Source organism: Saccharothrix sp. NBAS 001, from assembly GCF_056640475.1.
In genome coordinates this window covers 8,327,111-8,442,453 of sequence record NZ_CM153251.1, presented here as the reverse complement: position 1 = coordinate 8,442,453, position 115,343 = coordinate 8,327,111, and the positions used below count along the sequence as shown (strand labels likewise).

At 72.0% G+C, this 115,343-nt stretch carries 102 protein-coding genes, 1 tRNA gene and 2 riboswitches; of the genes, 57 read left to right on the top strand and 46 right to left on the bottom strand.

The annotated features are described in order from the left end of the window. Window positions 1–209: 209 nt before the first annotated feature. The 4 genes from groL to AC0HI0_RS37380 form a co-directional block, all read right to left on the bottom strand. Window positions 210–1,832 (bottom strand): chaperonin GroEL, encoded by a 1,623-nt coding sequence (gene groL / locus AC0HI0_RS37395; protein WP_480928188.1) that lies wholly within the window; start codon window positions 1,830–1,832, stop codon window positions 210–212. 263 nt (window positions 1,833–2,095) lie between these two features. After that, entirely contained in the window at window positions 2,096–3,373 is a 1,278-nt protein-coding gene (locus tag AC0HI0_RS37390) for a serine/threonine protein kinase (protein ID WP_480928187.1), read from the bottom strand. A gap of 117 nt (window positions 3,374–3,490) precedes the next feature. Then, window positions 3,491–3,697, bottom strand: a complete 207-nt coding sequence (locus AC0HI0_RS37385) for a cold-shock protein (RefSeq protein ID WP_480928186.1) — start codon at window positions 3,695–3,697, stop codon at window positions 3,491–3,493. A 79-nt stretch (window positions 3,698–3,776) separates the two neighbouring features. Then, a complete protein-coding gene (locus AC0HI0_RS37380) occupies window positions 3,777–4,421 on the bottom strand; it encodes an AIM24 family protein (RefSeq protein ID WP_480928185.1) in 645 nt (214 codons plus the stop codon). Window positions 4,422–4,489: 68 nt separating this feature from the next. Between AC0HI0_RS37380 and moeA the strand changes: the two genes are divergently transcribed. The 4 genes from moeA to AC0HI0_RS37360 all read left to right on the top strand — a co-directional run bounded on the left by moeA (window position 4,490) and on the right by AC0HI0_RS37360 (window position 9,915). Continuing rightward, a complete protein-coding gene (gene moeA / locus AC0HI0_RS37375; RefSeq protein WP_480928184.1) occupies window positions 4,490–5,698 on the top strand; it encodes a molybdopterin molybdotransferase MoeA in 1,209 nt (402 codons plus the stop codon). 241 nt (window positions 5,699–5,939) lie between these two features. Then, the gene (locus tag AC0HI0_RS37370; protein WP_480928183.1) at window positions 5,940–6,650 is read left to right on the top strand and encodes a phosphatidylserine decarboxylase; all 711 of its coding nucleotides are present in this window, start codon (window positions 5,940–5,942) and stop codon (window positions 6,648–6,650) included. Between the two features lie 4 nt (window positions 6,651–6,654). Continuing rightward, window positions 6,655–7,650, top strand: coding sequence for a CDP-diacylglycerol--serine O-phosphatidyltransferase (pssA, locus tag AC0HI0_RS37365; protein ID WP_480928182.1), 996 nt, complete (start codon window positions 6,655–6,657; stop codon window positions 7,648–7,650). 27 nt (window positions 7,651–7,677) lie between these two features. Continuing rightward, a complete protein-coding gene (locus AC0HI0_RS37360) occupies window positions 7,678–9,915 on the top strand; it encodes an AAA family ATPase (protein WP_480928181.1) in 2,238 nt (745 codons plus the stop codon). A gap of 46 nt (window positions 9,916–9,961) precedes the next feature. Here the strand turns inward: AC0HI0_RS37360 and AC0HI0_RS37355 are convergent, their stop codons facing one another. Then, entirely contained in the window at window positions 9,962–10,603 is a 642-nt protein-coding gene (locus tag AC0HI0_RS37355) for a LytR C-terminal domain-containing protein (RefSeq protein WP_480928180.1), read from the bottom strand. Next, window positions 10,600–10,896, bottom strand: a complete 297-nt coding sequence (locus tag AC0HI0_RS37350) for a DUF3263 domain-containing protein (protein ID WP_480928179.1) — start codon at window positions 10,894–10,896, stop codon at window positions 10,600–10,602. The genes AC0HI0_RS37355 and AC0HI0_RS37350 overlap by 4 nt, the downstream gene beginning before the upstream one ends. 130 nt (window positions 10,897–11,026) lie before the next feature. Between AC0HI0_RS37350 and AC0HI0_RS37345 the strand changes: the two genes are divergently transcribed. Both AC0HI0_RS37345 and AC0HI0_RS37340 read left to right on the top strand, forming a co-directional pair. Continuing rightward, window positions 11,027–11,614, top strand: coding sequence for a peptide deformylase (locus AC0HI0_RS37345; protein ID WP_480928178.1), 588 nt, complete (start codon window positions 11,027–11,029; stop codon window positions 11,612–11,614). Between the two features lie 102 nt (window positions 11,615–11,716). Then, window positions 11,717–12,313: a LysE family translocator gene (locus AC0HI0_RS37340; RefSeq protein ID WP_480928177.1), complete on the top strand. Its 597-nt coding sequence runs from the start codon at window positions 11,717–11,719 to the stop codon at window positions 12,311–12,313. Here the strand turns inward: AC0HI0_RS37340 and AC0HI0_RS37335 are convergent. Next, the gene (locus tag AC0HI0_RS37335) at window positions 12,200–12,952 is read right to left on the bottom strand and encodes a hypothetical protein (protein ID WP_480928176.1); all 753 of its coding nucleotides are present in this window, start codon (window positions 12,950–12,952) and stop codon (window positions 12,200–12,202) included. The two genes, AC0HI0_RS37340 and AC0HI0_RS37335, sit on opposite strands and share 114 nt — an antisense overlap. A 1,203-nt stretch (window positions 12,953–14,155) precedes the next feature. After that, a riboswitch (TPP riboswitch) is annotated at window positions 14,156–14,278 on the top strand. Between AC0HI0_RS37335 and thiC the strand changes: the two genes are divergently transcribed. From thiC to AC0HI0_RS37315, 4 genes are all read left to right on the top strand, one after another. After that, entirely contained in the window at window positions 14,268–15,917 is a 1,650-nt protein-coding gene (thiC, locus tag AC0HI0_RS37330) for a phosphomethylpyrimidine synthase ThiC (RefSeq protein WP_480928175.1), read from the top strand. It overlaps the preceding riboswitch by 11 nt. Next, entirely contained in the window at window positions 15,917–16,732 is an 816-nt protein-coding gene (gene thiD, locus AC0HI0_RS37325; protein WP_480928174.1) for a bifunctional hydroxymethylpyrimidine kinase/phosphomethylpyrimidine kinase, read from the top strand. The genes thiC and thiD overlap by 1 nt, the downstream gene beginning before the upstream one ends. Before the next feature lie 47 nt (window positions 16,733–16,779). Next, complete coding sequence (locus tag AC0HI0_RS37320) at window positions 16,780–17,592, top strand: class I SAM-dependent methyltransferase (RefSeq protein WP_480928173.1); 813 nt, start codon at window positions 16,780–16,782, stop codon at window positions 17,590–17,592. A 42-nt stretch (window positions 17,593–17,634) separates the two neighbouring features. Then, window positions 17,635–18,225, top strand: coding sequence for a VanZ family protein (locus AC0HI0_RS37315; protein WP_480928172.1), 591 nt, complete (start codon window positions 17,635–17,637; stop codon window positions 18,223–18,225). A gap of 852 nt (window positions 18,226–19,077) precedes the next feature. Here the strand turns inward: AC0HI0_RS37315 and AC0HI0_RS37310 are convergent. The 4 genes from AC0HI0_RS37310 to thiO all read right to left on the bottom strand — a co-directional run bounded on the left by AC0HI0_RS37310 (window position 19,078) and on the right by thiO (window position 21,560). Next, window positions 19,078–19,509, bottom strand: coding sequence for a MarR family winged helix-turn-helix transcriptional regulator (locus AC0HI0_RS37310; protein WP_480928171.1), 432 nt, complete (start codon window positions 19,507–19,509; stop codon window positions 19,078–19,080). An 89-nt stretch (window positions 19,510–19,598) separates the two neighbouring features. Further along, window positions 19,599–20,357, bottom strand: a complete 759-nt coding sequence (gene thiG, locus AC0HI0_RS37305; RefSeq protein WP_480928170.1) for a thiazole synthase — start codon at window positions 20,355–20,357, stop codon at window positions 19,599–19,601. A 1-nt stretch (window position 20,358) separates the two neighbouring features. After that, on the bottom strand, window positions 20,359–20,559 hold the full coding sequence (gene thiS, locus AC0HI0_RS37300) for a sulfur carrier protein ThiS (protein ID WP_480928169.1): 201 nt from the start codon (window positions 20,557–20,559) through the stop codon (window positions 20,359–20,361). Next, the gene (gene thiO / locus AC0HI0_RS37295) at window positions 20,556–21,560 is read right to left on the bottom strand and encodes a glycine oxidase ThiO (protein ID WP_480934473.1); all 1,005 of its coding nucleotides are present in this window, start codon (window positions 21,558–21,560) and stop codon (window positions 20,556–20,558) included. Before thiO ends, thiS begins: the two co-directional genes overlap by 4 nt. Then, window positions 21,555–21,666, bottom strand: a riboswitch (TPP riboswitch). It overlaps the preceding gene by 6 nt. 44 nt (window positions 21,667–21,710) lie before the next feature. Between thiO and thiE the strand changes: the two genes are divergently transcribed. Next, window positions 21,711–22,370, top strand: coding sequence for a thiamine phosphate synthase (thiE, locus tag AC0HI0_RS37290; protein WP_480928168.1), 660 nt, complete (start codon window positions 21,711–21,713; stop codon window positions 22,368–22,370). Further along, window positions 22,370–23,125 carry a dioxygenase family protein gene (locus AC0HI0_RS37285; RefSeq protein ID WP_480934472.1) on the top strand — a complete coding sequence of 252 codons (756 nt, stop codon included), beginning with the start codon at window positions 22,370–22,372 and terminating at the stop codon, window positions 23,123–23,125. Before thiE ends, AC0HI0_RS37285 begins: the two co-directional genes overlap by 1 nt. A gap of 97 nt (window positions 23,126–23,222) precedes the next feature. Here the strand turns inward: AC0HI0_RS37285 and AC0HI0_RS37280 are convergent, their stop codons facing one another. Then, window positions 23,223–24,134, bottom strand: coding sequence for a S1 family peptidase (locus AC0HI0_RS37280; protein WP_480928167.1), 912 nt, complete (start codon window positions 24,132–24,134; stop codon window positions 23,223–23,225). 681 nt (window positions 24,135–24,815) lie between these two features. Beyond that, the gene (locus AC0HI0_RS37275; protein WP_480928166.1) at window positions 24,816–25,400 is read right to left on the bottom strand and encodes a hypothetical protein; all 585 of its coding nucleotides are present in this window, start codon (window positions 25,398–25,400) and stop codon (window positions 24,816–24,818) included. On the opposite strand from AC0HI0_RS37275, the gene AC0HI0_RS37270 reads away from it, so the two are divergent. Continuing rightward, a complete protein-coding gene (locus AC0HI0_RS37270; protein ID WP_480928165.1) occupies window positions 25,375–26,310 on the top strand; it encodes a threonine ammonia-lyase in 936 nt (311 codons plus the stop codon). The genes AC0HI0_RS37275 and AC0HI0_RS37270 overlap by 26 nt on opposite strands. 43 nt (window positions 26,311–26,353) lie before the next feature. Here the strand turns inward: AC0HI0_RS37270 and AC0HI0_RS37265 are convergent, their stop codons facing one another. Together AC0HI0_RS37265 and AC0HI0_RS37260 are read right to left on the bottom strand one after the other, a co-directional pair. Further along, entirely contained in the window at window positions 26,354–27,811 is a 1,458-nt protein-coding gene (locus AC0HI0_RS37265; protein WP_480928164.1) for an MFS transporter, read from the bottom strand. Between the two features lie 31 nt (window positions 27,812–27,842). Further along, entirely contained in the window at window positions 27,843–28,601 is a 759-nt protein-coding gene (locus AC0HI0_RS37260; protein ID WP_015097892.1) for a GntR family transcriptional regulator, read from the bottom strand. Window positions 28,602–28,829: 228 nt separating this feature from the next. Between AC0HI0_RS37260 and AC0HI0_RS37255 the strand changes: the two genes are divergently transcribed. From AC0HI0_RS37255 to AC0HI0_RS37235, 5 genes are read left to right on the top strand one after another with little or no spacing between them, the layout of a single operon-like run. Continuing rightward, the gene (locus tag AC0HI0_RS37255; protein ID WP_480928163.1) at window positions 28,830–30,113 is read left to right on the top strand and encodes a sugar ABC transporter substrate-binding protein; all 1,284 of its coding nucleotides are present in this window, start codon (window positions 28,830–28,832) and stop codon (window positions 30,111–30,113) included. A 7-nt stretch (window positions 30,114–30,120) separates the two neighbouring features. Then, window positions 30,121–31,104 carry a carbohydrate ABC transporter permease gene (locus tag AC0HI0_RS37250; RefSeq protein WP_480928162.1) on the top strand — a complete coding sequence of 328 codons (984 nt, stop codon included), beginning with the start codon at window positions 30,121–30,123 and terminating at the stop codon, window positions 31,102–31,104. Then, window positions 31,101–31,922 carry a carbohydrate ABC transporter permease gene (locus AC0HI0_RS37245; protein WP_480928161.1) on the top strand — a complete coding sequence of 274 codons (822 nt, stop codon included), beginning with the start codon at window positions 31,101–31,103 and terminating at the stop codon, window positions 31,920–31,922. The genes AC0HI0_RS37250 and AC0HI0_RS37245 overlap by 4 nt, the downstream gene beginning before the upstream one ends. A 6-nt stretch (window positions 31,923–31,928) precedes the next feature. Continuing rightward, on the top strand, window positions 31,929–33,347 hold the full coding sequence (locus AC0HI0_RS37240; RefSeq protein WP_480928160.1) for a glycoside hydrolase family 3 protein: 1,419 nt from the start codon (window positions 31,929–31,931) through the stop codon (window positions 33,345–33,347). 13 nt (window positions 33,348–33,360) lie between these two features. Beyond that, entirely contained in the window at window positions 33,361–34,404 is a 1,044-nt protein-coding gene (locus AC0HI0_RS37235; RefSeq protein WP_480928159.1) for an SIS domain-containing protein, read from the top strand. A gap of 95 nt (window positions 34,405–34,499) precedes the next feature. On the opposite strand, the gene AC0HI0_RS37230 is transcribed toward AC0HI0_RS37235, so the two are convergent. Next, complete coding sequence (locus tag AC0HI0_RS37230) at window positions 34,500–35,495, bottom strand: methyltransferase (protein WP_480928158.1); 996 nt, start codon at window positions 35,493–35,495, stop codon at window positions 34,500–34,502. A gap of 73 nt (window positions 35,496–35,568) precedes the next feature. Continuing rightward, on the bottom strand, window positions 35,569–36,753 hold the full coding sequence (gene nagA / locus AC0HI0_RS37225; protein ID WP_480928157.1) for an N-acetylglucosamine-6-phosphate deacetylase: 1,185 nt from the start codon (window positions 36,751–36,753) through the stop codon (window positions 35,569–35,571). Window positions 36,754–36,949: 196 nt separating this feature from the next. On the opposite strand from nagA, the gene AC0HI0_RS37220 reads away from it, so the two are divergent. After that, the gene (locus AC0HI0_RS37220) at window positions 36,950–37,624 is read left to right on the top strand and encodes a FadR/GntR family transcriptional regulator (protein ID WP_480928156.1); all 675 of its coding nucleotides are present in this window, start codon (window positions 36,950–36,952) and stop codon (window positions 37,622–37,624) included. 7 nt (window positions 37,625–37,631) lie between these two features. Here AC0HI0_RS37220 and AC0HI0_RS37215 read toward each other — a convergent pair whose 3' ends face one another. Beyond that, complete coding sequence (locus AC0HI0_RS37215) at window positions 37,632–38,234, bottom strand: L-2-amino-thiazoline-4-carboxylic acid hydrolase (protein ID WP_480928155.1); 603 nt, start codon at window positions 38,232–38,234, stop codon at window positions 37,632–37,634. 368 nt (window positions 38,235–38,602) lie between these two features. Here AC0HI0_RS37215 and AC0HI0_RS37210 point away from each other — a divergent pair, with 368 nt between their 5' ends. Together AC0HI0_RS37210 and AC0HI0_RS37205 are read left to right on the top strand one after the other, a co-directional pair. Then, the gene (locus tag AC0HI0_RS37210; protein WP_480928154.1) at window positions 38,603–41,890 is read left to right on the top strand and encodes a S8 family serine peptidase; all 3,288 of its coding nucleotides are present in this window, start codon (window positions 38,603–38,605) and stop codon (window positions 41,888–41,890) included. A 103-nt stretch (window positions 41,891–41,993) separates the two neighbouring features. After that, the gene (locus AC0HI0_RS37205; protein WP_480928153.1) at window positions 41,994–42,944 is read left to right on the top strand and encodes an N-acetylglucosamine kinase; all 951 of its coding nucleotides are present in this window, start codon (window positions 41,994–41,996) and stop codon (window positions 42,942–42,944) included. A 33-nt stretch (window positions 42,945–42,977) separates the two neighbouring features. Here the strand turns inward: AC0HI0_RS37205 and AC0HI0_RS37200 are convergent, their stop codons facing one another. Continuing rightward, a complete protein-coding gene (locus AC0HI0_RS37200; protein WP_480928152.1) occupies window positions 42,978–43,697 on the bottom strand; it encodes a DUF3159 domain-containing protein in 720 nt (239 codons plus the stop codon). A gap of 124 nt (window positions 43,698–43,821) precedes the next feature. Between AC0HI0_RS37200 and AC0HI0_RS37195 the strand changes: the two genes are divergently transcribed. The 7 genes from AC0HI0_RS37195 (at window position 43,822) to AC0HI0_RS37165 (ending at window position 51,988) form a co-directional block, all read left to right on the top strand. Beyond that, entirely contained in the window at window positions 43,822–45,018 is a 1,197-nt protein-coding gene (locus AC0HI0_RS37195; RefSeq protein ID WP_480928151.1) for an ROK family transcriptional regulator, read from the top strand. 72 nt (window positions 45,019–45,090) lie between these two features. Then, entirely contained in the window at window positions 45,091–46,419 is a 1,329-nt protein-coding gene (locus tag AC0HI0_RS37190; RefSeq protein WP_480928150.1) for an ABC transporter substrate-binding protein, read from the top strand. A gap of 2 nt (window positions 46,420–46,421) precedes the next feature. Beyond that, the gene (locus AC0HI0_RS37185) at window positions 46,422–47,414 is read left to right on the top strand and encodes a carbohydrate ABC transporter permease (protein WP_480928149.1); all 993 of its coding nucleotides are present in this window, start codon (window positions 46,422–46,424) and stop codon (window positions 47,412–47,414) included. After that, window positions 47,411–48,295, top strand: a complete 885-nt coding sequence (locus AC0HI0_RS37180; RefSeq protein WP_480928148.1) for a carbohydrate ABC transporter permease — start codon at window positions 47,411–47,413, stop codon at window positions 48,293–48,295. Before AC0HI0_RS37185 ends, AC0HI0_RS37180 begins: the two co-directional genes overlap by 4 nt. Continuing rightward, window positions 48,292–49,566 carry a 6-phospho-beta-glucosidase gene (locus tag AC0HI0_RS37175; RefSeq protein WP_480928147.1) on the top strand — a complete coding sequence of 425 codons (1,275 nt, stop codon included), beginning with the start codon at window positions 48,292–48,294 and terminating at the stop codon, window positions 49,564–49,566. Before AC0HI0_RS37180 ends, AC0HI0_RS37175 begins: the two co-directional genes overlap by 4 nt. Then, on the top strand, window positions 49,566–50,561 hold the full coding sequence (locus AC0HI0_RS37170; RefSeq protein ID WP_480928146.1) for an N-acetylglucosamine kinase: 996 nt from the start codon (window positions 49,566–49,568) through the stop codon (window positions 50,559–50,561). The genes AC0HI0_RS37175 and AC0HI0_RS37170 overlap by 1 nt, the downstream gene beginning before the upstream one ends. A 656-nt stretch (window positions 50,562–51,217) precedes the next feature. Continuing rightward, window positions 51,218–51,988 (top strand): SGNH/GDSL hydrolase family protein, encoded by a 771-nt coding sequence (locus AC0HI0_RS37165; RefSeq protein ID WP_480928145.1) that lies wholly within the window; start codon window positions 51,218–51,220, stop codon window positions 51,986–51,988. Between the two features lie 187 nt (window positions 51,989–52,175). Here AC0HI0_RS37165 and AC0HI0_RS37160 read toward each other — a convergent pair whose 3' ends face one another. Continuing rightward, window positions 52,176–54,989, bottom strand: a complete 2,814-nt coding sequence (locus AC0HI0_RS37160; RefSeq protein WP_480928144.1) for an AfsR/SARP family transcriptional regulator — start codon at window positions 54,987–54,989, stop codon at window positions 52,176–52,178. 181 nt (window positions 54,990–55,170) lie between these two features. Between AC0HI0_RS37160 and AC0HI0_RS37155 the strand changes: the two genes are divergently transcribed. Then, window positions 55,171–56,211, top strand: a complete 1,041-nt coding sequence (locus AC0HI0_RS37155) for an ADP-ribosylglycohydrolase family protein (protein WP_480928143.1) — start codon at window positions 55,171–55,173, stop codon at window positions 56,209–56,211. Window positions 56,212–56,448: 237 nt separating this feature from the next. Continuing rightward, the gene (locus AC0HI0_RS37150) at window positions 56,449–57,204 is read left to right on the top strand and encodes an NsdA family TPR-like regulatory protein (protein WP_480928142.1); all 756 of its coding nucleotides are present in this window, start codon (window positions 56,449–56,451) and stop codon (window positions 57,202–57,204) included. Here AC0HI0_RS37150 and AC0HI0_RS37145 read toward each other — a convergent pair. The 3 genes from AC0HI0_RS37145 to AC0HI0_RS37135 are packed head-to-tail and all read right to left on the bottom strand — an operon-like array spanning window position 57,144 to window position 59,654. Further along, on the bottom strand, window positions 57,144–57,860 hold the full coding sequence (locus AC0HI0_RS37145; RefSeq protein WP_480928141.1) for an FAD:protein FMN transferase: 717 nt from the start codon (window positions 57,858–57,860) through the stop codon (window positions 57,144–57,146). The two genes, AC0HI0_RS37150 and AC0HI0_RS37145, sit on opposite strands and share 61 nt — an antisense overlap. Window positions 57,861–57,862: 2 nt before the next feature. Further along, window positions 57,863–58,300, bottom strand: coding sequence for an FMN-binding protein (locus tag AC0HI0_RS37140; protein ID WP_480928140.1), 438 nt, complete (start codon window positions 58,298–58,300; stop codon window positions 57,863–57,865). A gap of 10 nt (window positions 58,301–58,310) precedes the next feature. Then, on the bottom strand, window positions 58,311–59,654 hold the full coding sequence (locus AC0HI0_RS37135; protein WP_480928139.1) for a ferredoxin reductase family protein: 1,344 nt from the start codon (window positions 59,652–59,654) through the stop codon (window positions 58,311–58,313). 151 nt (window positions 59,655–59,805) lie between these two features. Between AC0HI0_RS37135 and AC0HI0_RS37130 the strand changes: the two genes are divergently transcribed. From AC0HI0_RS37130 to AC0HI0_RS37120, 3 genes are all read left to right on the top strand, one after another. Then, window positions 59,806–60,507 carry a response regulator transcription factor gene (locus tag AC0HI0_RS37130; RefSeq protein ID WP_480928138.1) on the top strand — a complete coding sequence of 234 codons (702 nt, stop codon included), beginning with the start codon at window positions 59,806–59,808 and terminating at the stop codon, window positions 60,505–60,507. Continuing rightward, window positions 60,504–61,922: a sensor histidine kinase gene (locus AC0HI0_RS37125; RefSeq protein WP_480928137.1), complete on the top strand. Its 1,419-nt coding sequence runs from the start codon at window positions 60,504–60,506 to the stop codon at window positions 61,920–61,922. The genes AC0HI0_RS37130 and AC0HI0_RS37125 overlap by 4 nt, the downstream gene beginning before the upstream one ends. 245 nt (window positions 61,923–62,167) lie before the next feature. Then, window positions 62,168–63,808, top strand: a complete 1,641-nt coding sequence (locus tag AC0HI0_RS37120) for a vWA domain-containing protein (RefSeq protein WP_480928136.1) — start codon at window positions 62,168–62,170, stop codon at window positions 63,806–63,808. A gap of 61 nt (window positions 63,809–63,869) precedes the next feature. On the opposite strand, the gene AC0HI0_RS37115 is transcribed toward AC0HI0_RS37120, so the two are convergent. Together AC0HI0_RS37115 and AC0HI0_RS37110 are read right to left on the bottom strand one after the other, a co-directional pair. Then, window positions 63,870–64,229, bottom strand: a complete 360-nt coding sequence (locus AC0HI0_RS37115; RefSeq protein WP_480928135.1) for a hypothetical protein — start codon at window positions 64,227–64,229, stop codon at window positions 63,870–63,872. 255 nt (window positions 64,230–64,484) lie between these two features. Then, window positions 64,485–64,557: transfer RNA gene (locus AC0HI0_RS37110), tRNA-Thr, on the bottom strand. Between the two features lie 280 nt (window positions 64,558–64,837). On the opposite strand from AC0HI0_RS37110, the gene AC0HI0_RS37105 reads away from it, so the two are divergent. The 3 genes from AC0HI0_RS37105 to otsB all read left to right on the top strand — a co-directional run bounded on the left by AC0HI0_RS37105 (window position 64,838) and on the right by otsB (window position 70,402). Further along, a complete protein-coding gene (locus AC0HI0_RS37105) occupies window positions 64,838–66,232 on the top strand; it encodes a threonine/serine exporter family protein (protein WP_480928134.1) in 1,395 nt (464 codons plus the stop codon). 134 nt (window positions 66,233–66,366) lie between these two features. Continuing rightward, entirely contained in the window at window positions 66,367–67,803 is a 1,437-nt protein-coding gene (locus AC0HI0_RS37100; RefSeq protein ID WP_480928133.1) for an alpha,alpha-trehalose-phosphate synthase (UDP-forming), read from the top strand. 67 nt (window positions 67,804–67,870) lie between these two features. After that, window positions 67,871–70,402 (top strand): trehalose-phosphatase, encoded by a 2,532-nt coding sequence (otsB, locus tag AC0HI0_RS37095; protein WP_480928132.1) that lies wholly within the window; start codon window positions 67,871–67,873, stop codon window positions 70,400–70,402. A 108-nt stretch (window positions 70,403–70,510) separates the two neighbouring features. Here otsB and radA read toward each other — a convergent pair whose 3' ends face one another. Together radA and AC0HI0_RS37085 are read right to left on the bottom strand one after the other, a co-directional pair. After that, on the bottom strand, window positions 70,511–71,878 hold the full coding sequence (gene radA / locus AC0HI0_RS37090) for a DNA repair protein RadA (RefSeq protein ID WP_480928131.1): 1,368 nt from the start codon (window positions 71,876–71,878) through the stop codon (window positions 70,511–70,513). Window positions 71,879–71,967: 89 nt separating this feature from the next. Beyond that, complete coding sequence (locus tag AC0HI0_RS37085; protein ID WP_480928130.1) at window positions 71,968–72,699, bottom strand: copper chaperone PCu(A)C domain-containing protein; 732 nt, start codon at window positions 72,697–72,699, stop codon at window positions 71,968–71,970. Between the two features lie 337 nt (window positions 72,700–73,036). On the opposite strand from AC0HI0_RS37085, the gene AC0HI0_RS37080 reads away from it, so the two are divergent. The 10 genes from AC0HI0_RS37080 to AC0HI0_RS37035 all read left to right on the top strand — a co-directional run bounded on the left by AC0HI0_RS37080 (window position 73,037) and on the right by AC0HI0_RS37035 (window position 83,020). Next, the gene (locus AC0HI0_RS37080; protein ID WP_015097852.1) at window positions 73,037–73,525 is read left to right on the top strand and encodes a CarD family transcriptional regulator; all 489 of its coding nucleotides are present in this window, start codon (window positions 73,037–73,039) and stop codon (window positions 73,523–73,525) included. 33 nt (window positions 73,526–73,558) lie between these two features. Further along, complete coding sequence (ispD, locus tag AC0HI0_RS37075) at window positions 73,559–74,251, top strand: 2-C-methyl-D-erythritol 4-phosphate cytidylyltransferase (protein WP_480928129.1); 693 nt, start codon at window positions 73,559–73,561, stop codon at window positions 74,249–74,251. Continuing rightward, on the top strand, window positions 74,248–74,727 hold the full coding sequence (gene ispF / locus AC0HI0_RS37070) for a 2-C-methyl-D-erythritol 2,4-cyclodiphosphate synthase (RefSeq protein ID WP_480928128.1): 480 nt from the start codon (window positions 74,248–74,250) through the stop codon (window positions 74,725–74,727). Before ispD ends, ispF begins: the two co-directional genes overlap by 4 nt. A gap of 10 nt (window positions 74,728–74,737) precedes the next feature. Further along, window positions 74,738–75,133, top strand: coding sequence for a PPOX class F420-dependent oxidoreductase (locus tag AC0HI0_RS37065; RefSeq protein WP_480928127.1), 396 nt, complete (start codon window positions 74,738–74,740; stop codon window positions 75,131–75,133). 74 nt (window positions 75,134–75,207) lie between these two features. Continuing rightward, window positions 75,208–75,822: an HAD family hydrolase gene (locus AC0HI0_RS37060; RefSeq protein ID WP_480928126.1), complete on the top strand. Its 615-nt coding sequence runs from the start codon at window positions 75,208–75,210 to the stop codon at window positions 75,820–75,822. Between the two features lie 68 nt (window positions 75,823–75,890). Beyond that, window positions 75,891–77,279: a cysteine--tRNA ligase gene (cysS, locus tag AC0HI0_RS37055; protein WP_480928125.1), complete on the top strand. Its 1,389-nt coding sequence runs from the start codon at window positions 75,891–75,893 to the stop codon at window positions 77,277–77,279. Between the two features lie 3 nt (window positions 77,280–77,282). Continuing rightward, complete coding sequence (gene rlmB / locus AC0HI0_RS37050; protein ID WP_480928124.1) at window positions 77,283–78,245, top strand: 23S rRNA (guanosine(2251)-2'-O)-methyltransferase RlmB; 963 nt, start codon at window positions 77,283–77,285, stop codon at window positions 78,243–78,245. A gap of 73 nt (window positions 78,246–78,318) precedes the next feature. Beyond that, window positions 78,319–79,740: an MBOAT family O-acyltransferase gene (locus AC0HI0_RS37045; protein ID WP_480928123.1), complete on the top strand. Its 1,422-nt coding sequence runs from the start codon at window positions 78,319–78,321 to the stop codon at window positions 79,738–79,740. 360 nt (window positions 79,741–80,100) lie between these two features. Continuing rightward, the gene (locus AC0HI0_RS37040) at window positions 80,101–81,327 is read left to right on the top strand and encodes an MFS transporter (protein ID WP_480928122.1); all 1,227 of its coding nucleotides are present in this window, start codon (window positions 80,101–80,103) and stop codon (window positions 81,325–81,327) included. Between the two features lie 469 nt (window positions 81,328–81,796). Then, window positions 81,797–83,020, top strand: coding sequence for a GGDEF domain-containing protein (locus AC0HI0_RS37035; RefSeq protein WP_480934471.1), 1,224 nt, complete (start codon window positions 81,797–81,799; stop codon window positions 83,018–83,020). 13 nt (window positions 83,021–83,033) lie between these two features. Here the strand turns inward: AC0HI0_RS37035 and AC0HI0_RS37030 are convergent, their stop codons facing one another. From AC0HI0_RS37030 to AC0HI0_RS36970, 13 genes are all read right to left on the bottom strand, one after another. Further along, window positions 83,034–85,685 carry a fumarate reductase/succinate dehydrogenase flavoprotein subunit gene (locus AC0HI0_RS37030; protein WP_480928121.1) on the bottom strand — a complete coding sequence of 884 codons (2,652 nt, stop codon included), beginning with the start codon at window positions 85,683–85,685 and terminating at the stop codon, window positions 83,034–83,036. Further along, window positions 85,685–86,347, bottom strand: coding sequence for an ABC transporter ATP-binding protein (locus AC0HI0_RS37025; RefSeq protein ID WP_480928120.1), 663 nt, complete (start codon window positions 86,345–86,347; stop codon window positions 85,685–85,687). The genes AC0HI0_RS37030 and AC0HI0_RS37025 overlap by 1 nt, the downstream gene beginning before the upstream one ends. Further along, window positions 86,344–87,114, bottom strand: coding sequence for an ABC transporter permease (locus AC0HI0_RS37020; protein ID WP_480928119.1), 771 nt, complete (start codon window positions 87,112–87,114; stop codon window positions 86,344–86,346). The genes AC0HI0_RS37025 and AC0HI0_RS37020 overlap by 4 nt, the downstream gene beginning before the upstream one ends. Beyond that, window positions 87,114–88,454, bottom strand: a complete 1,341-nt coding sequence (locus tag AC0HI0_RS37015; RefSeq protein ID WP_480928118.1) for an ABC transporter substrate-binding protein — start codon at window positions 88,452–88,454, stop codon at window positions 87,114–87,116. The genes AC0HI0_RS37020 and AC0HI0_RS37015 overlap by 1 nt, the downstream gene beginning before the upstream one ends. Before the next feature lie 11 nt (window positions 88,455–88,465). After that, a complete protein-coding gene (locus AC0HI0_RS37010) occupies window positions 88,466–88,693 on the bottom strand; it encodes an indolepyruvate ferredoxin oxidoreductase subunit alpha (protein WP_015097837.1) in 228 nt (75 codons plus the stop codon). Window positions 88,694–88,949: 256 nt separating this feature from the next. Beyond that, entirely contained in the window at window positions 88,950–89,726 is a 777-nt protein-coding gene (locus AC0HI0_RS37005; protein ID WP_480928117.1) for a GntR family transcriptional regulator, read from the bottom strand. A 154-nt stretch (window positions 89,727–89,880) separates the two neighbouring features. Continuing rightward, the gene (locus tag AC0HI0_RS37000; protein ID WP_480928116.1) at window positions 89,881–90,720 is read right to left on the bottom strand and encodes a metal ABC transporter permease; all 840 of its coding nucleotides are present in this window, start codon (window positions 90,718–90,720) and stop codon (window positions 89,881–89,883) included. Continuing rightward, window positions 90,720–91,538 (bottom strand): metal ABC transporter ATP-binding protein, encoded by an 819-nt coding sequence (locus tag AC0HI0_RS36995; RefSeq protein WP_480928115.1) that lies wholly within the window; start codon window positions 91,536–91,538, stop codon window positions 90,720–90,722. The genes AC0HI0_RS37000 and AC0HI0_RS36995 overlap by 1 nt, the downstream gene beginning before the upstream one ends. Beyond that, entirely contained in the window at window positions 91,535–92,464 is a 930-nt protein-coding gene (locus AC0HI0_RS36990; RefSeq protein ID WP_480928114.1) for a metal ABC transporter solute-binding protein, Zn/Mn family, read from the bottom strand. Before AC0HI0_RS36990 ends, AC0HI0_RS36995 begins: the two co-directional genes overlap by 4 nt. Before the next feature lie 168 nt (window positions 92,465–92,632). After that, window positions 92,633–93,733 carry an ABC transporter ATP-binding protein gene (locus AC0HI0_RS36985; protein WP_480928113.1) on the bottom strand — a complete coding sequence of 367 codons (1,101 nt, stop codon included), beginning with the start codon at window positions 93,731–93,733 and terminating at the stop codon, window positions 92,633–92,635. Window positions 93,734–93,925: 192 nt separating this feature from the next. Further along, window positions 93,926–94,831: a sugar ABC transporter permease gene (locus AC0HI0_RS36980; protein ID WP_480928112.1), complete on the bottom strand. Its 906-nt coding sequence runs from the start codon at window positions 94,829–94,831 to the stop codon at window positions 93,926–93,928. Next, window positions 94,831–95,748 (bottom strand): carbohydrate ABC transporter permease, encoded by a 918-nt coding sequence (locus AC0HI0_RS36975; RefSeq protein WP_480928111.1) that lies wholly within the window; start codon window positions 95,746–95,748, stop codon window positions 94,831–94,833. The genes AC0HI0_RS36980 and AC0HI0_RS36975 overlap by 1 nt, the downstream gene beginning before the upstream one ends. Window positions 95,749–95,815: 67 nt before the next feature. After that, window positions 95,816–97,069, bottom strand: a complete 1,254-nt coding sequence (locus tag AC0HI0_RS36970; RefSeq protein ID WP_480928110.1) for an extracellular solute-binding protein — start codon at window positions 97,067–97,069, stop codon at window positions 95,816–95,818. A 224-nt stretch (window positions 97,070–97,293) separates the two neighbouring features. On the opposite strand from AC0HI0_RS36970, the gene AC0HI0_RS36965 reads away from it, so the two are divergent. After that, window positions 97,294–98,343, top strand: a complete 1,050-nt coding sequence (locus AC0HI0_RS36965; protein ID WP_480928109.1) for a LacI family DNA-binding transcriptional regulator — start codon at window positions 97,294–97,296, stop codon at window positions 98,341–98,343. Window positions 98,344–98,459: 116 nt separating this feature from the next. Further along, window positions 98,460–99,563, top strand: a complete 1,104-nt coding sequence (locus AC0HI0_RS36960; RefSeq protein WP_480928108.1) for a LacI family DNA-binding transcriptional regulator — start codon at window positions 98,460–98,462, stop codon at window positions 99,561–99,563. 18 nt (window positions 99,564–99,581) lie between these two features. Here the strand turns inward: AC0HI0_RS36960 and AC0HI0_RS36955 are convergent, their stop codons facing one another. After that, the gene (locus AC0HI0_RS36955; RefSeq protein WP_480928107.1) at window positions 99,582–100,253 is read right to left on the bottom strand and encodes a hypothetical protein; all 672 of its coding nucleotides are present in this window, start codon (window positions 100,251–100,253) and stop codon (window positions 99,582–99,584) included. A gap of 142 nt (window positions 100,254–100,395) precedes the next feature. On the opposite strand from AC0HI0_RS36955, the gene AC0HI0_RS36950 reads away from it, so the two are divergent. From AC0HI0_RS36950 to AC0HI0_RS36940, 3 genes are all read left to right on the top strand, one after another. Next, entirely contained in the window at window positions 100,396–100,902 is a 507-nt protein-coding gene (locus AC0HI0_RS36950) for a beta-class carbonic anhydrase (protein ID WP_480928106.1), read from the top strand. Window positions 100,903–101,023: 121 nt separating this feature from the next. Continuing rightward, window positions 101,024–101,893, top strand: a complete 870-nt coding sequence (locus AC0HI0_RS36945) for an HhH-GPD family protein (RefSeq protein ID WP_480928105.1) — start codon at window positions 101,024–101,026, stop codon at window positions 101,891–101,893. 1 nt (window position 101,894) lies between these two features. Then, complete coding sequence (locus tag AC0HI0_RS36940) at window positions 101,895–102,404, top strand: 2'-5' RNA ligase family protein (RefSeq protein WP_480928104.1); 510 nt, start codon at window positions 101,895–101,897, stop codon at window positions 102,402–102,404. Here AC0HI0_RS36940 and AC0HI0_RS36935 read toward each other — a convergent pair. After that, on the bottom strand, window positions 102,353–103,096 hold the full coding sequence (locus AC0HI0_RS36935) for an alpha/beta fold hydrolase (RefSeq protein ID WP_480928103.1): 744 nt from the start codon (window positions 103,094–103,096) through the stop codon (window positions 102,353–102,355). The genes AC0HI0_RS36940 and AC0HI0_RS36935 overlap by 52 nt on opposite strands. A 17-nt stretch (window positions 103,097–103,113) precedes the next feature. Here AC0HI0_RS36935 and AC0HI0_RS36930 point away from each other — a divergent pair, with 17 nt between their 5' ends. From AC0HI0_RS36930 to AC0HI0_RS36920, 3 genes are all read left to right on the top strand, one after another. Further along, window positions 103,114–104,601: a M1 family metallopeptidase gene (locus AC0HI0_RS36930; protein WP_480928102.1), complete on the top strand. Its 1,488-nt coding sequence runs from the start codon at window positions 103,114–103,116 to the stop codon at window positions 104,599–104,601. 51 nt (window positions 104,602–104,652) lie between these two features. After that, entirely contained in the window at window positions 104,653–104,964 is a 312-nt protein-coding gene (locus tag AC0HI0_RS36925; RefSeq protein ID WP_480928101.1) for an antibiotic biosynthesis monooxygenase family protein, read from the top strand. Window positions 104,965–105,025: 61 nt separating this feature from the next. Then, window positions 105,026–105,829, top strand: a complete 804-nt coding sequence (locus AC0HI0_RS36920) for an SIR2 family NAD-dependent protein deacylase (protein WP_480934470.1) — start codon at window positions 105,026–105,028, stop codon at window positions 105,827–105,829. Here the strand turns inward: AC0HI0_RS36920 and AC0HI0_RS36915 are convergent. Continuing rightward, on the bottom strand, window positions 105,801–106,772 hold the full coding sequence (locus tag AC0HI0_RS36915) for an endonuclease/exonuclease/phosphatase family protein (RefSeq protein WP_480928100.1): 972 nt from the start codon (window positions 106,770–106,772) through the stop codon (window positions 105,801–105,803). The genes AC0HI0_RS36920 and AC0HI0_RS36915 overlap by 29 nt on opposite strands. Before the next feature lie 18 nt (window positions 106,773–106,790). Between AC0HI0_RS36915 and pcp the strand changes: the two genes are divergently transcribed. Further along, window positions 106,791–107,432 carry a pyroglutamyl-peptidase I gene (gene pcp, locus AC0HI0_RS36910; RefSeq protein WP_480928099.1) on the top strand — a complete coding sequence of 214 codons (642 nt, stop codon included), beginning with the start codon at window positions 106,791–106,793 and terminating at the stop codon, window positions 107,430–107,432. A 321-nt stretch (window positions 107,433–107,753) separates the two neighbouring features. On the opposite strand, the gene AC0HI0_RS36905 is transcribed toward pcp, so the two are convergent. Next, window positions 107,754–110,327: an ATP-dependent Clp protease ATP-binding subunit gene (locus AC0HI0_RS36905; protein WP_480928098.1), complete on the bottom strand. Its 2,574-nt coding sequence runs from the start codon at window positions 110,325–110,327 to the stop codon at window positions 107,754–107,756. A gap of 712 nt (window positions 110,328–111,039) precedes the next feature. Between AC0HI0_RS36905 and AC0HI0_RS36900 the strand changes: the two genes are divergently transcribed. Next, window positions 111,040–111,597, top strand: coding sequence for a (2Fe-2S)-binding protein (locus AC0HI0_RS36900; protein WP_480928097.1), 558 nt, complete (start codon window positions 111,040–111,042; stop codon window positions 111,595–111,597). Window positions 111,598–111,918: 321 nt separating this feature from the next. Here the strand turns inward: AC0HI0_RS36900 and AC0HI0_RS36895 are convergent, their stop codons facing one another. Both AC0HI0_RS36895 and lysS read right to left on the bottom strand, forming a co-directional pair. Beyond that, window positions 111,919–112,266, bottom strand: a complete 348-nt coding sequence (locus tag AC0HI0_RS36895; RefSeq protein ID WP_015097814.1) for a histone-like nucleoid-structuring protein Lsr2 — start codon at window positions 112,264–112,266, stop codon at window positions 111,919–111,921. Window positions 112,267–112,381: 115 nt separating this feature from the next. Beyond that, window positions 112,382–113,893 (bottom strand): lysine--tRNA ligase, encoded by a 1,512-nt coding sequence (gene lysS / locus AC0HI0_RS36890; protein WP_480928096.1) that lies wholly within the window; start codon window positions 113,891–113,893, stop codon window positions 112,382–112,384. A gap of 50 nt (window positions 113,894–113,943) precedes the next feature. On the opposite strand from lysS, the gene AC0HI0_RS36885 reads away from it, so the two are divergent. Further along, a complete protein-coding gene (locus AC0HI0_RS36885) occupies window positions 113,944–114,708 on the top strand; it encodes a class I SAM-dependent methyltransferase (protein ID WP_480928095.1) in 765 nt (254 codons plus the stop codon). Window positions 114,709–115,343 lie beyond the last annotated feature (635 nt).

The following is a 115,343-nucleotide window of genomic DNA, read 5'->3' as shown; positions in this document are numbered from 1 at the left end:
GGCCATGCTCGCCGGCGGTCACCGCGCGGCCGGGCCGCCGGCCGCTCGGGTGGGCTGCGGGCATGCCTCCAGGGTGCCGCGTCCCGTCCTCGCCCGCCGGCGATTTTCGCCTCCGGCGCACCGCGCGCCGGGCGGGCCGGCCCCGGGAACACCGGAAGGCCCGGTCCGCGAGCGGACCGGGCCTTCCGGGAACAGCGGTGCTTCGGCGATCAGAAGTCCATGCCACCGGCGTCCGGGACGGCCGGGGCAGCGCCCGCCTTCTCCGGCTTGTCGGCCACGACGGCCTCGGTGGTCAGGAACAGCGCCGCGATGGAGGCGGCGTTCTGGAGCGCGGAGCGGGTGACCTTCGTCGGGTCCGGCACGCCGGCGGCGAGCAGGTCCTCGTACACGCCGGTCGCGGCGTTGAGGCCGTGGCCGACGGGCAGGCCCTTGACCTTCTCCACCACGACGCCGCCCTCAAGGCCGGCGTTGATGGCGATCTGCTTGAGCGGAGCCTCGACGGCGACCTTGACGATGTTCGCGCCGGTGGCCTCGTCGCCCTCCAGCTTCAGGCCCGCGAAAGCGGCCTCGGCGGCCTGGAGCAGCGCGACGCCACCACCGGCGACGATGCCCTCCTCGACGGCGGCCTTGGCGTTGCGCACCGCGTCCTCGATGCGGTGCTTGCGCTCCTTGAGCTCGACCTCGGTGGCCGCGCCGGCCTTGATGACCGCGACGCCGCCGGCGAGCTTGGCCAGGCGCTCCTGGAGCTTCTCGCGGTCGTAGTCGGAGTCGGACTTCTCGATCTCCGCGCGGATCTGGTTGACGCGGCCCTGGATCTGCTCCGCGTCGCCCGCACCCTCGACGACCGTGGTCTCGTCCTTGGTCACGACGACCTTGCGGGCCTTGCCCAGCAGCGACAGGTCGGCGTTCTCCAGCTTGAGGCCGACGTCCTCGGTGATGACCTGGCCACCGGTGAGGATCGCGATGTCCTGGAGGATCGCCTTGCGGCGGTCGCCGAAGCCGGGGGCCTTGACGGCGACCGACTTGAAGGTGCCGCGGATCTTGTTGACCACCAGGGTCGCCAGGGCCTCGCCCTCGACGTCCTCGGAGATGATCAGCAGCGGCTTGCCGCCCTGCATGACCTTCTCCAGCAGCGGCAGCAGGTCCTTGACCGACGCGATCTTCGAGCCGTAGAGCAGGATGTACGGGTCCTCGAGGACCGCTTCCTGACGCTCCGGGTCGGTCACGAAGTAGCCGGAGATGTAGCCCTTGTCGAAGCGCATGCCCTCGGTCAGCTCGAGTTCGAGCCCGAGAGCGTTGCTCTCCTCGACGGTGATGACGCCTTCCTTGCCGACCTTGTCCATGGCCTCGGCGATCAGCTCGCCGATGGTCGAGTCGCCCGCGGAGATGGACGCCGTGGCGGCGATCTGCTCCTTGGTCTCGACCTCCTTGGCGGTCTTGAGCAGCTGCTCGGTCACGGCCTCGACGGCCTTCTCGATGCCGCGCTTGAGACCCAGCGGGTTGGCGCCGGCGGCCACGTTGCGCAGGCCCTCGCGGACCAGGGCCTGGGCGAGGACGGTGGCGGTGGTCGTGCCGTCACCGGCGACGTCGTCGGTCTTCTTCGCCACTTCCTTGACGAGCTCGGCCCCGATCTTCTCCCACGGGTCCTCCAGCTCGATCTCCTTGGCGATGGAGACGCCGTCGTTGGTGATGGTCGGCGCGCCCCACTTCTTTTCGAGCACGACGTTGCGGCCCTTGGGACCCAGCGTCACCTTGACGGCATCCGCGAGGGTGTTCATGCCGCGCTCAAGACCACGGCGGGCGTCCTCGTCGAACGCGATCATCTTGGCCATTGCGGTGTGTTCCTCCGCCTATGTAACGACTTATGGGGCCACTGCGGACACGCACGTCCACAGCGGAACACGGCGCTTGGCCAGGCTCGGTGCCCGCGACGGACGACCTGCTCCCGGGGGAGCCTGCCTCACCGTCCCAGCCTGCGTGCTGGCACTCAGGTGGTCCGAGTGCCAGGTCCGTGTTTAGCACTCAACCAGGGCGAGTGCAAGAACCGCAGGTCAGCGTGACGTCTTTCGGAGGACGTCCGCGCACCCCGGCGGGGTCAGCGGGAGGTCTTGACGGGCACGCTGGTGGGCAGCGGCTTCTTGCTGCCGCTGTCGCCGCCGACGTCGATGGACTGGCCGGTGCTGGTCGAGGCCGGCGGCCGGGGCTCCTCGGACTTCGGGGTGAGGATCAGGACCAGCACGACGATCGCCACGATCGCCGCCACGCCCACGACGACCGGCGCGACCCAGGCGGGCCGGGACTTCGCGGTCGTGGTGAACGCCGACGCGCCGCCGACCTGCGTGGGCGGGCGCAGCCGGACCGGGTCGGCCAGGAAGCCCGGCTGCTGGGCGAACCCGCCGGACTGGGGCTGCTGCTGCGGCGGCTGCTGCTGGTAGCGCGGGGGCTGCTGGGCCGGCACGCCGCCGGTCTGCGGGCCGTGCTGGGCCGGCACCGGGCCGGACACCGGGGCGTCCACCCGGCGCGGCGGGTTGGTCACCGTCGCCGCGCCGCCCAGCGCGGTGCGCGCGGCGGCCATCAGCTCCTGGCACGACCCGAACCGCTGGTTGGGGTCCTTCGAGGTGCCCTTGCGCAGCACGTCGTCGATGCCCGGCGGCAGCGCGACCAGGGACGTCAGGGCCGGGATCTCGGCGGCCAGGTGGCCTTGGATGACGTCCTGCACGCCGCCCTGGAACGGCGGCCGGCCGGACAGGCAGGCGAACACCATGCAGGCCAGCGCGTACTGGTCGGTGCGGCCGTCCAGCGGTTCGCCGCGCAGGTGCTCGGGCGCGGCGTAGGTGGGCGAGCCGAGGAAGTCGCCGGTCCGGGTGCGGTGGCCGGTCGCGCCGCGCCGGGTCAGCCCGAAGTCGGCCAGGTAGACGTGCTCGCGGGAGGCTTCCTTGGTGGTCACCAGCACGTTGGCGGGCTTCACGTCGAGGTGCACCAGGCCCTTGCCGTGCAGCATGTCCAGCGCCTCGGCCACCTGGCCGAGCAGCGTCAGGGTGCGCGCGGGCGAGATCGGGCCGTCCTTGATGTGGCCCGCCAGGTCCTGGCCGTCGACCAGCCGCATGGCGATGTAGAGCAGGCCGTCGACCTCGTCGAAGTCGTAGAGCGGCACGATGTTCGCGTGGTCGATCGCCGAGGTGTTGCGCGCCTCGTCCACGAACCGCTCGCGGAACTCGGCGTCGGCGGTCAGGTGCTCGCCGATGACCTTGAGCGCCACCTTGCGACCGAGCCTGACGTCCGTGGCCTTGTAGGTCACGCTCATGCCACCGCGGCCGAGCACCCCGTCGATCCGGTAGTGGCCCAGCCGTCGCCCGCTCAGGTCGTCCGACACGCGGGGCAGCCTAACGTCCGCACGGCCCGGCGTGCGCCGGGTTCGGGCTAAGGCCGGCACCGGAGCGGGCCACCCGGTGGAACGGCCCGACCCGCCGGGTGGCGGGCCGGGCGGAGTTCACGATGCCTTCCGGACGTCCGAAGCCTGGCTGCGGCCGTCGCGGCCGGCCTGGATCTCGAACTCCACGCGGTCCCCCTCGCCCAGCGTGCGGAAGCCCTCCATCTGGATCGCCGAGTAGTGCACGAAGACATCGGGCCCGCCGTCCGCGGCGATGAATCCGTACCCCTTCTCCGAGTTGAACCACTTGACCGTGCCGACAGCCAAGACGTCCTCCTTCGAGAAATACCTGAGCAAACCGCCACGCTAGAGGCACGAGGGGGTTCGCCGATACCTCCTTATGGAGTCATGAGCGCACGCTGAATCCGTTGTCGCGCAACCAACTGACGAGTGCTCGCGGACTGCGCGTACGGGTGAGCACGAGGCCCGGACCGGCGAAATCGAGGACCAGGCCGTCACCATTGCGGACCGATTGGGGCACATCGGGGGAAAGCGCGCGCAACCGGCACTGGAGGGTGTCGGCGAATCCGATCACGTGCCCGCTGTCGAGGGTGACCAGCTCGCCCGCGTCCAGGGTGACCACGTCGAGCGTGCCGTAGCAGGCGAGCACGACCGACCCGGTGCCGTAGACGTAGGTGAGGAAGCCGCTGTCGCCGCCGTGCAGCGAGCGCAGCGGCGGTGCGGCGGGGTCCATGGCGACCGTGCCCGCCGAGGCGAGCCAGCTGTTGCGGGCGACGCACCACCCGGTCGCGCCGTCGAGTTCCAGCACGTGCAGGTCGCCGGGCAGCGGCGGGGCGACGTCCACCCACCCGCCTTCCGCGCCGGCCGTGCACAGCGCGGCTTTCACGCCCGGCGCCTTGCCCTTGGTGTCGCGGCTGACGCCGTAGCTGGTCGCGAACAGCGACGAGCGTTCGACGAGCGCCGGTTCGGCGGGTGCGAGCACCAGCCTGGCCACTCCGAAGGTCGGCGTGTGTCGCGTGCGGACCTGCACCGGAACGTTCCTCCTCCTGCTGTCGCGCGTGGCGGCCGGTCGGAGCAGTCTGGCACGGGCGCGGCAGGATGGGGGTCGTGTCGAACTCGTTGACCGCCGTCGCCGCCCACCGCGCGCGGATCGCGGAACTGGTGGGCGTGACGGAGCCGGTCGAGCTGCCGGTGGCCGACTGCCTCGGGCTGGTGCTGGTGGAGGACCTGGTCGCGCCGGTCGCGCTGCCGCCGTTCGACAACTCCGCGATGGACGGGTACGCGGTGCGCGCGGCCGATGTGACCGACGTCCCGGTGACCTTGCCGGTGACCGACGACATCCCGGCCGGGCGCGCGGCCTCGACGCCGCTGGCCCCCGGCACCGCGCAGCGGATCATGACCGGCGCGCCGGTGCCGGCGGGCGCGGACGCCGTGGTGCAGGTGGAGTGGACCGACGGCGGGACGTCGTCGGTGCGGGTGGACCGGGGTGTGCGGGCGGGCGCGAACGTGCGGCGGGCGGCCGACGACGTGGCCGAGGGCGCGGTGGTGCTGGCCGCCGGGACGGCGCTGGGGCCCGCGCAGCTGGGGTTGGCGGCGGCGCTGGGGTTCGGGTCGCTGCCGGTGCGCCGGCGGCCCAGGGTGCTGGTGCTGTCGACCGGGTCCGAGCTGGTCGGGCCGGGCGAGGTGCTCGGGCCGGGGCAGATCTACGAGTCCAACGGCGTGATGCTCGCGGCGGCGGTGCGCGAGGCGGGCGGCGAGGCGGAGCTGCTGCGGTTCGTGCCCGACGACGTGGCGGCGTTCCGGGCGGCGGTGGAGCCCCGGCTGGCGGCGTTCGACCTGCTGCTGACCTCGGGCGGGGTGAGCGCGGGCGCGTACGAGGTGGTCAAGGACGCGTTCACCGGCCGGGGCGTGGAGTTCACCCGGGTCGCGATGCAGCCGGGCGGGCCGCAGGGCGCGGGCCGCTACCTGGGGGTGGCGGTGGCGACGCTGCCGGGCAACCCGGTCAGCGCGCAGGTGTCGTTCGAGGTGTTCGTGCGGCCGGCGCTGCGGGCCGCGATGGGGTTCGCGGTGGTGGAGCGGCCGACGGCGCCCGCCCGGCTCAGCTCGGCGCTGACCTCGCCGGCCGGCCGGACGCAGTTCCGGCGCGGCAAGTACGACCCGGCTTCGGGCCGGGTCGTGACGCCGGTCGGCGGGCCGGGCTCGCACCTGCTGTCCGCGCTGGCGCTCAGCGACTGCCTGATCGAGGTGCCCGAGGACGTGACCGAACTCGCGGCCGGGGCCGAGGTCCTGGTCCGCTTCCTCAACTAGGATCGTTGAACAATCCACGGATTCGGTCGGCCGAGTCCAGGTCGCCGGAGATCGAGTACACTCAGTCACAGCGAGTTCACTCAGTGCCATTGAATACTCCATGTGACCTGGATTACACTCGCCGGCACACCCGCCTGGTGTGTCCGTGCGTTCGTCGGGGGACGCACGGACATACCGGACGGGCTCGGCGGTCGCCGGCGTAGCGTGTGGCCGGCCAGCATTTCCCTGACCCGGAAGAGCCATGACCGTCGATCGCGACAAGAACAGTGGTGCCGTCTCCCACTTCATCGACCTCGCTCGGGGAATCGTCCCCCCGATGCACCCCGCAGGCCGCCCGTTCGTGGCGGGCGCGGCCGTCGCGACCCTCCTGGTGCGCCGGTTCTCCCGGCGCGCCGGCGTGGTCGGCGCGCTGCTGACCGCGTGGGTGGCGTGGTTCTTCCGCGAACCCGTGCGGACCACCCCCACCCGACCCAACGTGGCCGTCGCCCCCGCGGACGGCACCGTCTCGCACGTGGTCGACGCGGTCCCGCCGGCCGAACTCGGCCTCGGCGACGTGCCGATGACCCGGATCAGCGTGTTCCTGTCCGTGTTCGACGTGCACGTCCAGCGCGTGCCGGTGTCCGGCGCGGTCCGCCAGGTCTCCTACCGGCCGGGCAAGTTCCTGTCCGCCGACCTGGACAAGGCCAGCGAGGACAACGAGCGCAACACCGTGTGGCTGACCTCCACCGAGGGCCACGACGTCGTCGTGGTGCAGATCGCCGGCCTGGTCGCGCGCCGGATCGTCTGCCACGTCGCCGACGGCGACAAGGTCGAGGTCGGCCGCACCTACGGCCTGATCCGCTTCGGGTCGCGGGTCGACCTCTACGTGCCGCAGGGCAGCCGCGTGCTGGTGGAGGCCGGTCAGCGCACCATCGGCGGGGAGACCGTGCTCGCCGAACTGCCGGAGCTGTGACCCGGTGGCTCCCAGCGGGCCCGGCGTCCGGCTGCTGCCCAACGCCATCACCGTGCTGGCGATGTCCGCGGGCCTGTCGTCCGTGCACTTCGCCATCAAGGGCTCTTACGGCGCGGCCATCGCGGCGATAGCGATGGCCGCCGTGCTCGACGGCCTCGACGGCCGGCTGGCCCGGCTCCTCGACGCGACCAGCAAGATGGGCGCGGAACTGGACTCGCTGGCCGACGCGGTGTCCTTCGGCGTCGCGCCGGCCCTCGTGCTCTACGTCTGGAAGTTCGGGCCGAGCCGCGAGGGCTGGGTGGTGGCGCTGATCTTCGCGGTCTGCATGGTGCTGCGCCTGGCCCGGTTCAACACGCTGCTGGAAGTCGAGCAGCCGCCGTTCGCCAAGGAGTTCTTCGTCGGCGTGCCGGCCCCGGCGGGCGGCTTGCTGCTGCTGCTGCCGCTGATCGTGGACGAGCAGGTCGGCTCGCCCGGCTGGTGGTCGAACCGGTGGGTGGTCGCGGCGTGGACGGTCGGCATCGCCTTCCTCCTGGTCAGCCGCATCCCCACGCTGTCGGTGAAGACGATCAAGGTCCCGCCGCGCGCGGTCGCGCCGCTGCTGGTCCTGGTCGGCCTGCTGGCCGCGGTCGTGTTCACCTACCCGCTGGTGGCGCTGATCGCGGCGATGCTGGTCTACCTCGCGCACCTGCCCTACTCCGTGCGCCGCTACCGGTGGCTGGCCAAGCACCCGGAAGCCTGGTCCGTGCCGGCCGCCGACCGGCGGGCGATCAAGCGCGCCCACGGCGTGGCCGCGCGCCGGCTCGGCCTGCGCCAGCCGCTGGGCGGCCGGGTCGCGGGCGCGGCGATGCGGGCGGTGCGCCGACCCCGGCGCGCGCCCGACCCGACCGGGAGCCCGACGGCGAGCCCCACCGGGGGTCCGGCCGAGGGCAACGGCCAGGGCGGACCGCACAAGCGGCGGGGTTGGCGGCAGATCGGGCTTCGCCGCCACCAGCGGCCCTGAGGCCCAGGGTTGGCCTAGGCTCGCCGTGTGATCACGCTGACCGCCCGCCTGTCGCCGTCCGCCCTCGACACCAGGCGCGGAGTCGTCCGGCTGCACCGCGAGGTGCTGGACGCGCTCGGGCTGCGCGCCTGGGACGCGGTGCGGCTGACCGGCGCGCGGGTCAGCTCGGCGCTGGCCGCCGCCAGTGACGACGCGCCCGGCGTGGTGCTGGTGGACGACGTGACGCTGTCCAACCTCGGCATCGCCGAGGGGTCCGAGGTCGTGGTCGCGCCGGTCGAGGTGACCGGCGCGCGGTCGGTCACCGTCGCCGGATCGCGGCTGGCCAGCACGTCCCTCACGCCCGAGACGCTGCGGATGGCGCTGACCGGCAAGGTGCTCACGGTCGGCGACGCGGTCTCGCTGCTCCCGCAGGACCTCGCGCCGCCGCCCGGCGCGGACGTGAGCGCGACCCGCCGCAAGCTGTCCAACGCGATCGGCACGACCTGGACCAACGAGCTGCTGACCATCACGTCGGTCGAGCCCGCCGGCGGGCCGGTCGCGGTGCAGCCCTCCACCGTCGTCGGCTGGCGCGACGGAGCCCGCACCGGCGACGTGCCCGCCCGGTCCACCGCGGTGGCCCTGGCCGGCGCGGCGGGCTCGGCGGTCGCCGTCCCGACCACCTCCCGGGTCGACTCGCCGGTCGCGCCGACCGTCGTCGCCGAGCCCGTCCCGATGGCCGACCTGGTCGGCCAGAAGGACGCCGCCCGACGCCTGGCCGAATGGCTCGACCTCACCTTCGGCAACCCCGGCCTGCTGGCCCGGCTCGGTGCCGCGCCCCGGCTCGCCGCGCTGGTCAGCGGCCCGGAAGGGGTCGGCAAGGCGACCCTGGTGCGGGCCGTGGCGCGCAGCGTCGGCGCGAACGTGGTCGAGGTCGCCGCGCCCAGCGTCGCGGTGCTGGAGGCCGCCGCCACCGCCCAGCGGATCGGCGACGCCATCGCCGCCACCGAAGCGCCCGCCGTGCTGCTGCTGACCGACGTCGAAGCCCTGCTGCCCGCGAACTCCCCGCCGCCGGTCGCCACGGTCGTGCTCGACGCGCTGCGCGCGGCGGTCGTGGAAGCCGGCATCGCACTGGTCGTGACCAGCGCGCACGCCGAGGCCGTCGACCCCCGGCTGCGCGTGCCGGAGCTGGTCGACCGGGAACTGGTGCTGCCGCTGCCCGACGGCGCGGTGCGCACCGAGCTGCTGCGGGTGCTGCTGCGCGACGTGCCGCTGGAGTCCGATGTGGACCTGGGCGCGATCGCCGACCGGACACCGGGATTCGTCGCCGCCGACCTGGTCGCGCTGCGCCGCGAAGCCGCCGTGCGATCGGCCCTGCGCCAGCGCGACGTCGAGGAACCCCGCGTGGCCCAACAAGACCTGACCGGCGCGCTGGACACCGTGCGCCCCATCTCGATGTCCACTTCGGACACCCTGCGGACCGGCGGGCTGACGTTGGACGACGTCGGCGACATGACCGAGGTGAAGCAGGCGCTCACCGAGGCCGCGCTGTGGCCGTTGCAGTACCCGGACTCGTTCGCCCGGCTCGGCGTCGAGCCGCCGCGCGGCCTCCTGCTCTACGGGCCGCCGGGGTGCGGCAAGACGTTCCTGGTCCGGGCGCTCGCGGGCAGCGGGCGGCTCAACGTGCTCTCGGTCAAGGGCGCGGAGCTGATGGACAAGTTCGTCGGCGAGTCCGAGCGGGCGGTCCGCGAGCTGTTCCGGCGCGCCGCCGAGGCCGCGCCCGCCCTGGTCTTCCTGGACGAGGTCGACGCGCTCGCGCCGCGCCGGGGCCAGTCCTCGGACTCCGGGGTCGGCGACCGGGTGGTGGCCGCGCTGCTCACCGAACTGGACGGCGTCGAGCCGTTGCGCGACGTCGTGGTGCTGGGCGCGACCAACCGGCCCGAGCTGATCGACCCCGCCCTGCTGCGGCCCGGCCGCCTGGAGCGCCTGGTGTACGTGCCGCCGCCGGACGCCGACGCGCGCGCCGCGATCCTGCGGGCGTCGTCGAAGAACACACCGCTGGCCGACGACGTCGACCTGGCGGAGCTGGCCCGCGAGCTGGAGGGGTACTCGGCGGCGGACTGCGCGGCGCTGATCCGCGAAGCGGCGCTGACCGCGATGCGCGAGTCGCTGTCGGCGTCCGAGGTCACCGGCGACCACCTGGCCGCCGCCCGCACCGCCGTGCGCCCGTCCCTGGACCCGGCGCAGCTCGCCGCGCTCGCCGCCTACGCGGACTCCCGTTCGGGCTGACCCCCCGGTCGGGCCTCGGCCCGACCGGGCGGGGACCCCGCCCGGATCAGATCTTGCCGGACGGGCCCGCGTAGTTGTTCGTGACGATCACGATGATCCCGGCGTGCGCGGACTCGATGCCGTCGAACCGGGGCTTCACCTCGGCCTTGAGCACCTGCCCGAGCTGCTGCGCGGACTCCTCCTCGTCGGTGCCCGGCCGGTAGTAGACCGTGGTCGTCGGGATCTGGCCCTGCGAGTAGTTGCCGGTCTCGGCGACGTCCCAGCCGGCGCGGCGGATGTCGTCGGACGCCTTCGCGGCCAGCCCGCCGATGGTGCTGTTGTTGTAGACCCGCACCGGGGGCTTCGCGGCCGGCGGCTGCCCCGCCGGGGGCTGCCCGGTGGTCGTCCGGGGCGCGCCCGCCTGCGTCGTCGGGGACGGCGCGGTGGTCGGGTCGACGGTCGTGGTCCCCGGCTGCGCGCTCGTCGTCTGCCCGCCGGACTGGCCGTCGGAGGTCGGGCCACCGGTCGTCTGGCCCGCGCTCTGGCCGCTCGTCGCGGAAGTCGGGGGCTGCGCGCCCGCCTGCTCGTCCTCGCCGCCGGTGAACAGCGTCACCACGCCGATCGCCACGGCCACCGCAGCCACCCCGATCAGGGCGTAGCCCGCGGCGCGCGCGGGGTGGGCCGAGCCCGCCGGTTCCGGGTTGGTCATCGGGGCTCGACGCCCAGTCGCCGGGCCGCCCGCGCCCTGGCCCGGCCGGACCGGGACCGCTGCAACCGCTTCACCAGCATCGGGTCCGCCGCCAACGCCTCTTCCTTCTCCAGCAACGCGTTGAGCAGTTGGTAGTACCGCGTCGGCGACACGTCGAAGAGTTCCCTGATCGCCTGTTCCTTGGCACCGGCGTACTTCCACCACTGGCGTTCGAAGGCCAGGATCTCGCGTTCCCGGTCGTTCAAGCCGTCGTCCGGCGGATCCGCCGGCGCCAGTGCCTCTGCGGCGTCCACTCTGGGCTCCTCAGCCGTGCCTGCGCGTGGGTGCCATTACATCACGTGATCTTCGTCGGGGTCGGCTCATCGGTCGGCGCGTCCCCCGGTCCGTACCGGATGCGAGCGGTCCACCGATAAACTGCGGGCCATGGCAGTTCACCCGATCGTCATCGCCGGCGAGCCCGTGCTCCACCACCCGACCAAGCCGGTGGAGGTCTTCGACGACGCGCTGCGGACGTTGATCGAAGACATGTTCGAGACCATGGCGGCGGCGCACGGGGTCGGCCTCGCGGCCAACCAGATCGGGCTGGACCAGCGGCTGTTCGTCTACGACTGCCCGGACGACCAGGGCAACCGGTTCCGCGGCGTGGTGGTCAACCCGGTGCTGGAGACCTCGGAGATCCCGCTCGGGATGCCCGACCCGGACGACGACTACGAGGGTTGCCTGTCCGCGCCCGGCGAGTCGTACCCGACCGGCCGCGCCCCGTGGGCGAAGGTGACCGGCTTCGACGGCGACGGCAAGCCCGTCGAGGTCGAGGGCACCGGCTTCTTCGCCCGCTGCCTCCAGCACGAGACCGACCACCTCGACGGCTACCTGTACCTGGACCGCCTGGTCGGCCGGCACAAGCGCGCCGCGCGCAAGATGCTCAAGGCCAACGGCTGGGGCGTCCCCGGCCTGTCCTGGGACCCGGCCACCTCCGAGGACCCGTTCGCCGACGAGGACGACGAGGACTGACCCACGAGCGGCCCCGACACCCGCGGCCGCTGCGGTCGCACCTGCGGGAACAGGTGTGCGCGGCGCCCGAAAACCGCTGGACGTCGGGGTGACGATGGCCGCATGTGGAGCAACCTGGCCGCCTTCGTCGCGGCGTCCTTCCTGATCGCGCTGTCGCCCGGCCCCGGTACGGCGCTGGTGCTGCGACAGTCGGTCCGGGGACGCGCGAGCGCGCTGGCCACGGTGTTCGGCATGGAGGTCGCGGTCGCGGTGTGGGCGGTGGCGGCGGCGCTGGGGCTGTCCGTGCTGCTCACCGCGTCCGAGGTGGCCTACCACGCGTTGCGGATCACCGGCGCGCTGTTCCTGGTCTACCTCGGCGTGAAGGCGTTCCGCTCGGCGAGCCTGCCGCTGCCGGAAGCACCGCCGGCCGGCCACGCGTTCCGCGCGGGCCTGCTGGTGAACCTGGCCAACCCGAAGCTGGGCGTGTTCGCGATCTCGTTCCTGCCGCAGTTCCTGCCGGCGGACGCGGGCCGGGGCGCGCTGCTGCTGTTCGCGCTGGTCTGGGTGGCCGTGGACACGACGTGGTACCTGATCGTCGTCGGCGTCCTAGACCGGATCCGCGGCTGGCTCACCCGCGCGCGGGTCCGCCGGGTGCTGGAGCGGGTGTCCGGCGGGGTCCTGGTCGCGCTGGGCCTTCGCCTGGTGTTCGACCCGCGCTGAGCGCCGCCAGGGGAGTTCGGGCAGGCCCGCGAGTTCGACGTGCGTGGCGCACAGGGCCAGGTCGGCGTACCCGCCCGCGATCACGTGGGCGCGGATGCGCTGCACCTGGCCCACCGTGGGGAGTTCACCGACCAGCAGGAACGGCAGAAGGAGCCGCCACGCGCGGACCACGGTGGGCCGACGTCGGTGCGGGGCGCGCAGTACGGCACGTGCGACACGTAAGGCGTGCTCCTCGGCCGTGATGGCGTCCGGAAACCCCACGTGGTCCCACGACCACCGAAGCGCCTCGGCCATCGCGCACCGAACGCAGTCGACAGGCCCCGCGCCGAGTTCCTTACCGCAGTGCGAGCACGCCACGAGCGTCATCGCCCAGTCCGTGCACGTCCAGGGGTGGCGTCCGACCTCGTCGGCGAGGACGAGTTCGGCCAGCTCGCGCTCCCCCGCCCCGCCCTCGGCGAGCTTCTCGGCGGCGAGCAGCTCCTGCCAGTCGAGCAGCCAGTACTGGTCGACGAGTTCAGCGCAGAACCGGCACTCGGGATACCCCCGACCAGCGAGATCACCGCACGAAGGGCACGGCGAAACCCCAGCGGGGCGCGCCACGCGCCGCGCGCCGGGCGGGAACGGCTGGTGATCAGCCACGCGAGAAAGGTACGCGCAAACCCACCCGCTTGGCATCCGCACAACCCCGCAAACCACGCACCCCCGACCCCACCGCCACACCCCCTCCCCACCCGCCGCCCACGTCACACGATCGAGTGGTCACCTCCCCAAAACCCCCAAATATGTACGGAAACACTGTTCTCAGACCTCGGTTTGTAACGAGGAGGCCGCGAACCCCACCGAACCAAATCCCAACCCACACCCACCCACCCGCCACCCACCCCAGCCCCGCCCCCAGCCCACCCCCGACCCCCAACTCCGCCGGCCAGACATCGCCCACCACCACGGGCCACCCCACGCGCCCACACCCCACGCCCGCACACGCCACGCACGCACCCACACGCCGCACACGCACGCCGCCACGCGCCCACGCGCCGCACGCCCACGCACGCCACGCACCACGCACCGCACGCCACGCGCCCGCACGCCACGCGCCCGCGCACGCCGCCGCGCGTCGCACGCGCGCGGACCACGCGCGGCGCGCGCTGCCAGCCAACGCGCCGCCAGCCATCGGCCAGTTGGCGATCGGGCAACGCCAACCGGGCAAAGGCAGCCAAGGGCCAGAGACCCGTCGCCGCCGGCCCGATCTCCCCGCCCGACCTCCACCAGCCGGGATGGAACCAGCCGCCTCCAGGCGGGACGGAGCCAGCCAGCCCGAGCCCGGACTGGACCCGCCAGCGGCCTTCCAACCGCCGTGAGCTGACCGGTCGCTGCCATCCGCGCAGCCGCCCGCCGCGAGCCTGGGCCTCACCCGCTGCCCTCGCCCGCCACCTTCGGCCTCAGATCACCTCAAGCCGTCCCATCGGGGCCAACGCCTGCCGCGCCGCACCGCACCCGGCACCGGGTCCCCGCGCCGCCGCACGGCTGTCCATCGTTCGTTCGCACCATCGCCCCTGCCGCGCGTCATGCCGTAGCGACGGGTGCGGCGCGACGCAGTGGGGCCAGCGGCGTGGCAGTGCGACGCGGGATCGCAGCGACCGGCGTCGCAGCGGCCTGGGTGACTGCTGGCGGGGTGACTGCGGACCGGGCGATTGCGGACCGGGCGATTGCGCGCCGGGTGACAGCGGGTGCCAGTCGGCGCGGGGCGGCGGCAGCGGGTGGCGTGGCGAGTGCGCGGGTGGGGTGGGTGTTTGGACGGTCCCTTGGCATCGGGACGGCCACGTGGCTATGGTCGGCGGGACAACTCAACATCGCGGGAGCTCGCGCCTCAGCGGGCTGAGAGGGCGGCTGGAGAAATCCGGTGCCGCCGACCGCCTGAACCTGACCGGGTAATGCCGGCGTAGGGAGGAATGTCGTGACGGCACTTGACGACCGTTCGGTGAAACCCAGCGTCACCACGGGGCCGATCTCCGGCTCGCACAAGGTCTACCGCGAGGTGGCCGATGGCGTGCGGGTCCCGTTTCGCAGGGTGGAGTTGACGAACGGCGAACATGTCGATCTCTACGACACTTCCGGTCCGTATACCGACAGCGACGCCACGATCGACGTCCACAGTGGACTTCCCGCGCTGCGCGCGGACTGGATCGCCGCACGTGAGCCGGTCGGCGGGGCGGTGACCCAGCTCGCCTACGCGAAGGCCGGGATCATCACGCCGGAGATGGCCTACATCGCGGCGCGCGAGAACATGAGCCCCGAGTTCGTGCGGGAGGAAGTGGCGATCGGCCGCGCGGTGATCCCTCTCAACCGGCGGCACCCCGAGGCCGAGCCGATGATCATCGGCAAGAAGTTCCTGGTCAAGATCAACGCGAACATCGGCAACTCGGCCGTCTCCTCCTCGATCGAGGAGGAGGTCGAGAAGATGGTGTGGGCGTCCCGGTGGGGCGCGGACACGATCATGGACCTGTCCACCGGCAAGCGGATCCACGAGACGCGCGAGTGGATCATGCGCAACTCGCCCGTGCCGATCGGCACCGTGCCGATCTACCAGGCGCTGGAGAAGGTCGACGGCGACCCGGCCAAGCTGTCCTGGGAGGTCTACCGGGACACCGTGGTCGAACAGGCCGAGCAGGGCGTCGACTACATGACCGTCCACGCCGGCGTGCTGCTCCGCTACGTGCCGCTGACCGCGCGGCGGGTCACCGGGATCGTGTCGCGCGGCGGGTCGATCATGGCCGCCTGGTGCCTGGCGCACCACCGCGAGAGCTTCCTCTACACGCACTTCGAGGAGCTGTGCGAGATCCTGCGCACCTACGACGTGACGTTCTCGCTGGGCGACGGCCTGCGGCCGGGTTCCATCGCGGACGCGAACGACGAGGCGCAGTTCGCGGAGTTGCGGACGTTGGGCGAGTTGACGCACATCGCGCGCTCGCACCACGTGCAGGTGATGATCGAGGGACCGGGTCACGTGCCGATGCACAAGATCGCGGAAAACGTGCGCCTGGAGGAGGAGTGGTGCGGCGAAGCGCCGTTCTACACCCTCGGGCCGCTGGCCACCGACATCGCGCCCGCGTACGACCACATCACGTCCGCGATCGGTGCGGCGCAGATCGGCTGGCTGGGCACGGCGATGCTCTGCTACGTCACGCCGAAGGAGCACCTGGGCCTGCCGAACCGGGACGACGTGAAGACCGGCGTGATCACGTACAAGATCGCGGCGCACTCCGCCGACCTGGCCAAGGGCCACCCCGGCGTGCAGGACTGGGACGACGCGTTGTCCAAGGCCCGCTTCGAGTTCCGCTGGGAGGACCAGTTCAACCTGGCGCTGGACCCGGACACCGCGCGCTCGTTCCACGACGAGACGCTGCCCGCGCAGCCCGCCAAGACGGCGCACTTCTGCTCGATGTGCGGGCCCAAGTTCTGCTCCATGAAGATCACCCAGGACGTCCGCCGGTACGCCGAGGAGCACGGACTGTCCACAGTGGAGGCCATCGAGGCGGGCATGGAGGAGAAGTCGAACGAGTTCTCCGACCACGGCAACAAGGTCTACCTGCCGGTGGTCGACTGATGGCGGTGACGCCGCCGCGCGTGCTCACCATCGCCGGTTCGGATTCCGGTGGTGGTGCGGGAATCCAGGCGGACCTCCGGACGCTGTTCGCGTGCGGAGTGCATGGGATGACCGCGATCACGGCGGTGACGGTGCAGAACTCGTTGGGCGTCACCGGTTACACCGAGATCCCGCCGGAGGTGGTGGCCGCGCAGATCGAAGCCGTCGCCACGGACATCGGCGTGAACGCGGCGAAGACCGGGATGCTCGCGTCGGCGGCGATCATCGAGGCGGTCGCCGACGCGTGCGATCGAGTCCACATCGGACAGTCGATCCCGTTCGTGGTGGACCCGGTGGCGGCGTCGATGCACGGCGACCAGCTGTTGACCGATGCGGCGCTGGAAGCGTTGCGCGCCAGGCTGTTCCCGCGTGCTTCGCTGGTCACACCGAACCTCGACGAGGTGCGGCTGCTGACCGGCATCACCGTGCGCGACCACGCGGACCAGCGCAAGGCGGCGGAGGCGCTGTACGAGTTCGGGCCGCAGTGGGTGCTGGTCAAGGGCGGGCACTTGTGGGACGACCCGGGGTGCCTGGACGTCCTGTACGACGGGAAGCTGTTCATCGAGCTGCCGGGTCCGCGCTACGACGTGAAGCACACGCACGGCAGCGGTGACACGCTGGCGTCGGCGATCACGTCCCGCCTGGCGCGGGGCGAGGACATGCCGACCGCGGTCCGGTTCGGCAAGGAGTTCGTCGTCCGCTCGGTGGCCGCCGCGTACCCGCTCGGCGGCGGCGTGGGACCGGTGTCCCCTTTGTGGCGTTTGGGGAACGTCTAGCTCGCGGAAGGCTCGCCGGGGCGGCTGGTCAGGACTACTTTGGCGGCGTGGACCGCGAAGAAGTGGACCTGACCGGCGCTCCGGAGACCATGCTCGCCACCCTCTACGGGCGCGCGCTGGACAGCCGCGCGGCGAAACCGATCCTGCACGACACGGCGGCGGCCGAGGCAGTCGCGCGGATCGACTACGACTTCCGGAAAACCGGGGTGAACGCTGCCTCGGCGGCCGGTATCGCGATGCGCGCGAAGCACCTGGACGACTGGACTTCCGGCTTCCTGCGGGCGAATCCGTCGGCGACGGTGCTGCACCTGGCGTGCGGCCTGGACACCCGCGCGCAGCGGCTCGCGCCCGGTGACGGCGTGCGGTGGGTGGACGTCGACTACCCCGAAGTGGTGGCGCTGCGGCGAAAACTGCTGCCCACGCCGGACGGCGACTACCGGTTGGTGGCGTCGTCGGTGACAGATGAGGCGTGGCTGGCGGAGGTGCCCGCCGACCGGCCGACCGTGGCCGTGTTCGAGGGTTTGACGATGTACCTGACGGAGCGGGAAGTCCGGAGCCTGGTCGAACGGGTCGTCGGCCGTTTTCCCAGCGGTGAGGTGCTGTTCGACGTGTACGGGTCGACCGGGATCCGGATGCAGAAGCTGGTGCCGGCGGTGCGCAACGCGGGTGCGACGCTGCACTGGGGGCTGGACGATCCGCGCGCCGTCGAGCCGTGGGGGGTGCGGTTGGTGGAGGATCTGCGCAGCCTCGAACTGCCGGAGATCGCGGACTTGCCGGCGTCGAGCCGGATTCCGTTGCGGGTGATGGCGAAACTGCCCGGGTGCCGCGACGTCGGGCGCATCCTGCGGTACCGGTTCTGAGCGTTGAGCCAACCGGAGCAGCACTGGCGCGTCCAGTAATGCATGAGCGCACGACAGGACGCGTACATCGCGGAGTTGGTGCTGAGCCGACCGGAGGTCGTCGCGGCGATGGTCTTCGGGTGCCTCGTGCTCGGCGCGGCGGCCCTGGGTTTGGCGCGGTGGCGGGGTTGGCGGCCGGTGATGTCGGTGCTGGCCGGGTGCGGGCTCGCGCTCGCGCTGGCCGTGACGCTGGGCAGGCCGGGCGTGTTGGACGCGGGGGTGTGGACGGCCGACCCGGTCGGGGTGTGCGCTCTCAACGACTTCTCGCTCACCGGGTCGTTGGAACGGTTGAACCTGGTGATGTTGGTGCCGTTCGCGTTCTTCGCGACCGTGGCGACGCGGCGGCCGTTGACGGTGCTGGTGTTGTCGGCGGGGTTGAGCCTGTCGGTGGAACTCGTCCAGTTCTCGACCGGGCTCGGGGTGTGCGAGGCGCGTGACTTCTACAACAACACCGTTGGCGCGGCGGGTGCGGTGTTGGTCGGAGCACTGGTCGCAGCCCTGGCAGGTAGCCCTCGTACGGGGCGCGCAGGTCGATCGTCGCGGGAGTCGGCGGGAGTTCAACCCGTTCGACACGGCGCTGAAGGCCGAGGCTGAGCGGCGGGCCTGAACCGGCGGCCCATCAAGCCGCCACCGGCTGCGAAATCTCACCGGCAGTTGTCGAACCGCTGCCGGCTCCTGGCCCACCGGCTGCCGACTCGCCGGCTGCCTGCCCGCCGACCGCCAGCCCATCGGCTGTCAGCTCGCCGGGACGGCACGGAACCGCCGCCGGCGGCCTGCCCATCGGCGGGAGACCTCATCGGCGGGCGCGGACCGTCAGCCACCAGTCACTGACCGCGCCTGTCCGCCGCCAGCCCGTTTCCTGCCAGCCCGTTGCCTGTCGGCCGCCGACTGCTGACTACTGGTCACCACCTGCAGGTCGCCCGGCTGCCGGTCGTCGGACTACCAACTGCTCGCTGCCAACTTCTCGCTGCTGGCCGCTGGCTGCCGACTGCCGGTCGCTGGCTGCCGACTGCTGGCTGCCGGTCGCTGGCTGCCGACTGCTGGCTGCTGGCTGCTGGTCGTCGGGTACCCGTCGGGCGGCGTCTGTCCGTCAGGTCGCTCCGCCGGCTGGAGCGCGCGTGGGCGCGTGGGCGCGTGGGCGCGTGGGCGCGTGGCGGGCGTTCGCGCTTCGGCGCGCGGGCTTGCGCGTCTGGCGCGAGGGCCTGGCACTCGTCCCTGGCACTTGGGCGGCGCGGGCGCTGGGGGCGTCCGTCGTTCCGGGCTGGGTGGAGGCGGCGGGGCTGGGTCGGGGGCTGGGGTGGAGGTCGGGTGGTGGGTGGTGGGTGGTGGGGTGATGGGATCGGAGGTGATGGTTCGGGTGGGGTTCGCGGGCTCGGTCTATACAAACCGAGGATCGGGAACAGTGTTATCGTACATATTTCGGGTCTATCACCCGATTGTGTGGCGTCAGCCTGCTTCGCCCACCAGTACTTCCAGGGCGGGCAGGGCGTCTACCAGGGCTGCCTGATGTTCTGGTGACAGCTCCTCGATCCGGCGTTGCAGTTCGTGCACGCGCGCCGAACGGACGCCGGAGACCATCGTCTCGCCCTCCGGGGTGGGTGTCGCCAGCCAGGCTCGGCCGTCCTGGGGGTCCGGGTCTCGTTTCACGTAGCCCGCTTCCACCAGCGCCGCCACGATCCGGGACAGGGTCGGGGGTGCCACGCCCTCCTTGGCCGCCAGGTCGCCCAGCCGCATGGGGCCGCACCGGGCGAGGGTCGCCAGGGCGGACACCGCTCCCGGACCCAGCCCCGGCGAACCGGTGCGGCGCAGCAAGCGGGACAGCCTGCCGATCGCGAGGTACAGCCGGGCGGTGGCGTCCTCGACCTGGTCGGCAGCCACAGCAGCCTCCTACGTGCACAACGACGGATGAACCAGAAGCATCCATCATGCCTTGTGCCCGAGCCACCGCCCGTCGGGTGATCAACGAATCAGGCGTCCGGCGCAGGGCTCGACGCGTGTGCCCAGAACCGCCGGGGGATCCGCCCCGCCAAGCGGGCCAACCTGCCGGCTTCCACCGCGGCGCGCATCGCGGCGGCCATCCGGAGTGGATCCTGGGCCCTGGTCACGGCAGTGGCCAACAGCACAGCGGAACAGCCGAGTTCCATTGCCAGTGCGGCATCCGACGCGGTGCCGATGCCCGCGTCGAGGATCACCGGGACGCTCGCGCGGGAGACGATCAGCTCGATGTTGTGCGGGTTCCTGATGCCCAGGCCGGTGCCGATGGGGGAACCCAGCGGCATCACGGCGGCGCAGCCCAGGTCTTCCAGGCGTCGGGCCAGGACCGGGTCGTCGTTGGTGTACGGGAGGACCGCGAAGCCGTCGTCCACCAGCTGCTCGGCCGCGTCGACGAGTTCGATCGGGTCCGGCAGCAGGGTTTGTTCGTCGGCAACCACTTCCAGCTTGACCCAGTTGGTCTCCAACGCCTCGCGGGCCAGGCGGGCGGTCAGCACGGCTTCCGCCGCGCCCCGGCAGCCCGCCGTGTTGGGCAGCACCGCGATGCCCAGGCGGCGCAACAACTCCAGCACGCCGCCGCCCGCGGTGTCCATGCGGCGCATGGCGACGGTGGTCAGCTCGGTGCCGGACGCGACGAGTGCGCGTTCGAGCACGGACAGGTTGGCCGCTCCCCCGGTGCCCATGACGAGCCGGGAGGCGAACTCGCGGTTGGCGATGACGAGCGGGTCGTCCACGTCAGCCCCCCTGCACGGCGGTCAGCACCTCGACGGCGGCCCCGTCCGGCACGGGTGTGGACGACCACGCCGCGCGCGGCACGACTTCGCCGTCGAGCGCCACGGCCACGCCGGAGGGCGGCGCGCCCAGCAGTTCGAGCACGGACGCGACGGTCGAGCCGTCGGCCAGTTCCCGTTGTTCGCCATTGACCCGAGCCTTCAACTGGTTCCTCCTTCGCGGAGCAGGTGGAGCACGCGCCGCGCCGTGACCGGCGCGAGCAGCAGGCCGTTGCGGTGGTGGCCGGTGGCGGCCAGGACGCCGGGTTCGAGCCAGTCGACGACGGGCAGGTTGTCGGGGCTGCCGGCGCGGAATCCGGCGGCGCACTCGGCGATCGCGTACTCGGCGACGGCCGGCCACACGACTTCCGCGTCCCGCAGCAGGTCTCGCACGCCGCCTACGGTCACGTCCGGGTCGAAGCCGGCTTCGTACTGGGTCGCGCCGAGGACGAGGCCGCCGTCGCGGGGCACGAGGTAGACGGGTCGTCCGCCGACTTGGGCGCGGACGGTGTGGCGTGGTGGCGGTAGCGCGCCGGGGCGGGCGGTGAGCCGCAGGATTTCGCCTTTGACGGGGCGGATCACCTCGCGCAGCGAGGGGTGCAGGTCGCGGCTCCACGCGCCGGCGGCGATGACCGTGACCTCGTGGTCCATTGTGGACGTTCGGGAGAAGGTCACGCCGCTGGCCCGGCACGCGGCGCGAAGTGCGCGCAGCAGGACGCGGTTGTCCACGGAGAGGTCTCCGGGAACGGACAGCCCACTTCGGACGGACGGGCCGAATCCCGGTTCCGCCGAACGGAGTTCGCGCCGGGTCAGGCGGGTCGCGGTGCGGCCCTGGCTCGCCAGGTACGCGCGCAGCTGGTCCAGGACTTCGGCGTCGGCGGGGTCGGTGGCGACCGCGAGCGTCCCGGCGGGACTGAGCGGCACGCCCAGGTCGGCGGCGAACTCCGGCCACAGGGCCAGGGATCGCACGCCCAGCGCCAGCACCTCTTCGTCGCCCGGCCACGCTTCGGTGATCGGGGCGAGCATGCCGCCCGCCACCCACGAGCCGCCGTGCGGTGATCCGTGGTCGACCACCTCGACCGGGATCCCGTCGCGCGCGGCGAACCACGCCGCGGACAGGCCGATGACACCGCCGCCGAGGACGGTCACCCCGCTCGCACTCACCAAGGCACTCACGCTCCCTGCGCCGGCATGACCCGGATCAGGTTCGACGGTCGGAGCGAACCACGCTCCCTCTCAGCCCGGTGTTCTCCAGGCTCCCGTGCGGACCACGTCCACCGTAGCGCACGATTCCGGCCAGCGGTTACCGTGCGGCCCGTGCCAGGACTCGACGGAACCCAGATCAGGCGGCGGCTCGCCGACGCGCGGCTGTACCTCTGCACGCCGGACCGGCCGGACCTCGCGGAGTTCGCGGACGCGGCGCTCGCGGGCGGGGTGGACATCGTGCAGTTGCGGGACAAGGGGCTCGAAGCCAAGCGGGAGATCGCGGCGCTGGAGGTGCTGGCCGAGGCGTGCGCGCGGCACGGCGCGCTGCTCGCGGTGAACGACCGGGCGGACGTGGCGCTCGCGGTGGACGCCGACGTGCTGCACCTGGGCCAGGACGACCTGCCGGTGCCGCAGGCCCGCCGGGTGGTCGGCGACGGGGTGGTGATCGGCCGGTCGACGCACGACGTGGTGCAGGCGCGGGCGGCGGCGGGCGAGCCGGGCGTGGACTACTTCTGCACCGGCCCGTGCTGGCCGACGCCGACCAAGCCGGGCCGGCCCGCGCCGGGGCTGGACCTGGTGCGGGCGACCGCTGGGACGACGGACCGGCCGTGGTTCGCGATCGGCGGCATCGACCGGGAGCGGCTGCCGGAGGTGGTGGCGGCGGGGGCGCGGCGGGTCGTGGTGGTGCGGGCGATCACCGAGGCGGAGGACCCCCGGGCCGTCGCGTCCTGGTTGAAAATTCAACTAAAGGGCGTAGAGTCGTCTGCGTGATGCCTGTGCTGTACCTGGGCCACGGGGCTCCCCCGCTGGCCGACGACGAACGGTGGACCGGCGAGCTGAAGTCGTGGTCCGCGACGCTCCCGCGCCCGGAGTCGATCCTCATCGTGTCCGCGCACTGGGAGGAGCAGCCGCTCACCGTGGGCGCGACCACGACCGTGCCGCTGACCTACGACTTCTGGGGTTTCCCACAGCGGTACTACGAGGTCGTCTACGAAGCGCCGGGCGCGCCGGAGCTGGCCGCGTCGGTGGCGAAGCTGGTGGACGAGCCGGTCGCGCAGGACGCCGCGCGCGGCCTGGACCACGGCGCGTACGTGCCGCTCAAGGAGATGTTCCCGGAGGCGGACGTCCCGGTGCTGCAGATGTCGATGCCGACGCTGGACCCGCGCCGGCTGTTCGAGGTCGGCCGCAAGCTGGCCCCGCTGCGCGAGCAGGGCGTGCTGATCATCGGCAGCGGGTTCATGACGCACAACCTGAGCTGCGTGGACATGCGCACCGGGCCGGACTACCAGCCGCCGGCGTGGTCGGCGGAGTTCGACGACTGGGCGGGCCGGGCGCTGGCCGCCAAGGACGTGGACGGCCTGCTGGACTTCCGGCACAAGGCGCCGGCCTCCGGGATCGCGCACCCGCGCACCGAGCACTTCGCGCCGCTGTTCGTGTCGCTGGGCGCGAGCGCCGACCAGGACGCGACCACCACCGTCGACGGCTTCTGGTACGGGCTGTCCAAGCGCTCGGTCCAGTTCGACTGAGACAGGGAACACCCCTCGGGCGAAGGGGGAGCCCGAGGGGTGTTCCACGCGTGGTGCGCGGTCCGCAGGGATGTCGACCGCGCGCCACCGGTGGCCGTCAGCCGGTGGTGAGCCGCAGGCCGTAGACGCTCAGGATCTCGCCGACCGGCTGGAAGTAGGTCGTGCCGCCGGACGAGCAGTTGCCCGACCCGCCGGAGGTCACGCCCTGGGCCTGGCCGAAGTCGGCGCCCGCCACCCACGAGCCGCCCGAGTCGCCGGGCTCCGCGCACGCGTTGGTGCGGGTGAGGCCGGAGACCGAGCCCTGCGGGTAGTTGACGGTGGAGTTCTTGGCCTGGACGGTGCCGCAGCGCCAGCCGGTGGTGGAACCCGAGCGGCAGATCTGCGCGCCCACGGCCGCCTCGCTGCTGCCCTTGACGATCACGTTGGAGCCGCTGCGGTTGACCCACGGGCGGGAGGTCCAGTTGGAATTGGTCGCGACCCACGCGTAGTCGTTGCCGGGGAACGAGGAGCCCCGGAAGGTGCCCTGGGACACCCGGTTGGAGCCGGTCGTGGTGGCGCCGGACCGGCCGCAGTGCCCGGCCGTCACGAACCCGCCGGTGACCGCGAAGCCGATCGAGCAGCGGCTGCTGCCGATGTAGTAGGCGTCGCCGCCGCGGGTGTCGTAGAGCGGGGTGGGCGACTGGTCGACCTCGACCACGCGCACCGCCGGGCTGACCGCCTTGGCGGTCGCGACGAACCGCTCGGCCGCCGCGTCGCGGGTGTTGCGGTCGACCTCCACGACGACGGTGTTGCTCGCGTCGTCGACCCGCCAGCCGGTCACCGAGACCGGTGCGGAGAGGGCGTCCAGCGCGGCCTTGGTGCCGGTGAGCTGACGTTGCGAGAAGGTCACGACGACGGCCTTCGCGCCCACAGCACGGACGGCACCGGTCTTGGCACTGTCCGTGACACCGACGGTCAGTTCGCCCGTCGCGCGGTCGATCCACGCGCCCGCGAATGTGTCGCCGAGCACACTTCGCGCTTGCGCCTCTCGTTCACCCGACCTGGCGTCGTTGGCCAGTCGGACGCGTGCTTCCTCGGCATTTAGGCCCAAATCGCGTTGCACCGCTCGGAGCAACTCGGCCGGGTAGCTCTCCGTGTCGGAGGACGTTGCCCCGTAGGGGGCGGCAGGGTCCGCAATCGCCGGTACGCTGAGAGCTGAAGCCGTGCAGGTGGCGAGCAAGGCGGCCACCGCGAGGCGGACCGCACTCGTGCGGTTCATTCAGGCGTCTCCCTCATCTTCGGGTGCAGGGAACCCGAGAGCCTGGTTGCAGGGACCGCTCTCGGGGGCTCTAGGGGGACGGGTGGTGGGGCGGCGGCAGGGGTCGCCCCACCCCTTTTCTTTTTTCCGTCGTGCCAGGTGTCTCCACCGCGTCGCGCGATGACCTCACCGCGGGCAGCTCGGGACGGGCGTACGGCGCTCGCAGCCTCCGCACAGCGCCCCCTTTCTCGGTCTCTACCGACCGGTACTCACCCGTTCGAGCGACGTTATGACCCTGTTATCTATTACGCAGCAGGCCATCCGAGGGGGAAGTGTGTCACAGCTCACGACCATTTGACTGCGCTGTGTAGCAATTGACAGTTAACTCTCACTCAAGGTAATGAGACGATCACCGATTTGGGGTGATTTGCCAGAAGTAAGGGTTTCGGCCACTCATGGCCCCGACGTGTGAATGCTGCTGGGCCGACCGGGTGATACCGGAGGCTTTCCGGTTTCGCTCGGCGTAGTGGTCGGTAGCGGGGTGGTGGGGGTCGGCGCAACCGACGACCCGGTGGTCGGCGTCGGTTCAGGTGTGGTGCTGGACGTGGGTGCCGTGGTGTTCCCTTCGGGTCGGCCATTCGGTGCCCCCGGCTGCTCGGGAGCCTCGACCGTGGAAGAGGGAACAGCGGTCCCGCGTACCTGGTCGACGCCGCCAAATGTGATGAGGCCCACAAGGAAGACGAGGGCCGCGGACAGCGCCGCAGCGGCCCAGCGGACGTGCGTGCGCTCGATCGAGCGCTGGTAGACGGCGGCGCCGACGGTGCTCACCACGCTGGCCATCGCCGCGCCCGCCACGGTCCCCGCCAGGTTCAACCTCGCGCCCAGCACGGCGGCGGTGACCGCGCCCAACGCGCCCGCGACCACCTGCGCGGGCTTGATCTCCAACTTTTCCATCGTCTTCGGGGGACGGGTCGCCGGCCCGGGCGGTTCACCGCGGGTGAGGATCGTCTCCATGGCACTCGTGACGATCTCCGACATCCGCTCCGCCGCCGGCGTGATCGCCCCCGTGGTCGTGCGCACCCCGCTGCTGCGGTTCGACGACCGGCTCTGGCTCAAACCGGAGAACCTCCAGCCGGTGGGCGCGTTCAAGATCCGCGGCGCCTACCACGCGCTGGCGCGGCTGTCGGACGAGCGGCGGGCGCGCGGGGTCGTGGCGTACTCCAGCGGGAACCACGCGCAGGCGGTCGCGTTCGCGGCGCGCGCGTTCGGGGTGCCGGCGGTGATCGTGGTGCCGGAGAACGCGCCCGAGGTGAAGATCGCGGCGACCCGGGAGTGGGGCGCGGAGGTGGTGCTGGTGCCGATGGCGCAGCGCGAGTCCCGCGCGCACGAGCTGGTCGAGCGGCTCGGGGCGACGCTGATCCCGCCGTTCGACCACGTCGACGTGATCGCCGGGCAGGGCACGGTCGGCCTGGAGGTGGTCGAGGACTGCCCGGCGGTGGAGGTGGTGCTGGTGCCGGTCAGCGGCGGCGGGCTGATCTCCGGCGTGGCGACGGCGGTGAAGGCGCTGCGGCCGGGGGCCCGGGTGGTCGGCGTGGAGCCGGCGCTGGCTGCGGACGCGGCGGAGTCGTTGCGGGCCGGGCGGTTGGCGCGCTGGCCGGCGGCGGAGCGGGAGCGGACGTCGGCGGACGGGTTGCGGGCCGAGCTGTCGGAGTTGACGTTCGCTCACATCCAGACCTTTGTGGACGACGTGGTGACCGTGACGGAGGACGAGATCGCCGACGCGGTGCGGCGGCTGGCGGGCCGGGCGCGGCTGGTCGTGGAGCCCAGCGGGGCCGTCGCGGTGGCGGCCTACCTGGCGCACGCCGGGCGGTGGCCGGAGCGGACCGTGGCGGTGGTGTCGGGCGGCAACGTCGACCCCGCCGCCTACCTGCGCCTGCTCTCCGCCTGACGCCGCGCCGGGCCGGGCCGCCCCGGGGAGTCGGACGCGGGCGTCAGACGCGGGTGCGGGCGGGCGGGGCGTCCACGCCGCAGCTGTGGCAGTCGCGGCCCGGCGGCACCGGGCGCAGGACGTCGTTGTCGGTGCCGAGCGCGAGCAGGCCGCCGACCGCCGCCGCGGCGGCGCACACCAGCAGCGCCGTCTGCCAGCCGTGCGTCAGCGCCGCCGGGTCGGCGTACCCGGCCCCGGTCAGCCCGGCCACGGCCGGCAGCACCGCCACGGCCACCAGGCTCCCGGTCCGCGCCACGGCGTTGTTCACGCCCGAGGCGACGCCCGCGTACCGGTCGGGGGCGGCGGCCAGCACGGTCGCCGTCACCGGGGCCACCACGGCCGCCAGGCCGAAGCCGAAGACCAGCACCCCGGGCAGCACCCCGTCCAGGTACCCCGCGCCCGGTTCGGCTCTCCGAAGCAGCAGCATCCCGGCCGCCACGAGCAGAGGTCCGACGACAAGCTGGATCCGGGGCCCGATCCGCTGGGCGAGCCGACCCGACCGGGCGGACAGCGCGAGCATGATCAGGGTGAGCGGCAGGCTGGCGAGCCCGGCCGCCGTGGGCGAGTAGCCGAGCGACACCTGGAGCTGGAGGACCATCAGCACCATGACCCCGCCCAGGGCCGCGTAGACCAGGAACGTCAGGGCGTTGGCCAGCACAAAGGTTGCATTGTTGAACAATTGAGGGGGGACCAGCGGGTCCTTGCCCCGGCGCTGGAGCAGCACGAACGCGGTCAGCCCGACGACCCCGGCCACGCCCGCCGCGACCACCACCGCGTCGAGGCCCCGGGCGGGCGCCTCGACCAGCGCGCCGGTCAACCCGGCCAGGCCCAAAGCTCCGACAACTGACTCGGAGATGTTCGGCCGACCGGTGAGTTGCGCGTCCCGCGACTCGGGCACGCACCGGCGCGCCAGCCACACGCACACCACGGCGACCGGCAGGTTCACCAGGAACGCCAGCCGCCACGACCAGGCCTGCACCAGCAGCCCGCCGACCAGCGGCCCGACCGCGGTGGCCACGCCCGCCAGGCCCGACCACGCGCCGATCGCACGCGCCCGGTCGTCCCGCACGAATGCGGACTGGATGATCGCCAGCGAGCCGGGGGTGAGCAGCGCGCCGCCGACGCCCTGCAACACCCTGGCCACGACCAGCAGCCCGGTGTTGGGCGCGAGCCCGCACAGCAGGGACGCCAGGCCGAACCAGACCACGCCGAACACGAACACCCGCCGGCGGCCGTACCGGTCGCCCAGCGAGCCCGCGACCAGGATCAACGAGGCCAGCGACAGCAGGTAGCCGTCCAGGATCCACTGCAGCCCGGCCACGTCGGCGTCGAGTTCCGCGCCGATCCGCGGCAGCGCCACGTTGACGATGGTGCTGTCGAGCATCGCCATCCCCGAACCGAGGACGGTCGTCGCGAGCACGGCCCGTGCGCGCGGAGTTCCCCACTGGACCGTGTCCGCCACCCGGCCATTGTGCTCGGCCGGTCGTTCCGCGCTAGTCCACCGGACGGTTCAGCGTCGCGACGAACTTGTAGCGGTCGCCCCGGTAGACCGACCGGACCCACTCGACCGGGTTGCCCTCCGTGTCGAAGGAGTGACGGGACAGCAGCAGCATCGGCAGGCCGATGTCCGCACCCAGCAGTTCGGCTTCCTCGGGCGAAGCCAGCGCGGTCTCAATAGTCTCCTCGGCGTGGCCCATCTCGACCCCGAACCGCTCCCGCAGCACCTGGTACAGCGAGGCACCGGGTGCGAGGTAGCGGCGCAGACCGCGGAAGCGACCCAGCGCCAGGTGCGTGGTCTCGATCGCCATCGGCTCGCCGTCGGCCAGTCGCAGGCGGTGCAGGCGCAGCACCTTGGCCCCCGCGCGCACCCCCAGCAGCCGGGCGAGTTCGGCTTCGGCGGGCATCTCGGACGCCTCGATCAGGCGCGACGAGGGCTGCCTGCCCTGGGCTTTCATGTCCTCTGTGTACGACGACAACTGAAGGCGTTGCGCCACCTTGGGTTCCGCCGCGAACGTGCCTTTGCCCTGCACGCGCAGCAACCGACCCTCGACCGTGAGTTCCGCAAGCGCTTGCCGCACCGTGGTCCGCGACACGTCGAACTCGGCCGCCAGCGAACGCTCGGTCGGGATCGGTGATCCCGGTGGCAACGCGCGCAGCAGGTCGAGCAGGTGCCGCTTGAGTCCCCAGTACTTCGGCTCGCGCTGCGCGCGAGACCTGGCGTCGACACCAGATGCAGGGCTCGTCTCCAGCATTGCCTTCCTCCTCGACCTTGCCAGCGCTCCCAGCACAGGATGCCTTGTCCACGTCGGATCGTGCGCCCGAACCCCCGACAAGAGGGGAGGATATTGATCCGATGACTTTGCAACGTCTCGGCAACGTCCTTGACATGCCTTGTGGCGAGGCACACTCTAGGCCGCATTGGTCTACACCACTTTAGGCGTTCCGGTCGCTGGGACCGGGCAATTCGAAAGGGCGCACACGTGAAGGGCTGGAGAGGACTGGCCGTAGGTGCCGCCGCACTCGCGGTGGCCGTGGCTGGATGTGGCACGAGCACCAACAACGGCACTGGGAACTCCAGTGAACCCAAGACGCTGACGGTCTGGTTGATGGACGGCTCCGCGCCGACCACCCTGACCGACGCGCTCAACAAGGAGTTCCAGGAGTCGAACTCCGGCGTCACCGTCAAGTACGAGGTTCAGAAGTGGACCGGCATCCAGGAGAAGCTGACCACCGCTCTGAGCAGCAACAACCCGCCGGACGTCATCGAGCTGGGCAACACCCAGACGGCGAAGTTCGCGGCTGAGGAGACCCTGCTCGACCTGAGCGGCGACGTCTCCAACCTCAACGGCGGTGAGTGGCTCGGCGGTCTCAAGGACTCGCTGACCTGGGACGGCAAGCAGTACGGCATGCCGTTCTACGCCGCGAACCGCACGGTGATCTACCGGACCGACCTGTTCCAGGCCGCCGGCATCGCGGACGCCCCCAAGTCGCGTGACGAGTGGGTGGCCGCGATCGAGAAGCTGAAGACCGCCAACGCGGCGGACCCGGAGTTCCAGAGCCTGTACCTGCCGGGCCAGTCCTGGTACGCCCTGCTCTCGTTCATCTGGGACGAGGGTGGCGACGTCGCCAAGGCGCAGGGCTCCGCGTGGGCCGGTGCGCTGAACACCCCCGAGGCGAAGGCCGGCCTGGACTTCTACAAGAAGCTGGTCGACACCTCGGCGACCAAGGCGCCGAAGGACGCCGACGAGGCGACGCCGCAGCAGTTCGAGGTGTTCGCCAAGGGCAAGGTCGGCATGATGATCGGCCTCCCGTGGGAGCTGGGCAGCGCCGTCAAGGCCGACCCGACCCTGAAGGACAAGACCGCCGCGTTCCCGATCCCGTCCAAGACCTCGGGCAAGACCGCCCCGGTCTTCCTGGGCGGCTCGAACCTGGCCATCCCGCAGGGCTCGAAGAACCAGGACCTGGCCAAGGGCTACCTGAAGCTGCTGAGCTCGAAGAAGTACCAGGACCAGCTGGCCGAGGCCGGCGCCGTCCCGGGCACCTCGAAGGACACCGCCAAGCTGGCCACCAGCCCGCTGGGCAAGGCCCTCGCCGCGTCCGCCCCGAACGGCAAGGTCACCCCGACCACGCCGGCCTGGGCTGCCGTCGAGGCGGGCCAGAACCCGCTCAAGGACATGCTGACCGCGTACCTGACCGGGGCCAAGTCGCTCGACGCGGCCACCGGTGACGCCAACGCCGCCCTGTCCAAGACCCTGGGCGGATGACCTCAGCATGACGGCGGTTCACACCACCGACGCCGGGGTGCCGACTGACAAGTCGGCACCCCGGCGTGCCGCTCCGGGCGGCGCAAAGCGCCGTCAGGGCAGCAGCTTCGACCGGCTGCTGCCCTACCTGCTGCTGGCCCCCGCGCTGATCGGGATCCTCTGGCTGATCGGCTGGCCGGTCCTGTCGCTGTTCGTGACCAGCTTCCGCAAGCTGAACCTCAAGGAGCTGACCCGGGGCGAGGTCGTCTGGGTCGGTCTGGACAACTACACGTCCATCCTGGGCGACTCGGCGTTCTGGGCCATCGCCGTGCGCACCGTGGTGTTCACCGCGGTCGTGGTCGTGGTCTCGGTGCTGGCGGGTCTGCTGATCGCGCTGCTGATGCGGCAGCTGTCCCCGGTGGTGCGGATCGTGCTCCAGGTGGCCATGCTGCTGGCGTGGGCGATGCCCCTGCTCGCGGCGACCACCGTCTACCAGTGGATGTTCGACCAGCAGTACGGGATCCTGAACAAGACCCTGGTGAAGCTCGGGTTCGACGGCTTCGCCGGGTTCTCCTGGTTCTCCACCGGCACGTCCACGCTGGCCGTGATCGGGCTGCTGATCGTCTGGCAGGCGATCCCGTTCCTGGCGTTCTCGCTGTACGCGGGCGCGATCGCGATTCCGCGCGACCAGTACGAGGCCGCCGGCATCGACGGCGCGTCGATGTGGCAGACCTTCCGCGCGGTGACCTGGCCGGAACTGCGCCCGCTGATGCTGATGGTCACCTTCCTGTCCCTGCTGTGGGACTTCAAGGTGTTCGCGCAGATCTGGGCGTTCAAGAAGGGCGGGCCGGACGGCGGCAGCACCACGCTGCCCGTCTACCAGTACCTGGAGGGCATCTCCAAGAGCCACTTCGGCGTGGCCGCCGCGGTGTCCGTGGTGATGATGGTGATCCTCGGCCTGCTCACCTTCCAGTACCTGCGCCGGCTGATCAAGCAGGAGGGCGCGCTGTGATCGCCAAGAAGATCTCGGCGAACGCCGCCGCGCTGCTCATCGCGGTGTTCTTCGCCTTCCCGACCTACTGGATGGTGTCCTCGGCGCTCAAGCCGACCAAGGACCTGCTGTCCACCGGCTACGACCTGATCCCGTTCTCGGTGACCACGACGAACTTCGCGACCGCGTGGGCCAAGCCCGGGTTCCTCCAGTCGCTGGCCAACAGCCTGATGGTGTCGCTGGCGGCGGTGGCCGGCGCGATCCTCGTCGGCCTGCTCGCCGCGGTCGCCATGTCGCGGCTGAGGTTCCGGGGCCGCAAGGGCTTCGTGCTGCTGATGCTGATCGCGCAGCTCGCCCCGTTCGAGGCGCTGCTGATCCCGATGTTCCTGATGATGCGGGACCTCGACCTGCTCGACAAGCTGCCGTCGCTGGCGCTGATCTACTTCGCGGTGACGCTGCCGTTCTGCGCGTGGACGCTGCGCGGGTTCGTCAACGGCATCCCGCTGGAGCTGGAAGAGGCCGCGATGGTGGACGGCTGCGGCCGGTGGGGCGCGTTCCGCCGCGTCACGCTGCCGCTGCTCGGTCCGGGCCTGGTGGCCACGTCGGTGTTCGCGTTCGTCACCGCGTGGAACGAGTTCCTGTTCGCGCTGTCGCTGATGAAGGACCAGACCAAGGAGACGCTGCCGGTCTGGCTGTCCGGCTTCCAGACCAACTTCGGCACGGACTGGGGTGGCGCGATGGCCGCTTCGGCGCTGTTCACCCTGCCGGTGCTGGTGTTCTTCCTGATCGTCCAGCGCAAGATGGTCGGCGGCGTCACCGCCGGCGCCGTGAAGGGATAAGACGACATGTCGTTGCACCAGCTCGCCGCTGCCGTGCTGCTGCCGGGATTCCACGGCACCACGGCTCCGGACTGGTTGCTCAAGCGGGTGGCGGACGGTCTCGGCGGTGTGGTGCTGTTCGGCCGCAACGTCGTGGACGACGCCCAGGTGACGGCGCTCACGGCGGCGTTGCGCGGGGTGCGGCCGGACGTCGTCATCGGCATCGACGAGGAGGGCGGCGACGTCACCCGGCTGGACGCCGCGGTCGGCTCCGAGGTCCCGGGCAACCACGCGCTGGGCGCGGCGGGCGACCTGGGGCTGACCCGTGCGGTGGCCGCGTCGATCGGGGCCCGGTTGGCCAAGACCGGGGTGAGCCTGAACCTGGCGCCCTCCGCGGACCTGGTGCTGACCCTGGACGACCCGGTGATCGGCGTGCGGGCCTTCGGGTCCGACCCGAAGGCGGCGGGCGAGCACGTGGCCGCGTTCGTGGACGGGATGCAGGCCACCGGTGTCGCCGCGTGCGCCAAGCACTTCCCCGGTCACGGTGCGTCCACTGTGGACTCGCACGAGGCGTTGCCGGTGCTCCCGCGCACCGAGCAGGAGCTGCGCGAGGTCGAGCTGGTGCCGTTCCGCGCGGCCGTGCAGGCGGGCGTCCGGTCGGTCATGACCGGGCACCTGGTGGTCCAGGGGTGGGGCCCGCTGCCCGCCACGCTGAACCCGAAGGCCGTCCAGGTGCTGCGCGGGGAACTGGGCTTCACCGGCGCGATCATCACCGACGGGCTGGACATGAAGGCCGTGGGCGGCGACCTCGCCCAGGGCTCGGTCCAGGCGCTGGTGGCGGGCGTGGACGCGCTGTGCCTGGGCGGCGAGCCGCTGGACGACGCCGGGCTGCAGTGGCTGATCGACGCCATCGTGGCGGCCGTGGAGCGCGGCGAGCTGCCGCGGGAGCGGCTGGCCGAGGCCGCCCGGCGCACCGCGGCCCTGGGCACGCCGCCCGCCGCGGTCGACGGGCACGACCCGGAGATCGGCCTGAAGGCGGCCCGGCAGGCGCTGGAGGTGACCGGCGACCTGAAGCTCTCCGGCGCCCCGGTGGTGCTGGACCTGGCGGTCAAGGCGTCCATCGCGGTGGGCGACGAGGTGCCGTGGGGCCTGGGGCCGTACCTGGTCGACCTGGTGCCCGGCACGACCGTGCTGGACACCCGGGACCCGGCCGAGGTCGCCCAGGCGGCCGGCGGGCGCACGGTCGTGGTCGTGACGAGAGAGGCACATCGCTTCCCGTGGGCTCGCGACCTGGTGCGCTCACTGGTTACTATTGGTCTAGACCTAGTGCACGTCGAGACCGGCGTTCCAGGTCCGGACCTGGGCACCGCTGCCCGCGTGAACACCCATGGCGGTTCACGGGTGTGCCTGCGAGCCGCGGCAGAGCGCATCGCCGCCAGCACCTGAGAAGGGCCATTCGATGACCGACCACCAGCCCGGCAGGCACATGGCGGCCGAGATCGGCCAGCAGCCCGCGATCTTCGCGGACCTGGTGTCCCGGCGCTCCTCCATCGCGGCGGTCGCCGACGCGATCCGCGAACGGCAGCCCAGGTTCGTCCTGCTCGCCGCGCGCGGGTCGTCCGACCACGCGGCCATCTACGCGAAGTACCTGACCGAGGTGCTGCTCCAGCTGCCCGCCGGTCTGGTGTCCCCGTCCACCACCACGCTCTACGGCGCGCAGCCCGACCTGCGGGACGTGCTCGTCGTGTCGGTCAGCCAGAGCGGCGGGTCGCCCGACCTGCTGGAGGTCACCCAGTCGGCACGCGCCCGAGGCGCGCTGACCGTGGCCGTCACCAACACCTCAGACTCCCCGCTCAACGGCGCGGCCGAACTGGCCGTGGACGTCGGCGCGGGCGTGGAGCAGGCCGTCGCGGCCACCAAGACCTACTCCGCCACGCTGCTCGCGCTCTACCTGCTGGTCGACGCGATCCGCGGCGGCAACGGCGCGGCGGTCGCGGGCATCGGCGAGCTGGCCCAGTCCACCCTGGACGCCTCGGCGGACGCGGTCGCGGAGGCCGTCCAGCGGTACCGGTTCGTGGACCGGGTGCTCACCACCGGGCGCGGCTACTCGCTGCCGTCCGCGCTGGAGTCGGCGCTCAAGCTCGCCGAGACCAGCTACCTGGCCGCGCGCGCGTACTCCGGCGCGGACCTGCTGCACGGGCCGGTCGCGGCGGTGGACGGCGAGACCGCCGTGCTCGCGGTGACCAGCGCGGGCAAGGGCGGCGAGGCCATGCACGACGTGCTGGACGTGGTGCACGGGCGCGGCGCCGACGTGCTCGCGGTCGGTTCGGCGTCGGACAAGGTGGCGGCGGCGCTGCGCATCCCGGTCGCCGAGACGGCCGAGGAGGTCGCGCCGATCCTGGAGATCCTCCCGGTCCAGCGGCTGGCCCACGGCCTGGCGCTGGCGCGCGGCGGCGACCCGGACAGCCCGCGCGGCCTGAACAAGGTCACCCGCACCCGCTAGTCGAACTGCCCCGATGCCCCCGGCGAACCCGGGGGCATCGGCGTTTCCGCAGCTCCACGCCCGGCGATCGGCCGACGATCGGCCGGTGTGCCGGGTCAGCCCGCGAAACGGAAGTCGAGCAGGCAGCGCCCGCCGGGCAGGTCGGTCACCGCGTCGAGGGCCAGGCCGTGGGGTGCGGCGAGCGCGCGGAACTCCTCGACCCGGCGCTCCCGGCTGCCGAAGATCACCAGCATGGCCAGGTCGGCGGCGGTATCGGCCTGTCGCCCGCCGACCGGTTCGACGACCAGGACCCGGCTGTCCGGCCGGGCGGCCTCGGCGCAGCGGGCCAGGACCAGGTGAGCGCGCTCGTCGTCCCAGTCGTGCAGGACGTCGCACAGCAGGTAGGCGTCGGCACCGGCGGGCAGCGGGTCGAAGAAGCTGCCCGCGCTCGCCCGCGCCCGGTCGCCGAGCCCGTGCTCGGCGAAGGTCCGGGCCGCTTCGGCGGCGGTGAGCGCGAGGTCCACCAGGTGGCCCCGGGTGCCCGGGTGGGCGGCCAGGATCGCGGCGAGCAGGGTGCCGCGACCGCCGCCGACGTCCACCACGGTGGCGAAGCGGGACCAGTCGTAGCCGGCGGCCATCGCCGGCAGGTGGGCCCGGAACCGGTCGGTCATCTGCCGGTCGAACGTCTCCCGCAGCCGGGGGTGCTCGGCCAGGTCGGCCCAGAAGTCCCGGCCGTGGTGGCGCGGGTAGCCGGCGCGACCGGTCCGCACGCTGTGCAGCAGCTCGACGAAGGCCAGCTCGGCGCGCCCGCCGGCGGCGTCCAGGTGCAGCAGGTCGGCCAGCCGGTTGCCGGCGTCGGCGCACAGCGCGGTGCCGCGCCGGGTGGTCCGGTGGCCGGTCGGGGTCGGCTCCACGATCCCGAGCGTCGCGAGGTGGCCCAGCAGCAGCCCGAGCGCGACCGGCGACGCGCCCAATTCGTCCGCGAGCCGCCCGGTGGTGACGGCGGTGTCGCGCAGGCGGTCCGGCAGGCCCAGGGTGACCGCCACCCGCAGCGCCATCGGCGTGGCCAGGCCGGCCATGGTCAGGATCCCGGCGGTGTCGTTGTCGTCCACGTCGATCAACGGTGGCAGGGCCGTCAACGGAAAAACGGCCCGGCGCCCTCGGGCGCCGGGCCGTTCCGGGTTGCTACCTCGCCGTGGCGAGTTCCTGGCTCAGGTCCAGCTCGGCGTCGAACACGACCTCGCCGTCCACCCACACCTTGCGCGGGCGCAGGTCGTCGTCCCACCAGACCAGGTCGGCGACCGCGCCGGGCGCGAGGCGGCCCAGGGTGGGCTCGCCGATCACGTCCGCCGGGACGATCGTGGCCGACGCCAGGGCGTCCGCGACGTCCACGCCGACCGAGACGATGTTGCGCACCGCCCGGTCCAGGGTGAGCGCGCTGCCCGCGATGGTGCCCTCGGGCGAGCGCGGCACGCCGTCCTCGCTGAGCACCACGACCTCGCCGCCGAGCTGGTAGCGGCCCGGCGGCATGCCGGCCGCCGCGACCGCGTCGGTGACCAGGGCGACCCGGTGGCCGGCCGCGTTGAACACCAGGCGGCAGACGTCCGGGCCGACGTGCGCGAGGTCGGCGATCAGCCCGAGGGTGAACCGGTCGTCCACCAGGGCGACGCCGGGCACGCCCGGTTCGCGGTGGCCGAGCGGGCGCTGGGCGTTGAACAGGTGGGTGATCATCCGCGCGCCGGCCTCGGCGGCGGCCCGGGTCTGCTCGCCGGTGGCGTCGCTGTGCCCGACCGCGACCAGCACGCCCGCCTCGGACAGCCGCCGCACGGCCGCCAGGCCGCCGGGCTGCTCGGGGGCCAGCGTGACCATGCGCAGCGCGCCGCGCAGGTCGTCGGCCAGCAGCAGGTCGATCTCGGCCGGTCCCGGCTCCACCATCAGCGCCGGGTCGTGCACGCCCGGCCGCTTGGGCGACAGGAACGGGCCTTCCAGGTGCACGCCGAGCGGGCGCGCGCCGGAGTCGGCGGGCAGCGCGGCGGAGGCGGCCAGCACGGCCCGCGCCTGGCGCAGCGCGACCGGCACCGGCGCGGTGATCAGGGTCGGCAGGAAGCGGGTCACACCGGTCTTCGGGAGGGACCTGGCGACGAAGCGCATCCCCTCGTCGTCCACCTCGGCGAAGTCGACCCCGACCGCCCCGTTGACCTGCACGTCCACCAGGCCCGGAGTGAGCAGACCGCCGGTGAGCACCTCGGCGCCGGCGGGCGGTTCGCCCGCTACGACGTCGACGATCCGGCCCGCCCTGACTCGCACGCTGGCGGGACCGGTGATGGTGCGACCGAGCAGTGCTCGCGGAGCTGCGACAACGGTGTCCAAGGTCCCTCCTCAAATGGTCTGGACCATTATGGCCGTAACTGGTGGGCGACGTCACCTGTGGTTAGAAGATAACCGTAATGTGTTTTCACACGTGAACATCCTTCTGGACGGGCTCTGGACGCCGGGTCCGGCCGCGACGCGACGAGGTGGTGGCCCATACTTGGCGGCAGACATCCGAGGTCTACCGGAGGTGCCCGTGGCAGTCACCGACGACGCGATCCTGCGCGTGAAGGAAATGATCACGTCCGGTGAACTCAAGCCCGGCGACCGGCTGCCCCGGGAAGCCGACCTGGCCGAGCGGCTGGGGCTGTCGCGGAACTCGCTGCGCGAGGCCGTCAAGGCGTTGTCGCTGGTCAGGGTGTTGGACGTGCGCCAGGGCGACGGCACGTACGTGTCCAGCCTCCGGGCCGACGACCTGCTCGGCGCGCTGTCGTTCGTGCTGGACCTGCACCGGGGCGAGGACTCCGTGCTGGAGGTGCTGCAGGTCCGCCGGATCCTCGAACCGGCGGCGGCGGCGATGGCCGCGCAACGCGTCGGGGCGGAGGAGGTCGCCGCGCTGCGCGCCCTGTGCGAGACCGCCGAGCAGGCGCGGTCGGTGGAGGAGCTGGTCGAGCACGACCTGGAGTTCCACCGCGCGATCGCGCAGTGCTCGGGCAACGCCTACCTGGCCCGGCTGCTCGACACGCTGGCCGGGCCGACCGCGCGGGTGCGGATCTGGCGGGGCATCACGCAGGGCGGCGCGGTGGACCGCACGGTCGCCGAGCACCGGGCGATCGTGGACGCGCTGGCCGCCCACCAGGTCGAGCTGGCCAGGTCGTGGTCCACCGTGCACGTGGCGGGCGTGGAGCAGTGGTTGTCCGACCTGGCCTGACCCGGCCTCAGCCGCGCCCGGTGCGCCGGAAGTGGAACGGGCAGGTGGCCCCGCCCAGCGCGATGGTCGTCGGCCGGCTGAAGTCGACGCCGTGCCGGTCGCGGTCGATCGCGTCGATCCACGCGGCGTCGAACGCGCAGAACACCGGCCCCAGCTCGGGAACCCCGCACCTGGCCAGGACTTCGACGTAGTAGCACCTGGTGACGTCCACCAGGTAGCTGTCCGGGTCCTCCGACCGGACGAACCCGAAGTCCGCGCCGAAGTAGTTGTCCTCGCGGTCCTTCGACACGTCGGTGATCACCCGGAACGGGTCGTCCGACGCGTCCAGCGCGGCCTTCGTCGTGTCGTGCACAAACGGCCGCAGCGGCTCGTGGAACGCGCGCGCGACAAGGGAAAGCGCTTCAGCCCGGGGCACCCGGTCGAGCAGCGCCCGGTACCCGGCCACGACGGTCGCGGTGAGCGGCAGGTGCGGGCTGCGCCCACCGGGGCCGGCGCCGTCCGTGCCGTCGCCGACCAGCGCCACGACCCGCGCGACGCCGGCGTCCAGTTCGGCCGCCGGGATCCGGTCCGCCAGGTGGGCGCGGAAGAGTTCGACGATCTGTTCATCCATGTCGGTGGCTGTCCTTCTCGGTCCGTACCCGCGCACGCGCGGGACGGCCGGCACGCTCCGACCACCGACCTGGTGCCGACCAGGGTTTCGTCTACCGCCCCGGACCGTACACCCGACCGCCGGTCCGCGACCCCGGTCCGTCCGAAGAGGACCGGCGGGGCCCGCCCGGCCCGCAGGACGCGGAACCCCGCTCCACCAGCCGGAAATACATCGGATCTGTAGTCGCCAAATCGGCGTGCGTTCCCGCTGACGCGCGTCAAGTCGTCCGATGACTTGCCGTGGAATCACAGTCCGGAAGCATTCCCCGAGCAGAACGTCGTGACCACGACCACCCGCCGTCCGCCGAAGCACGACGACGAAAGGCTCCGATGACACACCACCGTGCGGTGTGGGCGTCCGCCGCCACCACCGCCGCACTGCTCGCCTCGCTCGTCACCTCGGGCGTCGCCGATGCCGACGACCAGCCGGCCGACCCGGTCGCGCCCACCCGCGCCGAGCACGTCGAAGCCGGGTCGTCCGAGCACGTCGGGTCGACGCTGGCCGCCGCGACCGGCGCGGTCACCGCGTTCGTCGAGCTGACCGCCACGCCCGCCGCCGAGGCGTTCGACACCGAGAAGGCGCGGGGCGCGGGCGACCAGCAGGCCGCCGCGGCGGCGCAGGCCACCCGGCAGCGCACCGACGACACCGCCAACCGCGTGCTCGACGTGCTGCGCGGCAAGGACGCCGGCACCCAGGAGGTCGCCAAGACCGCCAACGCGGTGCCCGGGGTCGTGGTCAACGCCGACGCGGCCAAGGTCCGCGAGCTGGCCGCGCTGCCCGAGGTGAAGGCGGTCCGGCTGGCGGTGCCCAAGGTCGTGCAGAACGCCGGCGCGGTGCAGCTCACCAAGGCCGCGCAGGTCTGGCGGCAGACCGGCCGCTACGGCGACGGGATGCGGATCGGCATCATCGACACCGGCATCGACTACACGCACGCCGACTTCGGCGGCCCCGGCACCCGCGAGGCGTACCAGGCCGTCGACCGCACGCAGCCGTGGACGCCGACCGCGAAGGTCGTCGGCGGCTACGACTTCGCGGGCGACGACTACAACGCCAACGACCCGGAGAAGGCCACCCCCAAGCCCGACCCGAACCCGCTGGACTGCCAGAGCCACGGCACGCACGTCGCCGGCTCCGCCGCCGGCTTCGGCGAGAACGCCGACGGCAGCACGTTCGCCGGCGACTACCGGACCCTCACCCCCGAGGTCCTGGGCACCATGAAGATCGGCCCCGGCAGCGCGCCCAAGGCGTCGCTCTACGCGCTGAAGGTGTTCGGCTGCGGCGGCTCCACCAACCTCGCCGCGCAGGCCATGGACTGGGCGCTGGACCCCGACGGCGACGGCGACTTCTCCGACCACCTCGACGTGGTGAACATGTCCCTGGGCTCGGACTTCGGCGGCCAGGACGACCCGGACAGCCTGTTCGTGCGCAAGCTCGTGCAGCACGGCGTGCTGGTCGTCGCGTCGGCCGGCAACGGCGGCGACTTCTACGACGTGGGCGGCTCGCCCGCCAACACCCCGGAAGTGCTCGCGGTGGCCAACACCCGCGACGCGTTCGCCATCCAGGACGGCGTGACCGTGCCCGGCGAGGGCGACCGGGGCGGCCAGTACAGCCAGAACTACCCCGGCTACGACACGCTCGACCTGACCCGGCCGGTCGTGCCGGTCGCCGACCAGGCCAACCTCGACGGCTGCGCGCCGATCACCCAGGACCTGTCCGGCCGGTTCGTCTGGCTGGAGTGGGACGACGACGACGCCACCCGCAAGTGCGGCTCCGGCGGGCGCACCGACAACGCCCAGGCGGCGGGCGCGGCGGGCGTGCTGCTGTCGTCCACCCGGGACAACTTCAAGGCCGGCATCGCGGGCAACGCGGGCATCCCGGTGTTCCAGTTCACCGGGACCGCCACCGGCCAGGTCCGCCCGGCGTTCACCGCGGGCACCCTCCAGGTCACGATGACCGGCCGGCTGCGCAACTCGGTGCCCACCTGGTCGCCGGTCCTCGCCGACACCATCACCCCGTCGTCGGCGCGGGGCGCGCGCGGCGCGATCGCGGCCAAGCCCGACGTGGCCGCGCCCGGCGACACGATCCTGTCCGCCGGTCTCGGCACCGGCAACGGCGGCGTCACCAAGGGCGGCACGTCGATGTCGTCGCCGCACGTCGCGGGCATCGGCGCGCTGGTGCGCCAGGCGCACCCGGACTGGACCGTCGAGGAGGTCAAGGCCGCGGTGGTGAACACCGCCGGCACCGACGTGAAGTCCGGTGACGACAGCACCACCGGGGTCACCGAGGCCCCGATGCGGGTCGGCGCGGGCCGGGTGGACGCGCTGTCGGCCGTCGACACCGACCTGCTGGCCATGGTCGAGGACGAGCGCGGCGCGGTCGGCGTGTCGTTCGGCCCGGTGGAGGTCGGGCGGCTGCCGGTGTGGCAGGAGAAGACCGTGCGGATCGTCAACAAGTCCCGGGCGACCCGCGTGGTGACCCCGTCCTACCAGGCCGCGACCTCGGTGCCGGGCGCGCGGTTCGAGGTGTGGCCGCCGGTCGTGCACGTCCGGCCGGGCAAGACCGCCGAGATCAAGGTGGGGCTGCGGGTGACGCCCGACCAGCTGCGCAAGGTCGCCGACCCGACGCTGGTCAAGCAGCAGGCGGAGATGGCCCGGCAGTTCCTCGCCGAGGCGTCCGGGCGGGTCGTGCTCAAGTCCGGCCGGACGCAGCTGCGGGTGCCGGTGTACGCCGCGCCCAAGCCGGTCGCCGAGATCGGGGCGGACCCGGTCGAGTTCCGCGACGAGCAGGCCGCGCTGCGGCTGCGCGGCCGGGGCCTCGCGCAGGGCGACGGCGACCAGGCGTACCGGTCGCTGGTCAGCGCGTTCGAACTGCAGGGCACCTCGGACCGGCTGCCCGACTGCACCGACGAGGTGAAGACCGACTGCGCGGTCAACGGCAGCGCCAAGGGCGGCGACCTGCGCTACGTCGGCGCGTCCTCCACCGCGGCGGTCGACAAGTCGGCCGACGCGCTGCTCGCGTTCGGCGTGGTGACCTGGCAGAACTGGGTCACCCTGGGCTCGGCCAACACCCCGGAGATCCGGGTCGACACCACCGGCGACGGCGAGCACGACTACCGGATCAAGGTCGTCAAACCGCTGGACGGCAACGGCAACGTGGTGGCCGACGTGTGGCTGGCGCGGACCACGCGGGTGGCCGACGACGCGGTGGTGGACGAGCAGCCGATCAACACCCAGCAGGGCGACGTCGACACGAACGTCATGGACAGCAACGTGGTCGTGCTGCCGGTGGCGATCAAGGCGCTGGGCATCGACCCGGCGGCGGCGTCCGCCCGGATCACCTACACCGCGGGCACCACCGGCCAGTACCCCGCGCCGGGCAACGAGGGCGGGTTCATCGACAAGATCGGCGGGACCATGTCGTTCGACCCGCTCAAGCCGGGCTACTCGGTGCGCGCGGGCGACACGGCGGCCGTGGTGTTCCTGGCCAAGCCGGGCCGCCGGCTCGACGTCCACCGCGACCCGGCCGCGCTGGCCGAGGACAAGGCCCAGGGCCTGCTCCTGCTGCACCACCACAACGGCTCCGACAAGCGGGCCGAGGTGCTCCTGCCGCGCGGCTGAGCGCCGCCCGCGAGGCCCGGCACCACCCGGAAGGGCCCGACCCCCTCGGGTCTGACCCTTCCGGACGTGCCGGGCCCGCGCGTTTTCGCCCATACTCGGTCGAATGGGCTTCGTGGTGGGACTCGACGTCGGCGGCAGCTCGACCAGGGCACTCGTGCTGGACCTCGACGGCACCCGGCTGGGCGCGGGCGTGGCGGGCGGCGCGAACCCCAACTCCCACCCGCCGGAGCAGGCCGCGGCGCACGTGAACCAGGCCCTCTCGGCGGCCCTGGACGGCCTGGACGCCACCAAGGTCGAGTCCGGCGTGCTGGGCATGGCCGGGGCGAGCAAGCTCACCGACCCGGCGGTGGCCGCGCTGTTCGAGCGGGCCTGGACCGGCGCGGGCCTGCGCTGCCCGATGCGGGTGATCACCGACTGCGAGGCCGCGTTCGCGACCGGCTCGGCGTCCCCGGACGGCACCGTGCTGGTGGCCGGCACCGGCTCCATCTCGGCCACCATCACCGACCACCGGCTCACCGCGACGTCGGGCGGCTACGGCTGGCTGCTGGGTGACGAGGGCTCGGCGTACTGGCTCGGCCGCGAGGCCGTCCGGGCCACCCTGCGGGCGCTGGAGGGCCGGGGGCCGGGCGTGGTGGACGGCGGCCTGGACGCCCTCACCTGGGCGGTGCTGAACCTGGCGGACATCCCGCCGCACCCGGCCAAGGACGCCCGGCGGGCGCTGATCACCGAGGTCAACCGGTCCGCCCCGATCAACCTGGCCCGCTACGCGCCGCTGGTGACGGCCCACTCGGCCGCGCCGTCCGCCGGGGCGATCATCGCCGACGCGGTGTCGGTGCTGGCCGACCTCGCGCTGGCCGGCCGGCCGGCGGCCGCGGACACCCCGATCGTGCTGGTCGGCAGCCTCGTCCACGCCCACCCGCTGGGTGCGCTGCTGCGCGCCGAGCTGACCGCCCGCACCCGCTCGACGGTGCGGATCGCGACCGAGGGTTCGGCGGGCGCGGCGTGGCTGGCGGCCGTGGAGGTGCTCGGCGAGACCGCACCGCGCCCGAACTGACCCACGCCGGGCCGGCAGCCGCCGCAGGCCCCGCTACGCCCCCTTCGACGCGTCCTGGCCGGACGGGTCCAGCCCGGCGGCGCCCGCCACCGGTTCGTCCGCCACCGGTTCGTCCGCCGAGGGCACCCGCGGGTGGCGGAGGCCGGGGTGGTCGGCGGGCAGCGAACGGCGGATCAGCCACCAGCTCGCCGCGATGCAGACCGCCTGCAACGGCCACGTCAGGACGCCCCGCATCACGCCGAGCAGGAAGACCTGCCCGGTCGCCCACAGCGCGCCGAACACGACCACCCGCAGCACGTACTGCCCGACCCACGCCCAGCTGGCCACCCGGTAGGCGCGCATCAGGTCGGGGTCGGCCCGCCAGCGGAACTTCTGGCCGGTGAGCAGCCCCACCACCACGCCCAGGAACGGCCAACGCACCACGATGCTCGCCGCCCAGGCCAACGCCGACGCCGCGTTGACGAAGATCTGGAGCAGGAAGAAGTCCTCGGCCCGCCCGGTCTGCAACGCGATGTAGGCCGCGACCACGACCAGCGCGACCGAGACCACGACGGCGCGCGGCCGTTCGCCCCGCAACAGCCGGACGGCCCCGATCACCACGCCGCAGCCGACCGCCACCGCGGCACCGACCGCGATGGACTGCCCGCTCACCGCCCACCCCAGGGCGAACGCCAGCGGCGGTAGGGAGGCGTCCAGCGCACCCCCACGCCCGCCCAGCAGCCGGGCCAGCGAATCAGGACGAGTGTCGGTCATGCGTCCAGGGTGCCTTAGGCGAACCTAACCCAGGTAACGGACCCGTCTCGGACCATTGACCTCGGGTGAGCCCCGTCACTACGGTGGCCGAAATCGTCTGGAAAGTTAACAGACAGGAGGACCGATGCGAGCCGGTAGCCCACGACTGCTGCGCGAGATCAACGACCGCGCGGCGATCGAGGCGCTGCTGCGCAACGGCCCGCTCACCCGTTCCGAACTCGAAGGCATCATCGGGCTGTCCAAGCCCGCGACGGCCCAGCTGCTGACCCGCCTGGAAACCGAGGGCACGGTCCTGCGCAACGGCCTGCGCGGCGGCGGGCGCGGACCCCGCGCCCAGCTCTGGACGGTCAACGGCGCCCTCGCCCACGTGGCCGCCATCGACCTCACCCCGACCACCGTCGACGTCGCGATCGCCGACATCTCCGGCACCCTGCTCACCGAGCACAGCGCCCCGCTGCCGCGCACCGACGTGCTGGAGGCGTTCCACGGCGCGGTGACCAAGGCCGCCAACCAGGCCGGGCTCGCGCCGGAGGCGCTGCACCACGTGGTGGTCGGCTCCCCCGGCGCGGTCGACCCGGCGACCGGGCGGCTGAACTACGCGCCGCACATGCCCGGCTGGGAGGGCTTCGACATCCCCGGCACGCTCACCGACCTGCTCGACACCGCGGTCACCGTCGAGAACGACGTGAACCTGGTCGCGCTGGAGGAGATGGTCGCCGGGCGGGCCACCGGCGTGAAGGACTTCGTGCTGCTGTGGCCCGCCGACGCGGTGGGCGCGGCGGTCGTGGTCAACGGCTCGCTGCTGCGCGGCGCGACCGGCGGCGCGGGCGAGATCGACGCCATGCAGGTCCCCGACCACGCGACCGCCGACACCGGCACCGACCGGACCGGCGGGCGCTACGGCGACCTGCTGGACAGCCCCGCCATCGTCCGGCTCGCCCGCGCGCACGGGGTCTCCGCGCGCACCGGCCAGGCCGCCGTGCGCAAGGCCCTCGGCGAGGGCACGGCTGGCCGTGAGTTCCTGGTCGACCTGGCCCGCCGGATCGCGACCGGCGCGGCCAACGTGATCTCGGTGCTCGACCCGGAACTGGTCCTGCTCTCCGGCGACATCGCCCAGGCCGGCGGCACCACGCTGGTCGACCTGGTCGCCGCCGAACTGCGCCGCCTGGTGGTGCCCCGCACCCCCATCCAACTCGCCCTGGTGACCGGGAAACCGGTGCGCTCCGGCGCACTGCACTCCGCGCTGTCGGTCGTCAGGGAACAGGTGTTCGGCCTACCCGCCGCCACGACCGAACCCTTCCGGGGCCCGAAGCACGCCTGAGACGTCACTCCACGTCGAAGGTGTCCCGCGGGCCGCAACGTACCCGTCCGCACGTTGAGAGAAGGAGAGCACATGCGCACGTTCCCCCGCGCAGCGTTGCTATGCGTGGCCGCCGCGGTGTCCCTGTCCGCCTGCGCGGCAGGCGCGGGCAAGTCCGACCAGGCCGGCGGTCTGGCCGCGGCGCCCGGCAAGGACGACAAGTTCACGCTCACCGTCTGGAGCAACTACTCCGGCCGTGAGCAGGACGAGGTCACCAAGGCGTTGGAGAGCTTCAAGAAGAAGTACCCCAACGCCGAGATCAAGCACGAGGGCAGCCAGGACGACGACAAGATCACCGCGGGCATCCGCAGCGGCAACCCGCCGGACGTCGCGCTGTCGTTCACCACCGACAACATCGGCCAGTTCTGCTCGTCGGGCTCGTTCCAGGACCTCAAGCCATACATCGAGCGCGACAAGGTCGACCTGGGTCAGATCCCGGACGCGGTGCGCTCCTACACCGAGTACAAGGGCAACCGGTGCGCGATGCCGCTGCTCAACGACGTGTACGGGCTGTACTACAACAAGGAGCTGCTCGCCTCGGCCGGCATCACGACCCCGCCGAAGACGACCGCCGAGCTGCTGGACTTCGCCAAGCGCACCACCAAGAAGGCGCCGGACGGCTCGATCGAGGTCGCGGGCTTCCTGCCGACCATGCTGTTCTACGCCAACCGCCCGCCGATCTGGGCGCCGAACTTCGGCGCGAAGTGGGCCGGTCCGGACGGCAAGTCGTCGCTGGCCACGCCCGAGTGGGCGGAGATGCTGAAGTTCCAGAAGGAACTGGTGGACTTCTACGGCTTCGACAACCTGGAGCGGTTCCGCGCCGGGCTCGGCCAGGAGTACTCCACCGACCACGCGTTCCACCAGCAGAAGATCGCCATGATGATCGACGGCGAGTACCGGACGGCGTTCCTCAAGGACCAGGCCCCGAACGTCAAGTTCGGCACCGCGCCGTTCCCGACGATCAAGCCCGACCTGTACGGCACCGGCTTCACCACCGGCACGATCATGGGCGTGCCGAAGGGCGCGAAGAACGCCGGCGCGGCGTGGGAGCTGATCAAGCACCTGTCGTTCGACACCGACACGATCGTCACCCTGGCCAACGGGATCAAGAACATCCCGAGCACCAAGGCCGCGCTGGCCGACCCGAAGCTGGAGGTCGACGAGAACTTCAAGACCTTCATCGACCTGGCCAAGAGCGACAAGCTGCAGGGCAACCCGGTGACCCCGATCGGTGACGCGCACATCAAGGCGATCGGCGACTTCGCGACGAGCTGGCAGTCGGGCAAGGTCGCGGACCTGATGGCCGGGTTGAAGGAAGTCGACAAGCAGATCGACGACGAGATCGCGAAGAGCGGCAAGTAGTCATGACCGCCACGCTCGAACGCGTGGACGCGACGCGGCCCGCCCCTGCCAAGGGGCGGTCCCGCGCCCGCGTCCGCCACCGGCTGACCGTGCTGGCCTTCATGTCGCCGGCGATCATCGGGTTCGTCCTGTTCTTCGGCTACCCGCTGGTCGCCACCCTCGGGTTCTCGTTCACCAAGTACGACCTGATCAACCCGCCCGAGTGGATCGGGTTCGAGAACTACGCGTTCATGTTCAAGGACAAGCTGTTCTTGACCTCGGTGTACAACACGCTGTGGTTCGTGGTCGTGCTGACCTTCGCCCGGGTGCTGTTCGCGCTGGGCGTGGCGTCCGTGGTGGCCCGGCTCAAGTCGGGCGTCGGCCTGGTGCGCACCCTGTGCTACCTGCCCTCGCTCGCCCCGCCGGTCGCCGCGACCCTGGTGTTCTTCCTGGTCATGCGGCCGAACGAGGGCCCGCTGGACACGTTCCTGAGCTGGTTCGGGGTGCAGAGCCCGCTGTGGTTCGCCGACCCCGCGTGGTCCAAGGTCGGCATCACCGCGGTGATGCTGTGGGTGTCCGGCGACCTGATGATCATCATCCTGGCCGCCGTGCTGGACGTGCCGCAGGAGCAGTACGAGGCGGCCGAGCTGGACGGCGCGGGCGCGCTGCGGCGGTGGTGGCACATCACGCTGCCCACCATCTCGCCGGTGCTGATGTTCGGCGTGGTGAACTCGATCATCCTGGCGCTGCAACTGTTCACCCAGGCGGTGGTCGCCGGGTCGGCGGCCAGCGGCGCGGCGGACATCACCGGCGCGACGAAGAACCTGGGCTTCCCGGAGAACTCGACGCTGACGTTCCCGGTGTGGTTGTACGCCAAGGGTTTCCGGTTCTTCGACATGGGCTACGCGGCGGCGATGGCGACCGTGCTGTTCGTCGTCTCGTTCGCCGCCACGGCGCTGCTCGTGCAGCGCATGCGCAAGGCCAGCCACCAGGAGGAAGGGGGCGGGGGCGCATGACCGCCGTGCTCGACCGCGACGCCGGGGCGCGCGAGACGCCGCCCCCGAAGCCGCGCAACTGGCGCGGGGCGCTGGACTGGGTGGCGGTGCACAGCATCGGCATCGCGATGGCGCTGATGTTCGCGCTGCCCATCCTGTTCGTGTTCCTCACCGCGGTGATGTCGGACAGCCAGGCGTTCACCAGGGACCTGTGGCCGCGCGAGTGGCACTGGGGCAACTTCCTGGAGGTCTTCGACAAGGCCCCGCTGCTGAAGTACCTCGGCAACAGCCTGCTGTACTCGCTGCTGGCCACCGCCGGGATGCTGCTGTCGTCCATCCCCGCCGCCTACGCGCTGGCGAAGCTGCGGTGGCGCGGGCGCAACGCGGTGTTCCTGCTGGTGGTCGGCGCGATGATGCTGCCGCCGCAGGTGGTGGCCGTGCCGCTGTACGACACCTGGTCCAGCCTCGGCCTGACCGGCACGCTGTGGCCGCTGATCGCGCCGTACTTCCTGTTCGACGCCTTCAGCATCTTCCTGCTGCGCCAGTTCATCCTCACCATCCCGCAGTCCTACGTGGACGCCGCGCGGGTGGACGGCTGCACCGAGTTCCAGGCCCTGGTGCGGATCATCGTGCCGATGGCCCGGCCGGGCATCGCCGCCACGGCCCTGTTCTGCTTCCTCTACACCTGGAACGACTACTTCGGCCCGCTGCTCTACACCGGCGAGCGGCCCGACCAGTGGACGCTGTCGCTGGCCCTGTCGTCGTTCAAGGGGATGCACCACGTCCAGTGGAACCTGGCGATGGCCGCGACGCTGCTGATCATGATCCCGGCCGTGGTGCTGTTCGTCTTCGCCCAGCGCTCGTTCGTCAAGGGCATCACATTCACTGGAGTCAAAGGATGAAGCTCACCGTTGTCGGTGGCGGATCGACCTACACCCCGGAGTTGGTGGACGGCATCGCGGGACGCCGGACCAGCCTCGCGGTGGACGAGATCGTCCTGGTCGACCCGGACGCCGAACGCCTGGCCGTGGTCGGCGCGTTCTCCCAACGGCTGTTGGAGCACGCCGGCCACCCCGCGCGGATCCGCACCACCGCGAACCTCGACGAGGGCGTGGACGGCGCCGCCGCGGTGCTGCTGCAACTGCGCGTCGGCGGCCAGGCGGCCCGCGCCCAGGACGAGACGTTCCCGCTGGTGTGCGACTGCGTCGGGCAGGAGACCACGGGCGCGGGGGGCCTGGCCAAGGCGCTGCGGACCGTGCCGGTGGTGCTCGACATCGCCGACCGGGTGCGCGCCGTCGCGGGCGAGGACACCTGGATCGTCAACTTCACCAACCCGGTGGGGATCGTGACCCGCGCGTTGTTGCAGGCCGGGCACCGCGCGGTCGGCCTGTGCAACGTGGCGATCACGTTCCAGCGCTGGACCTCCGCGCTGCTCGGCGTCGAACCGGAGTCGGTGCGGCTGGAGCACGTCGGGCTCAACCACCTCACGTGGGAGCGCGGGGTGTTCGTGGACGGCGTCGACCGGCTGCCCGAGCTGCTGGCGAACCACGCGGACGCGCTGGCCGAGCACATCGGCCTGCCCGCGTCGCTGATGCGGCGGCTGGACATGGTCCCCTCGTACTACCTGAAGTACTTCTACGAGCACGACGACGTTGTCACCAAGCAGAAGACCAGTCCGCCGCGCGCGGAGGTCGTGGCCAACGTGGAGAAGGAGCTGCTGGACCTGTACGGCGATGTCAACGTCGTCACCAAGCCGGAGCAGCTGTCCCAGCGCGGCGGCGCGTACTACTCCGAGGCCGCCGTGCAGCTGGTGCACGCGCTGACCGGCGGCACGGGCGCGGAGCAGCACGTGGTGAACGTGCGCAACGGCCGCACCTTGCCGTTCCTGCCCGAGGACGCGGTCGTCGAGGTGCCGGCGGCGGTCACCTCGCAGGGCGCGCGGGCGTTGCCGGTGCCACCGCTGGAGCCCGCCATCGCGGGCCTGATCGCGCACGTGACCGCCTACGAGCACCTGGCGCTGGACGCCGCGGTGCACGGCGGGCGGGACCGGGTGGCCGACGCGCTGCTGGCGCACCCGCTGGTCGGGCAGCACTCGATCGCGCAGCGGCTGGCCGACGAGCTGGTGTCGCGCAACCGCGACTTCCTGCCGTGGGCGAAGGGCCGGGGGGCTTGATGACCGACCGGGTGCTCGCCATCGACGGCGGGAACAGCAAGACCGCGGTGGCGCTGGTGGACGTGGACGGGCGGGTGCTCGCCCAGGTCCGAGGACCGGGCGCGTCGCCGCAGAACGTCGGCCTGGCGCGCAGCCTGGAGGTGTTCGAGGGCCTGGCCCGGGTGGCGGCCCGCCAGGCGGGGCTGACCCCCGACGAGCCGATCGCCGCGCACACCGCGGCCTACCTCGCCGGGGCCGACCTGCCGCAGGAGGAGCAAGACCTGCGCGCCGCGATCGAGCAGCGCGGGTGGTCGGCCACCACCGTCGTCGGCAACGACACGTTCGCGCTGCTGCGCGCGGGCACGTCCAACGGCATCGGCGTGGCCGTGGTGTGCGGCGCGGGGATCAACTGCGTCGCGGTCGCGCCGGACGGCCGGACGCACCGGTTCCCCGCGCTGGGCTCGATCTCCGGCGACTGGGGCGGCGGCGGGCACATCGGGAGCAAGGCGCTGTGGCTCGCGGTGCGGGCCGAGGACGGGCGCGGCGCGCCGACCGCCCTGCTGCCCGCGGTGATCGCCCACTACGGCGCGGCCTCGCTGGCCGAGGTGGTCGAGCGGCTGCACCTCGAACAGGTCGAGTTCGACCCGCACGCGCTGTGCCGGCTGCTGTTCCAGGTCGCGGCGACCGGTGACGCGGTGGCGCTGGCCGTGGTCGACCGGCTGGTCGAGGAGATCGTGCTGCTGGCCTCGGTGTCGTTGCGGCGCTTGGCGCTGCTGGACGAGCCGGTGGACGTGGTGCTCGGCGGCGGCGTGCTCACCGGCGTCGGCGCGATCGTCGTGGACCCGGTGCGGGAGCGGCTGCGGGCGCTCGCGCCGCACGCCGAGGTGCGGGTGGTCGACGTGCCGCCGGTGGTCGGCGCGGCCCTGCTCGGGCTGGACGCGCTGGGCGCCGCGCCGGGCGCGGAACTGCGGCTGCGCACCGCCTACGAGCCCCTGGACCTGGCCGCCGGGGGCTGAGAGACGTCGGTGCGCGGGGAGGTGATCGGCGGCGGCCCTCCCTGCGCACCGGCCCAGGACCCCGCTGTCCGGGGGATGTTCGGCGGCGGCTCCGCCGGGCAGCGGGCCCGACTCCCCCGCGGCGACATCACGCGCCCGATGTCGTCGCGGGGGTCCTCCCCCTGCGGGGGGGCGTTGACGGACGGTTCCGGCGCGGCCACGGAGGGCAGCCCGCGAACCGCCGCGTCCGGCGTGATCTCCGTTGCATTCGACCGTGTCCCGACGGTAGTCGCGGGCGTGCCCGGCAGAGGTCCGGCGACCCGCGCGCGGGCAGCCGCGCCGACCGGGCGCCGGGTCGGCGGGCCGGGCCACCGGACGGGCTGCGCGAGGCCGTCGATCCGCTGTTCCAGCGGCGCTTCCGGCCCGCCCCGGGCCAGGGCGGACCCGGTGCCGGACCAGGCGGGGCACCGGGCGCGGGCCCCGCGCGGGGCAGCCCCGGCCCGGCCGGCGAACGGGCGGCGGACCAGGTGACGAATCGCCCATTGCCGACATCGGCCCCGCCGCCGGGTGGCGCGCCGGCGGCCGCGTTCGCCATCGGCGGTGGCGTCGGCCCGACCTGTGGAGGCATCCTGTCATGCGCGGTCACGGGGGTGCCGCGGACGAGGGGAGGGACGCGGATGGACGGATTGGACAGCTACGTCGCACTGGGGGACAGCTTCACCGAGGGCATGGACGACCCCGGCCCGAACGGCACGTACCTGGGGTGGGCGGACCGGCTCGCGGCGATGATCTCCAACCACCAGCGGGGTTTCCGGTACGCGAACTTCGCGATCCGGGGCAAGATGCTCCAGGAGATCGTGGACGAGCAGATCCCGCTGGCGGTCGAGCTGAAGCCGAGGCTGGCGACGTTCTGCGGCGGTGGCAACGACCTGCTGGTGCCGGGCTCGGACCCGGACGCGCTGGCGGAGATGTACGAGATCGCCGTGGCGGACCTGCGCGCGGCGGGCACCGAAGTGGTGATCTTCACCGGTTTCGACCCCAAGCACACGCCGTTCCTGCGGTCGCTGCGCGGCAAGATCGCGATCTACAACAGCCACCTGTGGTCGGTCGCCGAGCGCTACCACTGCCGGGTGGTCGACCTGTGGGCGATGACCGTCCTGCACGACCGGCGGGCGTGGAGCGAGGACCGCCTGCACCTGTCCACGGAGGGCCACCGCCGGGTGGCGCTGCGCGCGGCGGAGGTGCTGGGCTTCAAGCCGGACGAGGACTGGAGCACGCCGTGGCCGCCGCTGGACGACGAGGACTGGATGACCCAGCGCCGGCACGACCTGAAGTGGGCGCGCGAGCACGTGGTGCCGTGGATCGCCCGCCAGCTGCGCGGCGAGTCGATGGGTGACGGCGTGGTGCCCAAGCGCCCGGAGCTGCTCCCGGTCTGCGTCGACAACTGACCCCACCGGCCCGCAAACGGGTCAGCCGGCCGGCACTCTCCCCCGAATGCCGGCCGGCTGACCGTTGGGTGGCTTCCCCCCTGGCATCCCCCTCCAAGAGCCACCCGACGCGCCGAACCGCCTCTCGGCGTTGATCAGCGCGCGTCACCAAGTTCCCACGAAGTCGCGGCGCGGTGCTAAACAGCCGCTAAACCCCAGTGGTCAACGCTTCAAGAGCCGTTCGGACGAACATGGCCCGCGACGACCCCAGCCGTTCGAACAACCGCAGTGATTCCGCCAGCTCCGCTTGCGCGGCAACGACTTCCCCCCGCTTCGCGAGCACCGCGCCGAGCACCTGCCGGCCGAACGCCTCTTCGAACTGCATGGACCCGCCGCGGGCCAGTTCCACGCCCTGCCGCGCGTTGTCCTCCGCCTCCGCCAGCAACCCCAGCTCCGCGTACAGCTCGGCCAGGTTGTCCAGCGCCAGCACGTAGGAGCGCTCGTTGCCGGTGCGGTGGTGGATCTCCATCGCCTGGAACTGGTGCTGGGCGGCCGTTTCCAGCTGCCCGAGGCGTTGTTCCACCTGGGCCAGGTTGTTCAGCACGGTCGCCTCGCCCAGCAGGTCGCCGTCCCGCCGGGCCATCTCCACCGCGCCGCGGTAGTGCGCCAGCGCCTCCTCGTTGCGCTCCTCGGCGGACAGCGCGCAGGCCAACTGGTCCAGCGTCATCACCAGGAAGCGCGGTTCGCCCAGCTGCCCGGCTATCCGGTGGGCGCGCTCGGCGTCCGGGAGCGTGCCCCGGATCGTGCCGGTCCACACGTTGATGGCGTGCACGGCGTGCAGCACCAGCATCTCGCCGCGCAGGTCGCCGCCGATCCGGGCGGAGGCCAGGCCGAACTCGGCGACGGCCCGCCACTCCCGGCTGACCAGCCGGGCCACGCAGTACGGGTACACCAGCCGGACCAGCTGCCAGACCTGTTGGTGCAGACCGGCTTCCGACGCGCCGTGCACCAGCGCGATCAGGTTCGGCCACTCCTTGTCGAACCAGGAAAGCGCTTGCCCCGAGGTGGCCGGGCGCGGTGCGGTCGGTTCCCCCGAAGCGAAGTCCAAACCGTCGTCCGCCGGCCGGATCAGCCGCCGGGCGTGGTCGCACGCCGCCAGGTAGTGGTCCATCAGCCTGCGCAGCGCGGCGGTGCGCCCCGCCGACCGCTCCTCGCCGAGCACCTCCCGGGCGTACAGGCGCACCAGGTCGTGCAGCACGAACCCGCCCCGCCACTGCTCCACCAGCAGGTGCGCGTCCGCCAGGTCGGCCAGCCGGCCCGCCGCCGTGCCCAGGTCCGTCCGGCACAGCGCGGCGATCGCGTGCGGGCTCACCCATCGTCCCGGAACCAGTCCTGCCGCCCGAAACGTCTCCGCCAGCTCCGGCGGGAGGTTGCGGTAGGACACCGCCAACGCGCGCGCCACGCCGACACCGGTGTCGGCCAGGTCCAGGGTGCGCAGCCGGGCGTCGTCGTCGGAGAGCTGCGCCACCAGCGCCTCGACCGTCCACTCCGGACTGAACACCAGCTTCGCGGCGGCGATCCGCAGCGCCAGCGGCAGGTTCCCGCACAGCTCGGCCAGCATCCGGGTGGCCACCGGCTCCTGTTCGGACAGCGGCTTGCCGACCACCTCGTCGACCAGCCGCACGGACTCCTCTTCCCGCAACGTGTCCAGCGTCAGCATCCGCGCGCCGTTGCTGACCACCAGCGACTCCAGCCGCCGCCGGGAGGTCACCAGCACCACCGACCCCGCGCCCGGCGGCAGCAGCAGCCGCACCTGCTCCGGGTCCCACGCGTCGTCGAGCACCACCAGCACCCGCCGCCGGGCCAGCACCGACCGGTAGAGCCCCACCCGGTCGTCCAGGTCGCGCGGCACGCCGTCGGACGGCACGCCCAGCGCCAGCAGGAACCGGGCCAGCACCTCGGCCGGCCGCACCGGGTCGCGGTCGGGCGCGAACCCGTTGAGCGAGGCGAACAGCAGCCCGTCGGGGAACTGCTCGGCGCGGCGGTGCCCCCACGTCACCGCGAGTTCGCTCTTGCCGATGCCGGGCGCGCCGTTGACCACGGCGACCGTCGTCGCGTTCAGGTCGCGGCCGTCGCACAGCCGGTCCAGCCAGGCCAGCTCCTCGTCGCGGCCGATGAACCCGGACGCCGCCGCGGGCAGCTGGGCGGGCACCACCACCCCCGGCCGGGGCGGCACCGGCGCCACCTGCTCGGCCAGGCCCGGCGTGCTCAGCGCCGGGTCGTCGCGCAGCACCTGCTCGTGCAGCACGCGCAGCTCGGGCCCGGGGTCGATGCCCAGCTCGTCCACCACCCGCCGGTGGAACCGCTGGTAGGCCTCCAGCGCGTCGGCCCGCCGGCCCGACCGGTACAGCGCCCGCATGATGTGGCCGACCAGCCGCTCCCGGAACGGGTACTCGCCGACCAGCCGGCGCAGTTCGCCGACCAGTTCCAGGTGCCGGCCCAGTTCCAGCTCGGCCTCGACGCGCTCTTCGAGTGCGGCAAGCCGAAGTTCTTCGAGATCGGTGGTGACCGGTTCGCCGGGCACGTCGGCGAGCACCTGGCCGCGCCACAGGCCGAGCGACTCGCGCAGCAGCTGGGCCCGGATCGGGGCGGGCTTGCCGCGCGCGCCGGCCACCAGCTGCCGGGCCCGGTGGAAGTCCAGCCGCCACGGGTCGACCGCGAGCTGGTAGCCCGGCGGCGTGGTCAGGATCCGCGCGGAGCCCGCCGGGTCGGCCTGTTCGAGCATCCGCCGCAGGCGGGAGACGTAGCCGTGCACGATGGTCCGGGCGGTGGCCGGCGGGTCGTCGGTCCACAGGCTGTCCACGATCTCGTCGATCGGGACGACCCGGTTGGCCGCCAGGACCAGCATCGCCAGCAGGCCGCGCATCCCGCGCCGGCCGATGACGAGCTGCCGGCCGTCCGCGAGCACCTGCAACGGCCCGAGCACACCGAACTCCAGCCCGCTCTTGCTCCGCTCGGCCATGCCCCTCCCCCGCCTCGGTGGTGCACCGGTCAGTTCGGCTCGGTCACTGGATCAGGTGCGTCGGGTGAGCCGTTGGATACCTGTGGGTAGATGTTGTTTGCTCAACTAGTCGTGCTCCCATGACCGGACGACCCTGCGGCGGCTAGGGTTTTGGCCCCGACGACGCAGTGCAGGAGGGCAAGTGCCGCGCGAGCCGATGAGCGTGGTCGACCGTGGCGCCGCCTGCCTGCTGGGCGGCGCGCTGGGCGATGCCCTGGGCGCGCCCGTCCAGTACCTGGGGTGGACGGACATCCAACGAGACCACGGCCCGGAAGGTGTTCTGGAACCACCGCGTCCCGCTTTGGTGACCGACGACACCCAGCTGACCCTGTTCACCGCCGACGGGTACCTCAGGGCGTGGGTGCGGGGCCGCAGCACCGGCGAGTGGGACCCGGTCGGCACGGTGTGGGGCAGCTACCGGCGCTGGCTGACCACGCAGCAGGTGGCGGCCCCGGAGCTGGGCGCGACGGGCCTGGTCGGGGACGAGCGGCTGTACTCCAGCCGGTCACCCGGGCTGACCTGCCTGCGCGCCCTCGCGGCGGATACCGCGCCGACCCCGGAGGAGCCGCACAACGAGTCCTCGGGCTGCAACGGTGTGACGAGGACCGCACCGGCGGGTTTCGCGCCGAGCGCCGACATCGCCTACGACCTGGGCTGCCGGTTCGCCGCGCTGACCCACGGCGGGACCGGCGGCTGGGTGGCGGGCGGCGCCTTCGCGCTGCTGATCCACCTGATCGCGGTGAAGGCCCGGCCGGTGCGCGAGGCCGTGGACCAGGTGATCGGCCGGGTGCTGCGGGACGACCCGTACACCGCGAACACCCTCAACCGGGCGGTGCTGTTCGCCGAGGAGCACCGGGCGCTCGGGTTCGACTCGGTGCGGGTGGACCGGCTGGGCAGCGGCTGGACCGGCCCGGAGGCGCTGGCCATCGCCGTGCACACGGTGCTGGTCTACCCGAGGCGGTCGGAGTTCGTGGACGCGCTGCGGGCGTCGGCCAACCACTCCGGCGGCAGCGACGCCACGGCGGCCCTGACCGGCAACATCCTGGGCGCGATGCACGGCACGGCGGCGCTGCCCAGGGACTGGCTGGCCGGCCTGGAACTGGTCGACCTGCTGACCCGGCTCGGCTCCGACCTGGGCCACTCGGTGATCGGGGCGGAGTTCGACTACTCCCGCTACGAGTGATCCCGCGCCGGAGCGGCGTTACAGACGGCCTCGGCCGCACGTTCCCGAATGCGTGCGACCGAAGCCGGCTCTCCACGCGGTCGACGCCGGGACACGCCCCGAGCGCGAAACCCGGCTGACCTGCGCAGAGCGGGAAAACCCGTGCACGGGACCGTAGCAGAACGCGTGCGGCCCATCACACCCGGCCCACCTCCCCGACGCCGGTAGCCTCGACGGCCGGAGCCGAGGGGAGCCGCCGTGACCGAGCCGCAGGGCGTCCGGGCCGTCACCGGACTCCTGATCGCGCTCGACGCCCGCCCCGACACGCGCGACCTGGGCACGCTCGCCGTCCGCGCGTTCCGGGCCGCGCCGCGGCCCACCCCGGCCACCGCGGAGGCGCTCGCCGAACTGGCCGAGGTGACCGGCTGGATCCTGTTCGAGGAGGAGCGCCAGGCCGAGGCGCACGCGCACAACCTGGCCGCGCTCGCGCTGGCCCGGCCGGGCGGCGACGTGGCCACCCTCACCCTGCTCAACATGGCCATGCAGCGCGCGCACGTCGGCCGGTTCGGCGAAGCCCTCGACCTGGCCGCGCGCGGCGAGGCGGGCACCCGCTCGCCGAAGGTCCGGGCGATGTTCGCGCTGCGCCGGGCCCGCGCGCACTCCCGGACCGGCCGCGCCGAGGACGCCCTGCGCGCCCTCGACCAGGCCGAGGCCGCGCTGGAGGACGACGCGACCGCGCCGCCGTGGGCGTGGTGGATCGACCGGACCGAACTCCAGGGGCACCGGGCCGCCGTGCTGGCGAACCTGGGCCGGCTCGAAGAGGCCGCCGGGACGTTCCCGGCCGACGACGACCTGAGGTTCCGCGAGGTGGTCCGGGCCATGCGCTACCGCACGCTCAAGGCCCTGCGGCTCTGGACCGGCCCCGCCCCGGTGTTCCGCAGCCCGCGCGCGGTTCACGCCGCGACGGGCATCCCCGGCGTCCGGTACACCCGCCGCGTCGCGTCCACGGCGTAGATCTCGCAGCCGTCCTGCCCGGCCGCCCACGGGATGCCGTCGAGCCCCATCGCGAACGCCGCCGTGGCGGTCGCGTCGGCGACGGTCAGCGACGGCGCGTAGACGGTCAGGCTCACCAGGTCGGTGACCGGTTCGCCGGTCCGCCCGTCCACGATGTGGTCGCCCCGCTCGTACCGGCCCGACGTGGCCACCGCGCCCGCGCCGACCTCCAGCACCACGCAGTACCGGTCCGCCCGGAACGGGTGCCGCACGCCGACCCGCCACGGCCCGCCGGCCGCCACGACGTCGCCGCCCGCGTTCACCACGTACCGCGACGACCCACCGGCCGCCAGGAGGTCGGCGGCGCGCTGCACGGCCCAGCCCTTCACCACCGCGCACGGGTCCAGCCCGCGGCCGGGCCGGCGCACCTGGAACGCGCCGCCGGTGGCCAGCCGGTAGTGCTCGCACAGCTCCAGCACGTGGACCAGGTCCGGGCTGAGCCGGTCCGGGTCCAGTTCGGCCCGGTCCAGCCGGGACACCTCGCTGTCCGGTCGGAACGGGCTGAACCGCGCGTCGACCTCGCGCAGCCACTCGAACGCCCGGTCCACGGCGGCGGTGTCGCCGTCGCGGAGGTCGACCGAGATCGGCAGACCCATGACGTGCTCGACCCTGCGCATGCTCAGCCCTTCGCGTCGATCGCCGCCTGGAGCGACTGCACGTAGCCCTCGCTGGTCGCGGTCGCGCCGGACACCGTGTCCACGTCGGCGCTCTGCGCGGTCAACGTCTCCTGCACCAGCAGCGGCACGGCTTTGCGCGTCGGCGCGCTGTTGGGCTGCTTCACCATCCGCACGGCGGTGATCCGGTCGCCCTCGAACGTCACCTCGACCTGCACGTCACCGTGGCTGGTGCGCACCAGCGACCCCTTGACCGTCCGCGCGGCCGCACCGGGCGCGGACGTCCCGGGCGCGATCGTCTCCGGCGCGGTCGTCTCCGGCGCGGTCGTCCCGGGCGCGGCTCCGGCGACCGCCGTGTCCACGGTCTCGGGCCTGGCTTCGAAGCGCCACAACGGGATCAGGCCCGCGACCGTCAGCAACAGGACCGGCACTGCTCTCTTCACGGCTGTCCCCTCAACTCGCCAGGCTGAAACGTTCGGCGTGCACCTGCGGCTTGGGCACGCCCAGTTCGCGCAGGCTCCGCAACACCGCGCCGGTCATGCCCGGCGGCCCGCACACGAACACGTCCCGGTCCCGGATGTCCGGCACGGCCGCGGCCAGCGCCTGCGGCCCCAGCGGCGGCCCGTGCGGCGTGCGCGCGTTCGACGGCCCGGTCACCACGTGCAGGACGGCGCCCCGGGCGTGCGCCAGGTCGCGCAGCTCGTGCAGCAGCACGGCGTCCTGCGGCCGGCTCACCCGGTAGATCACCACGACGTGCCCGCGCAGCTCCTCCAGCAGCGCCCGGACCGGCGTGACGCCGACCCCGCCCGCCACCAGCACGGTGTCCGGACGCGTCCGGTGCATCGCGGTGAACGCCCCGTACGGCCCTTCGGCGAACACCCGCGTGCCCGGCTTCAACGCCCGCAGCGACGCGCTGCCCCCGCCCAGCGCCTTCGCGGTCAGCCGCAGGTGCCGGCCGTTGGGCGCGGCGGACAGCGAGAACGGGTTGGCCTGCCACCAGCGGTCGCGGGTGAGGAAGCGCCACAGGAAGAACTGGCCCGCCCGCGCGGGCAGCCGGTGCAGGTCGCGGCCGGTGATGTAGATCGACACCACGTCGTCGGACTCGGGCACGACCGCGGCGATCCGCAGCCGGTGCCGGGAGTTGCGCCACAGCGGCAGCACGAGCCGTCCGGCGAACACCGCGCCCAGCGCGAAACCCCAGACGCACCACCAGTAGGCGGTCGCGGCGGGCGACGCGGTGAACGTGCCGCCGAGGCCGATCTGGTGGGAGAACGCCAAGAACACCGCGAGGTAGGCGTACAGGTGGACGAAGTGCCAGGTCTCGTAGGCCAGCCGCCGCCGCGCGAACCGCGCCGACAGGCCGCCCACCACCAGGATCAGCAGCAGTGCCACCACCGCCCGCAGCACGCCCTGCAACGTCGTCGCCATCGACACCAGCTCGTCGACCGGCGGCAACGACGTCACCTCGGCGTACCCGAAGACGATGAAGACCGCGTGCACCAACAGGGTCCACAGCAGCGAGAACCCGACCCAGCGGTGCCACGAGGTGAGCCGGTCCATGCCCAACCGCCGGTCCAGCCACGGCAACCGGGCGACCAGCAGCAGTTGGAACGCCATCAGCAGCGCCCCGTAGAGCCCGGCGAGCCGGCCGATCAGGATCAGCGCGTTGGCCGACTGGCCCGACCGGGCGAACAGCGCGGTGACCACGACCACGTTCGCGACCGGGACGGCGTACAAGCCGGTCCGGGCCACCACCTTCGGGCGCACGGCCGGCGCCGACAGCTGCACGGGTGTCACGAGCGGCACTCCTGTCCGGTGGGGGTCCGCCTTCGAGCCTGCGGACGCGAGCTGTGCGGCTCCTGTCCGCTTCCTGTCGAGTTCCTGTAGATAGCCGGCCGATGCAGGACCGGGGTTCGCCCGCCGCCCGGCCGTGCTCCACCATGAGCACGTGGACAAGGCCAATGCGGTTCGACTGCTCGTGGTGGACGACGAACCCCACATCGCGGACCTGGTCGCCACCGTCGCCCGCTACGAGGGGTGGCAGGCGGCCACCGCGGCGAGCGGCGAGGCCGCGCTGAGCACCGCGGCCGAGTTCCACCCGGACATCGTGGTGCTCGACCTGATGCTGCCCGACCTGGACGGGTTCACCGTGCTCGACCGGCTGCGCTCGTCCGGCGCGATGGTGCCGGTGGTGTTCCTCACCGCCCGCGACGGCACCGCGGACCGGGTGGCCGGCCTGACCCGGGGCGGCGACGACTACCTGGTCAAGCCGTTCTCGGTGGAGGAGCTGATGGCCCGGCTGCGGGCCGTGCTGCGCCGGTCCACCGGGCCGCAGTGGAAGCGGTCCGTGCTGAAGGTGTCGGACCTGGCGATGGACGAGGACACCCGCGAGGTGCGCCGGGCGGGCCGGCTGGTCACCCTCACGCCCACCGAGTACGAGCTGCTGCGCTACCTGATGCGCCGCTCGCCCGCCGTGCTGACCAAGGCGCAGATCCTGGACCACGTGTGGGAGTACGACTTCGGCGGCCGGTCGAACGTCGTGGAGCTGGTCATCTCGCACCTGCGGCGCAAGCTGGACGACGGCCACCAACCGCTGATCCACACCGTGCGCGGCGTCGGCTACGTGCTGCGCAAGGCCCCCGACCAGTGACCCGCCCCTCCTGGTTCGGCCGCCACCGGCTGCGGCTGGGCACCCGGCTGGCGCTCGGCCTCGGTGCGCTGGCGCTGGGCGTGTTCGCGGCCGTCGGGATGGTGATGGTCACCAACATGGAGGGCTACCTCGCCGACAAGCTCGACGAGCAGATGAAGGCGACCCAGGTCGACCTGGAGAAGGACGTCGACAAGTACGGCCGGCTCAACACCTCGATCTACGGCTGGTTCGCCGCCGTCTACCAGGTGGACAACGGCGAGGTCACGCTCAAGCCGCCCGCCGGGCTGCCCCTGGACAGCACCGAGATGGTGCAGGTCGCCCGCGACGTGACCGGCGACAAGCCGGTGTTCCGCACCGCCGACCTGCGCGGCGAGGGCACTTACCGGCTGCGCGGCTGCCCCATGGGCGACGGGCTGGTGCTGGTCAGCGCCGCCCCGATGAACGACCTGACCAACACCGTGCGGCAGCTGGTGATGGTCGTGGTGGCCACGTTCCTGCTGGCGCTGATCGCGTTCGTGGTGATCGGCCGGGCGGTGCTGCGGCGCGGGCTCCAGCCGTTGAGCGACATGGCGCAGACCGCGCACGACATCTCGTCGCACGACCTGACCGACTCGGCCCGGCTCGCGGTGCGCGCCGAGGGCGGCAGCGGCGGCGTCGAGGTCGAGGAGCTGCGGACCGCGTTCAACACCATGCTGGAGCACATCGACTCGTCGCTGGCCGCGCGCACGGCCGCCGAGCAGCGGCTGCGCCGGTTCATCGCGGACGCCTCGCACGAGCTGCGCACCCCGTTGACCTCGATCCGGGGCTACGCCGACCTGTTCCGCTACGCCGCCGCCAACGCGCCGCAGGAGCGGGAGGCGCACCTGGAGCGGCTGCGGTCGGAGGCGGCGCGGATGAGCGTGCTGCTCGACGACCTGCTGCTGCTCGCCCGGCTGGACTCGGCGGAGTCCGAAGCGCCGCTGCGGCCCGTGCAGGGCGACTTGGCGGAGCTGGTGCGGGAGGCGGCCGACGCGTTCCAGGCGGCCCGCCCGGAACACCCGCTGACGGTGACCGCCGGGCCGGACCCGGTGCGGCTGCGGTTCGACCCGATGCGGGTCCGGCAGGTGCTGGACAACCTGCTCGCCAACGCCGCCCTGCACACCCCGCCGGGCACCGCCGTGACGCTGTCGGTGGCCGTCGAGGGCCGGTACGCCGTGCTGCGGGTCGGCGACGCCGGACCGGGCATCCCGGCCGCCGACCAGAGCCGGATCTTCGACCGGTTCTACCGGGTGGACAACTCGCGCACCCGCGACCGGGGTGGCAGCGGACTGGGCCTGGCGGTCGCGCACTCACTGATCGTGGCGCACGGCGGCACGATCGGGCTGGCCAGCCGACCGGGCTCCACCACATTCACCATCCGCATTCCCCGAACCTGACTCGAATGGCCGAGCACGAATAACCGAGCGTGCCCGCCATACGGTTTTCCGCAGCCATTTCCGCAGGTCACCCGCCTAGTGCCGGCGTGGGCCATTCGTCGGACAACAAAATGCCGACGAATTGAGCAGTACTGTGCACAAGCTCTTCCGCTCCTCCTGGTGCGGGCCGGACGAGGACGTCCGGCGCGATTCGGACCCGCGCGCGGACCCTGCGTCCGAACGCCCGAGCGAGAAGAGACCCCGAGATGCAACGCATTCGCAGACCGGCGCTGGCGGCCCTGGCCGCACTGGCGCTGGCCGCGTCCGCCGTCCAGGTCGTGAGCCCGGCCGGCGCCGCGCCCCTGCCCCCGTCGCCGCGCAAGTGCGGCCCGATGGACGTCGTCTTCGTGGTGGACGACACCGGCAGCATGGGCGGCGCGATCACCAACCTGAAGACGGGCATCAACCAGATCGCGCAGGAGGTCGAGAACCTGACCGGCCTCGACTACCGGCTGGGCCTGGCCACGTTCAAGGACAACGTCACCGTCGTCGACAACTTCGCGCCGAACAACCGCACGCCGGTCATCGCGAGCGTCAACGCCCTCGCCGCGAGCGGCGGCAACCAGGAGCCCGAGGCGTCCGACGAGGCGCTCAACACCGTGGTGAACAACCTGCCGGCGGCGGGCCGCCCGCAGAACGTCGACTTCAACGTGGGCTGGCGCTCCAACGCCACCAGGCTCGCGATCCTGATCACCGACGCCCGCCCCGGCGGCTTCGACGACAACTACGACACCTCGTCGGCCAACGTCGACCAGAACAACGCCGCGCTGCGCGCCACCCAGGCGCTGAGCAAGGGCATCAAGATCTCGTCGGTCTACGTCCCGACCAACAACAGCTACACCACCCCGATCGTCCCGATCATGCAGAACTACGCCAACACCACGGGCGGCCTGTACACGCAGGCGCAGCCCGACGGCAGCGGCGTGAGCACGGCGATCATCGACTTCCTGCGCGACTGCAAGCGCAGTGACGTGTTCATCAAGGACCAGCCGGTCGACACGGGCGCCGAGCCGAACATGAACTCGCTGTTCTGGAACAGCCCGGACATCAAGGTCTGCCCCGGCCTCGCGGACTGCGGCCCCGGCATCCAGCCCGTCGTGGGCCAGGCGAACTACGTGCACGTGCGGCTGAACAACCCGGGCCCGAACGCCACCGCGAACGGCTTCGGCACGCTCAAGGTCTACCGCACCCCGCCCGGCGGCTCGACCAACTGGGACCCGGTGACCAACGGCGACTGGATCTACGTCGGCGAGCAGACCCTGTCCGTGCCGGTCGGCGGCGTGACGGTGGCGAAGGTGCTGTGGAACCCGGTCCCCGGCCCCGGCCACTTCTGCCTGCTGGCGCGGTGGGTCTCGGCCAGTGACCCGATGACGTTCCCGGAGACCGCCAACACCGCGCTCAACACCCAGCGCAACAACAACATCGCGTGGCGCAACTACCAGACCGTGCGCGCCACCACGAAGGTCCCGGGCAAGTCCTGGTTCAACGTCGGCAACGCCACCGAGCGCCCGATCAAGACCGACCTCGTCGTCACCAGCCCGGACCGCCCGCTGGTCGGCAACGGCCGGGTGGTCGTCGACCTGGGCCCGCGCCTGCTCGAACTCTGGCGCTCGACCGGCGCGAAGGCCGAGGGCGTGAAGCAGGTGGGCGAAACCCAGTTCGAGATCGCCGACCCGAAGCGCGCCGCGTTCATCGGCATCCCGATCAAGCCGGGTGAGCGGCACAGCACCGAACTGACCTTCGTCGCGGGCGACCAGCCGGGCGAGTTCGTCCAGCACGTCGTGCAGCTCTCCGAGGGCCAGGACATCGGCGGCGTCGGCTACGGCATCACCGTCGACAAGGGCTGATCCCCCACGCTCCCTCCCCCGATCCCCTGCGGGCACCTCCTACCGGGTGCCCGCAGGGGATTCACCCAGCCGGAAAAGCCGTCACGACCTCATCCGCCAACGCCGCCAACAACCGCTGCGCCAACGCCTCGTCCACGCACTCCAACTCGGCCACGCTCTTGCCCACCCCGAGCGGACTGACCCGCAACACGCCCCGGCACCCACCGTCGGCCAACGGCTCCCACGACAACCTCAGCAGATCAAGATCGACCACGACCCGGACCTGGACGAGCTGCCCGGCACACCGCAGGATCAACACGTCGTCGTTGACCCCCACCAACTCCAACGGCGGGGGCAGCCACTCGGCCAGCCGCTCCGGCTCAACCGCAGTAGCGAACACGAGATCGGGCAACACCGGGATGTCCAGCCGAACGGTAGTCACCCAAGCGGGTTACCCGAGCCCAGTTCAGCTACGCCTACGACCAGCACTTTCCCACCTGGCAACCACCTGAGACCCGCTCCGGCCCCACCTCCCCGCCGACACCCGCCGCGGGCTCCCGCCCGCCCGCGAGTGCCGCGTCGGTGGTTCGTGTCGCCTTTCTCTTCGATCACGCCCTTCGATCGAAGAGAAACGCGGCACGAGCCGCCGACTCCAGGCGGCACGAGCCGCCCTCCGGAGGAGGGCCATCGAACAGAGAGCCGGTGAGGGGACTTGAACCCCTAACCTTTCGCTTACAAGGCGAGTGCTCTGCCAATTGAGCTACACCGGCATGGCGCGAAGCCGGGAACATCGTAAGCGCCCGCAGTGGGTGCCACCTGCGGCGAACGGTCTGCTCAGGGTGTGCCGCCATTGGTCCGTCCGGAGGTGCGCAGCCCGTCCGAGTGGCCCAGGATCGGTCTAAAACCGCTGGCCAGCGGCATCAACAGTACTGAACGCTCGGTGATCGACTCACCCGCCTTGGGTACCCCTACCAGGGGTGGCGCATGACACAGCGACGAATGTGACACCGTCGGGCGTGGCGCAGGAAGCGATCACGAGGAGGGAAGCCCGTGTGGCTGCGGCGCAGGCGTTACCGCGACCCCAGGACCACCCCCGGCCTGTGGCAACCGGTCGAGGGACCGTCCCTTCCGGACGATTCGACCGTCCACTTGGTGCTGGACCTCGCCCTGCGGGTCGGTGAGGTCCAGCTCGCCAGCGGCGCCGGCGCGGCGGACGTCACGGCGACCGTCATCGCCGTCGCGGAGGCGTACGGGCTGCCCCGCACCGAGGTCGACGTGATCTACACGTCGATCACCGTCTCGTGCCACCGGGGCACCGAGGCGGCACCGATCACGTCGCTGCGCGTGGTCCGCTCGCGCGGCCTGGACTACACCCGGCTGGCGGCCGTCGAGGACCTGATCCGGCGGATCACCTCCGACCGGATCAAGGCCCCGGACGCCTACGCCGAGCTGGACCGGATCAGCAAGCAGCCGCACCCGTACCCGCGCTGGACGGCCACCGCCGCGTGGGCGGGCATGGCGGGCGCGGTGGCGTTCCTGGTCGGCGGCGGGCCGCTGATCGCGCTCACCGCCGCCCTGGTGACGGCGGTGATCGACCGGGTCGGGCGGGTGCTCAACCGGCGCGCGCTGCCGTTCTTCTTCCAGCAGGTGGTGGGCGGCGCGCTGGCGTCGGCGACGGCCCTGGTCCTGTACGCGACCGACCTGCTGCCCAGCGTGCGCCCGTCGTTGCTGGTGGCGACCGGGATCGTGGTGCTGCTGTCCGGGTTGTCGCTGGTCGGCGCGGTGCAGGACGCGATCACCGGCTACAACGTGACGGCGGCCGGCCGCACGATGGAGATCGCCCTGCTCACCGCCGGGCTGATCACCGGCATCGCGCTCACGCTGCGCGCGGGCGTGCAGTTCGGCGTGCCGACGTCGATAAGGGACCCGCTGCCGCCGCTGATCTCCGACGTGCCGATGCAGTTCGCGGCGGGCGCGGCGACCTCGGTGTTCTTCGCGCTGGCCAGTTACGCCCCGGTGCGCGCGCTGCCGACCGCGGCGGCGGCCGGCGCGGTCGGCACGGCCACCTACGGGCTGCTCGCGCTGACCGGCACGAACACCATCGCGTGCGCGGCGGCGGCGGCCACGGTCGTGGGGTTCGGGGGCGCGGTGATCTCGCGGCGGCTGCGCACTCCCCCGTTGGTGGTGGCGGTGGCCGGGATGGTGCCGTTGCTCCCCGGCTGGACCGTGTACCGCGGTCTTTACCAGCTCACCATCGAGAACGACGCGGCCGGCCTGTCCACCCTGGTGCTGGCCGCCGGGACGGCGTTGGCGCTGGCCAGCGGCGTGGTGCTGGGCGAGTTCCTCGGCCGGCCGGTGCGCAGCGGACTGGGCAGACTGGAGCGCAGGTTCGCCGGCCCCCGGTTGTCCGGCCCACTGCGTCCGGCCAGGCGACGGCTGGACTGAGCGGCCGACTGGGGGTGACGTACGTCCAACCTGGTTGAACTCCGTGTGACGGGGATGACGTGCGGGCATCCGGTACGGGCGTTCCCGTTAACCTCGGGGGCGGGCGAGACGAATCCCTGAGGAGGCGTTACCCGGTGAGCAGCATTGGCGAGCACGGCGCGGACTTCCTGGTCGTGGCGAACCGACTGCCGGTCGACCTGGAACGCCTCGAAGACGGCACCCAGCGCTGGAAGCACAGCCCCGGCGGCCTGGTGACCGCCCTGGAACCCTTCCTGCGCTCGCACAGCGGGGCCTGGATCGGGTGGCCCGGCGTCGCGGACGCCGAGGTGGAGGCGTTCGAGGAGGACGGCCTCCAGCTGCACCCGGTGTCGCTCAGCTCGGCCGAGGTGCGGGACTACTACGAGGGCTTCTCCAACGGCACGCTGTGGCCGCTGTACCACGACGTGGTGGCCCCGCCGGCGTTCCACCGCAGGTGGTGGAACGCGTACGTGCGGGTGAACCAGCGGTTCGCCGACGTGACGGCGAAGGTGGCCGCGCAGGGCGCGACCGTCTGGGTGCAGGACTACCAGCTCCAGCTGGTCCCGGCGATGCTGCGCGAGCTGCGGCCGGACCTGCGGATCGGGTTCTTCCTGCACATCCCGTTCCCGCCGGTCGAGCTGTTCATGCAGCTGCCGTGGCGCACCGAGATCATCCGCGGGCTGCTCGGCGCGGACCTGGTGGGCTTCCACCGGCCCGGCGGCGCGCAGAACTTCCTGTGGCTGGCCCGCCGGCTGGTCGGCCTGGAGCCCAGCCGCGGCGCGGTGGGCGTGCGCACCCGACCGGGTGTCGTCCAGGTCGGCGACCGCACGGTCCGGGTCGGCGCGTTCCCGATCTCGATCGACTCGGCGGGGCTGGACGCGCTCGCCCGCAGCAAGGACGTCCAGCAGCACGCCAAGCAGATCCGCAACGACCTCGGGAACCCGAAGAGGATCCTGCTGGGCGTCGACCGGCTCGACTACACCAAGGGCATCGACGTCCGGCTCCGCGCCCTCTACGAATTGATCGCGGACGGCCGGGTCGACCCGACCGAGGTGACCATGATCCAGCTCGCGACGCCCAGCCGCGAGCGGGTCGACCACTACAAGCAGATGCGCGGGGAGATCGAGCAGGCGGTCGGGCGGATCAACGGCGAGTTCTCCACCGTGGGGCACCCGGTCGTCCACTACCTGCACCAATCGGTCGACCGCAAGGAGCTGACCGCGTTCATGACGGCCGCCGACGTCATGGTGGTCACGCCCGTCCGGGACGGCATGAACCTCGTCTGCAAGGAGTACGTGGCCTGCCGCTACGACCTCGGCGGCGCCCTCGTGCTGTCCGAGTTCGCGGGTGCCGCGGCGGAGCTGACGAGTGCCTTCCTGGTCAACCCGCACGACCTCGACGGTGTGAAGAACGCGCTGGAAGCGGCCCTCACGCTGGATCCGGCGGAGGGCCGCCGTAGGATGCGCGCGCTGCGCCGCCAAGTCCTCACGCACGACGTCGACCGCTGGGCTCGCTCGTTCCTTGACGCCTTGGGTACGCAGACTACGGCCTGAGCGGTTCCGCACGGAATCGGTTCAGACCACGCACCCGACCTGTCCCACCGAGTCTTGAGGAGGGGCGTTGACCGCCGAGGCCCTCCCCGCCGAACTTCGCCGTGCGATCGTTCAGCTGGCGCGCACGCCGCGCCTGCTGGTCGCCTGCGATTACGACGGGACACTGGCTCCGATCGTGGCCAACCCTGAGGACGCCCGCCCGCTGCCCGAGTCGGTGGGCGCGCTGCGCTCGCTGGCCGGGCTGCACGAGACCACGACAGCGGTGATCTCCGGGCGCGCGCTGCGCGACCTGGCGACACTGTCGCGGCTCCCGTCCGAGGTGCACCTGGTCGGCTCGCACGGATCGGAGTTCGACGTCGGCTTCGTGCACGCGCTCGACGCCGACGCGCGAGCCCTGCACCGCCGGCTGGAAGCCGAACTCGAACTCGTCGTCGACGGCCACGAGGGCGTCGGCCTGGAGGTCAAACCCGCGAGCATCGCGGTGCACGTCCGGCGCGCGGAACCCTCCGTGGGGGAGCGGGTTCTCGACGCCGTCCGCGGCGGTCCGTCGAACTGGGCCGGCGTGCAGGTGACCGAGGGCAAGGCCGTGATCGAGTTGGCCGTGGTGCAGACCGACAAGGGCCACGCCCTGGACGTCCTGCGGCACCGCGTGTCGGCCACCGCCGCGGTCTTCGTCGGCGACGACGTGACCGACGAGAAGGCGTTCGCCCGGCTCACCGGGCCGGACGTCGGCATCAAGGTCGGCGACGGCGAGTCGCTGGCCGAGTACCACATCGGCGACACCGTCGACGTGGCCACCGTGCTCGCGTTCCTGCTGGAGGAGCGGCGGGCGTGGCTGCACGGCGACCAGGCCGTGCCGATCGAGCGGCTGACCATGCTCGCCAACGAGCGCTCGGTCGCGCTGCTCACCCCCGACGCGCGGCTGAACTGGCTGTGCCACCCGGAGCCGGACTCGGCGGCGGTGTTCGCCGACCTGCTCGGCGGACCGGCCGCGGGCCACTTCTCGATCAAGCCGGAGCACGGCTCGCTGCCCCTGGGCCAGCGGTACGTGCCGGGCACCATGATCGTGGAGACCCGCTGGTCGCGGCTGCTGGTCACGGACTACCTGGACCACGACCTGGCGTCGCACCGCACCGACCTGGTGCGCCGGATCTCCGGCTCGACCAACGCGGTGATCACCTTCGCGCCGCGGCCGGAGTTCGGCCAGGTGCCGGTGCGGCTGCTGCGCGAGCGCGACGGCCTGCGGATCGTCGGCACGTCCGACCCGATGGTGCTGCGCTCGCCGGGCGTGGACTGGGAGATCACCTCCGACGGCCTCCAGGAGACCGCCACGGCGGTCGTCCGGCCCCGGGAGAGCGCGCCGATCCTGCTGGAGCTGCGGTGCGGCACGGACGACCTGTCCGAGGCCACCCTGGGCGAGGCGGAGCGGCGGGCCCGCGCGGGCGCGTACTGGTCGGACTGGGCGGCCACGCTCAAGCTGCCGACCGTCGAGTCCGAACTGGTCCTGCGGTCCGCGCTGACCCTCAAGGGGCTGGTGCACCACGAGACCGGCGCGATCATGGCCGCGGCCACCACGTCGCTGCCGGAGGAACTGGGCGGCATCCGCAACTGGGACTACCGGTACTGCTGGCTGCGCGACGCGGCGCTGACCGCGCAGGCGCTGGTGTCGGTGGGCTCGCTGGGCGAGGCGGAGGCGTACCTGGGGTGGGTGCACGGCGTGCTGGCCACGCTGCCCGGCCCGGAGCGCCTGCACCCGCTGTACACGCTCCAGGGCACGATGCTCGGCGCCGAGGCGGTCATCGACACCCTGCCGGGCTACGCGGGCTCGCGGCCGGTGCGGGTGGGCAACCTGGCCAACCAGCAGGTCCAGCTGGACGTGTTCGGCCCGGTCGTGGACCTGGTCGTGCAGCTGGCGGCGGCCCGGGGCGCGTTGACCGACCCGGACTGGGCGATGGTGCAGGCGATGGCCGAGGCGGTCGCCCGCCGCTGGCACGAGCCCGACCACGGCATCTGGGAGGAGCGGCACGCTCCCCGTCACCACGTGTACTCGAAGGTCATGTGCTGGGTGACCCTCGACCGGGCGGTGCGGCTGGCCGAGGTCTACGGCCGGGACATCGACCCGTCGTGGCCGGTGCTGCGCGACACCATCTCCAACGACGTGCTCAAGCACGGGTGGAGCGAGGAGTCGCAGTCGTTCACCACCGCGTACGACGGTGACGACCTCGACGCGGCGTCGCTGCACGTGGGGCTGTCGGGGCTGATCGACCCGGCCGACGACCGGTTCCAGGCGACGGTGACGGCGATCGAGGCGGAGCTGCGCTCGGGCTCGACGGTGTACCGCTACCGGCGGGACGACGGCCTGCCCGGCGACGAGGGCGGGTTCCACCTGTGCGCGGCGTGGATGATCGAGGCGTACCTGCTCACCGGGCGGCGCACGGAGGCGGAGGAGCTGTTCGCGCAGATGGTCGACGCGGCCGGCCCCACCGGTCTGCTGCCCGAGGAGTACGACCCGATCGCGGAGCGCTCGCTGGGCAACCACCCGCAGGCGTACAGCCACCTCGGCCTGATCCGCTGCGCGCAGCTGCTCGCGGCGAAGTAGCCGGCTGACCGGAGGGCCCGGCGCGGACGTCCCGCGCCGGGCCCTTCGCGTTGCGGACCTCCCGGAAGGGCACCGCGGGGCGGGGCACCGGAGGCGGGCGGCCCGGCGCTACTTCTTCAGCTTGAGCAGTTGCAGGGCTTCCACGAGGTCGTGCGCGACCAGCGCGCGGGTCTCCGGCGGCAGCGGCCCGGCGTCCGGCGGCACCAGGGCCTTGGTGTAGCCCAGCCGGGCGGCCTCGGTGAGCCGGCGGCCCACCCCGTTCACCCGGCGCAGCTCCCCCGACAGCCCGACCTCGCCCACCACGACCAGGTCGTGCGGCAGCGGCTGGTCGGTGGCCGCCGACGCCACCGCGAGCGCCACCGCGAGGTCCACGGCGGGCTCCACGAGCCGCATCCCGCCGACCGTGGCGGTGAAGACGTCCTTGTTGTGCAACGACATCCGGCCGCGCTTCTCCAGCACCGCCAGCGCCATCGCGACCCGCGCCGAGTCCAGCCCGCTGACCGCCCGGCGCGGCGACGGCAGGTGCGTCGCGGTGACCAGCGCCTGCACCTCGCCCAGCATCGGCCGCTTGCCCTCCACGACCACGGTCACCGCCGTGCCGGTGACGTCCTGCTCCCGCCGGTTGAGGAACAGCCCCGACGGGTCCGGCACGCCCACGATCCCGTCGTCGCGCAGCTCGAAGCAGCCCACCTCGTCGGCGGGCCCGTAGCGGTTCTTGATGCCGCGCACCAGGCGCAGGCTGGAGTGCCGGTCGCCCTCGAACTGGAGCACCACGTCCACCAGGTGCTCCAGGACCCGGGGCCCGGCCACCGAGCCGTCCTTGGTGACGTGCCCGACCAGCACGATCGGCAGCCCGCGCTCCTTGGCCAGCGCCACCAGGCTCGCGGTGACCGCGCGCACCTGGCTCACCCCGCCGGGCGTGCCGTCCACGCCGGGCGAGGACATCGTCTGCACCGAGTCGACGATCAGCACGCCGGGCCGGACCGCCTCGACCTGCCCCAGCACGGCCGACAGGTCGCTCTCCGCGGCCAGGTACATCTGCCCGTGGATGTTGCCGGTCCGCTCGGCCCGCAGCCGCACCTGGCCCGCCGACTCCTCGCCGGTGATGTAGAGCGAGGGCACGCCGCCCTTGACCGCCCACTGGTAGGCGACCTCCAGCAGCAGCGTGGACTTGCCCACGCCGGGCTCGCCGGCGAGCAGGACGACCGCACCGGGCACCAGGCCGCCGCCGAGCACCCGGTCCAGCTCCGACACGCCGGTCTTGCGGGCGCGCGCCGACTCGACGTCGACCTCGCCGATCGGCCGGGCGGGCGAACTGGGCGCGCCCGCCACCACCCGGGCCGCGCTGCGGGTGACGCCGCGCTCCTCGACCGTCCCCCAGGCCTGGCACTCGGGGCACCGGCCGACCCACTTGGCGACCTCGTTCCCGCACTCGGCACACCGGTAGGTCGTCGTCGCCCGCCCGTTCTTCACCACGTGCGCAGGCTAACCAGGACCCCCGACAACGCCGGAACCCGCCGCGCGCACCGGGCGCACGACGGGTTCCGCGGAGGTCTCGCCGGGGCTCAGTGCTCGGCGGGCGCGTCCTTGCGGGGCTCCGGCGACGCGCCGATCGGCACGTCGAGGGTGACCTGGCCGGCCTTCTCGAACAGGAACGTGACCCGCAGCGTCTGGCCGGGGCGCAGCTCCTTGGTCAGGCCCTTGAGGACGATCTTCGCCTTGCCGGGCACGACCGGGAGCGCGAGCGAGGAGGTCGGGCGGACCGAGCTGCCGGCGGACGGCGTGGACGTCCCGGTCACCGACGAGCCGGTGGTGCCGGTGGTCGTGCCGGTCGTGGTGCCCGTGACGCCGGTGGTCTCGGGGGCGTCGGAGCCGCCGGTGATGCCGCCGGGCGGCGTGGTGGTCGTGGCGCGGGCCGACCCGGTGACGGAGCCGTGCGCGGTGGTGGTCAGCCGGGTGTCCAGGTCGTCCTGGTCGGCGCCGCTCTGGATGGCGGTGTCCGGCTCCAGGGTGGAGTCGCCGGTGATCTCGCCGCCCTCGGCGATGTCGGCGGTCACCGAGACCAGCTTGTCGATGGCCGGGCCGTTGTTGGCGATGACCACGACCACCGGGGCGTTGTCGCCCTCGCGGTAGTGCCCCTCGGCGACCGGGAACAGCAGCTGGGCGTCCCGGACGGCGATGTCGCCGGCCTGGCCGTGCGCGCCGTTCACCGCGGCGACCTGCTGGTCGGTCTGGGTGATCTGACCTGCGCTGCAACCCGCGGCGGCCAGGCCGAGGCCCGCCGCGACGGCGGCCACGAGGACCAGGCGGCGTGGCGCTGGGGACTTCTGCGGTGCGCGACCCACGGCTTCTCGGATCCTTCCGGTGTGCTGACCAGGCGGGGCCGTACCCGGTAGTAGCGGGCCGACCACCAGTCCAGGAGCCTAACCGGGCCGCCGATCACCCACCTCATGTGGTGCCCCACAGCCGCCGCGGCCGTCCACAGTGGAGCAAGATCGACCTGCGCCGTTGCACGCGACCGGGTGGTTTGTCAACCCCCCTCGCGGCCCTGACCTGCGCGAACTGATCTCCGGACGCCGAAGAGGGGATTGCTCGACGTGTTAGGATGGGGTTAGCGAAAGGGGCAGAGGACACATGGTTTTCAAGGTCGGAGAGACCGTCGTCTACCCGCACCACGGTGCCGCTCTCATCGAAGCGATCGAGACCCGGTTGATCAAGGGCGAGGAGAAGAAGTACCTCGTCCTGAAGGTCGCCCAGGGCGACCTCACGGTCCGCGTCCCCGCCGACAACGCCGAGATCGTCGGTGTGCGTGACGTCGTCGGCCAGGAGGGTCTCGACAAGGTCTTCGAGGTCTTGCGTGCTCCTCACACCGAGGAGCCGACCAACTGGTCCCGGCGGTACAAGGCCAACCTGGAGAAGCTCGCGTCCGGTGACGTGAACAAGGTGGCCGAAGTGGTGCGCGACCTGTGGCGGCGCGAGAAGGATCGCGGATTGTCCGCCGGTGAGAAGCGGATGCTGGCGAAGGCTCGACAGATACTGGTCAGTGAGTTGGCGCTCGCGGAGGGCACCGACGAGGACAAGGCCGAGGTGCTCCTCGACGAGGTCCTGGCCACCGCGTCCTGATCATCGAAACCCGCACACAAGAGAACCGCGAACATGGGTGTGGTCGCGCTCGTGCCCGCGGCGGGCCGGGGTGAGCGGCTGGGCTATGGGCTGCCCAAGGCGCTCGTGCCGGTCGGTGGCGTGCCACTGCTGGTGCGTGCCGTACGAGGTCTGTTCGAGGCGGGCCCCGTGCAGCACGTGGTGATCGCCGCACCTCCGTCCGATGTGGACACCGTGCACACCGTCACCGCCCCGTTGGCTCCCGCCGGCGGGGCGGTACACGTGTTGGCCGGTGGTGCGGAGCGCTCCGACTCGGTCCGGCTGGCCTTGGCGCACGCGCTGCGCGAGTTCCCGGACACGACGATCGTGCTGGTCCACGACGCCGCCCGCGCGTTCACCCCGCCGCAGGTCGTGCGGGCCGTGGTGGACGCCGTCGCGGCGGGCCGGCCCGCGGTCGTGCCGGTGCTCCCGGTGACCGACACGGTCAAGCAGGTCGACGCGGACGGCGTGGTCGTCGCCACCCCCGACCGCTCGGCGCTGCGCGTCGTGCAGACCCCCCAGGGCTTCGACGCCCGGGTGCTGTTGCGGGCGCACGAATCGGGGCTCGACGCGACCGACGACGCGGGCCTGGTGGAACGGCTGGGCGTGCCGGTCTCGACCGTCCCGGGGCACCCGGACGCCATGAAGATCACCACTCCGTTCGACCTCGCGGTCGCGGAGGCGCTGCTCGTGGGAGGCCGGGAGTGAGGGTCGGCATCGGTTCCGACGTCCACCAGGTGGAACGAGGTCGGGACTGCTGGATCGCCGGTCTGCACTGGCCGGGCGTGGCCGGCTGCGCGGGCCACTCGGACGGCGACGTCGCCGCGCACGCGCTGTGCGACGCCCTGCTGTCCGCCGCCGGGCTGGGCGACCTCGGGGCGGTGTTCGGCACCAGCGACCCGCGCTGGTCCGGGAAGCACGGCGTGGAGTTCCTCGCCGAGGTGCGCCGGCTGCTCGCCGGGGCGGGCTTCCAGGTGGGCAACGCGGCGGTCCAGGTGATCGGCAACGCACCCAAGATCGGCACCCGCCGGGACGAGGCGCAGCGCGTCCTGTCGGCGGCCGCCGGCGGCCCCGTCTCAGTCAGTGGGACGACGACGGACGGCCTCGGGCTCACCGGCCGAGGTGAGGGGATCGCGGCGATCGCCACCGCGCTGATCGTCCCGCTGGGACCGGCACCGCACTAGCCTGGGTCGCATGGCGATCATCCTCAGCGCGGCGACGCGCGACCTGGTGGACGGCCGGAACTACGCCACGATCTCCACCCTGAACAAGGACGGCAGCCCGCAGAGCTCGGTCATGTGGATCACCCGGGACGGCGACGAGATCCTGTTCTCGACCGTCCGGGGCCGGCTCAAGGAGCGCAACCTCGACCGCGACCCGAGGGCCAGCGTGTCGGTGTGGTCGAAGGACGACCCCGAGACGTACGTGGAGATCCGCGGCACCGTGACCATCGTGGAGGACGAGGGCCGGGCGCTGGTGGACGCCCTGGCGCGCAAGTACCTGGGCACCCCGTACCCCGGCGAGGAGCCGGACGTGCAGCGCGTCGTCCTGCGGCTGACCCCGACCAAGGTCGCCGGCAACGCGAAGTAGCGCCGGGTGTGGCGTGCGTCCTGCTCCGGCCGGAGATCTTCACCCGAGAGGTCCAGACCACGTAGCGTGCGAATGTGACGATCCGCGCCGTCCTCTTCGACTTCTCCGGCACCCTCTTCCGGCTGGAGCACGACTCCCTGGCCGAGCACGCGGACCTGATGCGGGCGCTCACCGCGCCGGTCGGGGTCGCCGAGGGCCTGGACATCGACCCCGACGAGTGGGAGCGCCGCGACCTCGACGGCGACCTGCACCGCGACCTGCACGTCAAGGCCCTGCTGGCGGCCGGGGCGCAGGACCCGCACGACTTCTACGCCCGGCTGTGCTCCCCGCCGTTCTGGCAGCCCTACCCGGACACCGCGAGCGCACTGGGCACCGAGCTGCCCACCGCCGTGGTGAGCAACATCGCGTGGGACATCCGGACCGTGTTCGCCCGGCACGGCGTCCAGGACCGGGTGGACGAGTTCGTGCTGTCGTTCGAGGTCGGGCACGTCAAGCCGGACCCGAAGATCTTCCGGATCGCCTGCGACCGGCTGGGCGTGCACCCGAGCGAGGCGCTGATGGTCGGCGACAGCGAGGAGGCCGACGGCGGCGCGGCGGCGGTGGGCTGCCGGGTGGCGATCGTGCCCCCGCTGGAGACCGGCGAACGGCCCGACGCGCTGCTCCGGGTGCTCCGCGAGCACGTGGCATAGCGAACCGGCATAAGCACAATCAGGCGGGCGATTCAACCCCGCGCGGCCAACGCCCGTACCATTCCCACGTGAGCCTCCACCTGTACGACACCGCGAGCCGGTCCATGCGGGCATTCCTCCCGCAGGTCTCCGGAACGGCGTCGATCTACGTGTGCGGGGCGACCGTGCAGGGCGTGCCCCACATCGGCCACGTTCGCAGCGGCCTGAACTTCGACGTGCTGCGCCGCTGGCTGGGTCGCACGTACGCGGACGTCCGACTGGTGCGCAACGTCACCGACATCGACGACAAGATCCTGGCCAAGGCCGCCGACCACGGCAGGCCGTGGTGGGAGTGGGCTTACCAGCACGAGCGCGCGTTCGAGGACGCGTACACGGCGCTGGGCTGCCTGCCGCCGTCCTACGCGCCGCGCGCCACCGGCCACATGACCCAGATGGTCGAGCTGATGCAGCGCCTGGTCGACCGCGGCCACGCGTACGCGGCGCGGGGCGACGTCTACTTCTCGGTCACGTCGTTCCCCGACTACGGCGCGCTGTCCGGCCAGAAGCCCGACGAGGTGCACCAGGGCGAGTCGGCGGGCCAGGGCAAGCGCGACCCGCGCGACTTCACGCTGTGGAAGGCCGCCAAGCCCGGTGAGCCGTCCTGGCCGACGCCGTGGGGCCCCGGCCGGCCCGGCTGGCACCTGGAGTGCTCCGCGATGGCCACCGCGTACCTGGGCGGCACGTTCGACATCCACGGCGGCGGCATCGACCTGATCTTCCCGCACCACGAGAACGAGCGGGCGCAGTCCCGCGCGGCCGGCGACGGGTTCTCCCAGTACTGGCTGCACAACGCCTGGGTGACCCTCAGCGGCGAGAAGATGTCCAAGTCGCTGGGCAACACGGTCGCCATCCCGGAGCTGCTCAAGCAGGTCCGGGCGCCGGAGCTGCGCTACTACCTGGTCGGCCCGCACTACCGGTCGACCATCGAGTTCTCCCGCGAGGCGCTGGACGAGGCGGTGTCCGCCTACCGGCGGATCGAGTCGTTCCTGCGCCGCGTGGTGGAGCGGACCGGGGCGGTCGAGGACGACGGCGCGCTCTCCGACGCGTTCACCGCGTCGATGGACGACGACATGGGCACGCCGGGCGCGCTGGCCGCGATCCACAAGCGGGTCCGGGAGGGCAACACGGCGCTGGAGGCGGCCGACGACCTGACCGCCCGCGCGGCGGCCGGGTCGGTGCGCGCCATGGCCGGCGTGCTCGGCGTCGACCCGCTGGCGTGGACCGACACCACGACCGGGGAGGCGGGCGGCCGCCAGGCACTGGCCACCTTGGTCGAACACGTGCTCGAAGAGCGCGTGAAAGCCCGCCAGGACAGGGATTTCGCGAAAGCCGACGCGCTGCGCGACCACCTGCTCCAGGCCGGGATCGCCGTCGAGGACACCCCCGACGGTCCGCAGTGGACCTTGAAGGACGACTAGCTCGTGGCAGGGAACTCCAAGCGCCGGGGCGCTATGCGCAACCCCGGGTCCAAGAAGGGCGCGGTCGTCGGTTCCGGCGGGCAGAAGTCGAAGGGCTTGCAGGGCAAGGGCCCGACCCCCAAGGCGACGGACCGGCCGAACCACCCCGCGTACAAGCGCGCCCAGGCGGGTGCGAAGGCCGAGCAGGCCCGGTCGCGCCGGCAGAAGAACGCCGAGAACACGCCGGAGACGGTCGCCGGGCGCAACCCGGTGGTCGAGTGCCTGCGCGCGGACATCCCGGCGACGGCGCTCTACGTGGCGATGGGCATCGACACCGACGACCGGGTCGCCGAGGCGGTGAAGCTGGCCGCCGACCGGGGCATCTCGGTGCTGGAGGTGCAGCGCGGCGAGCTGGACCGGATCACCGGCGGCGCGATGCACCAGGGCCTCGGGCTCCAGGTGCCGCCCTACGAGTACGCCGAGCCGCGCGAGCTGCTCAAGATCGCCCGGGAGTCCGGCCACCCGCCGCTGCTGGTGGCGCTGGACGGCGTGACCGACCCGCGCAACCTGGGCGCCGTGGTGCGCTCGGCGGCGGCGTTCGGGGCGCAGGGCGTGGTGCTGCCGCAGCGGCGTTCGGCGAGCATCACCGCCGTCGCGTGGCGGACCAGCGCGGGCACCGCGGCGCGGATGCCGATCGCGATCGCCACGAACCTGACCCGCCAGCTGCGCGAGTGGGCCGAGGCGGGCCTGATGATCGTGGGCCTGGACGCGGACGGCGACGTGGACGTGGACGGCCTCGACCTGGCCACCGGGCCGCTGGTGGTGGTCGTGGGCTCGGAGGGGCGCGGGCTGTCCCGGCTGGTCCGGGAGACCTGCGACCAGACCGTGTCGATCCCGATGGCGGCGGGCGTGGAATCGCTCAACGCGTCGGTGGCGGCCGGCGTGGTGCTCGCCGAGGTGGCCCGTCGACGCAGGCTGGAGCTTTGACCGGGTGTGACGGCCGGCCGTTTGTCACCCGATCGGCAACCTTGACGACGACCGCCGGATAAGGTTCGCGGCGATGTCCTTCGCCACGCCCCTGTTCCTGTGGTTCTTCCTCCCGGTCGTGCTCGCGGCCGTCCTCGTCGCGCCCAGAAGTCGGCGCAACGGGGTCGTGGCGGTCGCGAGCCTGTTCTTCTACTTCACCGGCGCGGGCGGCACGACGTTGCTGCTGCTCGGCGCGATGGTGGCGAACTACCTGGCGGGCCGCAGGCTGGAGCCGGGCACGCCCGGCGACCGGAAGCTGGTGCTGGTCGGCGCGATCTGCCTGAACCTGGGCGTGCTGCTGGTCTGGAAGTACCTGGGGTTCGCCACCGAGCAGCTGCACGCGATCGCGTCGATCGTCGGCGCGGACCTGCCGGTGGTGCACCTGGCGCTGCCGATCGGCATCTCGTTCTACACGTTCCACCACATCTCCTACGTGGTGGACGTCTACCGGGGCGAGCGGCCGGCGCTGCGGGAGCCCGTCGCGTTCGTCACCTACATCGCGATGTTCCCCCAGCTGGTGGCCGGACCCATCGTCCGCTTCCGGGAGATCGCGGACCAGTTGCCGCAGGAGCGGCTGCACCGTTGGGACGACATCGCGGCGGGGTTCCCGAGGTTCGCCCTGGGGCTGTGCAAGAAGGTCGTCATCGCCGACTCGCTGGCCCCGTTGGTGGACGCCTGCTTCGCGACCCCGAACGACCAGATGACCTCGGCGATCGCCTGGTTGGGCGCCATCGGTTACACCCTGCAACTGTACTTCGACTTCTCCGGCTACTCGGACATGGCGATCGGACTGGGCCGGATGCTCGGCTTCCGGCTGCCGGAGAACTTCGCCCGGCCGTACTCCTCGGTGACCATCACCGAGTTCTGGCGGCGCTGGCACATGTCGCTGTCCCGCTGGTTCCGGGACTACGTCTACATCCCGCTGGGCGGGAACCGGACCGGCGTGCTGCGCACCTACCGGAACCTCGGGATCGTTTTCGTGCTCACCGGTTTCTGGCACGGCGCCAACTGGACGTTCCTCGTCTGGGGTTTGTTCCACGGCGCGCTGCTGGTCCTGGAACGGCGTTTCGGTTGGGATTCCGGCCCGGTCACCACGCGTGCCCGAATTGCCCGCCGGGTACTCACCACGGTGCTCGTGGTAATCGGCTGGGTGTTCTTCCGATCGGCCGATCTCGGTGACGCGTTCACAATCATCGGCCACCTCCTGGTGCCCGATTTCGGCGGCCTCGGCGAGGCGGTGGCGGCCGCCGCGACCAATCAGCGGATTCTGCTGCTGGTGGTCGCGCTGGCGATTGTCGTAATGCCCGCGCACCCCGTGACGGGGCCCTACCTGGAGTCCTCTCGGGACAAGGTCGCGGTAGCCGCTAGGGTGTCCCTGATGACGGTGGGCGTTGCCTACGCGGCGATCCTGGTCGCCAGCGGCACGTTCAGCCCGTTCCTGTACTACCAGTTCTGATGATCGACAAGCAGGGCGCGGCAACAATTGCCGAACGGTGTCCCGACCACCCGCCGGCCTGCCCGCACGAACGCGCTGGACCGCTCGGACCAGCGGTCCGACGACCAATGGAGGTCGCCTTGACCCTGGGTAGGCGAGCTTTGCTCACGGCGGGTCACGTACCGTCAACTGTCAAGAATAGGTACCCGGCTTATCGCCATTGTAACTACTTTATGTAACTGATCTGGTCCGTTCGGGTACACACTGTGGTAGGACAGAGATTGAACAACCAGCAGCTTCTACCGTGCTAACCGAGATAATTGTTACTTCGGGTGGGGGTAACGTGACTCACTCATCGGGGCCGACGAACCTGGAGGAGCGGTGACTTCCGGGGGGACCATCCGCGCGCTCGTGGGCAACCGCGAGTTCCGCGGCCTGTGGATCGGCTCGACCGCGTCCACGGTCGGCGACCAGCTCGCCGCGGTGGCCCTGTCACTCCTGGTGTTCGAACGCACGAACTCCGCCGCGTGGACGGCCCTGACCTGGTCGCTGACGCTGCTCCCGTCGCTGGTGTCCGGCCCGCTGCTGGGCTGGCTCGCGGACCGGTTCCCCCGACGCACGGTGATGGTCTGCTGCGCCTGGGTCCAGGCCGCCCTGGTCGGCCTGATGGCGGTGCCCGGCGTCCCGTTGTGGATCATGATAGTCCTCCTGGTCGCCGTGCTGATGGTCGCCTCCCCCTTCCTGGCGGCGCAGGAGGCGAGCCTGCCGTCCGTGCTGCCGGAGAAGCGCTACGACGACGGCGTGGCCCTGTTCGGGACCTCGGTGGACGTGGCCCAGATGGCCGGCCTCGCCGCGGCGGGCTTCCTGGTCACGGCGACCAGCCCGCAGGTGGCCCTGGCGATCGACGCGGCGACGTTCGTGCTGGTCGCGATCCTGGTCCAGACCTCGGTGACGTTCCGCCCGGCGGCCGACCCGCTCGGCTCGGCACATCGGGAATCCGAAGACCGCAAAGGAGCTTTCGCGCTACTCGTCACTGAGCCGCGTCTGCGCTCTCTAATGGGTATGCGCTTGTTGGCCGGCATCGCGATGGTGCCCGAGGGTCTGGCCGTGCCGTTGGCGGCCGACCTGGACGCGGTGTGGGCCGTGGGGCTCATCCTGGCCATCGAGCCGGCGGCGAACGTGTTGGGGGTGGCGGTGCTGTTCCGGCTGGTGCGGGACCCGGCGCGGCGCGAGCGGCTGATCGGGCCGCTGGCGATCCTGTCGCTGGCGCCCCTGGTCATGTTCGCGCTCAACCCCAACCTGACCTGGACGATCGCCCTGCTGGTGATCGCCGGCATGGCCGGGGCCTACCACACGCCCGCGCGCTCGGCGTGGATGCGGATCCTGCCGGACGAGTACCGCGGACGTGCCTATGGCATCGCGCGCACGGCGCTGCGGTCCAGCCAGGGTGGTGGCATGGCCCTGGCGGGCGTCGTCGCGCACGCGATCGGCTCGGTGACCGCGACCCTGGCGGGCGCGGGCGCCATCGGGCTGCTCCTCGCGGGGCAGGCGACCGTAGCCTGGAACCGGGCAAGGGCCAGGACCGACCCGAACACGGTGACCACATGAAACGTACTCATCATGAATGGCGATTGTCATGACGAGGCGTTCGTGCGCACTCAGCGAGAACGCACGCACGTACGGTGAAGATTCCGGACCGGGCTCAAGGAGAGCGATGGGGTCACCACTCGCGGTTACGCATGGCAGACGCTCCTCTACTCGCGACTTGGGTACCGAGGGGGGCCGTAAGGCCGTCGCTGCGCCGGCGAGTGGCCGCGCGGCGGCGGCATGAGTGTAGGGGGACGTGGTGAAGAACAGTTTGCCTGACCACGGGCCGTCCGCGACAGCCAAGTGGCGTCTGAGTCGGAACTGGGACCTTTGGGCGCTGCGCCGCACCGCGATCGTCTACATCCTTTCCGTCGAACTGGCGGTCGGAATTGCCGCCATTTGGCTGCTGACTACCCTCGGTTCCGCACCGACCACGGATTGGCTCCGCTTCGCCGCCCTGGTGTTGGCCATCACGGTCCACTTGACCACCGTGCGGCGCGCCGAGGAATCCCGACGTGACGAATCCGCAGGTCCGTACTTCGACCTCACGTCGGTCTGGACTTTCGCGGCGGCGATCGTGCTGCCGCCGGGCATGGCCGTGCTGGTCGCCGTGTGGCTGCGGATCGTGCTGTGGCCGATCGCCCGGCGTCAGCCGTACCGGTTCGTGTTCACCTCCGCGCACATCGTGGCGAGCACGCTGCTGGCGAACGCGGCCGTCCACCTGTCGGGATTCTCGCTCGACGCCACCGGCCGGGTCTTGACGGACCTGGCCCTGCTGGGCGTGCTGGTCCTGGTGGCCACGCTGTACTGGTTCGTGCAGGTGCTGCTGATGACGGTCGCGCTCAAGATCGTCAACCCACAGACCCGGTTCGTGGACTCGCTGGGCACCCGCAACGACAACATGCTGGAGATGACCACGCTGGGCGTCGGCGCGATGCTCGGCCTGCTGGTCGCCACGCACTGGGTCGCGCCGCTGCTGCTGGTCCTGCCGGTGATCCTGGTCAACGCCCTGCTGCACCGGGCGTCGGAGCGGCAGGCCCACCTGGAGCGGCTGGTGGCCGAGCAGCACAAGGCGCACCTCCAGCTCACCAAGGACGCGCACACCGACTACCGCACCGGCCTGTTCAACACCAACGGGCTGAGCGAGCACGCGGGCCGGCTGACCGAGCGCTGCAAGCACGCCGGCCAGCCGGTGACCGTGCTGGCGATCGACCTGGACCACTTCAAGCGGATCAACGACACGTGGGGCCACCCGGCGGGCAACGCGGTGCTCGCCGAGGTGGGCCGCATCCTGCGGGAGAAGCTCCGGCCGGGCGACGTGGCCGGTCGGGACGGCGGCGAGGAGTTCGTGGTCGTGCTGGCCGACACGGGCCTCGCGCAGGGCACCGCGATCGCCGAGCGGGTGCGCGAGGCGATCGGCGAGATGTCCGTGGTGACCACCGACAAGCACCGCAACACCGTGACGCTGCGCGGGCGCAACCTGCCGCTGACCGAGGACGGCCCGGAGGTGCGGGCGATCTCGGCGTCCATCGGCGTGGCCGTGGTCCCGGACAACGGCGAGAACCTGCTGGCCGCCCAGCACAGCGCCGACGGCGCGCTCTACACGGCCAAGGAGAACGGCCGCAACCAGGTCCGCGTGGCGGGCATCGACATCCACGCCCGCCGGCTGCCCGCGCCGCGCGTGGACGAGCCCGAGATCACCCGCTCCGCCTGAGCGGGGCGCGCGGCTAGCGCCCTCCGACCGAACGGAGGGCTTGGCGCGCGTAGGCGCGCACGTCCGCGTCCGAGTCACCCAGTGCCCGTTCCAGCGCAGCCGAAACTTCGAGCCGGTCGGCCCACCGGGCGAGTACCCGCACCGCGGCCTTCCTAACGTCGAGGTTGTCGTCCGCGAGGCGCGCCACCACCGCTGCGGGCTCCTCCACCGCCCACACCGCGCCCACCCGGACCTGCCACGCCGGGTCGTCCAGCGCCCGCGCGGCGACCGGTCGCAGCACCGCGAACCCCGCGCCCGATTCCAGTGCCGCGGCGCGGACCAGCAGGTCGGGGTCGTGCGCGAGGGTCAGCAGCACGTCCGGCCGGGCGCGCAGGGTGCCCAGCCCCTTGGCCACCAGGACCCGCAGCTCCCGCTCGGGGTCGTCCGCCGCGCGGGCCAGCTCGTCCGCCGCGCGCAACGCGACCAGCCCTCGGACACCACTCGAACGGACGGCGGCCGAAGGGTCGTCCAGCGCCCGGGCGTAGGTGTCGACGGTGCCGAGCTTCAGCGCCCACAGCACCTCCAGGGCGACCGCGCGGGACGGGGACAGCCGCAGGGCCTCGCCCAGCTCGGGACTGGGCGGCACGACCTCCACCAGCTCGCGCAGGCCCGCACCGGCCGCCTCGCGGACCTCCGCGTCCTGGTCGGCCATCGCGCGCACCAGGGCGAACTCGAACCCGGCGGGCACGGCCTCGGTGAGCAGCGCGACGGCGGCCCGGCGCACGGCCGCGTCCGGGTCGGCCAGGTACGGCCCGACCGTGGCGAGGTCCGGCTGCTCGTCGGTGAGCGCCAGCAGTTCCAGCAGCCGCGCCGACTCGACGCCCCGGACGTGGTCCGGGGCCGCCTCCGCGACCGCCGGCACGGCCACCGGGCGGCCCGCCAGGACGCTCACCTCGCCCGCCGGCGGCGTGAACCCCTCCACCGGCACCAGGTAGGGCGCCACCGGCCGTTTGACGAACTCCGTCGCGCCGGCGGCGTTCTTGCGCAGGTTGAGGTGGTAGAACCAGTCCTGGTCGTCGCGCCGCGGCAGGTCGACCCGGTCGTGGTAGAGGCCCCAGCGGCTCTCGGTGCGGGTCAGCGAGGCGTGCGCGGCGAGTTCGGCGCAGTCCCGGATGAACGTCACCTCGGCGCACCGCATCAGCTCGTGCGGCGTGCGCGCGCCCATCGCCTCGATCTCGGAGGTCATGCGCACGAACGACTCCAGCGCGAGTTCCAGCTTGGTGCCGGACTTCGGCGGTGCCACGTAGTCGTTGACGAACCGGCGCAGCTTGTACTCGACCTGGGGCTGGGGCGGCCCGTCCGGGTTGCGCAACGGCCGGTAGACCAGCTCGTGCGCGTCGGCGATCTGGTCCTCGGGCAGGTCTCCGGGCGGCACGAGGGACTGCGCCGCGTCCGCGCCCGCGAGATCGCCGAACACGAACGCGCCGAGCATGTAGTTGTGCGGCACGCACGCCAGGTCGCCCGCCGCGTAGAGGCCGGGCACGGTGGTGCGGCCGTGCTCGTCCACCCACACGCCGGACGCGGAATGCCCGCCGCACAAGCCGATCTCGGAGATGTGCATCTCCACGTCGTGCGTGCGGTAGTCGTGCCCGCGTCCACTGTGGAACGTGCCGCGCGTCGGGCGTTCGGTGGTGTGCAGGATGTTCTCCAACGCCACCACGGACTCCTCGGGCAGGTGCGTGGTGCGCAGGTACACCGGGCCCCGGTCGGAGGCGATCTCCGCCGCCACCTCGGCCATCATCTGCCCGGACCAGTAGTCGCAGTCCACGAACCGCTCGCCGAGCGCGTTCACCTGGTACGCGCCGAACGGGTTGCCCACGTACGCGCACGCGGGCCCGTTGTAGTCCTTGATGAGCGGGTTGACCTGGAAGCACTCGATGCCCGACAGCTCCGCCCCGGCGTGGTAGGCCATCGAGTAGCCGTCGCCCGCGTTGGTCGGGTTCTCGTAGGTGCCGTAGAGGTAGCCGCTGGCGGGCAGGCCGAGCCGCCCGCACGCGCCGGTCGCCAGCACCACCGCGCCCGCCGCGACCGTGACGAACTCGCCGGTGCGGGTGTTGAACCCGGCCGCGCCGACCGCCCGGCCGCCGGAGGTGAGCACGCGCACCGGCATCACCCGGTTCTCGATCCGGATGCGCTCACGCATCGAGCGTTCGCGCATCACCCGGTACAGCACCTTCTTGACGTCCTTGCCCTCCGGCATGGGCAGCACGTACGAGCCGGACCGGTGCACCTGGCGGACGTGGTACTCCCCCGCCGCGTCCTTCTCGAACTTCACGCCGTAGCGCTCAAGTCGTTGCACCATCGCGAAACCGCGGGTGGCGGTCTGCATGACGGTGCGCTGGTCGACGATCCCGTCGTTGGCGCGGGTGATCTCGGCGACGTAGTCCCGGGGCGACGCCTTGCCCGGGATGACGGCGTTGTTGACGCCGTCCATGCCCATGGCCAGCGCCCCGGAGTGCCGCACGTGCGCCTTCTCCAGCAGCAGCACGGACCGGCCGTGCTCGGCGGCGGTGATCGCGGCCATCGACCCGGCCGTGCCGCCGCCGATGACCAGCACGTCGCAGGTCAGCTCGACCCGGCGGGAGACCGGGGGGACCGGCAACGGGTCGTCCAGGGGTGCGGTCATCAGCCCAGCACCGCCAGGATCGCCTCGCGCCGCACGGCCACCTCGCCCGCGCCGAGCACCACCACCCGGTCGCCCAACCGCACCGCCTCGTCCACGTCGTGGGTCACGAAGATCGTCGTCGTCCCGGTTTCCCGCAGCACCTCGACCACCAGTTCCTGCATCGCCGCCCGGGTCTGCGCGTCCAGCGCGCCGAACGGCTCGTCCATCAAGACCAGTCCCGGCGCCTGCGCCAGGGTTCGCGCCAACTGCACCCGCTGCCGCATCCCGCCGGACAGCTCGCGCGGCAGGTAGCGCCCGAACTCGGCCAGCCCGACCCGGTCCAGCCAGCCGTGCGCCCGCTGCCGCCGTTGCGCTCGCGGCACCCCTTGCAGCGCAAGGGGGAGTTCCACGTTGCGCAGCGCCGTGCGCCACGGCAGCAGGCCGTCGTCCTGGAACACCAGCGCCCGCTCCCGCGACGTGCCGCGCACCGCCACGCCGTCCACCAGCACCCGGCCGGAGGTGATCGGCAGCAGCCCGGCCACCGCGCGCAGCAGCGTCGACTTGCCGCACCCGGACGGCCCGGCCACCACGACGATCTCGCCGTCCGCGATGTCCAGGTCCAGCCCGCGCAGCACCGCCGACCGCCCGTACCCGGCGGTCAGCCCCTCGATCCGCACGCTCATGCCCGCGCCTCCCGGGGCAGCCACCGGGTCGCCCGGCGGCCGAGCAGCTCGACCGCGCCGGAGGTGAGCCAGCCGAGCAGGCCGATGGTCACCATGCCGACGATCACGCCGGGGTAGTCCACCACCGTGTACGCCTGCCAGGTGCGGTAGCCGACGCCGAACCGGCCGGAGATCATCTCGGCGGAGATCACGCAGATCCACGACACGCCCATGCCCACCGACAGGCCGCCGAACACGCCGGGCAGCGTGCCCGGCAGCACCACCTTCGCCAGCACCTGCCACCGGCTGCCGCCCATGGTGCGCACGGCGTCCTCCCAGATGGTCGGCAGCGCCCGCACCGCGTGCCGGGTGCTGACCAGGATCGGGAAGAACGCGGCCACGAACGTGATGAACACGATCCCCTGCTCGTCGGTCGGGAACAGCAGGATCGCGATCGGCACCAGCGCGATCGCCGGGATCGGCCGCACCACCTCCAGCAGCGGCCCGACCAGGTCGCCGAGCAGCCGGGACCGGGCCACCACGACACCCAGCGCGGTGCCGACCACGGCCGCCAGCAGGAACCCGGTGCCGATCCGGGCCAGGCTGCTCGCCAGGTCCTGGTAGTACTCCGGCACCCGCACCTGCTCGGCGAACCGGCCGGCCACCTCGACCACGGTCGGCAGCTGGTCGAAGCGCAGCCAGATCCGCGCGCCGGTGGCCGTCAACACCTGCCACAGCAGCAGACCGCTCGCCAACGACACCACCCTGAGCACCCACCGGCCGCGCATCACGCGCCCGCCAGGGCCTGCTCGTAGGTCAGCACCGCGCCCCGGGCCGCCGCGGCGGCCTCGGTGGTGAACGGCAGGAGCCGCCCGCCCTCCCGCACCCAGTGGGCGTGCTCGGCGAACCACCGGGTGCCGGTCGCGGCGTCGGGCACGTAGGCCGCCCGCACCGCCTTCCCGGCCTGCTTGACCTGCTTGAGCAGGCAGTCCGGGGTGGCGGCGGGCCGCGGTGCGGCCTCGTCGGCGAACCACACCTCGCCGGCCGTGGCCGGGTCGGTCACCTCGACGCCGCACGCGCTGTCGGTGCCGGTGATCCGGGCCGGGTTGACCAGGTCCTCGGTGCCCCGGAACCCCGAGTCGCGCAGCGGCCCGTCGTCGACGAACCGGTCGACGTCGAGTTCCTCGATGTTGCCGATCGACTTGAGGAACGGCACGTCGTCCTTCAACGCCTTGCGCAGCACGGACTTCAGCGAAAGGTCGAAGGTGGCGATGCCGTTGGGCCCGTTGTAGAGGTAGACCACCTCGGGCGGCAGGCCGGTCGCCTTCGCCACGGTTTCGGCCGCCGCCAACGGGTTCTCGTGCAGGTACCGGGTGGCGTCGAGCTGGGCGCGCAGGAACTCGGCCAGCACGTCGGGCCGCGCGGTGGCGAACGGCTTGCGCACCACGACCCCGTGCAGGGTCGGGAAGTCCAGCACCGCGCCGTCGTAGAGCAGCTTGGCCTGCTTGTCGAACACGAGCTGACCCGGCCAGGCGACGAACTGCGACAGCGCCGCCACCCCACCGCCCTGCAACGCCGAGACGCCCACCGACGGCTGCTGGTTCTCCACCGTCACCTCGATGCCGTTCAACGCGCGGACCAGCGTCCCGTGGCCGGCGGACCCGACGCTCGCGGACACCCGCTGCCCTTTCAGGTCGGCGAGCGTCCGCGCGGTCGAATCCGGCCGCACCACCACCATGTTCAGCGCGCCACGCGGGTTGTAGCCGGTGACCGACACCATCCGGGTGCCCTCGTCGCCCTGCTTCTGCGTGCGGGAACCGTTGATCAGCAACGGGAAGTCGCCCATGGAGCCGATGTCGACCTTGCCCGCGATCATCTGCGCGGTGATCGGCGCGCCGGTGTCGTAGTCCTGCCAGGACACCTCGTACCGCTCGCCGGTGCGCCGGCCCAGGTCTTCCAGCCGCCGCTCGAAGAAACCCCGCTCCCGCAACAGGGTTCCGGCGGTCACCGTGTTGATGGTCTTGGACTGGTAGCCGATCACGACCGGCACGGCGTCGCCCGCGGCGGAGCCGGTGCCGCACGCCGACAGCGACCCGGCGACCAGCGCGGCGGCCAGCAGCTTGCGCATCGCCGTCCCCCTCACCGCAGCAGGTACGGCATGTTGATCTCCACCGCGCCGGTCGGGCAGCGCGCGGCGCACGGACCGCAGTACCAGCACTCGTCCACGTGCATGTACGCCTTGTTGGTGTCCGGGTGGATGGCCAGCGAGTCCAGCGGACACATGTCCACGCACAGCCGGCAGCCGTCGATGCACCGCGATTCGTCGATGGTCACCGGCACGTCGACGCGGTTGTTCACCAGGGCCATGCTCGAAGCTCCTCTCCCGACACGCGAGGGCGCGCCGGTGCCTGGACTGAGTCGATCCGCCAACGCGGAGCGTTCACGGATCCACAAGGGAAGGCGCCGACCTCAGGCACCCGAGCCCACGACGACCGAGCCGCCGCGACCCACCACAGTCACGTTCGAAAACTCCTCTCCCGACACGCGAGGGCGCGTCGGCGCCTGGACTGAGTCGATCCGCCGACGCGGAGCGTTCACGGATCCACGAGGGAAGGCGCCGACTTCAGGCGCCCGAGCCTGCGGCGACGGAGTCGCCGCGATCCAACACAGTGCTCATGGTCAGGCGGTCGCCGCGCAGCCGGATGAACTCCAGGTCCACCGGACGGCCGTCGGCGAAGTGGCTCAGGCGCTCCACCACGAGCAGGGCCGCGCCGCGCGGCACCTCCAGCACGGTGGACGCGTGCAGGTCGGCGTTGACCGCCTCCAGCGTCACGGCGGCGGTGCCGAGCCGCTGCCCGGAGGTCTGCTCGATGAGCGAGAAGATGTCCCGGTTGCGGAGGTCCTCGGCGAGCAGCGGCAGGCCGACGTCCATCACCAGGTAGGTCAGGTCCAGCGACAGCGGCAGGCCGTTGAGCCGGCGCAGCCGCTCGACGTAGACGACCTGCTCGCCGTCGGCGAGCTGGAGTCGGCGCGCCACCGAGGTGGGCGGCCGGATCGGGCCCGCGGCGCGGACGTCGTTGGTGACCTCGCCGTGCTCGTGCAGGACTTCCGCGAGGCCCATCAGCCGGTTGAGGCCGTGCGGGTACTTCTCGGTCACCACGACGGTGCCCACGCCGGGCACCCGGTCGATGAGCCCCTCCTCGCGGAGCAGGTCGAGCGCCTCGCGGATGGCGTTGCGCGACACCCCGAACTCGGCCGCCAGGACCAGTTCGTCGGGCAGCACGCCGCCCGGGAAGGCCCGGCCGACGACCTGCCGGCGGATCACGTCGGCGGCCTGCCGCGCCCGGTCGGCGCGCAACCGCCGCTCCGGTGCGCCGTGCTCCCTGCTGCCCACGTCCATGGCGAGCAGTCTGGGTCACCGACCGCGAACGCGGCGTTACGCGACGGTTACGCCACCCAGGTCAGCGGGGGTGCGGGCGCTGACCTGCGCGAGGGCGCGCGGGGCCGGCCCGTTCCGCCACCACCTCGGCGTCCCACGGTGTGGACAGCCGTGGTCAGGCGTCCGCACGGCTGCGCGCGCCGCCGAAAGCTCGGCATACGAGGTATATCAGGAAGGACACCGCCGTGACGAACGCGCTCACCGGCACGCCGGGCGCGAGCGAGAGCAGGATGCCCAGCAGGATGGCGATCTCCGCGAACACCACCGACAGCACGGTCGCCCGGACCGGCGACGCGGTGACCCGGCTCGCCGCGGCGGCGGGCGTGATCATCAGCGACAGCACCAGGAGCGCGCCGACGATCTGCACGCTCAGCGCCGTGGCGATGCCCACCAGCACGGCGAAGACGACCGCGAGCGTGCGCACCGGGACGCCCCGCGCGGTCGCCACGGCCACGTCCACCGACGCGAAGTGCAGCGGCCGGTAGATGAACGCCAGCACCGCCAGCACCGCGGCCGACGAGCCGATCAGCAGCCACAGGTCGGTCGAGCCGACGTTCACGATCTGCCCGGTGAGCAACCCGAACTTGTTGGCCGACCTGCCCTTGTACATGAACAGGAACAGCACGCCCAGGCCCAGCCCGAACGCCAGGATCGCGCCGATCACCGAGTCCCGGTCGGAGTCGCGCCGCGACAGCAGCCCCAGCAGCAGCGCCGCCACCACGGACCCGGCCAGCGCGCCGTAGCCGACGCCCACGCCGACCAGCAGCGCCGCCGCGCCGCCGGTGAAGGCCAGTTCGGACGTGCCGTGCACGGCGAACGCCATCTTGCGGGTCACCACCAGCGGCCCGAGCAGCCCCGCCACCACGCCCAGCACCGCGCCCGCGATCAGCATCTGCTGCACGAACCCGTAGCCGAGCAGCTCGAACGTCAGCGACAGGTCGAAGAAGTCGTCCATCAGTCCTCATCCGCCAGGTGGTGCGGCTCGTCCTCGCACACGTGCTGCGCGCCGACCACGTGGATCTGGTCGCGCACGCGGACCACCTCGACGTTCGTGCGGTACAGCGCGGACAGCGTCGCCGACGTCATCACCTCGGCGGGCGAGCCGATCCGGAACCGCCCGTCGACCAGGTAGAGCACCCGGTCGACCAGCGGCAGGATCGGGTTGATCTCGTGGGTCACGAACAGCACCGCGGTGCCCGCCGCGCGCCGCCGCCGGTCGATCAGGTCGCTGACCACCCGCTGGTGGGCGAGGTCCAGCGACAGCAGGGGTTCGTCGCACAGCAGCACCTTCGGGTCGCCGACCAGCGCCTGCGCCACCCGCAGCCGCTGCTGCTCGCCGCCGGAGAGCAGCCCGACCGGCTCGTCGGCGTAGCGGGTCGCGCCGACCGAGGCCAGCGCGGCGTCCACGTCGGCCCGGCGGCGCTTGCGGTTGCGCCAGCCGATGCCCCACTCGTGCCCGTCCAGGCCGAACCCGACCAGGTCCCGACCGCGCAGGGTGAGCGACGAGTCCAGCGCGCGCTGCTGCGGGATGTAGCCGATGCGCCGGTTGCCGCCGGCCACGTCCACCGTGCCCGCGGACAGCGGTTGCAGGCCGAGCAGCACGCGCATCAGGCTCGTCTTGCCCGACCCGTTGGGCCCCAGCACGGCCACGAACTCACCGGGGGCCACGTCCAGGTCCAACCCCTCCCACAGCACGCGGTCCCTGTAGGACAGTCGCGCCCCGCGCAGGGCCACCGCGCCGCGCACGGATTTGTCGCTCACCTGTGCGGTCATCCGCGAAGCGCCCCCACCAACGCGTCCACCTGCTTCGTCATCCAGTCAAGGTAACCCGTCACGCCCTCGGGCAGCGTCTCGGAGACCTCCACCACCGGCACGCCGACCTGGCCCGCCTTCGCCACGACCTGCTTGACCGCCGGGTTCTCGGTCTGCACGTTGTCGACCACGGCCGCGACCTGCTTCTGGTCCACCAGTCGGGTGACATCCGCCAGGGCGGCGGCCGGGATGTCGGTCTCGCCCTCGACGGCCTTGCTGAACGTCTCCGGGGTCACGTCCTCGACGCCCGCGACGTCGAGCAGGTAGTGCGCGACCGGCTCGGTCTGCAACACCTTCTTGCCCTTGCCCACGCCGTCGAGCTTCCCGTGCAGCGCCTCGATGTCACGGCCGAACGCGGCGGCGTTGTCGGTGAAGGTGGACTTCTTGTCCGGCGCGATCTCCGACAGGTCGGCGGCGGCCTGGTCGGCGACCTTGCGCACGGTGTCCAGGTCGTACCAGACGTGCTCGTTGACCTCGTGGTCGTGCGGCTCGTCGCCGGCGTGCGACTCCTCGTGCGAGTCGATCTTGCCCGACAGCGGGAAGGTCTCGATCTTCTTGGCCTTCTCGGTGTCCGTGGTGAGCAGCGTGGCGAAGAAGTCGTCGTAGCCGCCGCCGTTGAAGATGACCAACTGGGCGTCCTTCACCGCGGCCACGTCGGACGGCTTGCTGTTGTACGAGTGCGGGTCGCCGGAGGGGTCGTTGATGATGGCGCTGACCTCGACCGCGTCGCCGCCCACGGCCTTGACGACGCTGCCCCAGACGTTGGTGGAGGCGACGACCTTGATCTTGCCGTCCCCGGTCGTGGACGCCGGCGAGCCGCCGCAGGCGGTGAGGGCGACGGCCGTCACGGCGGCCACCGCGCCGAGCATCGCGTTACGGACGGTCATGGGCTGACTCCTCGACAGGCTGATTCATGGGTAATGGAAACCGTTGTCGAGTTCAGTTTAGAACGCTCCGCCACTCGGACGTCCACCGACCGGGTGTTTTTGTGGCCGAGAACGCCACCGAGGGCCACCCGCCGCAGCGGATGGCCCTCGGTGCGTGGTCGACCGGTCTCAGTTGGTGAGGCGCGCGCCGGACTCCGGGTGGAACAGGTGCACCTCGCCGGCGTCGCGCACCGCGACCTTCACGGTCTGGCCCAGCGACGGCGGCGTGCGCCCGTCGACCCGGACCACGAACCGCTCCGAGGACTTGCCGATCCGCACCGCGCCGTGCACCAGCGCGTCCGCGCCCAGCTCCTCGACCAGCTCGACGACCATCTCCATGCCGTTGCCCTGCGAACCGACCAGCGCCAGCGCCTCGGGCCGGATGCCGAACGTGACCTCGGTCAGGCCCTCGGCCCCGGCGGCGTCGAGCGCGCGGCGCTCCAGCGGCACCACGACCCCGTCGAGCTTGACGCCCTCGGAGGTCAGCGGCACGGTCTTGAGGTTCATGGCGGGCGAACCCATGAACCCGGCCACGAACGCGTTGTCCGGCTTGTCGTAGAGCGCGCGCGGGGTGTCGCACTGCTGGAGCAGGCCGTCCTTGAGCACGGCCACCCGGTGGCCCATGGTCATGGCCTCGATCTGGTCGTGCGTCACGTAGATCATCGTGGTGCCGAGGCGCTGCTGGAGGGCGGCGATGTTCGCGCGGGTCTCCACGCGCAGCTTCGCGTCCAGGTTGGACAGCGGCTCGTCCATCAGGAAGACGGAGGGCTCGCGCACGATCGCGCGGCCCATCGCGACGCGCTGCCGCTGCCCGCCGGAGAGCGCCTTGGGCTTGCGGTCGAGGTACTTGGCGAGGTCGAGCATCCCCGCCGCCTCGTCCACCTTCTTCTTGATCTCGGCCTTGTTGACGCCGCGCAGCTTGAGCGCGAAGCCCATGTTCTCGGCGACCGTCATGTGCGGGTAGAGCGCGTAGGACTGGAACACCATCGCGATGTCCCGGCCCTTCGGCGGCACGTTGGTGACGTCCTTGCCGCCGATCCGGATGGCGCCCTCGTCCACGTCCTCCAGGCCCGCGAGCATCCGCAGCGCGGTCGACTTGCCCGAACCGGACGGGCCGACCAGCACCAGGAACTCGCCGTCGGCGACGTCGAGCGACAACTCGTCCACGGCGCGGACCGGCGGGTTGCCGGAGTAGATCCGCGACGCCTTGACGTAGGCCACCTCTGCCATGGAACACACCTTTCCCTACCAAGCTTTGCCGCAACGCTAGGCATTGCAAGCGCTTACGGGAACAGGTGCATTGGTCTACTTTCCACCGCCCCGCCACCCGCCCGACACCACCCCGCCACCCGGGCGGCCGGGTCGCCGTCGGGGCCGACCAGGCCGGCGGCCACCGGGCTCCGGGTCCGCGCCGGGCCCGGGTCAGCCCTTCACCGCGCCCGAGGAGAGCCCGGCCACCAGGAACCGCTGCACCAGGTAGAACACCACGATGGCGGGGATCGCGACCAGGATCGACGCCGCCGCCAGGTGCCCCCACTCGGTCCGGTTCTGCTGGACGAACACCTGCAACCCCACCGCGAGCGTCTTCGAGTCGTCGGCCGCCGACAGGAACGCCGAGGCGAACGCCACCTCGCCCCACGCCGTCAGGAACGCGTAGAACGCGGTCACCGCCAGGCCCGGCCGCGCCAGCGGCACGACCAGCCGCCAGAACACCCCGAACGGCGACAGCCCGTCCACCCGCCCGGCCTCGTCGATGTCGGTCGGGATGGTGTCGAAGTAGCCCTTGAGCATGTACGTGCAGAACGGCACGGCGGTCGTGCAGTAGACCAGCACCAGCCCGAAGCCGGTCCCCTGCAACCCCAGCGCGAGCAGGGTGTTGTACAGCGGCACGATCAGCACCGCGAACGGGAACATCTGCACCACCAGGAACGACAGCATCAGCGACCGCTTGCCCGGGAAGCGGAACCGGGACGCGGCGTAGCCCGTGGTCGCCGACAGGAACACCGAGACCACCGTCGTCATCAGGGCGATGGTCACCGAGTTGCCGAACCACGCGAGGAAGTTCCCCTTCTCCCCGGACAGGATCCGGGTGTAGTTGTCCACAGTGGACTCGTCGAGCAGCTTCGGCGTCGTCTCGACCGCGCGCGCGTCCGGCTTGAACGAGGTGACCAGCACCCAGAACACCGGGAACACCGCGATCAGCGACGCGCCCGCCAACGCCGCGTGCAGCCCGGCACTGGCGAGCCTGGAACGTTCACCGCGCTTCCGGGGGCGTTGGGGCGCAACGGTCTTCCCGACGGACTTCAGGGAAGCGGCCTCGACCGCCATCACCACACCTCGCCTTGGTTGCGCAGCGCGCGCCGGTAGACGCCCGCGAACACCAGCAGCACGGACAGGATCAGCACGCCGTAGGTCGACGCCACCGCGTAGTCCCGCGACGCACCGGAGAAGAACCGCTCGAACGCGTAGGTCACCAGGATCCGGGTGTTCGGGTTCGGCCCGGTGATCAGGTAGATCACCGCGAACATGTTGAACGTCCAGATGATCCCGAGCAGCACGACCGTGCTCGACACCGAGCGCAGCCCCGGCAGGGTCACCTCCCGGAACCGCTGCCACGCCGACGCGCCGTCCATCTCGGCCGCCTCGTACAGGTCGCCCGGGATCGACTGGAGGCCGCCCAGCAGCGCCACCATCATGAACGGGACGCCCAGCCAGACGTTGACCAGGATCACCGCCACCAGCGCCCAGTCGGACTGGCCGAGCCAGATCGGGTCCGGCAGGCCGAGCGCGCGCAGGGTCTGGTTGATGATCCCGTACTGGGCGTTGAACATGTACTTCCAGGCGAACGCGCTGATGAACGCCGGCACCGCCCACGGCAGGATCAGCAGCACCCGGTAGGCGGCCCGGCCCCGCACCCGGCGGTCGAGCAGCAGCGCCAGGCCGAGGCCGATCGCGTAGTGGCAGAACACGCAGCCGAACGTCCAGACCAGCGTGCGGACCAGGGTGGACCAGAACGAGCCGTAACTCGGGTCGCCGGACAGCACGTCGAGGTAGTTCGCCAGTCCGACGCCGCGGTAGCCGGCGGGCCGGTCCAGGACCGGGTTGGCGATGGTGCCCTCGTTGATGTCGGTGAAGGTGAAGTACACGCCCTGGGCGAGCGGGAGCAGCACCAGCACCGCGAGGACCACCACCACCGGCAGCACCATCGCGTACGCGTACCAGTACCTGTCCAGGAACCTGCGCACGGTCGCCTCCTTCGGGGGGTCGGGGCGCTGCGCGCCGTGCGGACGACGCGCAGCGCGAGGGGGCGCGTCAGCCGATGCTGTAGTCCGTCACGACCTGGTCCTGGTACGCCTTCGCGACCTCGTCCAGCGCGGCCTGCGCGTCCTTCTTCCCCGAAAGGACGTCCGCGTAGGCGATCTTCAGCGGGTCGAACAGCTGCCCGCCCTCGGGGATCCACGGCCGGGCGTGCGCGGCCATCGCCACCGGCTGGAACGCCGACACCACGGGGTTGGCCTTCACGTCCGCGTTCTCGTAGGCCGACTTCCGGGTGGGCAGCAGCCCCAGCTCCTTGGCCACCCGCACTTGCGCGTCGACCCCGCTCATGCAGGCCACCAGCTTCGCCGCCGAGTCCTTGGCCCTGGTGCCCTGCCGGATCACGTAGTCGTGCCCGCCGACCGGCGCGGAGCCCTTGCCGGCGGTCTCGCCCGGGACGGGGGCGATGCCCAGGTCGAGCTTGTCGGCGAACGCCGTGCCCTTGAGGTAGTCGGCCACCGACCACGGCCCGTTGACCACCATGGCGACCTCGCCCGACGAGAACGCGGCCTGCATGTTGTTGTACGAGTTGGCCGGGTCCAGCGCGGTCGTCGCGGCCTTGGCGTCGAGCAGGCCCTTGGCGGTCCGCAACGCCTTCACGTTGTCCGCCGAGTTGACCACGATCTTCTTCGCCGAGGCGTCCACCAGGTCGCCGCCGGCCCCGTAGATGAACGGCAGCGCGTAGTAGGCGTCGTTGTTGATGAACAGGGTCTTCTCGCCGCCGAGCTTCGCCGCCGCGGCCTTGACCTCGTCCCACGTCTTCGGCGGCTCGACGTCCGCCGCCGCGAGCAGCTTCTTGTTGTAGAACAGCGCCAGCGAGTCGGTCACCTGCGGCACGCCGTAGGCCCGGCCCTCGTACTTGGTGGAGCCCAGCGGCGTGGCGAGGAAGTCGGCGGTGTCCTTGCCCAGGTCGGTGTCGGTGAGGTCGACCAGGTAGCCCAGCTTCGCGAGCTGCGGCACCCAGGCCACCTCGGCGCGGAACACGTCGGGGCCCTGGCCGCCCTGCGCGGCGGTCTTGTAGTTGTTGAGCGCCAGGTCGAACGGCACCGTCTCGGTCTTGACCCGGAACCCGCCCCGGCCGGCGCAGTCCTGCGCGATCCTGCCGAACACCGGGGACTCGTTGGGCCCGCTGGTGTCCCAGAAGGTGACCTCGCCGCTGTCGCCCGCCGCACCGCCGCCACCGCACGCGGTGAGGACGAGGGCGCCGGCGAGGCCCGCCGCCACGGCGGTCGTGAAGGTGGTCCGTCGCATCGTTGCTGCCGTCCCTCCTGTCGGCCCCATCGCGGTGGAGCCACTGCAAGAACTTGCGAAATTGTTGACGTCGGATTTCATCGCCTCCACCAGCACGGGGTCAAGGGCCCGGGCGAAACCGAGCCGTAACGGCGGCACCCGTCCGAGCGAAATGCGAGTAGGCGTTGCAAAACTTTGCCGCTCGCGGCAGGCTGCACGCGACCCACGACCAGCGAGGAGGAACGGTGTCCGGTCTGTCCGAGATCGCCAGGGCAGCCGGGGTGAGCATCTCCACGGTCAGCCGGGTGCTCAACCGCCGGGCGGGTGTCAACGAGGAGACGCGCCAGCGCGTGCTCGCGGTCCTCGCCGAGATGCCTTACACACCGAGGGGCCTGGGCGCGTTGCAGCGGACCGGCGTGATCGGGCTGCTGGTGCCGGAGCTGTCCAACCCGGTGTTCCCCGCCTTCGCCGAGGCGCTGGAGGTGCGCGCCGCGCGGCTGGGCTACTCGTCGTTGCTGTGCAACACCCGCGCCACCGGCTCGGCCGCGATGGGCGAGGAGGAGTACGTCCGGATGCTGCTCGCGCGCGGCGTCGAGGGCATGGTGTTCGTCTCGCCGGAGATCACCAACGTCGAGGTCCCGCTGGGCCAGGCCCCGCGCCCTAGCTACTACGCCAAGCTGCTCGCGGACGGCGTGCACATGGTGTTCCTCAACGGCGCGACGCCGTCGCTGGACGTGCCGGACGTGACCGTGGACGAGCAGCACGCCGGGTACGCGGCGACCCGGCACCTGGTGGAACTCGGCCACCGCAGGATCGGCTTCGTGTCCGGTCCGGCGCGCTCGCTGCCGTCGCGGCTCAAGCGGGCGGGCTGGTCGGCGGCGATGGAGGAGGACGGGCTGCCGGCGGGCTCGGAGTTCGTGGCGCACGCGCAGTTCGGCCCGGAGGGCGGGGCCGAGGCGATCGGGCGGCTGCTGGACACCGTGCGGCCCACGGCGGTGTTCTGCTCGTCCGACCACATGGCGATCGGCGTGCTGCGGGAGGCGCACAAGCGCGGGCTGGACGTGCCGCGCGACCTGTCCGTGGTGGGTTTCGACGACATCCCGCTGGCGTCGTACTGCTCGCCGTCGTTGACCACGTTGGCCCAGCCGATCGAGGAGATGGCGGCAGCGGCCGTGGACGAGTTGGTGCACCGGCTGGACCCCGATCGGCGGCGTCGCCCGGCGGGCAACTACACCCGCGTGTTCCGCCCGAAACTGGTCATCCGGGAGTCCTGCGCACCGCCACCACCCGCCTAATTGGTCTGGACCATGTTCCAGACAGCTAACCCGGTCCCACCTGCGGTAATGACCAATCGCAGGGACGCCCGTCACGCCTACTTCTGTAATTGGTTCTGAACCGTTACGGTCACTTCATGGCGCGGTCGATGCATGTGCGACGCCCCGCGACGCTCGCCTCACTGGCAGCGGAGCTGGGTGTTTCCCGGACAACGGTGTCCAACGCGTACAACCGTCCCGACCAGCTCTCGCCGGAGCTGCGACGCCGGGTGTTGGAGACAGCGAGACGACTCGGATATCCGGGCCCCGACCCGGTGGCCAGGTCGCTGCGGACGCGGAAGGCGGGGGCGGTGGGGCTGCTGCTCACCGAGAACCTGTCCTACGCGTTCCGCGACCCGGCCGCGATCGGGTTCCTGGAGGGCTTGGCCCTGGCGTGCGAAGACGCCGGGACCGGCCTGCTGCTGGTACCGGCGAACCCCGAACGCGAGGACGTGGCCGCGGTGCACCGCGCCGGCGTCGACGGGTTCGTGGTGTACTCGGTGCCCGACGACGACCCGCACCTGGCCGCCGTGCTCGAACGGCCGGTGCCGACCGTGGTGTGCGACCAGCCGGACCTGGGCAACGTCGATCGGGTGGGAATCGACGACCAGGCCGCGATGAACTCGCTCGCCAAGCACCTGATCTCGTTGGGGCACCGGCGGATCGGCGTGGTGTGCATGCGGCTGGCCCGCGACCGCAACGACGGGTACGTCTCGCTGGAGCGGCAGCGGTCGGCGCACTTCCACGTGCAGCGGGCCCGGATCGCGGGGCTCGCCGAGGCGTTCACCGAGGCCGGCGTGGACTGGGCGGGCGTCCCGGTGGTGGAGCGGTTCGACCACACCATCGCGTCCGGCGCGTCCGCCGCGGCGCAGGTGCTGGACCGCGACCCGAGGATCACCGCCCTGATCTGCACGTCGGACATCCTCGCGCTGGGCGCGCTCGGCGAAGCCCGCAAGCGCGGCCTGAACGTGCCGCACGACCTGACCGTCACCGGGTTCGACGGCATCCGGGAGGCCGAGCAGGCGGGCCTGACCACGGTCCGCCAGCCGGTGCTGGAGAAGGGCCGGGCGGCGGGCAAGCTGCTGCTGGACTCGGCCGAGCGGACCCGGCCCCGGTCGGTCACGCTGGCCACCGAACTGGTCGTCGGCGCCACGGCCGCCTCGCCGCGCGGCGTGGTCGAGGAGCGCTGGTTCGGTCCGTGACGCGGTGGTGGCCGGGCATCAGGTCATCCGGAACACGACCGGATCGCCCGCCTTCCCGGCCACCCGCGCGATGAGCAGGTAGTCCCCCGGCCCCAGCCGGGTGTGCTTCGCGCAGCCCGGCTCCGACGTGCTCCCCAGCCACCTCAGCCCGAAGTCGAACACCTCGCCGGGCCGCAGCACCCGGACCTCGGACCCCTCGGTCGCGAAGCAGTCGTTGCTCGACCACAGGCGCGTGCCGCCGTCCGCGCTGGTCACCACCAGTTCCCGCACCGCCCGCCCGATCTCCCGGGTGCACGGCAGCGGCCCGGTGTTGGACACCAGGATCTTCATCCCGACCGCCTGCCCCGCCGGGTACGCGGGCTTGTCCACCTCCGCCTTCACGCTCAGCTGCGCGTCCTCGCACGGCTGCGGCGGGCCGGGCGGCGGCGCGGGCGGCGGGGTCGTGGTGGGCGACGGCGGCGGGGGCGGTGGCGGGGTGGTCGAGGACGACGAGGCGGCCACCGGGCGCTCGCTCTGCGGCGGCGGGCTCGACGAGGCCGCCGCCCCGGTGGTCGGCACCGGGTCACCGCGCCCGATCAGCGCCCCGACCAGCCACACGGCCAGCACCAGGGCCGTCACGGACCCGCCGATGGCCAGCGCGCGTCGCCGCCAGTACACGGACGGCGGGAGCGGGCCTGTGGGCTCGATCACCTGACTGAAGGTAACCAAGCCGATGGGAATAACGGTGTAGGCGTGGGTAATCCGATGAGGTGAACGTGATGCCGGCCCGATCCGCTTGCCGACATCACCGACGCGGGTTCCAATCCGAGTTGAACGAATAGGGAGGTGGGCCATGACCTCGATCGACGAACTCCTCCGCCGCAACGCCGACCTGGGCGACGTGGTGCCCGGCGACCGCTCTTCGCCGAAGCCTTCGATGAAGGTCGCGATCCTGACCTGCATGGATTCGCGGATCAGGGTGTTCGAGATCTTCGGGCTGCGCCAGGGCGAGGCGCACGTGCTGCGCAACGCCGGCGGCGTGGTGACCGACGACATGATCCGGTCGCTGGCGCTGAGCCAGCGCAAGCTCGGCACCCGCGAGGTGCTGCTCGTGCACCACACGAACTGCGGCCTCGAACTGGTGACCGAGGACGCGTTCAAGGACGAGCTGGAACAGGACGCGGGGATGCGCCCGACCTGGTCCGTGGAGGCGTTCCGCGAGGTCAAGGACAGCGTCCGCAACTCGATGAACCGACTCCGCCACAGCCCGTTCGTGCCGTACCGCGACGACGTGCGCGGGTTCGTGTACGACGTCCACACCGGCGCGCTGACCGAGGTCGTCCAAGCCGAGGTCGGCTAGGCCGGGGCGCCACCGGGCACGGTCGACTCCGCGAACGTGCCCGGTCCGCCCGACTCCGCGGTTCCCGCCGTCCGATCGGCTTTCACCCGCACGAGGTCGTTCTGGAAGACTGACCCGCGCTATGAGCCTGGACGCGCAGACCCTCATCGACTGGTTCGCCGACACCGCCCGCGACCTGCCCTGGCGCAAGCCCGAGTGCACCGCGTGGGGCGTGCTGGTCAGCGAGATCATGTTGCAGCAGACACCCGTCGCCCGGGTGGAGCCCATCTGGCACGAGTGGCTGGAACGCTGGCCCACGCCGTCCGCCATGGCCGCCGCCTCCCAAGGCGAAGTGCTGCGCGCGTGGGGCAAGCTCGGCTACCCGAGGCGCGCGCTGCGGCTGCACGAAGCCGCACAGGCCATCTCCACCGACCACGACGACGTCGTGCCCGACGACGTCGACACCCTGCTCGCGCTGCCCGGCATCGGCGCGTACACGGCCCGTGCGGTGGCCGCTTTCGCCTACGGCCAACGGTGTCCGGTGGTCGACACGAACGTCCGCCGGGTCGTCGCACGAGCCGTGCACGGCGCCGGCGACGCGGGACCGCCGTCGACCACGCGGGACATGAACGACGTCGAAGCCCTGCTGCCACAGGAGGGCGCGGCGGTCTTCTCGGCGGCGTTGATGGAGTTGGGCGCGGTCGTCTGCACGGCCCGCACGCCCAAGTGCGCGGACTGCCCGGTGTTCGACACGTGCGCGTGGCAGCACAACGGGCGTCCCGCGTACTACGGGCCGGCCAAGGTGGTGCAGAAGTTCGCGGGCACCGACCGGCAGGTCCGGGGGCTGCTGCTGGACGTCCTGCGCGGCACGTCCGAGCCGGTCGCGAAGACCCGGCTGGACGTGGTCTGGTCCGACGCCGGCCAGCGCGACCGCTGCCTGGACTCGCTGCTGGTGGACGGCCTGGTCGAGCAGACCGCGGCCGGCCTGTTCGCGCTGCCCGGGGAGCACTGACGTGCACGCCCTGGTGGTGTTCTTCGACGCCGAGGCGGACGCGAAGGTCCGCGACCTGTGGCGGCGGGTCGGCGCGACGTTCGAGTACCCGCCGCACCTGACCTACGCCGTCGCGGGCGCGATCGGGCCGAAGGTCCGGGCCGAGCTGCGCGAGGACCTGTCCCGGCTGTGGCTGCCCGACCTGTGGCTGCACACCCTGGGCACGTCCTCCGCCGCCGAGAACGTCCTGCACCTGGGCGCGGTCGTGGACGGCGAGCTGCTGGCCGTGCACTCGGCGATCCACGACGTGCTGGCCGGGCGGGTGAAGAACCCGAGCGCCTACTACCTGCCGGGCAACTGGGTGCCGCACTGCACGCTGGTCCACGGCACGACCGACGAGGAGACCGTCCGGGCGTTCGCCGCGCTGCACCCCGTCGAGCCGATCCGCGCCAAGGTCCGCGAGCTGGCCGTGGTGGACACTCAGACCGGGGAGATCGACCCGCTCAGGAAAGCCTCCACCGCGCCCCGGTAGACCTCCGGGGCCTCGTCGTGCACCACGTGCCCGGACTCGGGGACCAGCAGGTGCGCCCCGCCCGTGCGGCGCGCGACCTCCGCCATCTGACCGGCCCGCAACCCGCCCCGACCGGCCTCCACGGTCAGCGTCGGGCACCGGATGGCGTCCACGAAGTCCCAGTACGACCGGACGCCCCACTCGGCGGCGATCTCGTACAGGTCGTCCAGCCGGGCGATCAGGTGCCAGCCGTCCGCGCGCTCCTCGAACATCTCCTCGACCCGGGGCACCCGCACCACGGACCGGACGTGCGCGAGCGACTCGAACACCGGCCACGAGTCGAAGTACCAGCGCCACTCGTCGACCGTGCGGCCGGTGTTGTCCGGCACCACGTCCTCCGCCACCACGGCCCCGACCAGGTCGGGGCGGGTCGCGGCGAGCGCCCACGCGTGCAGGCCGCCCATCGAGTGGCCGATCACCACGGCGGGCGCGAGGTCGAGCCGCTCGATCGTCGCGGCGGCGTCGGCGACGAAGTCCTCCGTGCGGTACGGACCGCGCTGCGGGTTGCGGCCGTGGCCGCGCGCGTCGGTGGCGACCACCCGCCCGTACGGCTTGAGCCACTGCGCGACCGTCCACCAGGTGCTCGCCCGGCTCATCAGGCCGTGCAGCAGCAGGATCCCCTGTCCCGATCCGCCGAACTCCGCAACGCTCATACGTGCATCATGTCGACATGGCAGTGAGCCCCAAAGCCCGCCCTTACCTCCTCGTCGCCGCCGTCGCGCTGGTGGTCGTCGGGGTGCTGGTCGCCCGGATGCCCGGCGAGCCCGGGGCGACGCCGCAGGCCGTGCCGGAGTCGTCGGGCCCGACGGCCACCACGCCCCCGGTGGTCGACGCCGAGGGCGGGGACGGCGCGGGCGACCCGTACTACCCGCAGGACGGCAACACCGGGTACGACGTGCGCGGGTACGACCTGGCGATCAGCTACGACCCCGCCACCCGCAAGCTCGACGGTAAGGCGCTGATCACGGCCGTCGCGACGGACGGGCTGAGCCGCTTCAACCTCGACCTCTACCAACTAACGGTGTCCGAGGTCGTGGTGGGCGGCAAGACCGCGCGGTTCCGCCAGGAGGGCGACCACGAACTGGTCATCACGCCCGCCGAGCCGCTGGCCAAGGACGGGGAGTTCGTCGTCGCGGTCACCTACGGCGGCGTGCCGACCCTGCTGGAGGACCGCGCGCTCGGCCGCAACGGGTGGCAGGTGTCCGCGTCCGGCGGGGCGTTCGCGGCGGGCGAGCCGCACTCGGCGACCACCTGGTTCCCGGCCAACGACACCCCGCGCGACAAGGCGTCGTTCAAGCTCGCGGCCCGCGTGCCGGACGACTGGTCGGTGGTGTCCAACGGCACCGAGGGCGAGACCACGAAGGCGGACGGCTGGACCACCTACCGCTGGGCCGCGCCGCAGCCGATGGCCACCTACCTGACCACGATCGCCATCGACAAGTGGACGATCGACCGCACCACCCTGCCCGACGGCACGCCCGTGGTGAACGCGTTCGCGCCCGGCGCGTTGCAGGCCCGCGAGGAGCAGAAGCGGCTGCCGGAGATCCTGGCGTTCCTGGCCTCGAAGTTCGGCCCCTACCCGTTCGACTCGGCGGGCGGCATCTTCCTGGCCGACAACATCGGCTTCTCCCTGGAGACCCAGACCCGGCCGATCTACGCCGGGTGGGCCGACCTGGAGACCGTCGTGCACGAGAACGCCCACCAGTGGTTCGGCGACTCGGTGTCGCTGCGGTCGTGGGCCGACATCTGCCTCAACGAGTGCTTCGCGAGCTACGCCCAGTGGCTGTGGTCCGAGGGCAAGGACGGCGTCGACCTCGACGACAAGTACCGCCGCGAGGTCGCGCGCACCGCCGACTCGACCCAGTACTGGGGCCGCAAGCTCTACGACATGGGCCGAGGCAACGAGTTCCGCGGCGTGTACGACAAGGGCCAGCTCGCCGTGCACGCCCTGCGCCGGCAGATCGGCGACGAGGCTTTCGGCAAGGTCTTGCAGACCTGGACCGCGCGGCACCGGGACGGCAACGTGTCGTGGCCCGAGTTCGAGGCGCACGTGGAGCAGGTGTCCGGGCAGGAGCTGGACGGGTTCTTCGCCGCCTGGTTCCACGCCGGCACGATCCCGTCCGACGAGTACCTGTGGCCTGGTGCGCTGCACAAGTAGCGCGCCGCGTCACACGGCTGGGCACGGCCGTGCCCTGCTAACGTCGGTGCCATGGCAGTTGTGAAGATCAACGCGATCCACGTCCCCGAAGGCGCGGGCCCGGAGCTGGAGAAGCGGTTCGCCGCCCGGCTCGGAGCGGTGGACTCGTCGCCCGGCTTCCTCGGCTTCCAGCTGCTGCGGCCGGTCGCCGGCGACGAGCGGTACTTCGTCGTCACCCACTGGGAGACCGACGAGGACTTCGCCAACTGGCGCAACGGCAGCGCCCGCGAGGCGCACGCCGGCGAGCGGGCCAAGCCCGTCGCCACCGGCGCCGACCTGCTGGAGTTCGAGGTCGTGCTGAGTTCCCAGCCGAAGCGTGACTGACCACTCCCCCACAGCACCGGACCCCACAACACACGACACCGCAGCCCCGGACCGGGCCGCCCTGGAGCGGGCCGCCGAGCTGCTCGCCGGCGCGGCATCCGTGCTGGTCTGCGCGGGCGCGGGGATGGGCGTCGACTCGGGCCTGCCCGATTTCCGGGGCGACCGCGGCTTCTGGCGCGCCTACCCGCCGTACGAACGGCTCGGGCTGCGGTTCGCCGAGCTGGCCGACCCGGTCCACTTCGTCGAAGACCCCGGGCTGGCCTGGGGCTTCTACGGCCACCGGCTGGACCTCTACCGGCGCACCGAGCCGCACGCCGGGTTCGCCGTGCTGCGGTCGTGGGGCGCGCGGGTGTTCACCTCGAACGTGGACGGGCAGTTCCAGCGGGCCGGGTTCACCGACGTCGCCGAGGTGCACGGGTCCATCCACCACCTCCAGTGCGTCGAGCCGTGCACGGACGACGTGTGGCCGGCCGACGACGTCGCGGTCGAGGTCGACCCGGAGACCATGCGGGCCGTCCCGCCGCTGCCCGCGTGCCGCAACTGCGGCGGCCTGGCCCGGCCCAACATCCTGATGTTCGGCGACTGGTCGTGGGTGCCCGGGCCGAGTCAGCGCGCGCTCGACGAGCTGACCGCGTGGCGGCGGTCCGCGCGCGACCTGGTCGTGCTGGAACTCGGCGCGGGCCTGGCGGTGCCGACCGTGCGCCGGCAGGCCGAGCTGGCCAGTGCCGCCTCCGGGGCGCTGATCAGGGTCAACCCGCGCGAGCCGGACGTGCGGCACGGGCGCGGGGTGGCGCTGCGGATGGGCGCGGCGGACGCGCTGGTCGAGCTGGACCGGCTCACGGCGTCGGCACGACGAACCGGGTGAGGATCCCCCGGTGGTCGGTGCCGGGCAGGTCGAGCACCTGGAACGCGTCGACCGGGCACCGGTTGTCCACCAGCACGTGGTCGAGCACCACCGGCGGCCAGTAGCCCCGCGACGGCCACGTCGGGTTCAGCCCCTCGCCGACCTGGTCGGCGGCGTCCACGTAACCCTGGTTGAGCAGCCGGCGCAGGCCCACGTGGTCGAGCGAGGCGTTGAAGTCGCCGACCAGCACCCGCATCGGCCCGTTGAGGTTCCGCTCGGGCAGCCCCGCCAGGTCCCGCTGCCACGACTCGGTGCCACCCGGCACGGTCGGGGCGAGCGTGTGCACGGACACCACCTCCACGTCGTCGCCGGGCAGGTCCACCAGCGCACGGGCTTGGCGGAACGTGCTCTTCGAGGTCGAGGCCCGAGCCGACAGCGGGTGGCGCGACGCGAGCCCCGACCCCGCCGCCCCCGAATCGGGCAGGAACTCGCGGTGCGGCAGCACGTCGGCCAGCCCCGCGCGGTCGAGCCGGGCGACGGCGTCCGGCGTCAGCTCCTGCAACGCCAGCACGTCGACCCGGTGCGCCCGCACCGCCGCGACCACCGCCGCCGCGTCGGCCCCGCCGTACTCCAGGTTCGCCGACATCACCCGGACCTCCTGCCCCACCCCGACCGGCCGCGAGTCCGGGAAGGCGCGCGGCGCGACGGCCGCCACCAGCACCAGCGAGAGCAGCAGGACGATCGTGCCCAGCGCCCAGCGGCGGACCAGCAGCGCCACCGCGGCCAGCAGGACGCCGGCGGCGGTGAAGTACGGGGTGAGGGCGGTGGTGGCGACCATGTGCCGGGTGCCGTCGATGCCCAGCAGCCGCAGCCCCGCCGCAGCGCAGAACGCGATGGTGGCCAGCACCAGCAGGAACGTCACCGCCTTGCGGCGGGGGCGGCGCACTACGTCGAGGTCGGCCACGACATCTAGTCTGCCCGAGTGAGAGTTGTGCTGACGGGCTTCGAACCGTTCGGGGGCGAGGCCACCAACCCGTCCTGGGACGCGGTGCGCCTGGTCGCCGAGGAGTTCGCCGACGACGGGTACGAACTGGTGGCGGCGGAGCTGCCGTGCGAGTTCGGCCGGTCGCTGGACGTGCTGCGGGAGCTGGTCGTGACCCACTCGCCGGACGTCGTGGTGTGCGTGGGCCAGGCGGGCGGACGGGTGGGCGTGACCCCGGAGCGGGTCGCGGTGAACCTGGACGACGCCCGGATCCCGGACAACGCCGGCCGCCGGCCGATCGACGTGCCGGTGGTGGCGGGCGGCCCGACCGCGTACTTCGGCACCCTGCCGGTGAAGGCGTGCGTGGCGGCGTTGCAGGCCGCGGACATCCCCGCCGCCGTCTCGCACACGGCCGGGACGTTCGTCTGCAACCACGTCTTCTACGGCCTGATGCACCTGGCAGCCACGGAGTTCCCGCACCTCAGGGCCGGTTTCGTGCACGTGCCGTACGCACCCGGCCAAGGCCACGAGGACGCCCCGAGCCTGCCGGTGCAGACCACGGCCCGCGCCCTGGACCTGATCATCCGCACCACCGCCGCGCGGACCACCGACCTCCCGGTCAGCGCCGGCACCCTCCACTGAAACCCCGGGCGCGCGCACCGACGCCGGCCCCACACCCGACGCACCACCCCCGACGCCCCCTCCGGCGACGCCACGCCTCCCCGGACACGCGAAAGCGCCCCCTGGGGGCTCCAAGGGGCGCTCAACGCGTGCAAATCCAGCCGACCCGACCGGCCGGGCCCAGGCGCAGCCTGAGCCCCTCTCAGCCGGTCACCCACCAGGGGGTCGCCCCACCGGGCGACCCCATCAGGTCGTCCATCAGGCCGTCCAGGTCGTCCATCAGGTCGTCCAGGCCGTACCTCAGGTCGTCCAGGTCGTCCTTCAGGTCTTCCAGTTCGTACCTCAGGCGGACTCGGCGTCACCTTCACCGCTGTCGCCACCGGCACCACCCGCACCGGCCGAGGCCGCGAGGTCCACCGGCGGCGCGTCCGGCACGTTGAGCGGCTTCGGCTCACCCCGGAACACGAAGTGGGCCTTGTCGTCGGCCTCGGACTCGCCGTCCCAGCCCTCGACGTCGGTGATGATGATCTGGCCCGGCTGGATCTCGCCGAACAGGATCTTCTCCGACAGCTGGTCCTCGATCTCCCGCTGGATCGTCCGACGCAACGGACGCGCACCCAGCACCGGGTCGAACCCCCGCTTGGCCAACAACATCTTCGCCCGATCGGTCAACTCGATCGCCATGTCCTTGTTCTTCAGCTGCGCCTCGACCCGCGCGATCATCAGATCCACCATCCTGATGATCTCGTCCTGCGTCAACTGGTGGAACACGATGATGTCGTCGATCCGGTTCAGGAACTCCGGCCTGAAGTGCTTCTTCAGCTCGTCGTTGACCTTGTTCTTCATCCGCTCGTAGTTCGACGCCGTGTCCTGCCCCGACGTGAACCCCAACCCCACGGCCTTCGAGATGTCCGACGTACCCAGGTTCGACGTGAAAATGATCACCGTGTTCTTGAAGTCCACCGTCCGACCCTGACCATCGGTCAACCGGCCGTCCTCCAACACCTGCAACAGCGTGTTGTAGACCTCCTGGTGCGCCTTCTCGATCTCGTCGAACAACACCACCGAGAACGGCTTGCGCCGCACCTTCTCCGTGAGCTGCCCGCCCTCCTCGTACCCCACATACCCCGGAGGCGCACCGAACAACCGCGACGCCGTGTACCGGTCGTGGAACTCGCCCATGTCGATCTGGATCAGCGCGTCGTCCTCACCGAACAGGAACTGCGCCAACGCCTTCGACAACTCCGTCTTGCCCACACCCGACGGCCCCGCGAAGATGAACGACCCCGACGGCCGCTTCGGATCCTTCAACCCCGCCCGCGTCCGACGGATCGCCTGCGACACCGCCTTCACCGCGTCCACCTGGCCGATGATCCGCTTGTGCAGCTCGTCCTCCATCCGGAGCAGACGCGTCGTCTCCTCCTCGGTGAGCTTGAACACCGGGATCCCCGTCCAGTTCGCCAACACCTCGGCGATCTGCTCGTCGTCCACCTCGGCGACCACGTCCAGGTCGCCGTCCTTCCACTGCTTCTCCCGCTCCGCCTTGCGACCCAACAACTGCTTCTCCGAATCACGCAGCTTCGCCGCCCGCTCGAAGTCCTGCGCGTCGATCGCCGACTCCTTCTCCCGACGCACGTCCGCGATCTTCTCGTCGAACTCCCGCAGATCCGGCGGCGCGGTCATCCGACGGATCCGCATCCGCGCCCCCGCCTCGTCGATCAGGTCGATCGCCTTGTCCGGCAGGAACCGGTCGTTGATGTACCGGTCCGCCAACGTCGCCGCCGCCACCAACGCCGAATCCGTGATCGACACCCGGTGATGCGCCTCGTACCGGTCCCGCAGACCCTTCAGGATCTCGATCGTGTGCTCCAACGACGGCTCACCGACCTGGATCGGCTGGAACCGCCGCTCCAACGCCGGATCCTTCTCCACGTACTTGCGGTACTCGTCCAACGTCGTCGCGCCGATCGTCTGCAACTCGCCCCGCGCCAACATCGGCTTCAGGATCGACGCCGCGTCGATCGCACCCTCCGCCGCACCCGCCCCCACCAACGTGTGGATCTCGTCGATGAACAGGATGATGTCCCCACGCGTCCGGATCTCCTTGAGCACCTTCTTCAGACGCTCCTCGAAATCACCCCGGTACCGCGACCCCGCCACCAACGAACCCAGGTCCAACGTGTACAGCTGCTTGTCCTTCAACGTCTCGGGCACCTCGCCCTTGACCACCATCTGCGCCAGACCCTCGACCACCGCCGTCTTGCCCACACCCGGCTCGCCGATCAACACCGGGTTGTTCTTGGTGCGCCGCGACAGCACCTGCATCACCCGCTCGATCTCCTTGGTGCGCCCGATCACCGGGTCCAGCTTCCCCTCCCGCGCACTCGCGGTCAGATTGCGCCCGAACTGATCCAACACCAACGACGACGACGGCGTGCCCTCACCACGACCACCCGACTCCGCCGTCTCCTTGCTCGTCGAATACCCCGACAACAACTGCAGCACCTGCTGGCGGACACGGTTCAGATCCGCGCCCAGCTTCACCAGGACCTGCGCCGCCACACCCTCGCCCTCACGGATCAGGCCCAACAGGATGTGCTCCGTGCCGATGTAGTTGTGACCGAGCTGAAGCGCCTCCCGCAACGACAGCTCAAGCACCTTCTTGGCGCGCGGCGTGAAGGGGATGTGACCCGACGGGGCCTGCTGACCCTGACCGATGATCTCCTCGACCTGCTGGCGGACGCCCTCCAGCGCGATCCCCAACGACTCCAACGCCTTCGCGGCGACACCCTCACCCTCATGGATCAACCCCAAGAGGATGTGTTCGGTGCCGATGTAGTTGTGGTTGAGCATCCGGGCCTCTTCCTGGGCCAGGACAACCACCCGCCTCGCGCGGTCGGTGAACCTCTCGAACATTCGCACTCCCTGACTGCTGCGCCGGCGGTCCTCGGGCTCACCACTGGCATACCGTGGAGAGCGCGGCACCGTGGGACCACTGTAGTCGCCGGCCCGGACACTCTCAGTTCCCGTTCGCGTGCAGTCGCTGTCGGGGATCTCTGACATCGGTACCAACGCGTGATCTGCCAGGTAGATTCCACGGATCGGGCGATGTCCGCTGAGCGCGAACAACCCCCCGAACGGCCGCTACGGACGTGATCGGCGTCACCAGCGACCACCGGCCCGAGGGAACCTCGATAAGGTTAGGCAAGCCTCATCCGCCGATCGCCAGGAACCTCCCGAGATGACCGTACCGGCCCCCGCGACCGCCCGAGCGGCCCGCACGCCGATCGCCGGAACGCTCACCCAGGCCGACGCGGTAACCCAATGGTGTGAAATCCGCTTCGGCCTCCCCGCCACACCCCCACCCACCCCCGCAACCCCACCCACTCTCACCCCGTCACCCACTCACCCGCCCACCCCCACTCAAGCCCCCGGCCTCACTCAAGCCCCCGGCCTCACTCAAGCCCCCGCCCCCGCCCCCGCTCAAGCCCTCCCTCCAGCCCCCACCTGGCTGGTCACGGAGGACCTGCTCTCCTCCCCCTCCCAGTTCGACGCGTGGCGGGCCGAGCTGGCGGTCTGGCTGCGGGCGAACTACGGGGACGCGCCGGAGCGGACCACCGGCGGCTACGTGACCAGCTGGTACCTGAGCACCGTGGGCCTGCTCGGCGGCACGCTGTTCCACCTGGCCAGGCGGGTGCCGTCGCTGCGCCCCGCCGACGTGGCGATCCGGGTCGAGGACGCCGGCCGCCCGCACGTCGTAGGCGTGGCGCTGCTCACCGACGAGTTCGCCTGCCTGCCCGACGACCCCGACCGGGACCACCCGGCGGCCACCGCCGTCGCCGACGAGCGGGCGCTGGCCGCGCTGCTGCGGGCCCGGTTCGCCGCCCACGCGGCCCGGTTCGTCGCGGCGTTCGGCCCCACCGTCCGGCTGGGCCGGCGGCAGCTGTGGGCGGCGGCCACCGACGCCCTGGACAGCGCCGCGTGGACCGCCGGTCAGCTGTGCGGCGACGAGGCGGCGGGCGTGGCCGACGCGGCGCTGCTGCTACCGGACAAAACGGCCCCGTTCACATCCGCGTCGACTCTGCGCGCCACGGAAACCGGTTGGACCAGACGCCGGGAAAGTTGCTGCTTCCACTTCGCGCTGCCCGACGCGGAAGTCTGCGCGACCTGCCCCCGGCAGCGCTGAGAACAACCGGCGACAACGGCGGGTGCGCGGACGGCGGTGCCTTCCTCGACCGTTCGGACTCACCCACCCGTCAGGGGAGCGGACACCCGGACGCCTAATGTCGGCAGTCGACCGCACACCCGGACCAGCACCGCGACACCGATCGGTGACACCCACCCGGCGGTCATCCCCACATCGTTATGAACTTCACCATCCGGGGCTCGTACAAGATCTTTCCAGGACCAGGTGGTACGGAAAAACAACCAAGGGGCACCGGTATCGCACCCGGTGCCCCTTCGTCGTTTGGCGTAATTGCCGTGGCGCACGCCACGCAATCACGTGTCAGCCCTGCTGGTGGTATGCCTCCAGCACCTCGGCGGGGATACGCCCACGATCGGACACCTTCATCCCCTGCTTGCGTGCCCACTCCCGAATGGCCTGGTTCTGCTCGCGATCAGCGGAGGCGGGACGTGCGGCCTTCACACCGGCCGGACGGCCCGGGCCGCGCTTGCGACCTCCGGCCTTGCGAGCGCCGGCGACGAAGTCGGCGAGTGCATCGCGGAGCTTGCCCGCATTGCCCGAAGAAAGGTCGATCTCGTAGGACACGCCGTCCAAACCGAAGCCGACCGTCTCCTCAGCCTTCCCGCCGTCCAGGTCATCGACCAGGGTCACGGTGACCTTCTGCGCCATGCGTATCCTCCTGGACTCCGAATGCGCGGTGTTCCCCGACCGCGACCAAAGCATTGTCGAGTGCAGGTTAGCGCACAAGTACCGCAATGCGCAGACCGGAGTCCGAGAAGTTACTTCATTCAGGGCGCACGAGGGGGAACAGGATCGTCTCCCGGATACCGAGACCCGTGATGGCCATCAGCAGTCGGTCGATGCCCATTCCCACACCACCGCTCGGTGGCATTCCGTACTCCAGCGATCGCAGAAAGTCTTCGTCCACCGGCATGGCCTCGGCGTCCCCGGCGGCACTCAACCGCGCCTGGGCTTCCAGCCGCTCGCGCTGCGCCACCGGGTCGACCAGTTCGGAGTATCCCGTGGCCAACTCGAATCCGCGCACGTACAGGTCCCACTTTTCGGCCACACCCGGCCGGGTGCGGTGCCGACGGGTGAGCGGCGAGGTCTCGACCGGGAAATCACGGACAAACGTGGGCGCGTGCAGGCCGTCGCCGACCAGGTGCTCCCACAGCTCCTCCACCAGCTTGCCGTGCCCGAGCTTGGGGTCGACCTCCAGCCCCACCCGGTCCGCGAGCTTGCGGAGTTCCTCGACGGAGGTGTCCGGCGTGACGGCTTCGCCGGCGGCCTCGGACAGCGACTCGTACATGCCGAGCGTGGTCCACTCGCCGCCCAGGTCGTACTCCGAGCCGTCGGCGAGCGTCACCTGGAGCGTGCCCGCCACGGCCAGCGCCGCCTCCTGGACCAGTTCGCGGGTGAGGACCGCGTTCGTCTCGTAGGTGGCATACGCCTCGTAGTACTCCAACATGGAGAACTCGGGCGAATGGGACGAATCCATACCCTCGTTGCGGAAGTTGCGGTTGATCTCGAAGACCTGCTCGATACCGCCCACCACGCAGCGCTTGAGGTACAGCTCCGGGGCGATGCGCAGGAAGAGGTCGATGTCCAGGGCGTTCGAGTGGGTGACGAACGGCCGGGCGGTCGCACCACCCTGCAACGTCTGCAACATCGGGGTCTCGACCTCGATGAATCCGCGCCGGTGGAACGAGTCCCGCAGGGACCGCACCACGGCGGCCCGGCTGCGCACGGTGTCGCGTGCCTGCTCGCGGACGATCAGGTCCACGTAGCGCTGCCGAATCCGGGTTTCCTCGGCCAGTTCCTTGTGCGCCACGGGCAGCGGGCGCAGGGACTTGGCGGTGAGCCGCCACTCCTGGGCCATCACGGACAGCTCGCCCCGCCGGGACGTGATGACCTCGCCGCGCACGAATACGTGGTCGCCCAAGTCGACGTCGGACTTCCATTCCGCGAGCGCCTGCTCGCCGACCCCGTTGAGGCTCAGCATGGCCTGGAGTTCGGTGCCGTCGCCTTCGCGCAGCGTGGCGAAGCACAACTTCCCGGTGTTGCGGATGAACATCACCCGTCCGGTCACACCGACGATCTCGCCGGTGGCGACATCGGGTTCGAGCCCCTGGTGCCGCTCCCGGACCTCGCGCAACGTGTGCGTGCGGGGCACCTCGACCGGATAGGGATCGACCCCCCGTTCCAGCAGCCGCGCCCGCTTCTCCCGGCGCACCCGAAGCTGCTCGGGAAGGTCGTCGTCACTGGTGGCGGAAGGGTTCGCAGGCTGCTCACTCACGGGGGGAAGCGTACGGAAAGACCCCTCGGGGATTCGAACCGGTTCTCACTATGGTGGGGACGGTGACGAGTGATGACTTGCGTGCTCGCCGGGCGAACTCCTTCGGAGCACACGCCGCCGCGTACGCGGAACACCGCCCCGACTACCCCGCGACCGCCATCCGGTGGTCGCTGGAACCCCTGGGCGGCGGGGCACACCGAGTCCTGGACCTGGCGGCGGGAACCGGAAAACTCACCGGCGGGCTCATCGCGGAAGGCCACCAGGTCACGGCCGTGGAGCCCGACGAGTCGATGCTGTCGGAACTGGTCCGCCGGCACGGAGGCGTGCGGGCGCTGCCGGGAACCGCCGAACGCATCCCCCTCCCGGACGGCACGATGGACGCCGTGCTCGTGGGCCAGGCGTTCCACTGGTTCGACAAGGCGAAAGCACTGACCGAGATCGCCAGGGTCCTGCGCCCGGGAGGCGTGCTGGCCTGCATGTGGAACGGCTCGGACCACAACGTGCCGTGGGTGGCGAAGCTGGACGAACTGGCCAACGGAACAAGCGCCCACCAGGACCTCGCGGAAGCCGAGTTCCCGGAACACGAGTCCTACCGGAAGGCCGAAATCCGGAAGTTCCCCCACGCGCACCGCCGAACGGCGGAGTCCCTGGTGACGACGATCAGCACGCACTCCCACACCCTGGTGATCCCGGAAGAGGAACGGGAGGAACTGCTGACCACCCTGCTGGCGTACCTGAAAAACAACCCGGAAACGACAACGGGCGAGTTCGACTTCCCCTTGCTGACCGAAGTAGCCCGCCTACACCGCAACTGACCCCCAGCCCCCGCCCCTCCCACCCCCCTGCCCCCGCCCGCACACCCCCTGCCAACACCCCCCTTGCCAACACCCCTTGCCAACATCCCCTCGCCCCACACAACACCTTCCCTTCACGGGACCTTGTCCAGCACCGCTCACCGAGCAGCCACCAACGTCCCGCACCCCCCACCGCGTTCACGCACGCGCAGAGCCAGCCCACACCAGGCTCGCGCAGCGCCCACAGCCACCCTCGCGTCGTGTCATCCCCGTATGGCCCGCGCGCAGCGAACCGCGCTTGAGTAGGGAGTGCAAGCACGCCCTTCGCTTGCACTCCCTACTCAAGGGTGGTTGTCTCCGACCGGGCCGTACGGGGATGACACGACGCCCGCCCCTTCTTTTCGTCATCCTTGGCGGCTCGCCCGTCCGGCGAGGACTCTTTTCGCTTTTGACCGCAGCCACGACCCCGAGATCACGACGCCCGGAGTCGGCACCCCGTTCCAGAACCCGCACGACCCGGATAAAGCGCCCCCGGACACCCCAATAACGCCTGGTCAAACAGCCTCTTCCCGCACCGGCCAACGACCGGCGAGGCCCTCCCAGACACGGATTGACGCCAGTAGCCCGAACCCCCGCCAGGCCACCACCCCAGTGAT

Bases quoted from the DNA above. Each gene is read 5' to 3' on its own strand.
- AC0HI0_RS37165 (WP_480928145.1), top strand. From the start codon at position 51,218: ATGGACGGATTGGACAGCTACGTCGCACTGGGGGACAGCTTCACCGAG.
- AC0HI0_RS37205 (WP_480928153.1), top strand. From the start codon at position 41,994: ATGGGCTTCGTGGTGGGACTCGACGTCGGCGGCAGCTCGACCAGGGCA.
- AC0HI0_RS36885 (WP_480928095.1), top strand. From the start codon at position 113,944: ATGGTGGGGACGGTGACGAGTGATGACTTGCGTGCTCGCCGGGCGAAC.
- AC0HI0_RS37250 (WP_480928162.1), top strand. From the start codon at position 30,121: ATGACGGCGGTTCACACCACCGACGCCGGGGTGCCGACTGACAAGTCG.
- AC0HI0_RS37185 (WP_480928149.1), top strand. From the start codon at position 46,422: ATGACCGCCACGCTCGAACGCGTGGACGCGACGCGGCCCGCCCCTGCC.
- AC0HI0_RS37210 (WP_480928154.1), top strand. From the start codon at position 38,603: ATGACACACCACCGTGCGGTGTGGGCGTCCGCCGCCACCACCGCCGCA.
- AC0HI0_RS37275 (WP_480928166.1), bottom strand. From the start codon at position 25,400: ATGTCGGAGATCGTCACGAGTGCCATGGAGACGATCCTCACCCGCGGT.
- AC0HI0_RS37045 (WP_480928123.1), top strand. From the start codon at position 78,319: ATGTCCTTCGCCACGCCCCTGTTCCTGTGGTTCTTCCTCCCGGTCGTG.
- AC0HI0_RS37005 (WP_480928117.1), bottom strand. From the start codon at position 89,726: ATGGACGTGGGCAGCAGGGAGCACGGCGCACCGGAGCGGCGGTTGCGC.
- AC0HI0_RS37315 (WP_480928172.1), top strand. From the start codon at position 17,635: ATGAGCGCACGACAGGACGCGTACATCGCGGAGTTGGTGCTGAGCCGA.
- AC0HI0_RS36990 (WP_480928114.1), bottom strand. From the start codon at position 92,464: ATGACCGTCCGTAACGCGATGCTCGGCGCGGTGGCCGCCGTGACGGCC.
- AC0HI0_RS37020 (WP_480928119.1), bottom strand. From the start codon at position 87,114: ATGCGCGGCCGGTGGGTGCTCAGGGTGGTGTCGTTGGCGAGCGGTCTG.
- AC0HI0_RS37240 (WP_480928160.1), top strand. From the start codon at position 31,929: ATGTCGTTGCACCAGCTCGCCGCTGCCGTGCTGCTGCCGGGATTCCAC.
- AC0HI0_RS37195 (WP_480928151.1), top strand. From the start codon at position 43,822: ATGCGAGCCGGTAGCCCACGACTGCTGCGCGAGATCAACGACCGCGCG.
- AC0HI0_RS37285 (WP_480934472.1), top strand. From the start codon at position 22,370: ATGCCTGTGCTGTACCTGGGCCACGGGGCTCCCCCGCTGGCCGACGAC.
- AC0HI0_RS36995 (WP_480928115.1), bottom strand. From the start codon at position 91,538: ATGACCGCACAGGTGAGCGACAAATCCGTGCGCGGCGCGGTGGCCCTG.
- AC0HI0_RS36970 (WP_480928110.1), bottom strand. From the start codon at position 97,069: ATGCGACGGACCACCTTCACGACCGCCGTGGCGGCGGGCCTCGCCGGC.
- AC0HI0_RS37080 (WP_015097852.1), top strand. From the start codon at position 73,037: ATGGTTTTCAAGGTCGGAGAGACCGTCGTCTACCCGCACCACGGTGCC.
- AC0HI0_RS37270 (WP_480928165.1), top strand. From the start codon at position 25,375: ATGGCACTCGTGACGATCTCCGACATCCGCTCCGCCGCCGGCGTGATC.
- AC0HI0_RS37235 (WP_480928159.1), top strand. From the start codon at position 33,361: ATGACCGACCACCAGCCCGGCAGGCACATGGCGGCCGAGATCGGCCAG.
- AC0HI0_RS36985 (WP_480928113.1), bottom strand. From the start codon at position 93,733: ATGGCAGAGGTGGCCTACGTCAAGGCGTCGCGGATCTACTCCGGCAAC.
- AC0HI0_RS37175 (WP_480928147.1), top strand. From the start codon at position 48,292: ATGAAGCTCACCGTTGTCGGTGGCGGATCGACCTACACCCCGGAGTTG.
- thiD (WP_480928174.1), top strand. From the start codon at position 15,917: ATGGCGGTGACGCCGCCGCGCGTGCTCACCATCGCCGGTTCGGATTCC.
- AC0HI0_RS37160 (WP_480928144.1), bottom strand. From the start codon at position 54,989: ATGGCCGAGCGGAGCAAGAGCGGGCTGGAGTTCGGTGTGCTCGGGCCG.
- AC0HI0_RS37345 (WP_480928178.1), top strand. From the start codon at position 11,027: ATGGCAGTTCACCCGATCGTCATCGCCGGCGAGCCCGTGCTCCACCAC.
- AC0HI0_RS37190 (WP_480928150.1), top strand. From the start codon at position 45,091: ATGCGCACGTTCCCCCGCGCAGCGTTGCTATGCGTGGCCGCCGCGGTG.
- AC0HI0_RS37180 (WP_480928148.1), top strand. From the start codon at position 47,411: ATGACCGCCGTGCTCGACCGCGACGCCGGGGCGCGCGAGACGCCGCCC.
- AC0HI0_RS36930 (WP_480928102.1), top strand. From the start codon at position 103,114: ATGGCAGTGAGCCCCAAAGCCCGCCCTTACCTCCTCGTCGCCGCCGTC.
- ispD (WP_480928129.1), top strand. From the start codon at position 73,559: ATGGGTGTGGTCGCGCTCGTGCCCGCGGCGGGCCGGGGTGAGCGGCTG.
- AC0HI0_RS36945 (WP_480928105.1), top strand. From the start codon at position 101,024: ATGAGCCTGGACGCGCAGACCCTCATCGACTGGTTCGCCGACACCGCC.
- AC0HI0_RS36950 (WP_480928106.1), top strand. From the start codon at position 100,396: ATGACCTCGATCGACGAACTCCTCCGCCGCAACGCCGACCTGGGCGAC.
- AC0HI0_RS37260 (WP_015097892.1), bottom strand. From the start codon at position 28,601: ATGCTGGAGACGAGCCCTGCATCTGGTGTCGACGCCAGGTCTCGCGCG.
- AC0HI0_RS37015 (WP_480928118.1), bottom strand. From the start codon at position 88,454: ATGCGCAAGCTGCTGGCCGCCGCGCTGGTCGCCGGGTCGCTGTCGGCG.
- AC0HI0_RS36925 (WP_480928101.1), top strand. From the start codon at position 104,653: ATGGCAGTTGTGAAGATCAACGCGATCCACGTCCCCGAAGGCGCGGGC.
- AC0HI0_RS37010 (WP_015097837.1), bottom strand. From the start codon at position 88,693: ATGGCCCTGGTGAACAACCGCGTCGACGTGCCGGTGACCATCGACGAA.
- AC0HI0_RS37200 (WP_480928152.1), bottom strand. From the start codon at position 43,697: ATGACCGACACTCGTCCTGATTCGCTGGCCCGGCTGCTGGGCGGGCGT.
- AC0HI0_RS37145 (WP_480928141.1), bottom strand. From the start codon at position 57,860: ATGCGCAGGGTCGAGCACGTCATGGGTCTGCCGATCTCGGTCGACCTC.
- AC0HI0_RS36895 (WP_015097814.1), bottom strand. From the start codon at position 112,266: ATGGCGCAGAAGGTCACCGTGACCCTGGTCGATGACCTGGACGGCGGG.
- AC0HI0_RS37120 (WP_480928136.1), top strand. From the start codon at position 62,168: ATGCAACGCATTCGCAGACCGGCGCTGGCGGCCCTGGCCGCACTGGCG.
- AC0HI0_RS37215 (WP_480928155.1), bottom strand. From the start codon at position 38,234: ATGGATGAACAGATCGTCGAACTCTTCCGCGCCCACCTGGCGGACCGG.
- AC0HI0_RS37355 (WP_480928180.1), bottom strand. From the start codon at position 10,603: ATGACCAACCCGGAACCGGCGGGCTCGGCCCACCCCGCGCGCGCCGCG.
- AC0HI0_RS36960 (WP_480928108.1), top strand. From the start codon at position 98,460: ATGGCGCGGTCGATGCATGTGCGACGCCCCGCGACGCTCGCCTCACTG.
- AC0HI0_RS37000 (WP_480928116.1), bottom strand. From the start codon at position 90,720: ATGGACGACTTCTTCGACCTGTCGCTGACGTTCGAGCTGCTCGGCTAC.
- AC0HI0_RS37340 (WP_480928177.1), top strand. From the start codon at position 11,717: ATGTGGAGCAACCTGGCCGCCTTCGTCGCGGCGTCCTTCCTGATCGCG.
- AC0HI0_RS37170 (WP_480928146.1), top strand. From the start codon at position 49,566: ATGACCGACCGGGTGCTCGCCATCGACGGCGGGAACAGCAAGACCGCG.
- AC0HI0_RS36980 (WP_480928112.1), bottom strand. From the start codon at position 94,831: ATGGCGGTCGAGGCCGCTTCCCTGAAGTCCGTCGGGAAGACCGTTGCG.
- AC0HI0_RS37065 (WP_480928127.1), top strand. From the start codon at position 74,738: ATGGCGATCATCCTCAGCGCGGCGACGCGCGACCTGGTGGACGGCCGG.
- AC0HI0_RS37025 (WP_480928120.1), bottom strand. From the start codon at position 86,347: ATGAGCGTGCGGATCGAGGGGCTGACCGCCGGGTACGGGCGGTCGGCG.
- moeA (WP_480928184.1), top strand. From the start codon at position 4,490: ATGGGGGTCGTGTCGAACTCGTTGACCGCCGTCGCCGCCCACCGCGCG.
- AC0HI0_RS37030 (WP_480928121.1), bottom strand. From the start codon at position 85,685: ATGACCGCACCCCTGGACGACCCGTTGCCGGTCCCCCCGGTCTCCCGC.
- groL (WP_480928188.1), bottom strand. From the start codon at position 1,832: ATGGCCAAGATGATCGCGTTCGACGAGGACGCCCGCCGTGGTCTTGAG.
- AC0HI0_RS36905 (WP_480928098.1), bottom strand. From the start codon at position 110,327: ATGTTCGAGAGGTTCACCGACCGCGCGAGGCGGGTGGTTGTCCTGGCC.
- AC0HI0_RS37370 (WP_480928183.1), top strand. From the start codon at position 5,940: ATGACCGTCGATCGCGACAAGAACAGTGGTGCCGTCTCCCACTTCATC.
- AC0HI0_RS36935 (WP_480928103.1), bottom strand. From the start codon at position 103,096: ATGAGCGTTGCGGAGTTCGGCGGATCGGGACAGGGGATCCTGCTGCTG.